The organism is Actinomycetota bacterium, from assembly GCA_016700055.1.
GTDB lineage: Bacteria > Actinomycetota > Acidimicrobiia > Acidimicrobiales > Ilumatobacteraceae > Kalu-18.
In genome coordinates this window covers 1,990,951-2,106,036 of sequence record CP064997.1, presented here as the reverse complement: position 1 = coordinate 2,106,036, position 115,086 = coordinate 1,990,951, and the positions used below count along the sequence as shown (strand labels likewise).

Here is a 115,086-nt window from a genome sequence, read left to right as displayed (position 1 = left end):
GTGTGTGAGCAGCTCGAGGCCTACCGCTCCGTCGGCTGCGACCAGGTCGTGTTCGGCGTGCCCGACGAGGGCTACAGCCACGACGAGGTGCAGGAGATGATCGAGGTCTTCGGCAACGAGGTGATTCCCGAGTTCGATCGCGACCCGGTGCACTCCACCACCCGTTATCGCGAGAACGCAGTGGCGAAGTACCCCGAGTTCGCCCACGCGGTGCCCGAAGACGTCAACCGCGCTGAGCCCCCGGTCTACCCCGTCAGCGTCTAGGCGGGGTCGGCCTATGCTCGGCCGATGACCACCGCCAACCTCGAAAGAGCCATTGCCAACGCTCGGTCCGTTCTCGCCAACGTGCGGGCCGACCAGCTCCACGACTCCACGCCCTGCGCCTCGTGGGACGTGTCAGGCTTGATCAACCATCTAGTGGGTGGGGCGAACTGGTTCGCCGACAACATGACCGGCGGAGAGACCGCGGAGGCCGACTACGCCGCGGGCGACTACCTCGCCGCCTACGACACCGCGGCGCAGCGAGCCGTGGAGGCCTTCTCGGCCGACGGGGCGATGCAGCAGATGGTGCAGCTCCCCTTCGGCACCTTCCCCGGCATCGCGTTCATGGGCCTGGCCACCACCGACACGTTCACCCACACGTGGGATCTGGCTCGCGCTACCGGTCAGGACGCCGGCGCGCTCGATCCCGAGCTCGCCGCGCAGTTGCTCGGCCAGGCCAAAGCGACCATCCCCGACGCCTTCCGCGGCGCCGACGGCGCGGCGCCGTTCGGGCCGCAGACCCCGGTGGCCGAGGACGCGCCGGCGGCCGACCAGCTAGCGGCGTTCCTCGGGCGCAACGTGTAGACGACCAGGTTGTCGGCCCGGGTCGTCGACCCGGGCCGACGTCCTAGCGGACGTCGTCGTCGGGCACCAGCAGCGGCTCGGCCTGTAGACCGTCGATCGGTTCGGCCGGCGCGGCGTCGGCGCGCCGGTGCCTCAGGTGTTCGATCACCACCGGCGCGAGCGAAGCGAGCACGATCACGCCGATGATCGGCAACAGGAACTTGTCGACCGTCTCGGCGCCGATGACCTCGCCCGCGAAGAACCCGAGCAGAGTCACCCCCACCGCCCAGCCGATGCCGCCGACGACGTTGTAGGTGGTGAACTTGCGCCTGTCCATCTTGCCCACGCCGGCGAGCACCGGGGCGAACGTGCGCACGATCGGCACGAACCGGGCGAGCACGATGGTGCGCGGACCGTGGCGCTCGAAGAAGTCCTGCGCGCGGTGGAGATGGGCCTGTTTGAACAAGCGCCCGTCGGGGCGGCGCTCCAGCGCCGGACCGACCCGGCGGCCGATCGTGTAGCCGAGCTGGTCGCCGAGGATCGCGGCGATCGTGCAACCGACGAGAACGACGCTGAGCCGCAGGTCGCCCTTCGACGCGAACACGCCGGCGGTGAAGAGCAGCGAATCACCCGGCAGGAAGAACCCGACGAGCAGACCCGTCTCGACGAACACGATCGCGAACAGCAGCACGTAGCTGCCGGTCTCGATCAGCTGGGTCGGGTCGAGCAGTCCGAGCACCGTGTCAGGCTAGATCGGGATTGGACTCGCCACTCGGCAGAGGTAGCGAGTCACGGACCTTCAGCAGGTCGTCGCGCAGATCGGCCTCTTCGTGGCCGAGGCAATCGAGCCACTGGTCGATCGCGGAGCGCATGATGGCGTCGCGGTTGCCCTTGCGCACCTCGGGCGCGAGTGCTGCTGCCTCGCTCGGCGCACCACCGCTGACCTCGATCTCCGCCGAACGCTTCGACCAGGCGATCGCGCCGAGCAACACGACGAGCGCCACGCCGGAGATCGCGTAGCGGGCGACCTCGTTGTCGTCGAGCGTGATGATCGCCGGCAGGATGAGCAACGAGACCAGGTTCATCACCTTGATCAACGGGTTGAGCGCCGGCCCGGCGGTGTCCTTGAAGGGGTCGCCGACGGTGTCGCCGATGACGGCGGCCTTGTGGGCCTCCGAGCCCTTGCCGCCCTCGTTGCCGTCCTCGATGAACTTCTTCGCGTTGTCCCAGGCCCCGCCGGAGTTGGACAAGAAGTTCGCCATCAGCTGACCGGTGAGGATCACCGCGGCAAGGAACGCTCCGAGCGCGAAGACGTTGATCCCGAACCCGATGATCACCGGGGTCAGCACGGCGAGGAGGGCCGGAGTTGCCAGCTCGCGCAGAGAGGCGGTGGTGCAGATGTCGATCACCGGCCCGTAGTCCGGGCGGCGGGTGCCGGCCATGATCTGGCCGTCGGCGAACTGACGACGCACCTCGTTGACCACCGTGCCCGCAGTGCGCCCGACGGCGCGGATGGCGAGCGAGCTGAAGATGAACGCGATCGAGCCGCCGACGAGCAAGCCGATGAACGTCGTCGGGTTCGAGACGCTGATCGGGAACGCGTCGAACACCGTCTGACCGGCGTTCTCCAGTTCCTCGATGCCCGCGGCACCGAGCGTCTCGTTGGCGATCGTCTCGACGAACGAGGCGAAGAGGGCGACGGCGGCGATGACCGCAGAGCCGATCGCGAAGCCCTTCGTGACGGCCTTCGTGGTGTTGCCGACGGCGTCGAGGCTGACCATGATCCGCTCCGGCTCGCCGTGGAACTCACCGGACATCTCCGCGATGCCGGCGGCGTTGTCGGCGACCGGGCCGAAGGTGTCCTCGGAGACGACCACGCCCGTCGTCGAGAGCATGCCCATTCCGCAGAGGGCGACGAGGTAGAAGGAGAACTGCACGTTGCCGCCACCGAGGATCACGGCGCCGCCGATGGCGAGGGCCACAGCGATGATCGCCCAGGCCGACGACTCGAGGCCCGAGCTGATCCCCGACAGCACGGTCGTGGCCGGACCGGTGCGCGCGGAGCGGGCGATCTCTTGCACCGGCGCGGTCTCGGTCGACGTGAAGTACTCGGTGATCCGGCTCGCCGCCTGGGCGAGCACGAGGCCGATCAGCACCGCGCCGAACATGCGCCAGCCCGGGTTGGACAGGTTGTCGGCTTCGTTGCCGACGTACAGCAGCGCCACCAACCCGGTGCCGACCACGGTCAACAGCCCGGCGGTGAGGAAGCCTCGGTTGATCGGCGCCATCGCGGACGAATCCGACGGCTTGGCCCGCACGGCATACACGCCGACGATCGACGCCAGGACGCCGATGGCGCGGGCGGCGACGGGGAAGATCAGGCCGAGGGCGGGATTGGCACCGATCGAGTTGAAGGCCGCCACGCCGAGGATGATCGACGCCACGAGGGTGACCTCGTAGCTCTCGAACAGGTCGGCTGCCATACCGGCGCAGTCGCCGACGTTGTCACCCACGTTGTCGGCGATCGTGGCCGGGTTGCGGGGGTCGTCTTCGGGGATGCCCACCTCGATCTTGCCGACGAGGTCGGCGCCGACGTCCGCGGCCTTGGTGAAGATGCCGCCACCGACACGCAGGAAGAGGGCGAGGAGCGACCCTCCGAAGCCGAACCCGACGAGGATCGCCGAGCTCGTGTTCTGGAACAACATGATGATCACCGTCGCTCCGAACAGCCCGAGCCCGACGGTGAACATGCCGGCGACGCCACCGGTGCGGAACGCGACGTGCAACGCCTCGGCCATCGAGCCGCTGCGGGCCGCCTCGGCGGTGCGGACGTTGCCGCGCACCGCGAGGTTCATGCCGATGAAGCCGGTGAGCCCGGACATCAGGCAGCCGGCGAGGAAGGCGAGCGTACGGAAGAGACCGGACTGGGCGAAGCTGAGCGCGCTCGATCCGTCTGGTCTGTCGATCGCGGTCGACGTGAGGAAGACGATCGCCGCGAGCGGGATCAGGATGAAGCTGATCGTGCGGAACTGGCGGCGCAGGTACGCGCTCGCGCCCTCCTGGATCGCCTTCGCGATCTCGACCATCTTCGGCGTGCCCGTGGGAGCGGCGAGCACTCCCCGCATCAGCGAGAACCCGACGGCGATCGCCACGAGCGCCGTGACCGCGCTGAAGATCAGCCACCACCACTCCGCGCCGCCCAATTCGAACGTCTGGTATCCGCCTTCGGCGGCGATGATCGGAATGCCCACGTATCCTCCTGCGTACGGCGGTCGGCGTCGATCCGACCGGTGTCCCCTCGGTCTTGCGACCGGGGCTCACGTGGAGATGCAACACCACGTCGCGAGCGGCCGGCAATCTACACGGGGAGAGCCTCGCGGCGCATACTCTCGCCGTCGACAACGTGCCGACGCACCGGCACGAGGAGGCTCTCGCATGGATCGAATCCGCAGCCGCGCCTACCGGCAGGGGCGTCTCGTCGATCAGGACTTCCCGCTGGAGACGGTCTCGGACCACCTCGCGGTCGACGACACGATCCTGTGGGTCGACCTCTGCGCTCCGACGGCTGCGGAGATGCACCTCCTGGCCGACGAACTCGACCTGCACGAGCTGGCGGTGGAGGACGCCCTCGGGCCGCACCAGCGCCCCAAGCTCGACCACTACGCCGGCCATCTCTTCGTCGCCTGTCATGCCGTGCGGGTCGACCGGGAGCAGCACGTGCTGGTCGAGACGGAAGTCGACGCGTTCATGGACCGGCGCTGGCTGATCACGGTCAGAAAGGACGCCGGGTTCGACATCGAGCACGTGCTCGCCCGCTGGGACCGTTCCGCGGAGCTCGCCGAGCACGGCGTCAGCTACCTGCTGTACGGGGTGCTCGACGTGATCATCGACGGCTACTTCGACGCGGTGGCCGAGTTCGACGACTACTTCGACGAGGTCAGCGAGCTGCTGTTCGAAGAGAAGCCGATGGACCCGGCGCAACAGCGGGAGTGGTTCAACATGCGGCGGGCGTTCGTGCGCCTGCACCGCACCGTGGTGCCGACCCGTGAGCTCGTCAGCGGGTTGATGCGTCGTGAGCACGACGCGGTGCCCGAGACCCTGTACCCGTACTTCCAAGACCTCTACGACCACGTGCTGCGCGCGACGGAGTCCACGGAAGCACTGCGCGACCTCGCGGCGACCATCGTCGAGACCAACCTCAGCCTGCGCGACTACCGCCAGAACCAGGTGATGAAGAAGGTGACGAGCTGGGCCGCGATCATCGCCGTGCCCACCTTGGTGTCGGGGTTCTACGGGATGAACGTGCCCTATCCGGGATCAAACCACTCGGGCGGTGTGCTGGCCGCGGTGCTGCTGATGGTGTTGCTCTCAGGCAGCCTCTACGTGCTGTTCCGACGCCGGGACTGGCTCTAGCCCCCGCCGCGAACAGCCCGCGACTGCCTCGGCGAGGCGGCCGAACGCCCTTTCCCGGACCACCGCGGCGAGTCCACCGTCGGTCACGATCCGCGCCTCCGCGCAGGCCACACCCAGCTCACGCGCCGCCGCCGCGAGACGGGCCACCGGCACTGCGTGGGCGTCGATGCCGTGCTCGGCGACGGCCCACCCGAGATCGGACAGCGGCTGCAGACGTTCCATCACTTCTTCTCCCTGACTCTTCGTCAGTCCCACGGTACGGACACCCGTGGTTAATTAAAAGCGATCATCAATGGTTCTGACCATCAGTCGGGCTTATCATGAGCGGATGCTGCAGGACCTCGAGCTGCGCCACCTCATCGCGCTGCGTTCGGTCGTTCGCGAGGGCGGCTTCGCGCGGGCGGCGGACCGCCTCGGCTACACCCAATCGGCCGTCAGCCAGCAGATCGCGGCGCTCGAACGGGCGGTCGGAGCGGCGGTGTTCGACCGGCCCGGGGGACCCCGACCCGTCGAGCTGACGCCGTTCGGGCGACTGCTGCTCGGCCACGCCGACGACATCCTCACCCGGGTGGCGGCGATCTCCGACGACATCGACCGCTTCCGCGCGGGAGAGGCGGGCCGGCTGGACATCGGCACGTTCCAGAGCGTCTCGGTGGAGCTGCTGCCGCGGATCATCGGGCTGCTGCGCGCCGAGCGTCCCGGCATCGAGATCCGCCTGACGGAAGCCGACGACCCCCAAGAGCTGGCCGATCTTGTCCGCGCGGGTGAGCTCGATTTCAGCTTCATCACCGGCGACTTCGACGCGTCCGCGCTCGACACTGTCGCGCTGGGCGAGGATCCTTTCGTCGCCGTCACCCGGCACGGCTGGCTCGACGGCGTCGCACCCGGCGGGCCGATCGCCACGCGCGAGCTGCTGTCGGCGCCGCTCATCGGACAGAACGACGGTGCCTGCCAGCGCACCATCGACCGCGGGCTCGCCGCCTCCGGCACCGAGCCTGCGTACGTGTTCCGCAGCAACGACAACAGCGCGGTGCAGGCGATGGTGCGCGCCGGCATGGGAGCGGCCTTGCTGCCGCTGCTCGCCGTCGACATCGACGATCCTCGCATCGAGGTGCACCCGATCGACCCGCCCATCCCCGACCGGGTGATCTCGATCATCCGCCGCCACGGGCGCTCGAGTGCTCCCGCCGCGGAGCGCTTCGTCGAGCTCGCGTGTGATGCCTGGGCCTCGATCGCCGGGCAGCGCTCACGTAGAGCTCTCACCTCGCCCACGGCTGACTCCGATCTCGCGGGCCGATCATCGGGGGTATGAGGACCTTCGACGAGATCACCTTCGACCCCGGCCTGTTCGACGACGCTTGGCCGGCACCGCCGCCGCCTCCCCCGCCGGAGCCGCCGCGCCGCACCGCGAACCGCGGGCGGCGGGCACTCGCGCTCTCGGCCGTGGTCGTCACCATGGCCGGCATCTCACTCGGTTCGGGCTACCTCGGTGGCCGGCTGGCCGGCGCGGGCGACGCGACGACGCCCGCCACGACGACCGCCGCGGCTGCTCAGGCCACCGAGGTCAGCCACGACACCTCCGCGATGGACGTCTCCGCAGTGCTCGACGCCGTCGGGGCATCGGTGGTCTCGATCGACACCGTGGTCACGGTGGATCGCGGGCCTTTCCGCGGGCAGAGCGCCGGGGCCGGCACGGGGGTGGTGATCGACGCGAGCGGCGGCTACATCCTGACGAACGCCCATGTCGTCGAGGGCGCGACGAGCATCACCATCACCGTCGGCGATTCCGCACCGCGTCTCGCGACCATCGTCGGCTCCGACGAAGCCCAGGACATCGCCGTTCTCCACGTGGAAGACACGTCGGGGCTGGTCGCCGCTCCCCTCGGCACGTCGACGAACCTGGCCGTGGGCGACAGCGTGCTGGCCATCGGCAACGCATTGGCCCTCGAAGGGGGGATGACCGTCACCCAGGGCATCGTCTCCGCACTCGACCGATCGATCGAGACCAGCTCGGGAAGCCTCGACGGTCTGGTCCAGACCGACGCCGCGATCAGCTCGGGCAACTCCGGCGGGGCGCTCGTGAGCTCGTCGGGCGAGGTCGTCGGGATCAACACCGCCGTCGCGGCGAGCTACGCCGGAGTGTCGGTGTCGAACATCGGCTTCGCGATCCCGATCGACGACGCGATGGCGATCGCGCACGGTCTGATCGACACGTCGATCTGAGCGCAGCCATCGAGGTGCGCGATCATCGAGGCATGGGAGTCCGTGACGGCGACGGTTGGGTGGCATGCGCGTGCGGCCGTCCGCACTGGGGGCTCTACGGCGCGGCCGGGTTGCTGCTGGTGCGCCGTGACCTCGCCGAGCCCCACGTACTGCTCCAGCTACGGGCGCCGTGGACCCACGGCGGAGGCACCTGGGCGCTACCCGGTGGCGCGATCGACTCGCACGAGGATTCCGTCACCGCCGCGCTGCGCGAGGCGCACGAGGAGGCCGGCGTCGACGCCACGGTCGTCGAAGTGACCGAGGTCTACTGCGACGACCACGGCAACTGGCGCTACGACACGGTGATCGCGCAGACCCACGGCGACGCCGGAGCGCACGCCGCGAACCACGAGTCCGAGGCGCTGCAGTGGGTGCTGCTCGCCGAGGTGGACGACTTCCCCCTCCATCCCGGGCTCGCCGCTTCGTGGCCGTCGCTGCACGCGCGCGTCGTGGCCGTGTGCGACGGCTGATCGGGCTGGTCGCTAGGCGCCGACCTCGCGCAGTGCGGCATCGATCCGGCGCACGCTGACCTGGCCGCGCACACCGAGCGACTGCGCGAAGAGCGCGATGCGCAGCTCTTCGAGCTGCCAGCCGAGCTCCACGACAGCAGGCGGTACCGGACGGTGGCCGAGACCGCGCACGTACTCGGCGTATCGGCGCTCGAGTGGCACGACCTCTGCCATGCGCCGTTGGTCGCGGCCCACCTCGCCGGCGATCCGCTCCAGACGGTGCTCGATGCCCCGCACGTAGCGGAGCACGTCCGGGAGGCGATCCACGCCAACCACCTGCACGAACCCGGCGCGCACCAGCCGGCGAAGCTGTGCCGCGGCGTCTGCGACGGTCTGCCGGAGTGACGGCGCGACCAGCCGGTCGAGGCGCTCCCGAAGGTCCGCGGCGAGGCAGACGACGGCCGCAGCCGTCACCAGCGCCTGCGCGGCGAGATCTGGCGCGCCGCGCCGGACGTCACCTTGCAGCTCCGCGAAGGCCGCCTCGTCCCACGGCAGCTCGCCGTGATCTGTCATCAGCTTGTCGACGGCGGCGACGGTGCAGTCCCGCGTGAGCTCGCCGAGCGTCACTTCGCGCGCCGCCCGGACGAGCTGTTGCGCCGATCCGGCACGCTTCACGACCGTGCGCACCGACGGTGCGACGCTCAGGACGAGCAATCGCCGCACACCTGCGCGCATCACCTGCTGCTGCAGATCGGCGTTGGTCAGCACGCGGAGCGACACGCTGTCGCCGTCGTCGAGCAACGCCGGGTAACCACGCACGACGTGGTCGCCGCGAGAGGTCTCGACCACACGGGGTAGCTCCCCGACGTCCCACTCGACGATGCCGCGCCGTTCGGCAAGTGGGGCCGCCGCGGCGATCGCGGCCCTCGCGGCCGACGCGAGGCGCCCCTTGATCGCCGCCAGGTCGAAGCCGGCATCGTGCACCTTGCCCTCGTCGTCCGCGACGACGAAGCCCATCCGCAGGTGAGCGGCCACGCCGGCCGGGTCGAACGCGGCCGGGTCGACCCCCGCACCGGCGACCACTTCGTCGAGCGCGCCGGCAAGGGCTTCGACGAGGGGGCGCCCACCTGGGGGTCCGAGACGCTCCGCAGCCGCCTGGGTGTTCTCGGCGAGCGGGATCAGGCGGCGGCGGAGGTCCTTCGGCAGCGTCCTCACGAGTGCCGCGACCAGCTCGGCCCGGTAGCCGGGGATCTGCCAGTCGAAGCCGTCTGCACTCACCTGGTTCAGCGCCGTCAGCGGGATGCGCACGCTCACCCCGTCGAGCGGCCCGCCCGGGTCGAAGCGGTAGGTCAACGCCAGCTCGAGGTGTTCGCCGGTGACCCAGGTGTCCGGGTAGTCGTCACGGCGGAAAGCGACGCCGCCGGCGCCGCCGACCACGTCGTCGGTGAGCTCCAACAGCTCCGGACGGTCCGCACGAGCCCGCTTCCACCAGCGGTCGAAGTGACGGATCGTCACCACCCCGTCGGGAACCCGGCTGTCGTAGAACTCGAACAGCGCCTCGTCGTCGAGCAGGTCACCGCGGCGCACACGCGCCTCCATCTCACGCACGTGAGCGACGAACTCCAGGTTGTGAGCCAAGAACCTGTGCCGTGCCACCCAAGGGCCTTCGACGTCGCGCTCGACGAGCGCGTGGCGCACGAACATCGCGCGCGCCTCGACCGGGTCGACCCGGTCGTAGCCGACGGTACGTCCGGCGACCACCGCCAGGCCGAACAGCGTCACCGTCTCGGAAGTCACCGCCGCCCCCCGCCGGGCGTCCCACCACGGCTCCCCGTACGAGCGCTTCACCAGATGGGCGCCGGCGTGCTCGGCCCACTCCGGCTTGATCGCCGCCACCCGGCGGGCCCACAGCCGGTTCGTCTCGACCAGCTCTGCGGCCATCACCCAGCGGCTGGACTGCTTGGCGAGCACCGACCCGCGCGCGATCGCGAACCGCCCGCCACGCGCGCCGCGGTAGTCACGACCCACGGGATCGCGCATGCCGACGTGGGAGAGCAGCCCGGTGAGCACGGCCTGGTGGACCCGGTCGGGATGGCCGGCCTCGGTGCCCGAGCGGATGCCCAACTCGCCCGATACCTGGCGGAGCTGGCTGAACACGTCCTGCCACTCACGCACCCGCAAGTAGTTGAGGTGCTCCGCGCGGCACAGCTTGCGGAACTGGTTCGAGCTCAGCTCACGCTGACGCTCGCGCAGGTAGTCCCACAGGGCGACGAGCGAGAGCAGGTCGGACCCGGCGACGTCGAACCGGCGGTGCATCAGCGCCGCCTCCTCGCGGGAGTCCTGCGGCCATTCACGTGGGTCCTGGATGGACAGCGCGGCGGCGATCACCATCACCTCGCGCACACAGCCCTGGTGCTCGGCCGCGACCACCATCCGCCCGAGTCGCGGGTCGATCGGCAAGCGGGCGAGCTGACGACCGACCGCCGTCAACCGGCGCACCCCGCTGTCCCGCGGCGCATCGGCTGCTTCGATCGCCGCCAGTTCTTCGAGCAGCAAGTAGCCGTCGCGCACCGACGCGGCATCGGGCGGCTCGACGAACGGGAACCGGGCGACGTCGCCGAGCCCGATCGCGGTCATCTGCAGGATCACCGACGCGAGGTTGGTGCGCAGGATCTCGGGTTCGGTGAACTCGGGGCGAGCAGCGAAGTCGTCTTCTTCGTACAGCCTGATGCAGATCCCCGGAGCCACCCGGCCGCACCGCCCCGCGCGTTGGTTCGCCGACGCCTGCGACACCGGTTCGATCGGGAGCTGCTGCACCTTCAGGCGCCGGCTGTAGCGCGAGAGGCGCGCCGTGCCGGCATCGACGACGTAGCGGATGCCCGGCACCGTCAACGACGTCTCCGCGATGTTCGTGCTGAGCACGATTCGCCGCGCCCGGTGGGGCAAGAAGATGCGGTGCTGCTCGACCGAGGAGAGCCGGGCGTAGAGAGGGAGCACTTCGGTGTGCGCAAGATCGAGGCGGCGCAAGGCGTCGGCGGTGTCGTGGATCTCACGCTCCCCGCTCAAGAACACGAGCACGTCACCGGGGCCGGCGTGACCCAGCTCGACCACCGCGTCGCAGATCGCCTGCACCTGGTCGCGGTCGTCGAAGGTGCCGTACGGGCGATAGCGCAACTCCACCGGGTAGCTCCGTCCGCTGATCTCGACCACCGGGGCCGGTACGCCGTCTCGCGCGAAGTGCGCCGCAAAGCGCTCGGTGTCGATGGTCGCCGAGGTGACGATCACCTTCAGGTCGGGACGTTTCGGGAGCAGCTGTCTCAGGTAGCCGAGGATGAAGTCGACGTTCAGGCTCCGCTCGTGGGCCTCGTCGACGATCAACGTGTCGTACCGGCGCAGCAGGCGGTCACGGTGCAGCTCGTTCAGCAGGATGCCGTCGGTCATCACCCGCACGAGCGTGGCTTCGCCGACGCGGTCGGTGAACCTCACGGTGTAACCCACCTCGTTGCCGAGGTCGGTGCCGAGCTCGTCGGCCACCCGCTGCCCGATGGTGCGTGCGGCGATCCGCCTCGGCTGCGTGTGCCCGATGATCCCGGCCACCCCGCGGCCGAGCTCCAGGCACAGCTTCGGCAGCTGGGTGCTCTTGCCCGAACCCGTCTCCCCGGCGACGATCACCACCTGGTGCTCGCCGATGGTTGCGAGCAGCTCGTCACGGCGATCGGTGATCGGGAGGGTCGCGGGGTACCGCAGACGGCCGTCGCGCAGGATCGCGTCGACAGCTTCGCGTCGGCGCGGCGCCGCGCGCGTCGGCGAGGACGGTTCGGGGCGAGGGGTTCGAGATGCCATGCGTAGAGGTGAGCGTCCGGGTTCGGCCTTAACGCAGCATCGCACCTACAGTCCCGCAGATCGGTCGGAAGTGGCCGCACAGCGAACTTCGGGGGGACGCCAATGGGCCAGATTCTCGGCCAGATCTGCATCAACGTCAGCGACCTGGAGCGGGCGGTCTCGTTCTGGGAGGGGGTGTGCGGCATCCCGGTGCAGAGCCGCACCGACATCCCCGGCGTGCGCGAAGCCGTCCTCCAGGCGCCAGAAGGCGGCTCACGCTTGCAGCTCGCCCAGCATCTCGACCAGACCGGGCCGGTCGACATGGGAACTGCGATGTGGAAGCTCTACGTGAACACGAGCGACTGCCAGGCGCTCTACGACCGCGCCGTAGAAGCAGGATGCGAGGCGGTGCGGCCACCGGAGCGGCTCGATCGCTGGCCCGTCACCGTTGCGTTCGTCAACGACTTCGACGGTTACCTGATCGAGCTCATCGAGTACCACGAGGGCACACCCCGAGGGGTGCCCGACCCGAAGGACTCCTGAACGCGAGGCCCGGCGGCCTCAGGAGGAACTGCCGCCGAGGTCCACCGAGCAGGCATCCCACACCAGGTCGGCGATCTTCTGGCGCGCGCGCACGATGTCGGTGATGATGACGAGCGCCCCGTCGCGCACGACGTCGGGCTCGTCCGTCGACACCTGCGAGGAGAGCACGTCGAGGCGTGAGGCGAGGGGTTCGATCGTCGCCCGCACGCGCTTCACGTGGGAGGCGAGCCGCGGCGCCCGCAGGACGATGTCGTCGAACACGCCGCCCTCGGCCTCGTACGCGACGACCTGCTCGGCCACGAGCTGACGCAGCTTGGCGATGGTCTCGGACACGTGGGTCTGCCACTCCTGCGTGCCTGCGGCCGCCTCCAGTGCCCGCTCCACCGCGGCGACCGCACCGCCGATGTCGCTTCGGCGCCGCACGATCTCGGCGGGGATCGATGCACCGGTGGCGTCCGTGGCGTCAGTGGATTCCATGGCGGCAGTCTGCCTTACCCCACGAACGGCATCCCAGTGGAAGAGCCTCGGACTGTTTCCACATTGTAGGCTAGAAGAATGCACGCCTCGCCGATGGCTGTGGTCCCCCCGGCCTCGGTGCCGCTCTCGTTCCTCGCCGCCGGTGGCGTTGGGCTGGTTGCGTTCGGCGCCGCCACCGCGCTCGCCGCCGACAAGGTGGTGGTCACCCCCACCCACCCCGGGGTCGCGTCCGCCGCGCACGTCGGCGTGCTCGCCTTCTTGAGCGTCTCCGTGCTCGGCGCGCTGCACCAGTTCGGCCCCGTCGTCGGCCGCCGGGCGCTGCGCTCCGTCGCTGCCGCGCGGTTCACCTTCGTCGGCATCGTGGCCACGGCGTGGCTGCTGCCGAGCGGCCTCGCGCACGGTCCGGAGTGGCTGATCCCCACCGGGGGGCTGATCGGGTTGGCCACGGTGTGCCTGGCGGCCTGGAACCTGTCACGCCCGCTCGCTTCGACCGATGCCGGTCTGCCCGGGCGGGGGCTGCAGCTCTCCGTCGGGTTCCTCGTCGTCACCGTCTGCTTCGGCGTCGTCTACGCGTTCAACCGCCAGACCGGCTGGTTCCCGCTGCTCCACCACCGCCTGCTCGCGCACGTGCACCTCGGTCTGCTCGGCTGGCTCGGGCTCACCTACATCTCGGTCGCCGAGAAGCTGTGGCCGATGTTCCTCCTCGCCCACCGTCCGTCGTCGCGCTCGGGAGCAGTAGCGGTGTGGTCGGTCGCCGGGGGTACGGCGCTCGTCGCTCCCGGCCTGTTGTTCGCCATTCCCGCGCTCGCCTTCGCCGGGGGTCTGGCCGTCGGCGTCGGCCTGGTGGCTCACCTCACCTCGCTGGCGTCGTCGATCCGGCACCGCCGCCGCTCACTCGAGCTGTTGCACCTCTACCTCGTCACGTCGGCGGCGTTCCTCGTGACGGCGGTGATCTGCGCCGCTGCAGCAGCGCTGCTCGACGTGTCGAGCGCGACGCGGGTGCGGCTGGTGACCGCCGAGGTGGTTTCGCTCATCGCGTGGCTGGCGCTGGCCGTCGTCGGCCACGCCCACAAGATCGTGCCGTTCATCGGGTACAGCGCTCTTCGCTCCCGCGGGGTGCAGAAGGGACCGCTTGGCAAGCCGCTGCTGTTCGGCGACCTCTACCGACCGCTGCCCGCACGCTTCACCTGGCTGTCACTCGCCGCCGGCATGAGCGCCGTGCTCGCCGGCGTCCTCTCGGCGACGTCCACCCCGGTCACCTTCGGCGGCGTCGGTGTCGCCGCCGCCGGTCTGGTCGCCACCGTCAACCTCGCGAGCGGGCCCCGCCGGGTGCTGAAACTCGCCAGGCAAGGATCCGAGCCGACCACGCCGGCGTCGACGCCGCCGTCGAACGAGCCATTGGAGGATGCCAGGACATGAGCACCGCGGCGAAGGACGAGAACGGCATCGTCGCCGATGCACTGCGCACGGTATGGGACCCAGAGCTCGGCATCGACGTCGTCTCGCTCGGGTTGGTGTACGACATCCGTTGCACCGGCGACGTCGTCGAGGTGGACATGACGCTCACCACACCCGGATGCCCGGTGTCCGAACAGCTCCCGGCCGAGGCCACACACGCGATCGCGGCAGTTCTGCCTGATCGCCACGTCGTGGTGAACACCGTCTGGGACCCACCGTGGAGCCCGGCCCGTCTCTCCGACGAGGCAAAGGCCCAGCTCGGGTTTTCCCGTTGACCGAGCCGCTGCTCCACCAGGCCCGCGCGCTCGGCGACCCGACGCGCCTCGCGGTGTTCGAGTACCTCGGACGCGCACCGGGACCGGTCGGCATCGGCGAGCTCACCGCGCACTTCGGGTTCAACCACAACGCCATCCGCCAGCACCTCGCGAAGTTGGTCGAGGCCGGCCTCGTCACCCGCGAGACCAGCGCACCGAAGGGCCCGGGGCGCCCCGCGCTGCGCTTCCGGCCCACCCCCGGTGCCGCCGAGCGTTGGGACGCGGCCAGCCCGTACGAGGAGCTGGCAACGATGCTCGTCGCGGTGGCGCGGGGCGCCGACCCGCGCGACGTCGGCCGGGAGGCGGGACGACGGCTGGCTGCCGAGCACGGCTCCGGGTCCGACGCGTTGGAGGTGCTCGAGGCCCTCACCCGCCGCCTCGGGTTCGAGCCCCACCGTGAAGAGGATGAAGGCGTGTCGATCGTGCTCGACCGCTGCCCGTTCGTCGCGGCGGCCGAGGCCGCGCCGGAGATCGTCTGCGAGCTCCACCGCGGGCTCGCCGTCGGCGTCACCGAGTCCTTCGCCGGCAGTGGCGGGCTCGGCGTCTCTGTCACCGATCTCGTGATCGAGCCACCCGCAACGGCGGGATGTCGGTTGCAGCTGGAGCTCACCGAGCCGAGCAGGCCGGGCCGTTAGGCCCTACTGGACCTGCAAGTGGGTTCATAGCGTGAGTTCGCGATGACCGCGACCACCCGCCCCGCGCACCCGGTGCGCAGACTGCACCAGAACGTGGAGGAGCGGCCGTTCATCGTGATCTGGGAGGTGACGCGGGCCTGCGCGCTGGTGTGTGCCCACTGCCGGGCCGACTCCGTGCACCACCGTCACCCGCTGGAGCTGTCCACCGCCGACGGCAAGCGGCTGCTCGACGACCTGGCCTCATACGGTGCACCGCACCCGATGGTGGTGCTCACCGGCGGTGACCCGTTCGAGCGCCCCGACCTGGCCGAGCTCGTGGCCTACGGCACCGAGATCGGGCTGCACATGTCGCTCTCGCCGTCGGTCACTCCGCGCCTCACCCGCGAGGTGCTCACCGAGATGCGCGCCGCCGGGGCGCACGCCGTGTCACTGTCGCTCGACGGTGCAAGCGCGGCCACCCACGACGGCTTCCGCGGAGTGCGCGGGGTCTACGAGGCGACGCTGCAGGCAGCAGCGCACGTTCGGGCGGCGGGGCTGCGCCTGCAGGTGAACACCACGGTCACGCGGGCGAACGTGCACGAGCTGCCGGCCGTGCTCAGCACCGTCGTCGGGTTCGACGCGGCGCTGTGGAGCGTCTTCTTCCTGGTGCCGACGGGCCGCGGTGAGCTGCTCCAACCGCTCAATGCCGGCGAGGTGGAAGAGGTGCTGCACTGGCTGCACGACGTATCCGACATCGTCGCGGTGAAGTCCACCGAGGCACCGCACTTCCGCCGAGTCGCCATCCAGCGCGCTCAGGTGGACGACGTCGACCTCGCGTTCGCGCCCGGCCCGCTGCGCACCGAGCTCCGCGCAGCGACGTCCGCGCTGCTCGGTGACGCGCCACGCAGCCACCGGCCGCGCCCGCCGCTCGACGTGAACGCCGGGCGCGGGTTCGCCTTCGTCGACCACCTCGGCTCGGTTTACCCGAGCGGCTTCCTGCCGGTCGTCGCCGGTTCGGTGCGCGAACAGCCGTTCAGCACCGTCTACCGCGACTCCGCCCTGCTGCGTTCGCTGCGTGACGCCGAGCGACTCGGCGGACGGTGCGGAAGGTGCGAGTTCAACAAGGTGTGCGGCGGATCGCGCTCGCACGCCTTCGCGGTGTTCGGCGATCCGCTCGCCGAAGACCCCTCGTGCCTCTACGAACCCTCGAACTAGCTACAGCTAGGGTCTGGCGCGATGGGGGGCGACAAGGCGGATCTCTTGGTGCTCGTCGTCGTCATCGGCGCGCGGCTGATCGTCCCGCTCTTCATCCCCCGCTTCCCGCTGCCGGCGATCATCACCGCGCTGGTCATCGATGCCGCCGACCAGACGATCTTCCAGCAGCTCACCGACCTGAACCTCGACGGGTACCAGAGCTACGACAAGGCACTCGACATCTACTACCTGACGATCGCCTACCTGTCGGTGATCCGCAACTGGACCAACGGGTACGCCGCCGAGGTGGCCCGCTTCCTGTGGTACTTCCGCCTCGTCGGCGTGGTGCTGTTCGAGTTCACCGAGCAACGCTGGTTGCTGCTCGTGTTCCCGAACACGTTCGAGTACTTCTTCATCGCGTACGAGGTCGTCCGCCTCGGCTGGGATCCGCGCCGCATGTCCCGGCGCGCGGTACTCGGGCTGGCCGCGTTCATCTGGGTGGTGATCAAGTTGCCGCAGGAGTGGTGGATCCACGTCGCCCAGCTCGACTTCACCGAGTTCGTCCAGGAGAAGGTGTTCGGCGTCGAGCCCGGCTCGTGGGGCGATGCCTTCTCCAACCGGCCATGGGTGCTCGTGTTGCTCGCCGCCGCGATCGCGGCCCTGGTCTGGCTCGCCGTCCGCGAGAGCCGCCGACTGCCGAGCAAGGACTGGCCGCTGACCGTGTCCTCCGACCATCCGGCCGAGGCCACCCTGATGTCGGGGACCGAACCGGGACCGGAGCTGCGCTGGCCGGTGACGGAGAAGATCGTGCTGATCAGCCTGCTCGTCGCCGTGTTCACCCAGGTCTTGAACGTCGACGCCGGCGCACTCCAGATCGTCGCCGGCACGACCCTGGTCGTCGTCGCGAACGTCGGGTTCAGCCACCTGCTCGCCCGCGGCGGGTACGAGTGGCGCCGGATCGGCATCGAGTTCGCCTTGCTCGCCGTCGTCAACACCGCGTTGATCGCCGCCTACGCGCGGGTCGTCGGCGAGCAACAGATGAACCGGGCCGCAGCGTGGTTCTTCGGGGCGCTGCTGACCCTCGTCGTATTGCTGTACGACCGCTACCGCGGCCTACGGATGGCCCGCACCCGCCACACTGTCACCCAGTGAGCGTCTCCGGCATAGAGGTCGTCTGGCTCGGCCACGCGACCACCGAGGTGCACCTCGGCCGAACTCGCTTCGTCACCGATCCCGTGCTGCGCGACCGGGTGGCGCACCTGCGCCGTCGCCGCGGCACGGTCTCGCTCGCTCCCGGCCCGGTCGACGCGGTGCTGCTGTCGCACCTGCACCACGACCATCTCGACCTGCCCTCGCTGCGGCAGCTGCCGCCGGGAACACCGCTCGTCGTGCCCCGCGGCGCGGCGCGCCTCGTCGCCGCCGCCGCGCCGGGCGACGTCGTCGAGATGTCTCCGGGTGACTCGATCGTCGTCGCCGGGGTGCGGGTCACCGCCGTCCCGGCCGACCACTACTCCGGGCGTGGGCTCAGCCGTGCCAAGGGCGCACCGCTCGGGTTCGTGCTGGCCGGCGACGCAGGGACCGTCTACTTCCCCGGCGACACCGATCTGCACCCGGTGATGGCCGAGCTCCCGGCGCCGGACGTGGCGCTGCTGCCGATCTGGGGTTGGGGCCGCGCGATCGGCCCCGGTCATCTCGACCCCGAGCGCGCCGCACAGGCGGCGGCGCTGCTGCGCGCCCGCTCCGTGCTGCCCGTCCATTGGGGCACGTTCAGCCCGGTCGGCGTCCGAGCGGGTGCTCCCCGGTGGCTCGACGAGCCGGCCGATCGCTTCGCGGAGGCGATGCGACGCCACGCGCCCGAGACGACCCTGCACTTGGTGCTACCCGGTGCGGACGCCGTCTCCATCGATCGGGGAGCGGATCGCTACCCTCGCCCGGGTGCCTGAGACCGACTTCTTCTCGCCCACCGATGACGGCCTCCTCGTCCCCCGGCCGAGCGCCCGCGGACCGTGGTCGCCGGACATGTTGCACGGCAGGCTGCTCGTCGGGCTCGCCGCGTGGGCCGTCGAGCGAGACCACGGGGGCGACGGCTTCCTACCCGTACGGCTGACCGTCGACCTGTACCGCTCACCGGCGATGAAGCCCGTGACGGTGACGACCGAGCTGGTGCGCTCCGGTGGCCGCGTGCGCGCCGCCGACGCCATCATCTCCGTGGACGGTGTCGACGTGGCGCGGGCCTCGGCGTTGCTGTTGCGGCGCAGCGAGGCGGTCGCCGACGACGCACCAATGACGGCTCCGTGGGACGCCCCGCCCCCCGCCACCGACAGCGGAGCGACCGGTTTGTCGGCAGACGTCGCCTTCGACGTCCGCCCGGCAGGCGAGCACGGCTTCGGTGCGCCCGGCCCCGGTCCACGCCGGATGTGGCTGCGCGATCGGGGCCGGCTCGTCGCCGGTGTCGAGCTGACGCCTTACGTGCGCGCCGCGCTGTGCGCCGACTTCTCCAGCCCGCTCGCGAACAGCACGCCCGAGGGCCTCGACTACATCAACGCCGACGCCGCGCTCTACCTCGCCCGGCTCCCGACGAGTGAGTGGATCGGCATCGAGACGCACGACCGTGTCGTCGCGGACGGCGTGTCGGTGGCGCAGTCGGTGCTGCACGACGACGCCGGCCCGATCGGGTGGGCGAGCGCGTGCGCGGTGCTGACGGCGCGCATGGACCGTCCCCAGCAGTAGCGCGCCGGCCTTCGGCCCTAGCTCTCAAGCGCCGACGTCGCGAGCGGTGGCGAGGACGTGCGTGGCGACCGTCACCGGGTCCTGCAACGGGCCGAAGTGACCGAGCCCCGCCAGGCGCACGAGCCGCGCGTTCGGCAACGATGCGACTTGGCCCTCGGCGAGGTTCGCCGGCGTATCTTCGGCCGTCCCGGTGGACACCGTCACCGGCACCTGCACTGCGGTGATGTCGTCGTTCGTGATCGCGCCCGTTCCCCTGAACACGGCTGCCTCGTGCTCGGGTGAGCACTTCAACTCCACGGTGCCATCGGGCAGTTCGCGAAAGCCATGGGTCACGTAAGCGTGCAGGCAGTCGGCGCGCAGCAGCCCGAGTGGTGGCTTGGAGGCGTAGCGCATCATCGCGTCGCCTCTCGCGGGGAAGACGCGCCGGCGGCGGGCCGCGGCTTCTGCCAGCGGCGTCGTGTGCGGCCCCTCGAAGCCGGAGGGGAACACGATCGGCTCGAACACGTGCGCCCAACGCAGCAGGCCGGGGCGGCGGGCTTCGGCGAGCAACGCGCACGCTCCGCCGAGCGAGTGTCCGAAGACCGCGAGCGGCCCACCGCCGAGCTCGTCCACCGCGGCGTCGAAGTCGTCGGCCATCTTGTGCCAGTGCAGGCCCGGCCAACTGCCGTCGGCGTCGCGCCCGACCGGTGCCGACGAGTCACCGTGTGCCCGGAAGTCGAGCGCCCACACCCGGAAGTGCCCGGCCAGCTCGGCGGCGAGCGGGGCGTACACCTGGCCGCAGAAGCCGGTGGCATGGGCGATGAGGAGCGGGTCGCCGCGCCCCCCGAGGTCGTGGAGCGCGACGGTGACGCCATCGGTGGATGCGAGTTGCACCGCGCCATCATGGCCTCTCGCGCCCGGCCGGCAAGGTAGGCATACTTGGCCCGTGACGGACGCCACCGGGCAGCGAGTAGCGACCGCGCACCGCCACGCCCGACGCGGTCTCCTGCTCTCCACGCTGTTCGCCGTGGGCGCCGTGATGACGTCGTTCCTCGACACCGAGACGGGGCGCTGGATGCCGATCCACCTGTTCGTCGTCGGCGCGCTGTTGTCGGCGATCAGCACGGTGACCCAGATGCTCGCCATCACGTGGTCTACGTCGGCACCTCCTGCAGACCCGATGATCACCGGCCAGAGGTGGCTGCTCGCGGTCAGCGCGGTCGTCCTCGTCGTCGGGCGCGAAGCGGCTAACGACTTCGTGGTCGCCGCCGGGGGATTCTGCGTGGGGGCGGCGCTGGTCTGGTTGGTGATCAACCTGACCGGCATCCGCCGGCGGGCGCACACCGACCGGTTCGCGCCCGCGATCGACGCCTACATCGTCGCCGGCGTGTCGGGCACGATCGGCATCGGGTTCGGGGTGATGCTCGCCATCGGACACTCCGGGGGTCAGGCGATGGAGTTGCGCCAGGCGCACCTCACGCTCAACCTCTTCGGCCTGGTCGGCATCGTCGTCGCCGGAACACTGCCCTTCTTCGCCGCCACGCAGATGCGCACGAAGGTGTCGCCGCGGGCGACGCCGGCGGCGATCCGCACCGTCAGCTCCTTGCTCGCCACCGGCGTCGCAGTCGTGGTGATCGCCAGCCTCGCCACCGTCAGCGGGCTCGCCGCCGCGGGCTACGCAGTGATCGGCATCGCCCTGCTCGCCATGCTGCGCACGCTCCCGGTTCCGCGCAGGCGTCAGATCGAGTGGGGCGGAGCGCGACTGGTGCAGCTCGCCGCCGGGCTCACGTGGTGGATCGGATCGGCGTTCGCCCTCTCCGTGCTGGAGCTCACCGAGGGCGATACCGGTCCCGTGCTGGTGGCCATGGTGATCGGGGCATACGCGCAGATCCTGGTCGCTTCGCTCGCGTACCTGGGTCCGGTCTTGCGCGGCGGCGGCCACGAGCAGCTCACCGCCGGCTTCGCCGTGGCCAGGTCGTGGGTGTCGCTCGCGTCGCTGAACTTCGCCGCCCTCGGCGCTCTGGGGGAGGCGCGATGGATGGTGGTCGGCGGCCTGGCGGTGACCGCGGCCGACGTCGCCGTGCGGCTGGCGAGACTTGTGTTCAGCGCGCGTCGCTGAAGAACCCGCGCAGTGCCTCGGCCATCTCGGCGCGCACCGGGGCGCCGGAGAGCACCACGTCGACCATCCCGACCGACGTGTGCACTTGACCGCGCGCCGGCAGGTGGCGCGCCGCGACCCCCGCGGCGGCGAGGGCCTCGGCGTACGCGGCACCCTCGTCGCGCAGCAGGTCGAACTCGGCGGTGACCACCAGAGCGGGTGGCAGGCCGCGAAGGTCGGTGGCCCGCAGCGGGGACGCCTTGGGGTCGGTCCGGTCGGCGGGGTCGGCGTAGTTGTCCCAGAACCAGCGCATCAGAACGGTGGTCAAGATGTAGTCGTCGCCGTTCTCGAGGTACGAGGAGCGAGAGAAGTCGCAGTCGGTGACAGGGTTGAGCAACACCTGTCCCGCGATGTCCGGCCCGCCTTCGTCGCGAGCCAGCTGGCACACGACCGCGGCGAGGTTGGCACCGGCGCTGTAGCCGGCGACCGCCAGCCGACCCGGTGCACCCCCGAGCTGAGCTGCGTGGTCGGCCACCCAGCGCACGGCCGCGAGCGCGTCGTCGGCCGCGCCGGGGAAGCGGGTCTCGGGCGCGTGCCGGTAGTTGACGGACACCACGATCAGTCCGGAGCGCACGCACAGGTCGCGACACAGCGGGTCGTCGGAGACCTCGCTGCCGATCAGCCAGCCACCGCCGTGGAAGTAGACGACGATCGGGTGGGGTCCCGGCGTAGCGGGCCTGTACAAGCGGTACGCCAGCTGCTCACCGCCGGCGCCGGGGAGCACGCCGTCGACCGTCTCACCGACGTCTGGGCCTGGTGGGCGCTCGGCAGCCATCGCTTCGGAGAAGGCACGAGCGTCGGCCGGTGTCATCGTCTCCATCGTCGGCAGGCCGAGGGCCGCCATCATCTCCAGCACCATCGCCACGTCGGGCTGCAGCCGGCGCACGATGCCGTCGTTGCACTGCTCCCCGCCGGGACCCGACAGGGCAAAGCCGAGATACCCCCGGCTGACGACCTCGTCGCAGGCGCCGCGGTAGCCGTCGACGCCGCCGACGTAGGGCAGGAACACCCGCGGCTTGCCGGGCACGTTCGCGCCCATGTACCAAGAGTTGGCCGTCGGGTAGAGCGTGATGTCGGCGCAGTCGTTGACATGGTGCACCCAGCCGGACTCGGCTTCTGGTGTCGGCTCGATCGTGTCGAACCCCGACGTACGCATGTCCGCCAGGCAGTCGGCCACCCAGTCGACGTGCTGCTCGATGGACACCGCCATGTTCGACAGCACCGACGGGCTGCCCGGGCCGGTGATCATGAACATGTTGGGGAAGCCCGTGGTGGTCAGCCCGAGGTAGGTGGTCGGACCTTGCGCCCACTTCTCCTTCAAGGAGACCCCGTCGCGGCCGGAGATGTCGACGGCGACGATCGCTCCCGTCATCGCGTCGAAGCCGGTGGCCAGCACGAGCGCATCGAGCTCGAACGACTCGTCGACGGTGTCGATCCCGGTCGGGGTGACGGCGCGGATCGGGTGCTTGCGCAGGTCGACGAGGCGGACGTGGGGCAGGTTGAAGGTGGCGAAGTAGCCGGTGTCCAGGCACGGACGCTTCGTCCCGAAGGCATGGTCGACGGGGCACAGCGCCTCGGCGGTCTCCGGATCAGCGACGATCGAGCGGATCTTGGAGCGCAAGAACGATGCCAGCTCGTCGTTCGCCGCCTGGTTCACGAGGACGTCGTTGAAGACCCCGAGCATCTCGAACAGCTCGCCGGCCTCCCACGCGGCCTCGTAGCGGGCTTGGCGCTCTTCGGGCGACACCGAGAACGTGGCGAGCTGGGGCGGCTCGCCTGGGATCCCCCCGCGAGACCACTTGGCCGCCTCCCGATACGCCGCCGGATCGGCCGCGAGTGCCGCCCGCCGGCTCGGGGCGATCGCACCGTTGTGCGCGGGGAACGAGAAGTTCGGCGTGCGCTGGAACACCGTCAGCTCGGCGGCCTCGGCGGCGATGAGCGGGATGGACTGGATGCCCGACGAACCGGTACCGACCACGCCCACTCTCTTGCCGGTGAAGTCAACGCCCTCGTGGGGCCAGCGGCTGGTGTGGTACAGCTCGCCGGCGAAGGTCCCGACACCTTCGATGTCGGGCTCCTTCGGCAGCGAAAGGCATCCGGTGGCCATCACGTAGTAGCGGCACGTCACGTCCGTACCGTTGCTCACCCGCAACCGCCACAGCGCCGCGTCGTCGTCCCAGCGGGCGGCGTCCACGCGCGTGGCGAAGGAGATGTCGCGGCGCAGGTCGTACTTCGTGGCGACGAAGTCGAGATAGCGCAGGATCTCGGGCTGGGTCGCGTACTTCTCCGACCACGTCCACTCCGTCTCCAGTGCGGGATCGAAGCTGTACGTGTAGTCGGTGGTCGGGATGTCGCAGCGGGCGCCGGGGTAGCGGTTCCAGTACCACGTACCGCCGACGTCGTCGGCAGCCTCGAAGACCTTGGCCGTGAAGCCCAGTTCGCGCAGCCGGTGCAGCAGATACAGCCCGGCGAAGCCGGCGCCGGCGATGACGACGTCTACGTCGGGCTGCGCGCCCGACCGGCCGTTGCCTGCACTCATCTCGAGCAACCCCCTTGCGACGCGACGACCCCCGTCGTCGGCCCGTTCGATCATTGTCACATGGCGGGGTCGGCGGGCGCTACGTGCAGCTCGGGCTCCGGTAGCTCAGCTCACCCGCGGCGCCGGGCCGTCCGTCGCGCCCCCGGCGAAGGCCTGGGCGCGCACCAGCCAGTGGCGGCCGAGCTCGCCGGAGAGCAATGCGGTGTCGTCGAGGTGGCGGCGCTGGGTGACGACGAGGCAGAAGTCGAGCGCCGTCCCGGTCACCGCGTCGTCGGCGGGGTCGGGCCCCCAGGTCCAGGTCTCCCCCGATGGCGCGGTCAGCTCCAGGCGCACAGTCCCAGACGGCACCTCCTCGCCGCGGTTGGCGTACGACCAGCCGCGCGTGATGAAGCCGAGCTGGGCGATGTGGCGCAGCCGGTCGGTGGCCGGGCGCTCCGCCCCCACGGTGTCGACGACGTCGGTGCCGTGGGCCCAGGCTTCCATCAGCCGCGCGGTGAGGAACGACTTCGCGCTCATCGACGGCCCGTACCACGGCACCCGCTGGTTCTCGTCGAGTCCCTGCGCGGCCTCGTACAGGCGGCGGCGGTTCGCCCGCCAGTGCGCGAGGAGCTCGTCGGGCGACATCTTGCGGCTGGGGCCGAGCGTCGCCTCGTCGACCGCCTCTTCACCGCCCGACAGCGATCCGATGAGCTCGGCCACCGAGGCCGCGAACGCGTCGGGGTCTGTGATCGCGAGCGCAGCAGACCCGTCGAAGTAGGCAAGATGAGCGATCTGGTCGGCCACGGTCCAGCGCGGGCTCGGTGTGGGCCGCGCCCACTCGTCCTCGGCCAGCTTCGCGACGACGCTGTCCAGCGACTCCTGTTCGGCGGCCAGATCGTCGAGCACCTCGTTGAGTTCCATGCTGATCTCCTTCGCGTTCAGCTCGCCCGCCGTGCGGACAAGCCGTTCAAGATGACGTCGACGACGGCGTCGGCCGCGACGCGCGGTGATGTGCGCAGTGTGCTGCTCACCTCCGGCTGGGAGAGGTCCCGCCCGAGACTGGCGACGACGTGAGCGACGGCCGCGGTGTCGACGTCCGCGACGTCGCCGCGCTCCACGGCGAGATCGAGCAAGCAGCGGGTGACGGCGACGAGGTAGCCGTTGTGCGCGTCGCCCACCGCCTGAGCGCTCGGCACCGCGGCCAGGTCGCGGGCGAACGTCTCGGTGACGAGTCCGACCGCGGCGTTCGCCGCCAGCAGGTAGGCGCGCACCGCGTCGATGGGTGCCATCTCCGGCGTGATCGCGTCGCGTGCCGACCGCCCGATGCGCCACAGGATCCGGTCGACGACCGTCAACACGAGGTCGTCACGGCTCGGGGCGAGCTCGTAGAGGGTGCGCAGGGAGCAGTTCACGCGAGCGGCGATCTCAGCCATCGTCCGCCCCGCGAAGCCGTCCTCGAACAGCTCTTCGAGCTGGTCGAGGATCTCGCGCTGGCGGGTGGTCAAGCTGCGCGCTCGCTCGCGGGTCATCACCCGGCGAGGTGCCTGCACGGAGCGCAGGCGCACCTCCAGCTCCGTCGCCGCGACGTCGACCGCGCCCATCGCCACGGTCACCCCGCCGGCGAAGCGGAGGGCAAGAGCGCGACGGGCACGTCGACGACTCGCGCGCGCAGCCACTCACCCAGGCTCTTCGCCTGGCGATCCTGACGGCTGGAGGCGGCCACTCCCTCCTCCAGCAGGGCATGGACCACGAAGTTGAGCGACCGCAGGGCGGGCAGGCGGTGACGGTCGATGGTGAGCGGCGCCGTCTCGGGCAGCAGCTCGCGCAGGCGCTCGGTGGTCAAGAAGGCGTCGAGCCACGCCCAGGCGATGTCGTCGCGGGCGAACACGCCGAGGTTCGCGTTGCCACCCTTGTCGCCGGACCGGGCACCGACCACCGCACCGATCGGCGCACGCACCGTCGCGCCTGGCGGAGCGGTGGCGCGAGGGGGCTCTACGGGGGCGATGGTGACCGCGCCGGGGGGCGCCACCGATTCGACCACCGTCTGCGCACCGCCGAGCACGGCGACGTGCTGGGGCACGAGCTCGGCAGGCACCACCGCCGGCCGGTAGACCCCGTAAGGCGTCCCCTCCGAGGGTCCTCCGGAGAGACCGAAGAACCCGGGGATGGTCGCGAGGCCGAGCTCGATCACCGCGTTCGACATCACCCGGCCGACCTTGCGCGAATCTGGATCCTTGACCGTGATCCTCCACATCGCCACCGCCTCCTCGTTGGAAGCGGGATCCGGCTTGTCGGTGCGCACCAGGCGCGTGGTGACGCTCGCGAACCCGTCGCGCGGGATCGGGCACGCGGCCCAGAACGCGTCCTCTACAAGGCGGCCCTTCTCCTCGATGTCGAGCCCGGTCAGCGCCACCGTCATGTCGTTGCGGAAGCCGCCGATCTCGTTCATCGCCACCTTCAGGGTCGGCGGCGGCGGTTCCCCCCTGGTCCCGCTGATCCGCACCTGATCGGGGCCGAGCTGGTCGAGCTGGATCGTGTCGAAGCGCGCGGTCACGTCGGGGCCGAGGTACGCCGGGCCGGCGATCTCGTACAGGAGCTGGGACGTGATGGTGCCGATCGACACCTCACCGCCGGTGCCGTCGTGCTTGCCGATCACCGACGAGCCGTCGGCGGCGACGTCGGCCCACGGGAAGCCCACCCGATCCATCCCCTGCACCTCGGTGAAGAAGGAGTAGTTGCCGCCCGTTGCCTGCGTGCCGCACTCGATCACGTGACCGGCGACCACCGCGCCCGCGAGGGCGTCCCAGTCGTCGCGGGCCCAACCGTGGTGCCACGCCGCCGGACCGCAGACGACGGCGGCATCCGTTACCCGTCCGGTGACGACGATGTCGGCACCTCGACCGAGCGCTTCGACGATCCCCCAGCAGCCGAGGTACGCGTTCGCGCTGACGAAGCGCGACGTATCGCCGATCGGCTCCCCGGTGTCCATGTGCGCGAGATCGATGCCCGCGGCGACGAGCTCGTCGAGCCGGGAGAGCAGCTCGTCGCCACTCACGTAGGCGATCGTCGGCGAGAGCCCCAGCCGGTCGGCGACCTCGTGGACGGCCTCTGCACAGCCGGCGGGATCCAGCCCCCCGGCGTTCGACACGACCTTGATCCCGCGGTCCATGCACGTCCCCATCACGTGCTCCATCTGCGTGATGAAGCTGCGGGCATAGCCCCCGCCGGGGCGCTTGGCCTGCGTACGGGCGAGGATCAGCATCGTCAGCTCGGCCAGCCAGTCACCGGTGAGCACGTCGATCGGACCGCCCTCGACCATCTCGCGCGCGGCAGACAGGCGGTCTCCGTAGAAGCCGGAGCAGTTGGCGATGCGGATCGGAGTGGTCGTGCTCGGGTTGTTCGTCATGACGATCCTTCCCCTGCTTCTGCGGGCTCGATCACGAGCAGCAGCGTGCCGTTCTCCACGTGCTGGCCGGCGCGCACGCGGACTTCGGTGACGATTCCGGCTCCCGGCGACTTGATGTGATGCTCCATCTTCATCGCTTCCAGCACGACGAGCACCTGCCCGGCGCCGACGTGGTCGCCGTCGGAGGCGCGCACGTCGATCACCGTGCCCGGCATCGGCGCAGTCAATGCGCCGGCGGGACCCTCGCTGCCGGGCACGTGGAAGCGCGGCCGTTCGTGGAGCTCGACGGTGCCCCTGGCGGTCTGCACGTAGAGGCGGTCGCCGGCGCGGGTGACCCGCGTCGTGGCCCGCCGCCCGTCGATCTCGACGGTGATCGCCAGCGCCGTCTTGGCGAACACTCGTGCCGTCGTTCCGTCATCGAAGGTGAACACGCCGTCGCGACGGGTGCGGTAGCGAACGGTGAGCTCTCGCCCGTCGGCGGCCAGCGTCGTCTGCTGGGGCGCGAGGCGCGCATTGCGCCAGCCGCTCGGCACGTCGCGCCACACCGCCGCGCGCTCGCGGTTCACGGCCTGGATCCAGAGTGCGGCGACGATCGCCGCCCGCCCGAGCTCGTCGTCGCCGAGCACGAGTGCCGGCGCCGGCGCATGGCGCTCGATGAAGTCGGTCGTCGTGTCGCCGGCAGCGAAGGCCGGGTGCCGCAGTGTGGCCGCGAGGAAGTCACGGTTGGTGACGATGCCCCCGAGGTGGAGGCGCTCGAGGGCGAGCGCGAGGCGCCCAGCTGCTTCCGGGCGCGTCGGCGCGTGCGAGATCACCTTGGCCAGCATCGGATCGAAGCGCACCCCCACCACGGAGCCCGCTTCGATGCCCGAGTCCCAGCGCACCGCCGGTGTGGCGGCGGGTTCGAACGCCTCGACTGTGCCGGCCGCGGGCAAGAAGCCGTTCGCCGGATCCTCGGCGTAGAGGCGCACCTCGATCGCGTGACCGGCGAACGTGATCTGGTGCTGCTCCACGTCGAGACGCTCGCCGGCAGCGATGCGCAGCTGCTCACGCACGAGGTCGACACCGGTGACCTCCTCGGTCACCGGGTGCTCCACCTGCAGGCGGGTGTTCACCTCGAGGAAGAAGAACTCACGTGTGTCGTCGTCGACGAGCAGCTCGACGGTGCCGGCGGACTCGTACCCGATCGCCCGGCCGAGAGCCAGCGCGGCCTGTCCCATCGCGTCACGCAGCGCGTCGTCGACGACCGGTGACGGCGACTCCTCGACCACCTTCTGGTGGCGGCGCTGGATGGAGCACTCCCGCTCGCCGAGGTGAACGAGGTTGCCGTGGTGGTCGCCGAGGATCTGGATCTCGACGTGGCGCGCCCGGGACACGTAGTGCTCCAGGAACACCCTGTCGTCGCCGAACGAGCTCGCGGCCTCTCGTCGCGCGGAAGCGACGGCCTCGGCGAGCTCGTCGGGGGCGGTGACGACCCTCATCCCCTTCCCGCCACCGCCGGCGGCCGCCTTCACGAGCAGCGGGTAGCCGACGCGCGCGGCCTCGTCGGGATCGTCGGGGTCGTCGCTCGACGCAAGGGTCGGCACACCGGCCTCGACCGCGAGCCGCTTCGCGGCCAGCTTGTCGCCCATCGCCTCGATCGTGGACGGTGACGGGCCGACCCACACCAGGCCGGCGGCCTCGACGTCGGCGGCGAAGGCGGCGTTCTCGGACAGGAAGCCGTAGCCGGGGTGGACGGCATCGGCCCCGCTCGCGAGCGCGGCGGCGATGATGGCCGCGCCGTCGAGGTAGCCGGTGTCGAGCTTGACGGCCTCGTCGGCCTCGGCGACGAACGGCGCCGCCTCGTCGGCGTCGACGTAGACGGCGATGCACCGCACGCCCATCTCGCGCGCGGTGCGAACGACGCGGCGCGCGATCTCGCCGCGGTTGGCGATCAGCAGCGAAGTGATCACAGCCGGTACACCCCGTAGCCGGTGGCGCCCTCGACGGCGCTGTTCTGGACGACGGAGAGGCAGAGCCCGAGCACCGTTCTGGTGTCGCGGGGGTCGATGATGCCGTCGTCGCTGATCGCCCCGGTGGCGACGAGCGCCAGCGAGCCCTTCTCTTGGATGTCCTCGACCATCGCGACGATCGCCGCGTCCTCTTCCTCGTCGAAGGCCACACCATGGCGAGCCGCCTGGCCGCGGCGCACGATCGACATCACGCCGGCGATCTGCTTCGGGCCCATCACTGCGATCTTGGCGGTCGGCCACAGGAACGTGAAGGCGTTGCCGAACGCGCGCCCGGACATGCCGTAGGTGCCCGCGCCGTACGACGAGCCGATGATCACGGTGAGGTGCGGCACCGTCGAGTTGGTGACGGCGTTGATCATCTGCGAGCCCTTCTTGATGATCCCGTCGGCCTCGAAGTCCCTGCCGACCATGTAGCCGGTGATGTTCTGCAGGAAGAGCAGCGGCACGTCGACCTGGTTGCAGAGCTGGATGAAGTGCGCCGCTTTCTGCGCCGCGTCCGGGTAGATCACCCCGTTGTTGCCGAGGATCCCGAGGGGGTAACCGTGGATGCTCGCCCAACCGCACACCATCGTCGGACCGTAGCGGGGCTTGAACTCTTCGAACCGCGAGCCGTCGACCACACGGGCGATCACCTCACGCACGTCGACCGGCTGGCGCAGGTCGCGGCTGACCAGCCCGAGCAGCTCCTCGGGGTCGTGCACGGGTTCGTCGGTCTGCAGGGTCGGGCCCGAACCCTGCTTGCGCCAGTTCAGGTGCGACACGACCTCGCGGCAGAGCCGGATCGCGTCCATCTCGTCCTCGGCGAAGTAGTCACCGAGGCCGGAGACCTCGGCGTGCAGCCGCGCCCCGCCGAGCATCTCGTCGTCGGACTCCTCCCCCGTGGCCATCTTCACGAGCGGTGGCCCGGCGAGGAAGATCTTCGACTGCTCGCGGATGACGATGTTGTAGTCGGACATGCCGGGTTGATAGGCCCCGCCCGCCGTCGACGAACCGAACACGACGCACACCGTCGGGATGCGCAGCTTCGACAGCTCGATCATCTCGTAGAAGAAGCGGCCGGTCTCCGCGAAGTGGTCGACCTGCACCTTGCGCCGCCCGCTGTCGCCCGTCTCCACCCGCAGGTCGGCGCCGGCGGACTCGACGAAGCTCACGTACGGGATGCGCCGCTCGCGCGAGATCTGCAGCGCGCGCATCCACTTCTTCGCCGCGTACGGCGTGAGCGCGCCGCCGAGCACCGACGGGTCGTTGGCGAGGATCACGCACTCGGTGCCGGCGATGATGCCGATCCCGACGAGCATCCCCCCGCCTACCGCGTAGTCCGAGTTGTAGCCGGCGAGCGGGCTGATCTCGAGGAACGGGGTGTCGGGGTCGAGCACCATCGCGATGCGCTCCCGCACCGGCATCTTGCCCCGCGACCGCATCCGCTCCATCGCCTTCTCACCACCACCCGCCTCTGCCTCGTCGAGCAGCGCGTCGATCACCGCGAGTTGCTCGAGCATGTCGGCGCGGTTCTGGCAGTACGCCTCGTCGTCGGGATCGACGTTCGTCGGCAGCGGTGGGGCAAGCAGCGCGGGCAACACCATGAGCGGCACCGTAGCACCTCGTCGGTAATTCGTCACAGTTCAGATTACCGACTAGATTCCGTCCCATCGGCTACTACCTCGTGCTCTTCGCTCACCTGCTCGGGGCCGCGATCTGGGCCGGCGGACACCTGGTCCTCGCCGTCAGCGTGCTCCCGAAGGCGCTGCGCGCGCGGCGGGCGGCCACCATCACCGAGTTCGAGGCGAGCTTCGAGCGCATCGGGCTGCCCGCACTCGCGGTTCAGGTGGTGTCGGGCCTCTGGCTGGCCGAGCGCCTGCTCGGCTCGCCCTCGCACTGGTTCGACGACACGCCCCTCGCCCGCACCGTGCTGTTGAAGCTCGGCCTGCTGGCGGCCACGGTCGCCCTGGCCCTGCATGCGCGGCTGCGGCTGATCCCTCGCCTGACCGACGAGACGCTGCCCGCGCTCGCCGCGCACATCGTCGCGATCACCGTCGTCGCCGTGGCGTTGGTCGCCGCCGGCGCCAGCATCCGCCTCGGTGGCTACCCGATCTTCACCCGCTGATCCGCGATCGCCGAGGCCGGTCCTCCAGCCCGCCGGCGCCGTCGAGGCCGCGCAGGCTCGGCTGCAACGCGACGATCGCGGCCATCGCGGCCAACGCGGCGGCGACGCCGAGGATCACCGGGCGAACCCCGAGCCAGTCCACCGTCAGGCCGGCGACCAGTTGTCCGAGCGGCGGGGCGGCGTAGAAGATCGCCAGCTGTACGCCGTAGATCCTGCCGTGCTGGTCGGCGGGGAAGCGGTCCTGGATCAGGCTGTTGAGCAAAGGGTTGAGCGGCCCCCACGCGAGACCGAGCAGCGCCGCGGCGGCGACCATCAGCGCCGTCGGCGGGAGCAGGGCGAGGGGGAAGTACGCGAGGCAGGCCAGGCCGACGAAGACCTTCGCGATCATGTGACGTGACATGCGGGCGGCCAACCAGCCGAACCCGAACGCGCCCACCATCGCGCCACCTGCCAAGCCGGAGAGGACGAACCCGAACGCCCGAGGCTCGTCGAGCGCCTCGAAGTGCACCGGCAGCAGCACGGTCTCGGTCGGTCCGTAGATCATCGCGATCACGGCGATGGCGAGCGTCAGGATCCATACCGGTCGGTCGGCAGCCAGCGCGCGCAGGCCGACGAGAGCCCTATCGGAGAACGCGGCCGGGCGGGAGTCGTGGGCGTCCTCGCCCTCGGTCTCGGCCGAGACCGCCCTGTCGGGCACGTCGAGCGTGGCGATCGCGAACGACGCGAGGACGAACCCGGCGCACGCGAACCACATCGCACCGACGGGACCGACCGTTGCGATGGCGAACGCGCCGAGCATCGGCCCGAGCACCCACCCGGCCGCGAACAGGCCCTCGTGCAAGCCGTTCAAGGTGTCGACCGGGGTGGCCGAAGCCTGCGCGACGTCGGGGATCAAGGACTTGCGGGCGGTGTAGCCGGCCGGGTCGAACACGGCTCCGAGCAGCGTCAGCGCGAGGATCACCGCCAGGCCGAGCACGTCGAGAGCCTCGGCGAGCGGGAACAGCGCGACGGATGCGGCGCTCAGCACGTCGGAGCCTACGGAGACGGTCTTGCGCCCGAGCCGGTCGACCATCGCCCCGACGAGCGGGGAGACCGCGATCCCGGGAAGCCCGGCGAGCGCTCCGGCCAGCCCGGCGGTGGCTGCCGAACCGGTGCGATCGATGATCAGCCAAGGGATGGCGATGATCACGACCGAGTTGGACACGCCGCTCGCCAGGTTGGCGCCCTGGTGGAGGACGAGCGCGCGCCGCCGAGACATCACGGGATTCTGCCCCAGCCGCTCACCTCGCCATCGCCCCATTCCACCGACCGCCCGGCCCGCCGGCCCGACCGCCGCCAACTTGGAAGTGCGATATCTCAGAGCAGACGGGTGTCACGAGATATCGCACTTCCCCCGGCCCGCCCGCCGCCAACTTGGAAGTGCGATATCTCAGAGCGGACGGGTGTCACCAGATATCGCACTTCCCCCGGCCCGACCGCCGCCAACTTGGAAGTGCGATATCTCAGGACAGACGGGTGTCACGAGATATCGCACTTCCGGGCCAGAATCGTGCCGTGAAGCTGAGACTCGCCGCCAAGACCGGCCTGCGCGCTGGCGCCGTTGCCGCCGTCTTGGTCGGCGCAGCCTGCAGCGGCGACGACGGCGGCAAGGCGGCGCCGACGACTGCGTCGTCGATCGCACCGCCGGAGACCACCGACGCGCCGGCGACCGACGCACCCGCCACCGACTCACCCGCCACCGACGCGCCCACCACCGACGCCCCGACGACGCAGCCGGAGAGCAGCAGCGGGCCCCAGCAGCACGAGGTGGCGACGGTGACGGCGACGTTCGTCGACGAGAGCCGCCCCACTCCGCGCAGCGGCGACGTGGCCGCACTGCCCCAGCGCACGCTCGAGACGCTGCTGTTCTACCCCGCCACCGACACCGGCGAGCCCGACACCGAGGGCGGCCCCTATCCGCTCGTCCTCTTCGCCCACGGGCTCGGCGCGACGACCGACTTCTACGCCGACATCTTGGAGGGTTGGGCCGCGGCGGGGTACGTCGTCGCTGCTCCGGCGTTCCCGCTGAGCAACGCCAATTCCCCGGCGGGACCCGACGCCGCCGACGTGGCGAACCAACCCGGCGACCTCAGCTTCCTCGCCGACCAGCTCACCGACGCGTCCTCCGGCGCCCTCCCCGACGTCCTCGCCGGGATGATCGATGCCGACCGCATCGGGGTGGGCGGCCACTCGAACGGGGGGATCACCACGCTCGGCCTCGTCGCCAACTCCTGCTGTCGCGACGATCGCATCGACGCGGCGGTCGTGCTGGCGGGCACTCCGGTGGCGTTTGCCGGCGGCTCCTACGACTTCGCCGACGCCCCGCCGATGCTGCTGGTGCACGGCACCCGCGACGTCCAGATCTCGTGGATCGAGGCTGTCAACGTGGCGACCAGCGCCGAGGCACCGCGCGGCCTGCTCAGCCTCGAAGGCGAGGACCACGGCAGCTGGATCCGCGCTGGCGACCCGCCCTTCCCGAGCGTGGTCGAGGCGACGGTCGCGTTCTTCGACGCGTTCTTGCGCGGCGACGGGACGGCGATCGAGCGCCTGATGGACGCCGGCGAGCCGGGCCTGACGACGCTGCACTTCGTCACCGACGAGGACGACGAGCTCGTCATCCCCACCACGGTGCCGCCGGTGCTCGACCGCCAGGCATCGGTCACCCCCGCCACCGATCTCGTCGACGGCCAGGTCGTGACCGTGTCGTGGAGCGGGTTCACCCCCGGCCAGGTGGTCAACGTCGTGCAGTGCTCCAACGGGGCCACCGGCGGCAACGACCTGTGCGAGTTGACCACCGGCAAGATCCTTCATCCCGACCCCACCGGTGAGGGCTCGCTGCAGCTCGAGATCATCGTCGGCCCGGTCGGCAGCGGGCGGTGCGGGGTCGGCGAGCCGCAGTGCGTCATCGTCGTCAACGACGCGAGCCTGCAAGCTCCGGAGGCGACGATCAGGATCCCGATCACGTTCGCCGGGTAGGGCGCTAGGGTCGGGCGATGGCCCGCATCTCCTTCCCAGATAGAGGCTTCGGCGAGCACGTCGACTGGGCGCTGCTGCGCACCGAGATGGCGGTCGGCATGGGCGCGCTGTCCGAAGCCGTATACGGCAACACCCGGCTTCCCGTACGTGAGCGTGAGGCTGCGCGCTGGACCATCGCGCTGATCAACGACTGTGCGGTATGCCAAGGCAGCCGCCCGAAAGACACGGGCGCGGGCGTCGACGACGGCTTCTACGCCGAAGTTGCCAACTGGGCGGAGAGCACCGTGCTGACCGATCGTGAGCGGCTGGCGGCAGAGTTCGCCCAGCGCTTCGCTCTCGACCATCTCGCCATGGACGACGCCTTCTGGGAGGCGCTACACGGAGCGTTCGCCGACGACGAGCTCGCCGATCTGACCATCTGCTGCGGGATGTTCCTCGGCCTCGGTCGCACGCTCGCGGTCATCGGCGTCGAGGCCCCCGAGGAACGCATCCTGGTCTGAGATCCGCCTCCGTCGGCCTGGCGCCCGGCAGCTAGCTCCCGGCGTCGATCACCTCGATCTCACGCCACGCCACCCACGACGGGCTCGCCGTGGTCTCCACCCGAACGAACCGGACCGAGGCCGCCGGACTCACGGGCGTGAAGACCAGCGCCTCGCCTTCTGCGGTGTCCTGCTCGAAGACCGCCGCTTCGACGAACTGACCGCCAGCGCCGGCCAACAGGAGCCGATGAGTCGTGCTGCCCGGCGGATCTTGGGCGATGGTCAACTCGATCTCACCGACGCTGTACTCGTCCCCCAGGTCGATCTCGATCCACTGGACGGGGCCGCCACCGGAGTTCCACAACGTCCCCCGATCGCCGTCCACCGCCATCGCGCCCGTGAGGCCATCGACGACACCCGAGGTGCGCACAGGCTTGCCGAGCGCGAGGTTCGCGCCCTCGCCCTCTCGGCGGAACCCCAGTTCCGACTTCTGGCCGAAGTAGTCGTTGACGAAGTTCGTGAAGGTGAACTCCTCCGACTCGGGCAGCACGCGGTCGGGCTTGTCGTTCCACGACTGGAAGAGGACATGGTCCGGGACGACACCTGTGCCGATCTCCAGCAGCTTCACCCGCTCACCCGCCGCGGACAACCACTCCTCGTCGCTGCGGTCGAAGGCGTTCCCCGCGTAGATCATCCCGATCGGCACGCCGGCTTCGGTGCCGTGCTCGTGCACGGACGCGACCTCGTCCGCCCAACCGGGCCGGCTCCAGTCGACGTCGAGGTGCAAGAACGCGAGCGGATCCCCGTTCACCCGCTCGAACGTGTCGATCCACTCGCTCAGCTGCGCGGCCCCCGCCGGCCCGGCCATCGCCTCGGTGTCCCCGATGAGGATGTTCGGGAAGACCTCCCTCATCGCATCGGCGAACTGGCCGATCTCCTGCGCGATCTTCTCCGCGCTCCATCGACACGCATTCGGCCCGTCGTAGAAGTGGCCGTAGTAGTAGGGCTCGTCCATCGCCAGCAGGTGCAGCTCACCACCGGCGGCCTTCACCCGCTCCGCCGCGCTCACCGCGTAGGCGACGCCGGAGAAACCCTCGATGCCGTCCCCACAGCCCTCCGCGTCGAGTGGCCCGAACTCCATCGCCAGCGCGAACCCGCGCTCTTGCGCATTGCGCACGACCGTGCGGAGCTGATCGGGCGTCGCGTACCCGACCCACTCGCCGTACAGCTTGAACACGTGAACGCGCTCGGCCGCTTCGGCCCACGGCGCGTCAGGCTCGAAGAGCTCGATGAAGTCGTCCGCACCGGTGAAGGGACGACCTTCGACCACGGGAAGAGGCGGCAGGGGTGCGAACCATACGACGGGCACCTCGTCGATCACCGGGGAGGGCCCCGTGGTCGGTACCGGCTCTCGGGGTGACGTCGCCGACGTCGTAGTTCGGGCGTCTTCGGGCTGGCTGCACGCGGCGAGCGCCGCGAGCGAGAGCATCAGCGCGGCGGCCCGACTCATCCCGTCTGCCGATGTCCTAGCCGGGCTCGGACTCGTGACCCGGCTCCATGCGCAGCCCGCGGTAAGCCATCGCGGCGGGGATCGCGCCGCTGACCACGCGATAGATCTCCTCGTGGACCGGCATCGCCACGCCGTAGCGGGCGGCCAGCTCGTGGGCAGTCGCTGCCGTCTTCAGACCCTCGGCGACCATGTTCATCTGTGAGGTGATCTCGTCGAGCGTCTTGCCCGCGCCGAGCTGCTCGCCGACGGTTCGGTTGCGGCTGTGGGGGCTGAGGCACGTCGCGATCAGGTCGCCCATGCCCGCCAGGCCGGCGAACGTCGCCGCTTCGCCCCCCATCGCCACGCCGAGCCGGGAGAGCTCGGCCAGCCCGCGCGTCATCACCATCGATCGCGTGTTGTCGCCGACACCGAGCCCTTGGGCGATCCCGCACGCAATGGCGACCACGTTCTTCATCGCCCCGCCCAACTCGCACCCGATCACGTCGTGGTTCGTGTAGATGCGGAACACCCCGCGCGACAGCACAACTTGGATCGCCTTAGCGACGGCGAGGTCCTCGGTGGCGATCACGCTGGCCGCGGCCTGGCCGGCCATGATCTCGCGGGCGATGTTCGGCCCGGTCAGCGCGGCCACCGGTCGCCCGGGCACCACCTCGGCGATCACCTCGGTCATCCGCAGCAGCGTTCCCTGTTCGAGCCCTTTGGCCAGGCTGACGATGGGGATCCACGGCCTGATCCACGGCTTCGCGGCCTCGAGGGTGGAGCGCACCGCGCTGGTCGGCACGCCGACGATCAACAGCTCTGCATGGGAGACCGCGCGCTCCAAGTCGGCCGTGGCGCGGAGCTGGTCGTGCAGGCGGATACCGGCGAGGTACGACTCGTTCGTGTGCCGTTCGTCCACCTCGGCGGCCACCGCGTGGTCACGCGCCCAGAGCAAGGTGTCGTGGCGTCCGGCGAGGAGAGACGCCACGGACGAGCCCCACGATCCCCCTCCGAGCACGCTCACCTGCATCGTTGCCCCCCAACCGGCACGTCCGACGCTGGCACCGGCCCGTCCAGAGCGGATCGAATCTGATGCATCGTCAGAAACACCTATCCTAATTGCCATGGTCATCCGTCACATCCACTTCGCCGACATCTTCGAGGCGGTCGCCGACGCCATCCCCGACAAGCCGGCCCTGGTCACGCCGGAGGTGCACCTCACCTACGGAGAGCTCGACCAGAGGGCGACGCGGCTCGCGAACCACTTGCGCGCGAGCGGCGTCGGGGTGGGTGAGCACGTCGGCATCCACGCCCGCAACTGCGCCGAGTGGGTGGAGGCCTTCTACGCGTGCTTCAAGGCGCGGGCGGTGCCCGTGAACGTCAACTACCGCTACGTCGAGAACGAGCTGCGCTACCTCTACGACAACAGTGACTGCGTCGCCGTCGTCGTCGCCCCGGAGTACGTCGGCGCGCTCGACGCCGTCTCCGATGCGTTGCCGCACCTGCGCCACAGGCTGACGATCGGCGAGGAGTACGAGCAGGCGCTGGCTGCCGCGTCGCCCGAGCGCGACTTCGGTGAGCGCTCCCCCGACGACGTCTACATCGTCTACACCGGGGGCACGACGGGCATGCCGAAGGGCGTGCTCTGGCGCCAGGAGGACTGGGTGCTCGCCGCCCTCAACGCGATGCGCTACGGGCGCCCACTCGAGAGCTGCGAGCAGGTCGCCGAGGAGGCCAAGGCCGCCCCGGCGCAGATCGTGCTGCTGTCAGCAGGGCCGATGATGCACGGCGGCACGCAATGGGTGTCCGGCAATGCCCACGTCGCGGGCGGCTGCTTCGCGCTGTACACCGGGGCCAAGTACGACCCTTACGGCGTGCTCGCACTGGCCGAGCGCTCCGGCACCAACTCGCTCACCGTGCTCGGCGACGCGATGGCGCGCCCGCTCGCCGAGGCGCTGCTCGCCCCCGATCGCCCGCAGTTCGACCTGTCCAAGCTGGCCGCCATCTCGAACGGCGCGGCGCCGCTCACCGCGGGCGTCCGCGACGAGCTGCGCGCCGCCCTGCCGGGGGTGATGATCGTCGACGCGTACGGCTCGTCGGAGACGGGCTCCGCTGCCCAGCGTGCCGACGCCGGCGAGAGCTACACCGCGCCGAGGTTCACCGCCGGGCCCGACACCGCCGTCTTCAGCCACACCCTCGAGCGTTGCGACACCGGCCAGGTCGGCCTGCTCGCGCGCTCGGGACCGATCCCGCTCGGCTACTACAAGGACCCGGAGAAGACCGCGGCCACCTTCCCGACGATCGAGGGCAAGCGGTGGGCGATCTCCGGTGACGAGGCCCGCATCGAGGACGACGGCACCATCACGATCCTCGGTCGCGGATCGTCGTCGATCAACTCCGGCGGCGAGAAGGTCCATCCAGAAGAGGTCGAGTCCGTGCTCTTGCAGCACCCGATGATCTTCGACGCCGCCGTCGTCGGGACGCCGAGCGAGCGCTGGGGAGAGCAGGTCACCGCACTCGTCGAGTTGCGCGAGGGGATGGAGATGTCACCCGACGAGGTCCAGGCCCACACGAAGACTCTCCTCGCCGGCTTCAAGGCGCCGAAGGAGGTGCTCTTCGTCGAGGAGGTGCCGCGCACTCCGGTGGGCAAGGTCGACTACAAGCAGGCCAAGCTCGACGCGCTGCGCTTGCTCGGCTTGCCCCCGAAGTGAAGGGTCAGCGCGAGACGGTGTCGTCGCCGGTCGCGGACGGGCCGCCAGGGCGTGCGGACTCGATCGCCTTGATCAATCTGTCGGTCTCGGTGCGCTGCTCGTGCACCAGACGCACCAGCCAGTAGCGGAAGAACCGCGCCAGCGAGTAGCGCACGAACAATGCGGCACCGGCGACGATCGCCGCCAGCCCGAGCAGGCTGCCGGAGGCGATGAACGCGGTCTGGTCGGCGCGGTCGGTCGTCCCTGCCGCCTGGATGCCGCCGTAGACGGCTAGTGCCACGCCGACGACCAGCGCCACGGCACCGAGCAGGAACAGCCACCGCTCGTTCTGCGCCTTGGCGCCGGCGACCTTCAGCTCGCCGATCTCCTCGGTGAACTGCGAGATGCGGTCGTTGTTCATGGTGTCGTCTTCTCCATGTCGATGGTCTGTTGACTTCGTCAGTGATCGTGTGAGTGGCCGTACCCGAGGTACATCGCGGTCAGGTCGGCTTCGGCGAGCTCAGCCGCGGTCCCCGCCCAGCGGACCGTCCCCGTCGTCAGCAGCACCGCGCGGTCGGCGACCCCGAGCACCGTGCGGGCGAACTGCTCCACCACCAGCACCGACACACCGTCGGCGGCGATCGCGGCGACCTGCTCGTAGAGCGACGAGACGATGAGGGGGGCGAGCCCCATCGAGAGCTCGTCGAGCAGCAGCACGGACGGATCAGAGGTGAGACCTCGCGCCAGGGCGAGCATCTGCTGCTCGCCGCCCGACAAGGTGCCGGCGAGCTGCGTGCGTCGCTCCCCGAGGCGGGGGAACCGGGCGTACGAACGTTCCTCGACGTCGCTCAGCTTGGTGCCGCGAAACGTCGCCATCCAGAGGTTCTCGCGCACGGTCAGGTTCGGGAAGATGCCCCGCCCTTCCGGGATCGTGCACAGCCCAGCCCGCGCGAGCGCACTCGCACTCGATCCGGTCACGTCGAAGCCGGCCACCCTCAGCGTGCCCGAGGTCGGCCGAAGCTGGCCGGCTGCGGTCCGGATCGCAGTCGTCTTGCCGGCACCGTTCGGGCCGAGCACGGCGACCACCTCGCCCCGGGGGACGACGAGGTCGATCCCGTGGAGCACCTCGATGGCGCCGTAGCCGGCGCGCACCCCGCACAGCTCGAGGATCGGCGGCGCGCTCATGACTCGGCTCCCAGGTAGGCCTCGACGACCGCGGGCAGGCGGCGGACTTCGTCCGGCGGGCCTCCGGCGATGATCCGGCCGAGGTCGAGCACGAAGAGCCGGTCGCAAACGCCCATCACCAGCTCGACGTCGTGTTCGACGAGCAGCACCGCCAGACCGTCCGCGGCGAGGTCGCGCAACAGCGTCGCCAACCGCTCGGTGGCGCCGGTGTCGAGCCCGGAGGCCGGCTCGTCGAGCAGGAGCACTCGTGGGCTGGTGGCGAGGGCCCTGGCCACCTCGAGCAGGCGCGCGGTACCCGTGTCGAGCTCGCCGGCGGGCTGGCGGGCATGCTCGGAGATGCCGACCCGCTCCAGCAGTTCCATCGCCAAGTCCATCGCGTGCGGGCGCCCGGCGACCTCGGCCGCGACCCGGACGTTCTCCGCGGCGGACAGCGAGCCGAACAGCTCGAGGCGCTGGAACGTGCGGGCGATGCCGTGGCGGGCACGACGGTGGGGGGCCATTCTGGTGAGGTCGATCCCGTCGAGACGGACCGAGCCGTTGCCCGGGGTGATGATCCCCGAGATCACGTTGAAGAGCGTCGTCTTCCCCGCGCCGTTCGGCCCGATCAGCCCGGTGACGTGGGAGGGCTCGGCCGTGAGCGACACCTCGCTGACCGCGGTCACGCCACCGAACACCACCGTCACCGATTCGACGTGGAGCGTCATCAGAGCACCACCTGCAGGGCGCGGTCGATCTCTTCCACCTCGGCCGCGGTGAGCTCACGGTCGAGCCCGAGATCGTCGGGCGAGGCGACCGGCGCCTTCGGCTCACGGTCGAGTATCCGCCTCGTGACCTGGATGACGACGACCATCAACAGCACCAGCGCCACGACCCGCCAACCGGCGGTGGCGATGGTCGTACCCCAATCGACGAAGGCCGCGACGCAGACAGCGGCGAGGAGGAACACCGCGGCGAGAACGCTGCGCCGGTCGCGGTGGTCGACGATCTGGGTGAGCAGCGGGACGATGCCGAGCATCCACACCGTCATCGCGAAGACGAACGACCAGTGGCTGACGGCCCCGGTCGTGGTCAACGCCCAGATGACGACGGCTCCTGCGGCGGCGAGCGCGATCAGGCCCCAACGGCCGACGAGCGGTCGGTAACCCTCCGACGTCTGGTCGGTGACACCGGCGGGGCTGCGTCCGAGCGTCATGCCGAGTGTGCCCGGCAGCACCTTGGCCAGGTTGCGCACGAACTCCGACCCGGCGATGGCCTCGATCACGGCGTTCGCGCCGAGCATCATCCCCCCGAGCAGGGCGCCGGACACCGCGGCGACGCCGCCGACCACGGCGAGCAACACCACCGGCAGGCTCTGCAGGAAGTCGTAGCGCTGCGCGCTGGTGCGATCACCGGTCAGTGCCCCCGAGCAGGCGGCGATCGCCGCGGAGATCGCGAACGCGGCCACTTTCGCCGCGGTGACGTTCATGCCGATCGTGGCGGCGGCAGCCTGGGAGTCCTTGACGGCGATGAACCGGCGGCCGAGTGCGCTGCGCCGCACCGCGACGACACCCAGACCGAGCACCGAGAACGCGCACGACAGCATGACGAGGCGCGCTCGCGGTGAGCTGAGGTCGAGGCCGGGCAGGTCGAGGGGGGGCACCGCGATGTTGCCGGTCTGGAACGTCTGCCGCTGGTTGAAGACCAGGTTCGTGACCAGCACCGCGAACGCGGCAGTGGCGAGAGCCAGGTACACACCGGTGACGCGCAGCGCCGGCACGGCGACGACCGCGCCGACCGCGGCGACGATCGCCATCGCGCCGAGCAGGCTGAGCAGGTTGCCGTTACCCGGCAGTTTCGCCATCGCCACGGCCCCGAGGCCGGCGAAGGTGAGCGGCGCCAACGACACCATGCCGGCGTAGCCGGTGAGCGGCACGAGCGACAGTGCGGCGATGGCCAGCAAGAACGCGTTGATCAGCAGAAGGGTGTCGGCGCGGGTGAGCATCCCGCTGATCGCCACGGTGAACGCGATCAGCACCCCTGCACCGACGAACGCCGTGCTCCACGAGGGCTCGATGTGCTTCTCACGCAGGCGCACGACGCCGGCGCGCAACCTCGCCTGGGGCATGAGGATCAGCGCTGCGAACAACACGATGGTCGGGATGGAGGCGCGCACGCCGGTGAGGCTGAAGCCGAATGCGCTCTTCGGGAACCAATCGGCGTCGGAGTAACCGAGGTAGAAGGCATCGAGCAGACCGAGCAGCACTGCGCCGGCGAACGTCATCGGCAGGCTGCGCAATCGACCGATGATCGCCGCCGCGTAGGCGTTGATCACCAGCAGGATCAACGGTTCGACGTTGATCCCTTGCTCACCCGCGAGCAGGATCCCGGCCAATCCGGCGAGCGTCGCCCCGAGGGCCCAGGACAGCATCGCCACCCAATCGGGGCGGGCGCCGTTCAGCTCGGTGAGGTCCCGATCGTCGACCACGGCCCGCATCGCGAGGCCCGTACGGCTGCGGTACATCAGCAGGCGCAGCACGAGCGCGACGACGATGGCGCAGCCCATCGTGATCAGCTTGTGCCAGCTCACGTTGATGCCGCCGATGCTCACCTGGTTGCCCTCGAAGAACCGGCGCATCGCAGCCCGGGACTCACCCGTTGGCCACAGCCAGTTCGTCAGCCCGATCATCGCCGAGAACAGCGCCACCGTCACCGATAGTCGCACCACCTCCGTGGTGTCCTTCAGGCCACGCATGATGTAGCGCTCGGTGAACGCTCCGAACAGCGGGCAGAGCACGAACAGCACGATCAACAACGCGATCGGTGCCGGCCACCCCCAGTCGAAGCGCAACTGCCAGTAGGTGAACGCCGCCAGCACGCCTGTCGCCCCGTGAGCGAGGTTGAAGATGCCCGACGTCGTGTACGTGACCACCAGGCCGCCGGCGATGACGGCGTAGATGGCACCGGTGGAGAGCCCGATGATGGTCGTGATCAGGAGCTTGTCGAAGTCGAACGCCAGCATTGGTCCCCCCTGGTCGGTCGCGGGGAGCTACGTACCGCTCCCCGCGACCATCGCCTTTAGGTGATCGACGTCATTCCGGGCGGTTGGGGTCGAAGCCCGGCGCCGGGTCACCGTAGTCGCCCTCGATGTGGGTGACGCCTGCTTCGCCGTCGCAGTGGAAGCCGTTGCCGTCGTCGTCGGCGGAACCGAACTCGGGGAACACCCTCGTCCACTCGCCACCTTGCACGCCGACGATCAAGCCACACGACGGGGGCATGTTCGCCCCGGGGTTCGTCTCGGTATGCAGCCCGCCAGCGGTCCACGAGTCGATGGCCCGGCCGGCCGCGAGCACGCAGTCGCGCTCGAGCACGTTGTCGTTGCCGTCGAGGCAGGTGTTGGCCGCGGTGACGAACAGCAAGAAGGCCGAGATCGAGTGCAGTCCGAGCAGGGCCCGGCCTCCCTCGGGGTTGAACTCGTCCATCATCTCGACATAGCTGGCCATCGCGGGCACCTTGTCGGCCTCTTCGAACAACGCGAACGCGCTGCGCGCCATCGCGCCTTCGGTCGCGTCGCCGTTGCCCTCGGCGACCATCTCCTCGGAGTACTGCGAGGCCTCGAACATCACCACCTCGGGGACGAAGCCCACCTCACGCATCGCCTTGAACAGCGACACCGCGGTGTTGGTCGAGCCGGCCATCGTCAGCAAGCCGATGTTGTTGTCCTTCAGCCGCTGGGCGAACGGCACCCAGTTCGCCTCGCCGGCGGAGTTGGTCGGGATGCGGTCGACGACCGTGAACCCGCCGATCGCGTTCATCTGGTCCTCGATCTGACGCAGGACGACCTGAGTGGTCAAGAAGTCGGTGTAGACGATCGCCGTGCGCGTGATCGCGTCCGGGTAGTTCTCCTTCACCCACAGCCAGTGCGAAGCCGGCTTGTCGTTCAACGGATTGGGCATCGGCTGCACCATCGCGTTGCTCATCGCCGCGGCGGGCGTGACGGTGTAGCCGGCGAAGTTGATCAGGCCGCACTCGTTGATCCGCGGGAACATCTGGTCGTCGAACACCCAGCCGCCGCCGACCATCGCGAACGCCTCCGCGCAGGCCCGCTCGGCCGCGGCGGGGACCTCGAACAGCTTGGCGTCGAGGTCGACGATCTCGATCGGCAGACCGCGGACGCCACCCTGATCGTTGCACCACCCGGCGAAGGCCACAGCGGCGTCGTACATCTCGAAGTTCAGCGCGCGCGCCTCGTACCCGCGGTCGGTGGGTACCCCGAGCTTCAGCGTCTCGCCGCCGTTCTGGCCCTCGGCGATCGTGGCGGCGCCGTCGGCGCCTGCCGGCCCGCACGGGCTCTCCATGGTGCCGAACATCGGCCCCTCCGCCTCGGGCGCGCTGGTGTCGGTGACCTCGGTGGTGTCGGTCGCCGTGTCGTCGGGAGCGGTGGTGACGCCTGCGGTATCAGGCACCTCGGTGTCAGGCGCCCCGGTCTCGGGGGTGACGGTGGTGCCCGGCCCCGAAGTGTCGGTGCCGCCCTCGTCGTCGCCGCTCGCGGCGCAAGCGCCCGCGAGCAGTGAGACGGCGGCAACTGTGGCCAGAAGTCGGTAACGCATCGCTCTCCCTTTGGATCTTCGGAATCGTCGCCAATACGAAGCTGCCGGTCGGCGCGGGTCCCGTGGTGTGTCGACAGTCACGCGATGATACCTGTGTTCTGACGGACCGTCAGAAAATTGCGCGAAGCTGCACCGGGATTGCACCCGAGCCGACCGAGCCATCTAGCCACCGAGGGGGAAACCATGGAGTTACAGGACCTGCTGGCGATCCACGACATCTGCCGGCTGAAGTACCGCTACCTGCGCGCCCTCGACCAGAAGCTGTGGAACGACCTCGCCGACTGCCTCACCGAAGACGCCACCGCGAGCTACGGAGGAGGCGCCCTGCAGTTCGACTCACGGGCCGCGATCATGGACTTCCTCGTCGAGTCGATGGGCTCGACGCAGTTCTTGTCGAGCCACCGCTGCACCCAGCCCGAGATCGACCTCGTCGGCCCCGCCGAGGCGACCGGGACATGGGCGCTCCAGGACGTGGTCGTGCACCAGCAGTACGGACTCACGATCGCCGGCGGCGCGTTCTACTCCGATCGGTACCGCTTGGTCGATGGCCGGTGGCTGATCAGTCACACCGGCTACAAGCGCACCTACGAAGAAGTCTTCCCGCGGGCGAGCATCACCGGGCTGACCCTGACCGCGCAGTGGTGGGAGACCAACGGGCGCACGACGTTGCTCGACTGATCGCAGCCGATCAGCCGGGCCAGTCACGCAAGGTGTCGACGTAGAGCTGGCGCATCTGCGCGATCTTCTGGTCGAGGTTCTTGAGCGTCCAACCCTTCACGGGGATCGGCTCCAGCACGACGACGTCGACCGTGCCGGGGTTCATCGTCGCCGCGTCACGCCCGCCGATCATCTCCGCGTTGCGGATCACGATCGGCACTATCGGGATACCGGCCGCCATCGCGATCCGGAACGCCCCCTTTTTGAACTCGCCCACCTCGAACGTGTCGGTCCGCGTGCCTTCTGGGGCGATGAGCACGGAGAGGCCCTTCGCGGCCATCTCCTCGATCGGCTTCAGGGCGGCCACGGCCGAGGCAGAGTCGGCGCGGTCGATGAACGCGAGGTCCATGAACCGCCCGAACGTGCCGACGACCGGGTCCTTGCGCAGCTCTCCCTTTGCCACGCCGGTGAAGTCCTTGCGCACGATGCTCGCGGCGATGAACGCGTCGAAGTTGTTGCGGTGGTTGAAGATGAACACCGCCGGCCTCTGCGACCAGGCGTTCTCCCTGCCGGCGACGTTGACCTTGATCCCGTTGATGCCGAACACGAGATCCATCCAGTTCTCCGACACGAAGTTCAGCCCGGCGCGCCTGTTGCGGGCGAGCAGACCGACCCCGAGACCGGCTCCGGCCACGGGCAGCAGCGACAGCAGCCCGGCCGCCGAGCGCAGCATCGATCCGCCGCCGCGGCTCGTGAAGCGCAGCACCGGCCATCCCCGCTGCGCGGCGACCTTGGCCAGGTGCTTGCCCGGGTTCGTCGGGCGCGGGCGCCCGACCAGGTGCATCAACGGGGTGTCCTCGTCGCCGTCGGCGTAGAAGTAGCTCCGCCCGAGATCGATGCCGTGCTCGCGCGCGAACACCTGCACCGCGTCCGCCTTGCCCGGGCCCCAGAGCACGGGCTGCACGACCTCGCCGGTGAGCACGCCGTCGTCCTCCTCGAACCGGTTGCACAGCACGTTGTCGATCCCGAGGTAGGCGGCAACGGGCTCCACCTGGAAGCTGGTCGCCGACGAGGTGAGCGCCACGGTGTGTCCGCTCGCCTGGTGGGCACGGACGATCTCTCGCATCTCGGGGAAGATCAGGTCGGCGATCTTCTTCTGGAACAGACGCAACCCGATCTCGTCCAGGTCCTCCACCGCGCGTCCCCGCCAGCCTTGGGCGGCGAGCTCGAGCACCTGGGCGAACGTCTCGGGGTTCAGCCCGCCGCCGCCGACGATCACCCCCAGGGCGCGCACCATCTCGCCGGCGTGGAACTCGCGGTTGCGCATCTGCTGTTGGGTGAGGTGCTTCGCGGAGTAGCCGGCGATCAGGGTGCCGTCGAAGTCGAAGAAGGCGCCGACGCTCTTGCCGCCCTTGTCGGCCGCGATCTCGGCGACGGTGCCGGGCAGGCGCAGTTCGATCTCGGTCATGGCTTGCTCCGCGCAGCGCGCTTCGCCGGCTTCGGTGCCGGCGCCGGCTTCCGTGCCGGCGACGTCGGGGCTTTCTTGGCGGAGGATCGGCGGGTGGACCCACCGGTGGTGGCGAGCACCTCGTCGAAGCCTTCGCGCAGGCACCGCACGAAGCGGTCGTGATCGGTCACCGCGGCCGGGTCGTAGTTGACACCGACGAAGCAGCGCCCCGACGTCGACATCATCGTCACCATCATCGCCACCCCTGGCACGGGGCCGAGGGGCACCGCGCGGAGCACCTTCGCGCCGGCCACGTATCGCGGCGCGGCGTTGCCGGGCACGTTGCTCACCTGCACGTCGATGCCGAGCGTGCCTGCCCCTACACCGGCGAGCAGCTGCTCGGGGAACCAGGCCAGCACCGGCGCGATGAGACCGAGCACGTCGACGTTGGCATCGGTCCGCGCGGTGAGCACCAGTTCGCGCAGGGCTCGCATGCGCCGGACGGGATCACGCTCCGCGACCGGTGCCGCGACCGTCGCCGCCGCCCACTTGTTCTCGATCGCCCCCGCTTCTGTCGACGTGCGCAGGTTGATCGGCAGCGCCATCGTGATCGCCGCGATCGGCATGCCGAGCTCTTCGTGGTAGCGGCGCAGCGCACCGGTGACGGCTGAGAGGTATGCGTCGTTCACCGAGCAGCCCTGCGCCTTGGCGGCGGCGCGCAGGTCGGCGAGGGCGACGTCGTGGGCCGCGAACCGCCGGTTGACGCTGCGTCCCGCGAGCAACGGCGAGGGCTCGACGGCTGCGGAGACGAGCTTGCGGACCGTGCCCACCACCCGCACCGTGTCGCGTACCGCGCCCTGCGGATCGCGGGCTGCCCGGCGCGCGGTTCCGGCTGCGTCGGAGAGCCGTCGCACCGATCCGGTCACCAGCTTGAGCGGCAGGCGCCGGGCAGCGGCCCGGGTCAGCTCCATCGGGGTGACGTCCTCCGGTGAGGGCAGGGTCGGCATCGGGCGCGGCGGCGGTTCACGCTCGGTCGTACGCAACATCCGGTCGAGGATCACCCCGCCGACGCCGTCGGTGATCGCGTGACTCATCTTCCACACCAGGGCGGCCCGCTCCTCACCGCCCTCCAGGCCGTCGACCAGCGTCACCTCCCACAGGGGACGGCTGAGGTCGAGCGGCGAGGCGTACATCTTGGCCGCGACCTCGAGCAGGTGCTCGAACGTGCGTGGCTCGGGCAGCGTGATCCGTCGCAAGTGGTAGTCGAGGTCGAAGTCGGGGTCGACCACCCAGCGAGCCGGCGCCAAGGGCAGCAAAGGAGCGACGACGTGTTGGCGCAGGCGAATCGCGACGCGGCTGACGCGGTCGGTCTCGGTACGCAGCCGTTGCCAGTCGGGCACGCGATCGAGCGTCTCGATGTACATCATCGACGAGCGCGAGCGAGCGGTGGAGTCACCCCTGTACATCATCAGGTCGGTCGACGACAGGTCCCGCTTCCAGGTGATCGGTTGGTCTTCCATCCGGCTTCCTCTCTTCCGGGGCGACCCGGACGCTCACCGGCGAGCTCCACTGGTTGCGGTCGACTTCTCGAACCCAGCCACAGGATCATGTCTCGCACACCCCGGTTGCGACGCGGTGGTTGGAGGGGAGCGGAATATACCGCGCCGAGCGGAGGCGTCAGTCCGGCGTCTCGGCTGGACGCCGTCTGGTCATCTCCACTTCGTCGAGATTCCTCTCGATGAACCGACCGATCACCTTCGCCCATCCGAGGTCGGCGTGGCCGCCCTGGTACCACAGCGCCTCCGGACGCCCCCAGTGGTTCCAGATCCGTTCGGCATGATGACGTGGGTTGACCATCTTGTCGACGACGCCCGCGTAGATGAAGCGACCGTCGAACGGCACGCGCGGCGCGAAGGCGAGCGGCGAGACCACCGGACCGAGCTGACGGGCCAGCGCGATGTTCGCCTTCTCGTGAGGCAGGGCAGATCCCTTGTGGTGTTCGATGAGCGCGGTGAGATCGGCCACCGGCGCACCGAGCATCACCGTGCGCAGTCCGTCGGCCAGGCCTCCGAGCAGCGCGGCGATGTACCCGCCGAGCGACACGCCGATGACCCCCACCGGCTCGTCCCCCTGCGTGCGGATCCAGGCGATCAGCCGACGGGCGTCCCACACCGCCTGGCGTGCCCCGTGGATGTTGTGCATCGCGTCCTCGCTAGGGAAGTGCGCGTCGGCGGGGATCTCGGCTCGACGTGGCCCGTGAAGCGGCAGCACGAGTGCTGCCACGTTGAGCCCGAGCGTGTCGTGCATCCACCCGGCGCGGAAGAGCCCGAAATCCATGATCGCTCGTCCCATCCCGGCGCCGTGGAGGCAGACGACCCAGGGCCGCGGCTCGCGGTGGCGCAGCATCCATACGTGGACTGTCCGGTTGGCGGCGAAGCTGTTCCAGCGCTCTGCCGCCGGCTCTGCGACCCCGGGCTCATAGCCGCTGGCGAAGGTGACCGCCTTGTACGTGGTGCGTCCGGCCCTGGCCGGCGCCACCTCCACCACGGTGGGCGGCGGGGGCTCGGGATGGGCGAGCGTGGGGTCGTCGAGCCAGCCGAGCTCGCGGTAGAGCTTGAGCGCTGCCGTCGCCTCGCTCTCGACGCGCGTGAGCTGGTCTTCGGGGCGATGGGGCTTGCGCCGCCGGAACCCGACGAGCACGAGGTCGTCCACGGCACGGTGCCAGACGCTCGACAGGGCCGGTCGCGGCCATTCGAGTTCTCGTTCGTCGGTCGCCTGGTCTGGTGCGGCATCTGGTGGCGCCATCACCCGACAGTATCTGACGCGGCGTCAGATTTGTGGAAAAACCTCTTGGAGCAGCGCGTACTGGCTCGTCGGCGCGACCTCGATGCCCTCCAGGTCCAAGAACTTCCCGCTGCTCGCGATCATCGCCTGGAAGTTCTCGGCGAGGCGATCGTCGTCACCAACGGCGTCGAAGAACGCGTGGCGATCGCTCATCGCCGCCGCCGGGAACAGCTCCTCGACGATGCCGTCGTAGGGCGGGGCTCCTTGCGTCAGCGCCCTGACCACCACGTTCTGCACGTAGCCGAAGGTGTCCTGGGTGTCGATGGCCACCCTCGTGTGCTGGTCCTGCCAGATCGAGCGCCAGGTGGTGGCGTCGAGGCGAACGGGCCGGCGCAAGAACGCGATCTGGGCGAACCCCTCGGTGCGCCTACCGGGCACGACCGGGTGGCGGGTGTTGCGGATCGGCTCGGACTCGGTCACCAGGTACGCGGCGTACTCACCGGCGGCGGCGCCGACGGCGGTGTCGAACGGCTGGCGCAGCTCGTCGATGGCGCTGTCCATCCAAACCGACACGACCGCCGACGGCAACGGAGAGCTGCCGGCCAGACGCAACCCGGCGGCCGGTTCCACGTCGTCGTCGGCGATGTTCACCTGCAGACCACGGGCACCCGCCGCCACGAGAGCGTCGGCGGTCTTGCCGAGCAGCCTCGATCGCAGCTCGACCCCTTCATCGACGGTCGGCCACAAGACGTAAATAACCTTCTCCATCCGAGCGAGAGTACGTGCTCGGATCGAGGGCTTCAGCAGTGCTCGATGTCGGCGTCGTCACACGGCTCGAGCCCGGCGAGCACCGCCTCGGCGACGTCAGCCAGCGTGTCGAGCTGGTCGCGGCGCAGCCGGTCGACGAACAACTCCCGGACAGCGCCGACGTGCCCGGGGGCGGCGTGCTCGATCTCGGAGCGGCCGTGCTCGGTGACGACGACGAACGCGCCACGGCCGTCGGAGTCGCACCTCTCCTTCGTCACCAGACCCCGGTCGGCCATGCGGGTGACGTGGTGCGACAGGCGGCTCTTCTCCCAGCCGAGCATCGCGCCCAGCTCCTTCAGGCGTCGCCGCCCGTCGGGGATGTCGGTGAGCGCGACGAGCACCGCGTAGTCCTGATAGGACAACCCGGAATCGGCGGAAAGCCGCCGGGCCAGCTCTCCGGTCAGGCGCATCTGCATCTGCAGCATCGACCGCCACGCGCGTGCCTCTCGCTCGTCGAGCCAGGGCACTGCGGTCATATCGGCAATCTAGCGAGCACTCCCCCGCGTTCTCGGTCGGATGAGTCGCGCTATGTGTCACGAATCCGACCGAGAACGCGGGGTGGAGAGCAGGTCGGCGGCGTCGGGGCGGATCTCGATCCAGACCGCTTCGCTCTGCGCGTAGTACCGCTGCCGAGCCCGCCACTGCCGCACATGGGCGAGCTCACCGCCGAGGCCGCGCGGCGCCAGGTAGTACTTGCCCGCGAGTCGGGCCAAGGTCCCGAGCGGAGGCAATCCGGTGTGCAGCGAGGCGGTACCCCGCAGCCGCAGCACGTGCTCCGCGCCGCCCGCCCGCTCCGCGTCGAGCAGCACCGCGACGCGCGGATCGGCGGCCACGTTGCGGGCGGCGACGGTGCTCGCCGCCGTCGACGCCACCAGCGCGCCGTCGCTCACCACGAACCAGATCGGCGTGAGCGAGGCGCGCCCCGTGCTCGACTGCGTCGCCAGGCGCATCACCATCGAGTGCTTCAGGTAGTGCCGAACGGTCGGATCGTCGGGGGTCATCCCGGTTCCTCGTCGTGGACCTCGTGGAGCCTCGAGTAGTCCCACGCCGCCACTCGGCGCGGCTCGAACCGGTACCACGTGAGGCGCTCCTCGTCGGTCGTGCCGGCGGCCTCGGGCGCGGAAGCGGCGACTCCCCGCCACACCACCGCGCGTAGCTCGAACCAGAACCGGCCGTCGTCGGAGACGAGTGTGATCTGAGGCGGGAGCCCGCCTTCGGGCACTGCCCCTCGGTCGACGCCGACGCTCATCGTCTCGCCGTCGACGCGCAGCGCGACCGGCAGGATCTGGGGCCCGTCGGCGCCGGCAAACGCGATGGCCGCTCGTGGCGCTCGCGTGACGAGGTCGGCGACCTCGTCGACCGCGACCCGTTGGGTGACCCGCGCAGCCACGCGGGGAGCTTGTCACACCCGGGCGAGGCCACAGCGCGCGGTGGCGCCGAGGGTGAACCCGCCGGTAGGAGAACCGAGACGGTCGAACAACGCAGCGCGCAACGCGCCGCGATCTCGGTCGGGTAGGGAGAGGCAGAAGGATCCCGCCGGGCCGATCCCCGCGAGGTAACCCGACCACAGCTCGTCGAAGTCCTCGTATGTCGAGCTGACCCGCAGCGTCGTCTCGACCACATCGGTCAGGCCAGCCGTCGTGAACAGCTCGGCGATCTCACCCCTTGCGCCGAAGCGGAGCGTGCGCGCCTCGTCGGGGGCGGCGGCGTCGACGGTCAGTGCCGCGTCCCAGAAGTGGCGCAGCATCTCCATCTTTTCGGCGAAGTCCCACACGCAAGCTGCGATCGTCCCACCCGGGCGCGCGACTCGCCGCAGTTCACCGACGGCGGCCTCCGGATCCGCCACGAAGTGAAGTACGAGCTCGGTCAGCACGACGTCGAACCGGTCGCTGCCGAACGGAAGCTCCTCGGCCCGCGCCTGGACGACCGCGGCTCCGCGGTGGTTCACCGCGCACGTCTCGACCATCGGTCTCGAGGGGTCACACGCCGCCACGCACCCTGCGCCCAGCCGGTGGACGAGCACCGTCGTCAGCGCGCCGGACCCGCAGCCGACGTCCAGCGCCGCTTGCCCGGGCGCGACGCCGGCGGCGTCGGCGAAGACGACGGCGAGCGGTCGCGAGTACCGGCCCATGAACAGCTCGTACCCCGCAGCGGAGCCGAACGCGGCACCAACGCCCTTGGTCGGCTCCATCACACCCCCAGAAGGTTGCGCCCAGTCCGGACACCCTACGTGGGCTCGCCCGGCCCCTTCGCCGGACGGGTTTTTCAGGCCTAGAGTAGAAGAACACCTGCCGGCATCGGCAGCCGACCTCGGCCAGGAGGACAGCGAGTGCAGACGCTCGACGTGAGACCGATCCCGCCCCGGGTGCGCCACGAGACGATCTTCGAGCGTCTCGACGCGCTGGCCACCGGCGAGGCGCTGCGCCTGGTCAACGACCACGACCCGGCGCCGCTGCGGTATCAGCTGGAAGCGACCCGGCCCGGTCATTTCGGGTGGGAGTACGTGGAGCAAGGCCCCGAGGTCTGGGCGATCGACATCACGAGTACCGCCCGCGTGGTCGACGCGCGCCCGACGCTCGCTCGCGGCGACGAGCCCTTCGCCGAGATCATGGACGCCGCCGGGCGGGTCGGCGACGGCGAGGTGCTGGTCGTCTACGCACCGTTCGAGCCGATACCGCTCGAGGGGGTGCTGTCCGAGCAGGGCTTCGCCTACGTCGCCGACCCTCTCGACGGCGGCGACTGGCGCGTCACCTTCCGGCGGGAGTGAACCGCTCGCGATCCTTCGAGCTACAGGGGCAGGCCGAACAACTCCCGTGAGTCCCGCGGCACGAGGTCGAGGTACTCGCCGTGGCGTTCGATGAACCCACGCACGTACGGGCAGAAGGGTCGTACCTGCCAGCCCCGGCGGCGGGCGTCGTCGAGCGCGCCGCGCACCAGCGTCGAGGCGAGCCCGCGGCCCTCGAACCCGGCGAGCGTCTCGGTGTGGACGAAGTCGGCGACGTCGCCGTCCAACTCGTATACGACGAACCCGGCGAGCGTGCCGTCCTCCCAGATCTCGTACCGGTGCTCGCCGGCGTTGTCGCGCACCGTGGTCGTCATCGCTCGTCCTCTCGGCTGCTAGACGAGCTGGCCGAAGCGGCCGAGCTCGAAGTCCTCGTACGCCTGCATCAGCTCGGCGCGGGTGTTCATCACGAACGGCCCGTGGAACAGCACCGGCTCACCGAGGGGGGTGCCCTCGAGCACGAGGAGGTGCGCTCCCGTCGGGGCGGCGACGTGGATGTCGGTGCCCTCGTTCTCGAACAGCACCAGGTGATGCTCGCCGGCCGTGGTTCCGTTCACGTCGACGGACCCTTCCATCACGAACACGGCGGCGTTGTCGGTGGCGGGGAAGGACATGTCGATCGACCCGCCCGGGCGAAGCTCGACCCGCCACAGGTTGATCGGCGTGACCGTGCGGGCCGGGCCCTCGACGCCACGGTACTCGCCGGCGATCACCGTCACGGTGCCGCCTTCCAGCTCGACGGTGCCCATGTCGGCGGCGGAGAGCGGCTGGTAACCGGGCGGGTCCATCTTGTGCGCGGCGGGAAGGTTGACCCAGAGCTGCATCATGTGCATCCGCCCGCCGGTCTTGGCCCATTCGGACTCGTGGTACTCCTTGTGCAAGATCCCGCTGGCAGCGGTCATCCACTGCACGTCACCGGCGCGGATCACCCCGCCGGCCCCGGTCGAGTCGTGGTGCGCGAGCGCCCCCTCGAACGCGAGCGTCACGGTCTCGAAACCCCGATGCGGGTGCACCCCTACGCCGCGCGGGGTGTCCGTCGCCGGGTAGTCGTAGGGCGCGTGGTAGTCCATCAGCAGGAACGGACTGATCCGCTCCCCCAGGTCGTGCGCGCCGGGGAACACCTGCGTGACGTGGAAGCCGTCACCCACCCAGTGGAACCCGCGGCCCCCGAACACCCCGAACACCTTGCGCTCGTCGCTCATCGACCTCGGTTCCTCCTGTCCGGTGCTCATACACCGCTCGACAGATCATCAAACATCATTGACATATCATCTATTCCCCCCTTCTGGCGGACCACCCGCCCGCCCCCCCACGCGTTATCCGACCGAGAAGTGGGGCGCGCTCGCGGCGCTTGCGGAGCTGGCGGCTCTCGCTGCGCGTGCCGCCCTCAGAAGCGCCAGATCAACGGGGTGATGAAGACGGCGACGACGAAGAACCAGGCGAGGAGCGGCAACCCGAGCTTCCAGTAGTCGCCGAAGCGGTAGCCGCCCGGTTCCATGACCATCATGTTCGCCGGGGTCGCCACCGGGGTGAGCAGGGCGGCCGCGGCGGCCACGTTGACCGCCATCAGCACCGGTCGGGGCGACACGTCGAGCTCGGCAGCGGCGGAGATCGCGATGGGGATCACGATGAGGGCGGTGGCGGTGTTGGAGATGAGCTGGCCCAGCACCGCGACGAGCACGAACAGCGCGATGAGCAAGATGCGCGGCCCCGAGTCGCCGACCAGGTCGACGAGCAAGTCGGCGATCTCCCCGGCGGCCCCGGACGTCTGCATCGCGGTGGACAGCGGGATCATGCCGGCCACGAGGATCACCGTCGTCCAGGAGATCGCTCGGTAGGCACGCTCCATCGTGGTGACCCCCAACAGCACCAGCGCGCCGGCGGCCAGAAGGCCGGCAACGGCGGGCGGCACCGCGCCGGTGATGAGCAGCGCCACCATCGCGGCGAGCACGATCATGGCCTCCTTTGCCCCCAGGCCGAGCGCCACCACCTGGCGCCGGACGGCGTCTGGCTCGTCGACGGTCAGGACCTCGTCGTCGATCTGGCGGTCGAGCGCCTCCCAGGTTCCGCGCAGCAGCAGCGAGTCACCGGCGCGCAGCTCGACGTCGCGGTGGCCGAGATCCTCGCCGTCGCGGCCGATGCCGATGACGATCAGCTCACCGGACTCGGTGACCATGCCGCGGAACACCTTCTGCCCGACGAGTGGTGAACGCGGGGGGACGACCACCTCGGCTACGCCCTTCTTGCGGGTGAACAGGTCGTCCACGTCGTGTTCGAGCTCGTACTCGCGCAGGAGCGTCGACGCGAGCGAGCTGAAGTCGCGCGGCATGCTGCGTCCACTGCGCGACGGCAGCACACGCGATCCGAGGAAGGCCGCGATCACGACGCTTCCGATCAGCAGCGGGATGCCGACGAGGGCAAAGGAGAAGAACCCGAAGCCACCCGCCCCGCTCTCTTCGCCGGCTTCGGAGACCAACACGTTGACGGGGCTCCCCGTGAGGGCGAGCAGTGCACCGGCGTGGGCGCCGAAGGCGAGAGGCATCAGTAGCTGCGAAGCCGGTAGCCGGGTGCGGATGGAGATGACGACGACGGCGGGGATCAGTGCCGCTACGGACGCGTTCGGGGTGATGAAGGCGGTGATCACCGCGCAGACCACCATCACGATCGCCACGATGCGTGCTCGTCCGTTGCCCGCACGAGCGAGCATCTGCTGGCCGATCCACGCGGTCACGCCGGTGGACTCGAGCGCGTCGGCGACCACGAACAGGGCGGCGATGAACAGCACCGTCGGGTCGCCGAATCCGGCCAGTGCCTGGTCCAGTTCGAGCACATCGGTCGCCCAGAGCGACAGCGAGACCCCGACGGCGACGAGGGCTACAGGCACCTTGCCCGAGACGAAGAGGACGACAGCGCCGGCGAGCACGAGGTAGGTGATCTGGCTCTCGTCCACGGGCGGATGCTAAGCCTCGCCGGTCGACTCCGACCTGTCGCTGTTCGATCGCGTCCTAATCTTGGTCACGCTCACCCTTCATCGCCGCGAGGAGCCCCGATGCCCGAAGCCGCCTTCTCCCCCGTTCCTTCGATCGCCGTCTCGACCGAGGTATCGGTGGCCGCCGACGTGCCGACCGGGGCGACGGCGCTCGGATTGCTGCTCAGCCCGAGCGGAGACGTGCCCCCGCGGGTCGGCCTCGACCGGGCCCGCCTGGAAGCACTCGGGTTCGACGGCAGTCTCGGCTCCACGCTCGTCGTGCCGAGCGCGGACGCGCCGATCGTGGTCGTGAGCGGCATCGGCGACGCACCCGACGCGAGCGCACTGCGCGACGCCGCGGCGGCGTTCGCCCACGCCACCGGCAAGCTCGACCAGCTCGCCGTACAGCTCCCCGCGGTCGACGGTGTCGCCGACGAGGTGGCCGCCGAGGCCGTCGTCGAGGGGGTTGTGCTGTCGCGCTACTCCTACGACGCGCTGCGGAAGAAGGCCGCCGGCACGCCGGTGGCCGCGCTCACGCTGGTCGCCGACGGCGGCCGCAGCTCTGCTGCCGAGGCCGGCGCGTCGCGGGGCCGCGTCCTCGCCGGGGCGACGGCCATGTCGCGCGACCTCGCCAACACCCCGCACAACTACCTGTCGGCGGCCAAGTTCGCCGACCTCGCGGTGGAGCTCGGACCAGAGCGCGGGCTCGAGGTGGAGATCTTCGGCAAGGACCAGCTGCGCGAGATGCGCATGGGCGGCATCCTCGGCATCAACGCCGGCTCGGTCGAACCGCCGCGGATGATCCAGCTCACGTACCGCCCGGCCGGTTCGCCCACCGCGCGCCTTGCCTTGGTCGGCAAGGGCGTGATGTACGACTCCGGTGGGCTGAGCCTGAAGCCCTCCGACCAGTGGCATGCCCAGATGAAGAACGACATGTCGGGCGCGGCGGCCGTGTTCGCCACGATGTGCGCGCTGAAGGAGCTCGGCTGCACCGCCGAGGTCGTCGGGTATCTGATGTGCACCGACAACATGCCCTCCGGCACCGCCACGGCACTCGGCGACGTACTGACCATGCGCAACGGCAAGACGGTCGAGGTGATGGACACCGACGCCGAGGGTCGCCTCGTCATCGCCGACGCCCTGGTGCTGGCCGCCGAAGCGAAGCCCGACGCGATCTTCGACATCGCCACCCTCACCGGCTCGGCCGCTCGCGCCCTCGGCTCGGAGATGGCCGCTGTGATGGGCAACGACCAGGCGTTGGTCGAGCAGGTCAAGGCCGCCGCCGCGATCAGCGGCGAGCTGGTGTGGCAGTTCCCGATGCACCGCCCCTACAGACGGATGCTCGATTCGCTCACGGCCGACATGACCAACTGCGCGCCTGTCGGCCTGCCCGACGCGATCCTGTCCGCACTGTTCTTGAGCGAGTTCGTCGGCGATTCGCCGTGGGCTCACATCGACATCGCCGGGCCGTCCCAGGCCGACGCCCGCCGCTCGGTGCTCGTTCCCGGCTGCAGCGGCTTCGGCGCGCGGCTGCTCGCGCACGCGGTGTGCGCGTTCACGCCTACGGCTCGGTGACCGGCTCGCGGGGCCGTAGCTCGACGTTCAGCCACACCTCGTAGGGCAACGCGTCGAGGCGGCGGCGCAATGCCTCGCGCACCTCGTGCTCCTGGCTGATCGTCGTGTCCGGCCCGGCCGTGGTGTTCATCTCGACGTAGAGCTTCGAGCCCACCTTCGACAGGTGCACGGTCGGCTCGTCGAGGCTCGCCGCGGCCTGTACCTCGCGAACCGCCGCGTGCACGAGCTCGCTGATCTCACGCCCCGGCGCGCCCTCGAGCAACTCGGCGACCGTACGTCTGAGCAGACCGAGCGGGGTGGGCAGCAGCGCGACGCACGAGATGATCACCATCGCCGGGTCGACGTACGGCGCCGCCTCCGACCAGCGCGAGCGCTGCAACAAGAGCAGAACGACGAACCCGACCACCATGCCGGCCCCGCGCCACGCCGCCACACGCCACGCCGCTGCTTCGGACAGCAGCAGGTCCGAATGACCGGACCGGCGCCCCAGCTCGACGGCCGCCAGCACGCAGGAGACGGCGGCCACGACGCCGTAGGCGATGCCCCAGCCGGCCGTGATCTCGCTGCCCCCGCTGCGCAAGGCGTACACCGCCTCGACCGCCGCGTAGAGCAGCGTGGCGAGGAGGACGAAGGCCTGGATCGCGATCGCGAGCGGCGTCGCTGCCTCCATGCCGAACTGGAAGCGGCGTGTGGGCTCACGCTCGGACAACGCAGACGCCCAGAGCAGCAGCCCGGACAAGACGATGCCGACGAAGGAGTAGATGCCGTCGAGCAGGATCATCTGCGAGCCGACGAGGATCCCCCACACCACGCCGACCACGCCGAGCACTGCGGCGGCGACCATCGACACGACCAGCAACCGCTTCTCTACGTTGCTGTCCTCCTCGGCCACCCGATCCAGCGTAACGATCGCCTTGCACGAGCGGGTCGGCCGGCAGGCCCGGCGCGGCCCGGTAGGTTCGGCACTCCGTCCACGCGAGAGCGAGGTTTCGAATGACCACCCTCCCCGATCGGCCGAACACGGCGTTGGTCGTCATCGACGTGCAGAACGACGTCGTCGGCGGCGCCTACAACCGCGACGCCGTCATCGAGAACATCAACACCCTGGTCGCCAAGGCGCGATCGGCCGATGCACCGGTGATCTGGGTGCAGCACTCCGACGACGACCTCCCGCGCGACAGCGACGGCTGGCAGTACGTCCCCGAGCTCGTGCGCGAGCCCGCCGAACCGCTCGTCCACAAGAACTTCGGCGACTCCTTCGAGGGCACCGACCTGGAGGCGATCCTCGGCGAGCGGGGCATTGGCCGCCTCGTCGTCGCCGGCGCCCAGACCGACGCATGCGTGCGCTCCACCATCCACGGCGCCTTCGCGCGTGGCTACGACGTCACGCTCGTCGCCGACGCGCACACCACCGAAGACCTGAGCCAATACGGCGCGCCTGACCCGGAGTTGGTGATCGCTCACACCAACCTCTACTGGCGCAATCAGGCCGCACCGGGGCGCCGCGCGGCCGCGGTCGACACCGCCGAGGTCGACTTCACCTAATGGGATCCGATCGGTTCGGCCTTCGGCCACTCAACGGGCGGGCCGTTCGCGTGACTCCCAGTCGCGAGCACTCAGGTAGGGGCGGAACCGCTCGGCGATGTGGGCGACGTCCGCGTCGGTCTTCGGGCGCTTGATCTCGTACAGGTGCGGGAACCGGCGGGTGGCCAGCACCAGTTCCCATAGCGCCAGCGCGTCGTCGCCGGTGGGGGCAGGGGTCATCACCGGCCCGTACAGGTGGCTGCCGTCGTCGAACACGAGCGTCGGCACGCCGAAGCCCCCGTGGGACACGACGGCCTCGTGGTCGGCGCGGACGTCGTCGTGTGTGGTCGGGTCCTTGATCGCCGCATCGACGATCGCCGGGTCGAGGTCGATCGAGGCGAGCAGCTCCGCGGCCACCTCGGGTCGGTGCGGCTTGCGGCCCTCTACGTGCAGCGCGCGACCGGCCACCGCGTAGAAGCGGTCGCACTCCTCCATCGACCGCCGGCGCAGCAGCGCGGCGACGCGGAGCAATCCCCACCCGTATGACCACTCCCGCTCCCACGGGTGCAACTTGCCGACGCTCCGGTTGATCTCCTCCAGCGAGAAGAACCGCCAGTCGATCTGCAGGCCGATCGCGCCACGGACCTCGCGGATCCAGACCGAGGCCTCGTAGGCCCACGGGCACATCACGTCGAAGTGGAAGCCGATCCGCTGTGTCGTGCTCATCCGCCTGCCTGTTTCCCCTCCGCCTTGTCGCTGGCCACCCTTGACCTCACCGCTACCTCGGCGTCGTCGGTGCGGTACGTCGTGAAGCTGATCATGTTCGACGCGAGAGGAGCGGTGAGCACCTGCAGCGCAGCGGCGAGCACGAGCGACGTCACGTCGTTCGGGTGCGACATGGAGAACGCCGCGCCGAGCAGCATCAAGAGCACCGCCAGTGCAGATGCCTTGGCCAGCGCGTGCATCCGCGTGAAGACGTCGGCGAAACGGAGCATGCCGATGGCCGCGACGAGTGTCAGCACTGCGCCGACGAGGAGCAGCAGCTCGCCGATCACCGGCTCGGGCTCCGACTCTCGATGAAGCGGGCCACCATCGCCGTGCCGACGAAGCTGACCAGCGCGATCACGACAAGGATCGGCAGGAAGGCACCTTGACCGGAGTCGACGGCGTGGGCGGCGATCGCGCCCGAGCCGGCGACGAGCAACCCGTTGAGCGCGTTGACCCTGTCGGCGAGCGTCGGCCCGCGCAGCAGCCGGTAGAGGAACAGCGCACCGGCGACGGCGAGCACGACGAAGGTGGCGACGATCACGGCGCGCCCTCGGCGACGACACCGGCGGCGACGAGCAGGTTGCGCTCCTCGATGGTGCCGAACGCCTCGACTGCGAGGCGTTCGAGGTGGGCCACCGAGCGGCGCAGCTTCACCGGATCGCGCAGGTCGAGCACGTGGAGCACGATCACCGCCGGATCGAGGCGCAGCTCGACCGGGATCGTCCCCGGCGTCAGCGACAGCACGTTGGCGAGGAACGTCATCACCCGGTCCGAGGGCACACGGACCGGGCAGTCGACGATCGCGGTGCGGATCCGCGAGCGGGGGCGGAGGATCTCGCGCAGGACGAGCGCGTTGGAGGCCAGCAGTTCGCCGACCAGGAAGAAGCCGAGGTGCGCGATCGCGAGCGGGCGCAGGCGCCCGGCCTCGCCCCGGGGCGTGCGGCGGTCGGGGTTGACGAAGAGGAGCAGCAACGAGGCGGCGACCCCGCCGAGCACGTTGGGCACGGTCAGGCTCCCCCAGAGGAGAACCCAGACGCCGGTGAGGAAGGCGACGCGGAACACGAGCTGGTTCATCGGCCGAGCACCACCTCGACGTACTGCGCGGGGTTCATCACGTCCGCCGCGGCGCGCTCGCAGAACTCGTACAGCGGCCCGGCCAACACGGCAATGGCGAGACCGACGGTGAGCAGCACCATCGTCGGCGCAACCATCAGCAGCGGTCCGCCCATCCGGCTCACCTGCCGGACGCGTCCTTCCGGAGCGGCGTAGGCGGGGCTCCAGAACACCCCGATCCAGATCTTGGTGACGGAGTACAGGGTGAGCAGGCTCGCGAGCAGGCTGGCGGCGACGACTACGTACTGACCTTGCCCGAACCCGGCCTCGATCAATCCCAGCTTGGGCACGAATCCGGAGAGCGGCGGGATGCCGGCCAGCCCGACCGCCGGGACGAAGAACATGAAGGCGACGACAGGGGCCGAGCGCGCCATGTTGCCCAGCTGGCTGATCCGCCCCGATCCCCCGATGTGCTCGATCAGACCGCCGACCAGGAACAGCGTGGTCATGGCGACGATGTGGTGCGCCGCGTAGAAGATCGCCGCAGCCAACCCGGCGATCGAGAACAACCCGAGCCCCATCACCATGAACCCGACGTGGCTGACGATGTTGAACGAGAGGATCCGCTTCACTTCGTCCTGCGCGATCGCACCGAGGATCCCGACGATCATCGTCAGACCGGCGACGACGAGCAGTAGCGTCCCCGGCCGGCTGTCTTCGGGGAACAGCAGCGTCTGGGTGCGGATCAGCGCGTACACGCCGACCTTGGTGAGCAGACCAGCGAACACCGCGGTCACCGGCGAGGGTGCGAGCGGGTAGCTGTCGGGTAGCCACGAGAACAGCGGGAACAGCGCCGCCTTGATACCGAAGACGACGACGAGCAGTACCGCGAACGTCTGGCGCAGCCCGAGTGGGATATCGGTGATCCGCTCCCGGAGGTCGGCCATGTTGACGGTGCCGGTGGCCGAGTAGAGCAGGGCCAGCGCGGTGACGAACAACGCCGAGGCGAGCAGGCTGATCACCACGTACGTCATCCCCGAGCGCACCTGTTCACGCCGGCCCCCGAGCGTCAGCAGCACGTAGCTCGCGGTGAGCATCATCTCGAACGAAACGAACAGATTGAACAGGTCGGCGGTCACGAGCGAGCCGGCGACGCCCGCGGCAAGGATCAAGTAGACCGACTGGAAGCCGACGTGGTTCCGCTCCGCTCCCGGCTGGCCGATCGCGTACACGAGCACGGCGAGCAGCACCAGCGACGCGACGACGAGCAAGATCGACGAGAGACGGTCGACGACGAGCACGATGCCGAGCGGCGCCGGCCAGTCGCCCGCGGGCAGCATCACCGGTCCGGAGCGGTCGACCTCGACGGCCAGCACGACGGAGATCACGCTGGTCGCGCTCAATGCTGCGAGGCCGAGCACGCGCTGCACCGCGCGCCAGCGCCCGAACAGCACCGAGAAGGCCGCGGTGGCGAGCGGCACGACGACGAGGAGCGGGACCAGGTGCCTCATCGGCTCTGCTCGTTCTCCACGGTCTCGACGTAGACGGCCAACTCCGCGTCCATGTCGTCGGGTAGCGGCACCGCAGCCGCGCCCACCTCGTCGTCGACCTCCTTGTCAGGGGGGCCGCCGCGCGCGACCTGCCGGTCGCCGACGTCGTCTTCCACCTCGTCGTCCTTCGTGAGCACGTAGCTACGGAACGCAAGCGCGAGCAGCAGCGCCGAAACGCCGAACGTGATCACCACGGTGGTCAGGGCGAGCGCCTGGGGCAGCGGATCGCTGAAGTCGGTGATGTCGCCGTTGCCGATCAGGGGGGCGTTGCCTCCTCTGCCCGACGCCATCAGCAGGGTGTTCGAACCGTGGCTGAGGAGCGCGAGACCGATGATGATCCGGCTCAGCTTGCGCTGGAGCACGAGGTAGGTGCCGATCGAGAAGAGCGCCGCGGCCGTCGCGGCAAGGGTGACACTCATCCGTCGGTACCCGCATCCTCTTCGTCGGCGAAGGCTTCGAACACCATGAACACCAGCCCGACGACGACGAGGTAGACGCCGATGTCGAACGCGAGGGCGGTCGAGAGGTGGACCTCGCCCAGAAGGGGTAGGTCGAGGTCTGCGCCGAGCGAGGTCAGCACCGGCCGTCCGGACGCCATCGGAAGAGCAGCGGTGGCGATGCTGACGGCGAGTCCGAACCCGAGGATCGTCCAGGGCGCGAAGCGGCTGAGGGAGCGCACCTCCTCGATGCCACCGGCAAGGAAGCGCAAGGAGACGGCGGCTCCGGCGACGAGACCCCCGACGAAGCCCCCACCCGGTTGGTTGTGCCCCGCGAAGAGCAGCCACAGCGAGCCGATGAGGACCGCATGGAAGATGACCGGCACCGACTCATCGAGGAACACGAGGCGCTTCATGCCGTCGCCTCCTCGACGGTCGTCGCCGCCGGTCCGGCGCGGCGGCCGGCACCGCGCCCGGCGCGCGCGAGGGCCACGGCTCCGATGGCTGCGGCCACCAGCACGGTGATCTCGCCCATCGTGTCGAGCCCGCGGAAGTCCACGAGGATCACGTTGACGACGTTCTTGCCGTGTCCGTCCGGGTAGGAGCGCTCGATCATCTCGGCAGATACCGGGATCGCCTCCCGCGCGTTGCGAGAGACGATGGCGAGCGTGAACACCGACACGCCGACGACGCCGGCGACGACGAGGCGCAGGACGCGCCGCCGGCTGGTCGACGTGCGCTCGAACCGACTCGGCAGCCGACGGAGCACGAGCACGAAGAGCACCGTCGAGAGCGTCTCGATCGCGACCTGCGTGAGCGCCAGGTCGGGTGCGCCTTGGGCGACGAACAGGCCGGCCATCGCGTATCCGGCCGTGCCGAGGAAGAGCGCGGCGGAGAACCGCCTGCGCACAGTGGCCGTGGCGAGAGCCGCGGCGAGCAGCACGCCGCAGGCCGCGAGCTGTCCGGGGCTCTCCGCCAGCTGCGGCAGCCCCGGCCACGACGTGTTCAGCACCAGCACCAACCCGGGGACGGTGGCGGCGGTGAGCAGGGTCACCCCGGCGTAGATCGGCAACGAACCGCTCTGCACCACTGCGGTCACCCGCCCGGCGAGCGTGTTCGTGCCGCGCAGCAGCCACAGGTAGACGGCGGTGCCGCTCGGCACCGCGGCCCCTCGAGCAAGCACGGGTGCAACCCACCGCCGCCCGACGAACATCAGCGCACCCGCCGCGACGGCGACCATTGAGAGCACGAGCGGCAGGTTGACCCCGTGCCACACCGCGAGGTGGGGTGAGTCAGCGGTCTTGTACAGCCCGTCGGTCGCGACGCCGACGAGGCCGTCGAGCGATCCCGGCATCACGCCGAGCACCACGCTCACGGCGGTGAGCGCGGCGAGCGGGGCGAGGTATCCGAACGACGGTGCCTGCGGGTGGGTCCGGACGTCGGCCGGTGAGTCGCCGCGTGCCTCGACGCGCGATTCCGCTGGCCCGAACGCGCCCCACACGAATCGGCACGCGTACGCGACGGTGCATGAGGATCCGACGACGAGGCCGGCCAGGGCCCACTTCGCGCCCGCGAACGTGGCCTCTTCCAACCCGGCGTAGGCCTCTTCCTTGCCGACCAGGCCGAGCAAGGCCGGCAGGCCCACCATCGACGCCGCGGACGCGGCGGTGAGCACCATGAACGGACGCCAGGCCACCCCGAGTCGTGGGATCGCGCGCAGATCACGCGTCCCGGTGCGTCTGTCGAGAGTGCCGACCGACATGAACAGCGCCGCCTTGAAGAACGCGTGGGCGATCAGCATCACGCAGCCCGCCACCGTCGCCTTCGGCGTCCCGGCGCCGAACAACACCACCAAGAACCCGAGTTGGCTGACCGTCCCGAACGCCAACAGCAGCTTCAGGTCGTGCTGGCGCAGCGCACGCAGACCGCCGGCGATCATCGTGAACAGCCCCACTCCCAACACGACCGGGCGCCACAGCTCGACGGTGTGGAACGCCGGCGCGAACCGGGCGATGAGGTACACCCCGGCCTTCACCATCGTCGCCGAGTGGAGGTAGGCGCTGATCGGGGTGGGTGCCGCCATCGCGCCGGGCAGCCAGGAGTGGAACGGGTACTGCGCAGACTTGGTGAACGCGCCGACGAGGACGAGCGCGATCGCGACCTCTACCGTCGTGCCCGACGGCGGCGCAGCCAGGATCGCGCTCAGTCGGTACGTGCCGGCGGCCTGGCCGAGCAGCACGAACCCAGCCAGCATCACGAGCCCGCCGAACGACGTGACGAGCAGCGCGTGCAACGCCGCGGCGCGGGCGTGGAGCTTGGTGTGGTCGTTGCCGATCAGCAGGTACGACGTCACCGTCGTCAGCTCCCAGCCGACGAACAGGAGCACCAGGTTGTCCGCGAAGACGATCACGAGCATCGCCGCCGCGAACAGCAGGATCAGGCCGCTGCTCCGTCCGAGGCCTTCGCGCCGCCCCTCGAAATAGGCCACCGAGTAGGCGCAGACCGCCACGCCGATCCCCGTCACCAGGAGCGCCATCAAGAGGGCGAAGCCGTCGAGGCGCAGGTCGATGCCAAGGCCGAGGCTCGGCACCCAGTCGAGATGCTCGGTGCGCACCCCGCCGTCGACGACGTCTTCGAGCTGCGCCAGGAGCCATACGGTGGCGGCGAGGAGCGGGGCCGCGGCGACGGCGAACGCGGCGTGACCAAGGGCGTTGCCCGAGACGAACAGCGCGCCACCGACGACGCACAGCAAGACGACGATCCAGATCACCGCGTCTCATCCTCGCGTTCTCGGTCGGATCCGTGACACATAGCGCGACGGATCCGACCGAGAAAGGGGGGTGGAGCGCGCTCGGGGTTACACGGTGCGGCCGGTGAAGGCGGCCAGGCGCTCGATCGGCGAAGCGCCTGGGGGAGCCTCGACGGCGGCTGCGAACGTGTCGCCGTCGCGCATTTCGGGGGTGATCGCCTGACGGGCGAAGGCGTCGACCTCGGCCACGAGCTCGTCGGGCGGTTCGTACTCCTGCTCGGTGGCGACGGCGATGTCCCAGCCGTGGACCAGTCCGTCGAGCACGACGAACCGCGCGAACACGTCGCCGGGAACCTCGCCGAACGGAGCCTGCACGCGGCGCTCGAGAGCTCCCGGCGAGCGGATCGCGTTCATCAGCTGAGCAAGGGCGGTACCGGCCTGGGCCACCACCGCGGCGCCGTCGGCCAACTCCGGCAAGGTCGCCGGCGGGGTCTCGCCGCGAAAGGCAGCGGCGAACATGGTGGCGCCGCCGATCATGTGGCCGAGCACGCCGCGGACGTCGAAGTTCGCGCACGGCGTCGGGGCCTGAAGAGCGTCGGGGGCGATCCCCGAGGCCACTCGGCCGAGCAGGGGTTCGAGGTGGTCGAGCTGATCGAGCGGTCCCATCGTGTCGTCTCCTTCTCGAGGTGCTGAGTGTGAGCTGATGTCTGCCGGAGGGTTGCGCAGCAGTCGAGCCGCCAAGTCGGCGGCCTCCCGGTCGCGTCCGTGGATGAGGAGGTGTTGTACCTCGCCCATCCAGCGGTCACCCGCAGGGTTGGTGGTACCCACCACTCGATGATGCCCGACGGGCGATATCGCCCGCATCGGGCGAACCGTGCACCGCCAGCGCATCGACGATGGGCGAAACGACCCACGCCGCACGTCGGGCGGCGGCGCAAAGCTGCGCTGTTCGGCCGATGCGGCCTTGCCTGCCGCCCACCGATGATGACGCGGTCCGGCACCGCTAGCCGGTGAGCAGAGGAGATCCGACATGCACGGAACGTTCGACCAGATCCCGATCGAGATGCAGCTCGGCGACATCGAGACCCGCGGCGAGACATGGGACGACGTCATGGTCCGCCACATCGACCTACCCCCCGGCGTCGACTTCACGCCGCTCTTCAAGGGACTGCCCGGAGACCTGTGCCAGTGCCCGCATTGGGGGGTCGTGACCGACGGTGCCATCACCGTGCGGTACGCCGACGGCACGGAAGAGACCACGAGCGCAGGGGAGATGTACTACTGGCCGGGCGGCCATACGGGCTGGACGGAGCACGGCGTGCGCTTCGTCGAGTTCAGCCCTGCCGAGGGGATCCGTCCGGTGCTCGAGCACCTTGCCAGCCAGTTGACGACGTAGCCCGCCCCGAACGGCGCCTCACGTGTCCCGGCTACGATCCGACGTCGTGCTGCGCCGCGCGAGGGGCAAGCCCTGAGCCAGAGCGACCGCTTCGCTGTCGCCCGCGAGGCGTGGTCGCGTGGCGACTGGCAGAGCGCCTATGACGCCGCCACGACGGTCGGCGAGTTCGAGACCGACCGAGCACGAGAGGCCGAGCGCCTCGACCTCCTCGCCGACGCGGCTTGGTGGCTGGGCCGCCTCGACGAGTGCATCGACGATCGCGAGCGCGCCTACGCCCTTTACGACGAGCTCGGTGAGCACCGCCGGGCGGGACAGTGTGCTGTCTGGCTCTACGAGCACAACTGCTTCAAGGCCCGTCCGGCGATCGCCGGCGCCTGGCTGCGGCGCGCCCGACACGCGCTCCAGGAGGACCGCGACTCCCTGGAATACGGCGCGCTGAGGTTACGCGAGGCCGAGATGGCCCATGGCGGAGGCGATCTCGCCAGCAGCGAGGAAGCGGCGCGAGAGGTGGTGCTCATCGGGCGCCGACTCCGTGATCCGGACCTCGAAGCCGAGGCGTTGCAGACCCTCGGGCGAGTCCTCATCGACAAGGGTGAATGGGCGCAGGGTCTGGCGGCGCTCGACGAAGCGATGCTGTTCGCGGTCGAGGGAAGGCTGCGGCCCTACTCGGCCGGCAAGGTGTACTGCAGCCTGATCAGCGCCTGCGAGGCGCTAGGCGATCTGCGGCGGGCGGCGGAGTGGAGCGAGGCGACGACGCGCTGGGCGGAGCGGCATCCGCTGGCCGTGTTCCCAGGGCTCTGCCGAGTGCACCTCGCGTCGTCCCTGCGTATGCGTGGGGAATGGGACGAAGCCGAGAAGCAGGCGGTGCGGGCATGCGCCGAGCTCGCCACCCTGAACGTGGCCAGCGCCGCCGCCGGCTACGCCGAGATCGGCGAGATCCGCCGGCGCATCGGTGACCTCGATGGTGCCGAGGACGCCTTCCGCCGCGCCGAGAAGCTGAGCGGTCAGCCTCAGCCGGGGCTCGCGGTGCTGCGGTTGGCGCAGGGGAACACCGACGCTGCGATCGCCATCATCAACCGCGCCCTCGACGAGCACACGTGGAGCCGCCTGAGCCGGGCGCGGCTGCTACCGGCGCAGGTGCAGATCGCGATCGCCGCGGACGACCTCGAACGAGCCGAGGCAGCCGCGCAGGAACTGGAGTCGATAGCGGCCGACTTCGCCAGCCCGGCGCTGGCCGCCGCAGCTCTCTCCGCCCGCGGGCGCGTACAGCTGGCGTCAGGAGACCGTGGCGCTTGTGCGACCCTTCGCCAAGCGGCCGCTCGCTGGCAAGAGCTCGGCGAGCCTCACGAGCTGGCGACCGCACGGATGCTCCATGGTGTCGCGCTCAGGGAGGACGGCGATCTCGACGGCGCGGCGTCGTCGTTCGAGGCCGCCTCGGCGCTGTTCACCCAGCTCGGGGCAAACACCGATCTGCGCAGTCTGAGCAACTTCACGAACTGCGCACCGGAGCTGCCTGCCGGGCTCACCGCGCGCGAATGCGAGGTGCTGCGCCTGGTGGCTGCGGGGCACACCAACAAGGCCATCGCCGGCGAGCTGTTCCTCAGCGAGAAGACGGTCGCCCGCCACCTGTCGAACATCTTCACGAAGATCGGTGTCACGTCGAGGTCGGCGGCGACCGCCTTCGCCTACGCCAACAGCCTCGTCTCCAACCCAAGCACCCGCCCACCCTCGCGTTCTCGGTCGGATTTGTGACACATAGCGCGACGGATCCGACCGAGAACGCTGGGGATTACTCTGCGCCGATGTCCGTCGCCCGCCAGGACGTCTCCTTCGAGTCACTCGGCGCAGTGCTCCGCGGGTGGCTCTACCCGTCGGGGGCAACGGTTCCCGGACCGGCGGTGGTGATGGCCCACGGCCTGTCCGCGGTGAAGGAGATGTTCCTCGACGACTACGCGGCGGTGTTCGCAGACGCCGGCTTCACCACGCTCGTCTACGACCACTTCGGCTTCGGGGCGAGCGATGGTGAGCCCCGCCAGTCACCGTCCGCCGGGGTTCAGCTGCAGGGCTACCGCGACGCGCTCGCGTGGTTGGCAGGGCACGAGCTGGTCGACCGGGATCGGATCGGCCTGTGGGGGTCCAGCTACTCGGGGGGCCACGTCATCGTGCTCGCGGCGGAAGAGCTGCCGATCGCTTGCGCCGTCGCGCAGGTCCCCCACCTCGGCCCCGGCGGGCCCGAGCTGCCGTCGGGAGCGTTGAGCGCGCTCGTCGGGGCCTTGGAGGCGGGCGAGTCCGGTGGTGCCGACGCCACGTTCCCCGCCGTGTCGGCAACGGCCGACGGCGAAGGGGTGATGTACGAAGACGACGCGTACGAGTGGTTCACCCGCACCGCGGCCACACGCGCGCCGGCCTGGCGCAACGAGCTGCGCATCGCAGCCTTCGTCGAGAGCGCGGCTCACGTGCCGCTCGACCGCCTCGGCGAGGCCCGCGTGCCGCTGCTGCTGGTCGTCGCCGCGGATGACGGGCTGACGCCCCCAGGGCCGGCGGTACCTGTCGCGGCGCAGGCGTCGAACGTCGAGCTCGTCGAGCTCCCCGGCGATCACTTCGCCGTCTACGAGTCCGGCTTCGACGCGAGCAGCGCGCTGGCGCTCGACTGGTTCCGCCGCCACCTCCGATAACCCAGCTCGCCCGACCCAAGTGAGCGACCCCCTCGCGTTCTCGGTCGGATTTGTGACGGCGAATTCAAGCGGTGGTCGCGACAAGCTCGGCGAATCGTTCGGCTGGAGTATCCCATGCGAGGGTCTTGCGGGGGCGTCCGTTGAGGAGCGCAGCGATGTGGTCGAGATCGTCTTGGGTGTGCACGGACAGGTCGGTGCTCTTCGGTAGGAATTGGCGCACGAGCCCGTTCCAGTTCTCATTGCTGCCACGTTGCCATGGCGAGTGCGGGTCGCAGAAGTACACGTCGACGCCGGTGGCGACACTGAATGCTTGGTGACTGGACATCTCGGTTCCTTGGTCCCAGGTCAGCGAGCGGACCAGCTGGGTTGGAAGGCGGGCGATGTTGGCTTCGATCCGCTCGTTGACATGGGCAGCGGTGCGAGCGTCGAGCTTGATCAGCATCCCCATCCGTGTGCTCCGCTCGACCAGAGTTGCCACGGCGCTGTTGCCGTTCTTGCCGATGACCAGATCGCCTTCCCAATGCCCGGGATCGCCCGGTCCTCGATCTCGGCGGGCCGCTCAGAAATGTTGACCATGTTCGGGATCCGACCCCTGGTGTCCGGCGTGCGCGAGTGCGGCCGGCGGGCCGCCCGCCCGGACCGCAAGCAGGCGGCGAGCTCTTTGCGCAGCTCGCCTTTGGCCTGGATGAACACCGCCTGATAGATCGACTCGTGCGACACCCACCACTGTGACTGATCAGGATGATCTCTGCGGAGACGTTCAGCGATCTGCTCGGGTGACCAGGTACGTTCACGAATCAAGGCCTGCACCTCGAGCCACAGCCACGGTCGTTGCTCGGTCCATGATGGCTTCGGACGTAATGCGGCCTGATCGGCATGCTCCTGGGCGACGAACGCCCGATAGTGATGGCGACCGCCACAACGAGCGATCTCCCGACCGATCGTTCCCCGATGACGACCCAACCGGATAGCGATCGCTGTTGGTCTCGTTGCGTTCGATCCCGACCCGGATCTCCTCACGTTCCTCCAACGTCAAGGCATCGTCGCGGAGCTTGCGATCACGTAACACCGTCACAGCTTCCTCGGCAGCGCCAGCTCCAACGTGCTCTTGGCGACACCGGCGATCGCAGCAGCTTCAACCCAGGTCGCACCCCGAGCCAGAGCCCTCAACCCTGGGAACACCACCGACAACCGCAACCTCGGCCGGCCAATCTGAGCCATGCGACACCTCCTCAATCAGGAGCTGTCGCGCTCACCCCTTGAACTCGCCGACACATAGCGCGACTCATCCGACCGAGAACGGCTGCTGCGCAAGAGCTTGACACATGCATACGGAGTATGCATACTGAGGAACATGGCGGTTCGGGAAGGTCTCCTTGCACTCCTCCACGAGGGCCCGCGCCACGGCTACCAGCTGAAGACCGAGTTCGAGGTGGTGACCGGTGGTGTGTGGCCGCTCAACGTGGGCCAGGTGTACACCACCCTCGACCGGCTGGAGCGCGACGGGTTGGTGCTCGTTCAGGATTCACAGGGGCAGAAGACCTACAGCATCACCGCCGACGGGGCCCAGGCCCTCGGGGACTGGTGGGAAGCGGTCCCGCTCGACGATCCCCCGCCCCGCGACGAGCTGATGCTCAAGGTGCTGATGGCCATCGAGCACGGCCCGGCGCATGCGCTCGGGGTGATCACCCGCCACCGCACCGCGCTGCTCGCGCTGCTCCAGCAGCGCCGACGCGCCCGGCCGGCGCGAAGCCCCAAGGACGGTGCCGGTGCGCTCGCCGCCGCGCTCGTCACCGACGCCCTCGTGGTGCGCGCCGAGGCCGACCTGCGCTGGCTCGACCTGTGCGAGGCGCGGCTGTTGAACGCCGACGATCCGACGACTGGAGATACCCGATGACGACAGCAACCTCCTACAGCGACCCGGTCCTCGAGTTCGTCGACGTCGCGAAGACCTTCGGCTCGGGCTCCACCGCGGTTACCGCCGTGGACGGCATCTCGCTGCAGGTGCAGCCGGGCGAGATCGTCGCGGTGATGGGCCCGAGCGGGTGCGGGAAGAGCACCTTGTTGCACTTGGCGGGCGCGCTCGAGAGGCCCACTGCGGGGCGGGTGCTGGTCGGTGGCCGCGACCTGGCCACGATGTCGCTTGCCGAGCAGGCCGAGGTCCGCCGCCGCGATGTGGGATACGTGTTCCAGCGGCTCAACCTGATGCCGTCCCTGACTGCGGTGGAGAACGTGATGCTGCCGCTCGAGCTGGACGGCATCGGTACCGGCGCCGCTCGCCGGGCCGCGCTCGACACGCTGAACATGGTCGGGTTGTCGCATCACCTCGACCGCTACCCCGACGACTTCAGCGGAGGCCAACAGCAGCGCATCGCCATCGCCCGTGCGGTCGTCGGAACGCGGCGGGTGCTCTTGGCCGACGAGCCGACAGGCTCGCTCGACACCCTCAACAGCGACCAGGTGATCGAGCTGCTCGCCGCCCTGCCCGCGGACCATGGCACGGCGGTGGTCCTCGTCACGCACGAGCCGCGCTTCGCGTCGTGGGCGGACCGCGTGGTGTTCCTCCGCGACGGCCGCATCGTCGACGAGACGCGCCCTCACACCCCCGAGCCGGCGACTGCCGCGGCTGGGGTTTCGCGATGACGCTGCTCGAGGACCCTCCCGCGGCCGGCGTCCGCCCGGTGGAACCCGCCCGACCTGCCGTGCCATCGGCCCCCCGCTGGCGTCTCGCCGCTCGGCTCGCGCGCCGTGAGGTGCGCCGCCGTCCCGGACGCACCGCGCTCGTCACCTTGCTGGTCGCCGGACCGGTGATGGCGATGGTGTTCGGCAGCGTGCTCGTACGAACGCAGGCGGACACGTGGGCGGAGAAGTTCCAGCGCACGGGCGGCCAGGCAGATGTGCGCCTGGAGATGTGGGACTCCGACGGCCGGGCCACTACCGGCACCGGCCTGACCGACGAGGAGTGGGCAGCGCGGCTGCCCGCCGGGTCGACGTTCGAGCGATACGGCAGGACGTACGCCTTGGCGAGCGGCGGCGGCCAGACCTCCTTCATCCAGTTCCTCGACTTCGATCTCGACGCTCCGCTGGTGCGCGGGGTCGTCGAGGTGCGAGACGGCCGAGCCCCTACCGCAGCCGACGAGATCGCGCTCGACCGAAGCACCGCCGACCACTTCGACGTCGGCGTAGGCGACGTCTTGACCCTCGACTCCCCCGCGGGCGACTGGACCGTCACGGGAATCGTGCGTCACAGCGACTCGTTCCGCGAGCAGTTGTTCATCTTCGGGGAGTTCGACTGGGACCGCGTCGCCGCGGGGCACCGCGGCGAACAGATCTTCATCGACCTCCCGGCCGGGACGTCCCCCGAGGAGACCGCGGCACTGGGCGAGCTGGGGGCGTTCGGCAACGCGTTCGCCCGCGACGTCCTACCCGGGTTCGTCGACTCCGACACCGGCGAACCCTCCACCGCGGCGATGGCGTGGGGATGGGTGGCGGGTGCGCTCGCGCTGTGCGTGGTCAGCATCGTCATCGCCTCCGCATTCGCCACCAGCGCCAGCCGCCAGCTGGTGACCCTCGGTCAGCTGTCGGCCAACGGCGCGGACCGCCGCCTGCTGCGCCGCACCCTCGCGCTGCAGGGGTCGTGGAGCGGGCTCATCGGATCGATCGCCGGTGCGGGCGTCGCGCTGGTCGCCCTGGTGCTGTCGCACGACCTCGCCGAGTTCGTCGTCTCCCGGCGGCTCGGCAGCTACGAGATCGCCGCCGGTGACCTGGCGATCGTCGTCGTCACCGGTGTGGCCGCGGCCACGGTCGCCGCGCTCGTTCCCGCCCGCAGCACCGTACGCGTGCCGGTGCTCGCCGCCCTGGCCGGCCGCCGGCCACTCGGCGTCGTGCCCCGGCGTCTCGTGCCGATCGGGCTCGCCCTCTTCGCGGGGGGAACCGCGCTGATGGCCTTCGCTGCTGCTGCATCGACCGGTGGTGACGGCTCGAACGCCAACCTGCACGCGGCGGTGGCGGTGATCGGCGGTCTCGGTGCGCTGTTCGGCATGTGCTGCATCACACCGCTCGCGGTCGACACTGCCGGCCGGGTGGGCGCACGAGCGGCAGGATCGTGGCGGCTTGCGGCGCGCAGCCTGGCCCGCACCCGCACCCGCAGCGCCGGCGTGGTCACCGCGATCGCCGCCACCGCGGCGTTTGCCATCGCCGGCTCCACCGCGCTCGCCACGTCGCAGATCGAGCATCACGATCCGGACGAGATCCTCAATGTGCCCCTTGACGCCGTCATCGTCACCTCCGCGATCTGGCCCGAATACGGCTTCGAGAACGGGATCGTCGACCCACCGCTCTACACGCCGATCACCATCACCGACGAGCTGGTCGACCAGGTGATGTCGATCACCGGTGGAACCTCCACCGTGCGGCGCGCCGCGGTGTGGGACCCGGCACCCTTCCCGGAGGACCGCTACGGCATATCGGCCGAGGGGCTCCCGATGGATGCCACCGGTTCGATGGTGATCGCGGACCCGGTCGTGCTCGAGATGATCGGCCTCTCCGAGCGGGATCGGGCACGTCTCGACGAGATCGGCGCGATGACTCTCTTCGATGTGTCCGGCGGAGAGGTCGAGGAGTCGTTCGAGCAGGTGATCGACATCGAGGGCTCGGGCGAGCGGACCTTCCGCGTCGCCGCGACCACCGAAGCGTTCGAGTCGCAGGGCGGGGTATGGGGCACGCTCGTCACCGAGAAAGCAGCTCGCGAGCTCGGCCTGGCCGTCGTCGACGATGCCGTCGTCGTGCGCGCCGCCGAGGATTTGAACGGAGATCAGCTCCGCCGACTGATGGACCTGCAGCGAGAGCTCAACCCGGCCGAGTTCGGTCCGCTCGTGTTCGACGTCCCCGAAACCGGTACCGACACCGCCGAACCGGTGCAGATCGTCGCGCCCCCCTACCCGGGCAACGACGTCCGCACCGATCTCATCCAGCTTTCGATCGCCGCCGCCGCGCTGCTGCTCACGCTCTTCGTCGTCGCCGTCGGCCTCGCCTTGTCCGCTGCCGAGAGCCGCGACGAGCGCGACGTGCTGACCGCAGTCGGCGCCAAGCCGAGCACCTTGCGACGCGTCGCGGCCGAGAAGGCCGTGCTGATGTCGCTGACCGGCACGCTGCTCGCCCTCCCGGCGGGACTGCTGCTGATCGTCGCCGTGCTGCGGGCCATCGACGACGGGAACCCCGGCCCGACTCCGATCGACGTGTCGTGGCTCACCTTGGGGCTGCTCGTGCTCGGTGTGCCGCTTCTCGCCGGAGTCGTCACCTGGATCGGTTCAAGCATCGCCCAGCGGCTGCGACCGGTGCACATGTCGACCCTGCACGCCGACTGAGTCCGCTCCGCTGACCCGGCATCTACGCCCGGCGGTTAGCTTTGCCCGCTGGCACGATCGACGCGTGGACAACGCACGGACGAGGGGGAGCGATGCCGACAGCAGCAGAGGTACGGAGCCTGCTGACTGGCCCGGGCGGGATGTTCGAGGTCGTCACCGACACAGTGCTCGGGCGCCAGATGGAGGTGTACGCCAACCGCATGCCTTCGCTGCGGTCGGTGGCCGAGACGGCGATGATGCACGGCGACGCGAAGGAGTTCATCGTCTACGGCGATCGCACCTACGGGTTCGCCACGTTCGTCCGCAGTGCCAACGGCGTCGCCCATGCCCTGCGTGACCGCTTCGGTCTCGGCAAGGGCGACCGGGTGGCGGTGCTGTCGCAGAACAACCCGGAGTGGTGCCTCACGTTCTGGGCGACGGTCCAGCAGGGCGCGATCCTCGTCGGCCTGAACGGGTGGTGGACCACCGACGAGATCGAGTACGGACTGCAGGATTCCGGCGCGAAGGTGCTCGTCGCGGACCGGAAGCGATTCGAGCGCATCGCCGGCTCGCTCGACGAGGCGCCGTCCCTGCAGCACGTCTTCCTCGTCGGCTGCACACCGTCGGACTTCGACCTCGCCGACGACCCCCGCATGCACACCTTCGACGAGCTCGTCGGGTCGCCGACGGACGCCTTCGTGGAGGAGGAGATCGCCGAGGACGACCCGGCCGTCATCTTCTACACGTCGGGTACCACCGGCCGGTCGAAGGGTGCCATCTCGACCCATCGCAGCATGATCGCCAACCTCCAGAACACGCTCTACAACGCGGTCGCGGGAGCGATGTCGAGCGGCGGTGGCGCGCTTCCCGACGCCGGTGACGGCCAGAACGTGGCGCTGTTCACGTCGCCGCTGTTCCACGTCTCGGGCTGCCATTCGACGCTCGTCGTCGGCCTCCTCGCCGGCCTCAAGCTGGTCATGCCCGAAGGTCGGTTCACGCCCGAGATCGCGCTGGCGCTCATCGAGCAGCACCGGGTGACGGTGTGGGCCACAGTGCCCACCATGGTGTGGCGCGTCTGCGAACACCCGGGGCGCCACGACTACGACACCAGCACCGTGAAGAGCGTCGGCTTCGGGGGGTCGCCGTCGGCCGGGGAGCTGCAGCGCATGATCCGCGAGACGTTCCCCAACGTCGCCTCGACCTCCAATGCGTACGGGCTGACCGAGACGTCGTCCGTGGCGACGGTCATCTCCGGCCAGGATGCCGTCGAGCGGTCGACCTCGGTCGGTCCCCCCGTGCCGACGGTGAAGTTGAAGATCGTCGACGCCGACGGCATCGAGGTGCCGGTGGGCAGCACCGGTGAGGTCTGCATCTCCGGTCCGATCCTGATGGCCGGGTACTGGAACAAGCCCGAGGCCACCGCCGAGGCGATCGACGCAGAAGGCTGGCTGCGTACCGGCGACCTCGGCAACGTCGACGAGGACGGGTTCTTGTACATCACCGACCGCAAGAAGGACATGATCATCCGCGGCGGCGAGAACATCTACTGCGTGGAGATCGAGCAGCGCCTCGTCGACCATCCGAAGGTCGCCGATGCGGCGGTGATCGGCGTGCCGCACCCCGAGCTCGGTGAAGAGGTCAAGGCCGTCGTGCAGCTCGAACCCGGCGAGACGATGAGCGAGGCCGAGATCCGCGAGTGGGTGGCCGCCGGACTGGCCGCGTTCAAGGTTCCGGCGTACGTCGAGGTGAGCGGCGACAAGCTGCCCCGCAACGCGAGCGGCAAGCTGCTGAAGAACGTCCTGCGCGGCGAAGGCACGGCCACCTTCGCGGAGACGATGTAGCGCCCCTACGCGTTCTCGGTCGGATGAGTCGCGCTATGTGTCACAAATCCGACCGAGAACGCGAGGGGGGGGAGTACGGGTCGCGGGTGTTCCAGGCGGCGAGCGCGAAGGCCGCCAGGGCCGGTATCAACCAGCGATGAGCGAGCCTGTCGTCGATGATCGTCGGGAGCCAGGGGTAGCGCTGGGCGAGCCCGCTCGCCACGAGGACGGCCATCGGGCCGACTGCCGCCTCGCCGAGCGACACCCGATCTGCACCTCGTCGTCGGCCGACGGACGCGGCAGCGCAGCTCAGCGCGATCACGGCCAGCAGTGCGGGTGCTTGTGCTCGCGCGGGAGTGAGCGAGCCGCCGTCGATGCGCACGACCAGGACGACGGCGAGGCCGGACACCCCGATGGCGACGGCGAGCACGGCAAGCCGCGCAATGGTCCGACGGGCAAGCGGCGTCGCAACCGCATCGAGCACCGCCCGCGCCGGTTCGTCGAATGCAAAGCCGAACACCGCTCCGGCGACGACCATCCAGAAGAGGAGGGCGTCGTCGGGCGAACGTCCGTGGCGAACGGCGACCAACAGCGTCGGTGCGGTCGCGAGCGCGAGCACGACCGCGACCTCGGGCCAGGGCAACGAGCGCACCACCAACGAGTCGAGTCGGGGGCGGATCAGCATTGCGTCACCGGGGTACGGCCAGGAGACACCGCGAGGGCCGGCGCTCCGAGGGCCTCCAGCAACGCATCCGTCGGGATAGCCGGGTCGAGCCACTCGTTCCAGCGGGCGTGAAGGACGGCCGTCACCTCCTCCTCGGGGGCCGCGATCAGCTGGCGTGTCGCCTCTAGGTCGCTGTGAGCCCACGACACGGGTGTCGTGCCCGCGCGGCAGGGGTCCGGCCAGGGCCGTGAGCCATACCATTCCTGGCCGTGGTCTGTGGAAGGGGCGAGTGAAGCCATCTCGGTGAGGGCACGCTGTTCGGGGACCTCGCGGGTGGCGAGCCAGATGACGACGACGCCACGCGCTTGGCCGCCAAGATCGACCACGGTGCCCGGTGCGGTCTCGTCGGCAACGCCGGTGGCAGCCAAGGCCAACCAGAACCGGGCTGCGTCGTAGCCGTCGGTGGTGAGCTCGACCGGGGCGACGCCCGGTGCCGGGCGCCAACCGGCGAGCCGCGCCGCGATCGGATCGGGAAACGCGCTGACCCGCACGTCGGAACCCTGGCGGAAGACAAGGTCGTCGATGCTCGCTCCGGCTGGCACGGCATCCAAGACGGCGGTGAGGTGCGGCCCGAACGCTTCGGCCAGGGCATCGTCGCCGTGGAAGGTGCACACGGGTACACCGAAATCGGTGCACTCCTGGTGTCGTTCGGGTTCGGTGATCATCGACACGATCCGATCGACGTCGGCGTCGGAAAGGGGCCGGGTCGCGGCCCAACCGGCTGCTGCCGCCGCCGCCACGGCGAAAGCGAGAGCTGCGGCTTGCGCTCGCCGGCGATTACCGACCCACAGCAAGAGGCAGACCACGACGGCGACGAGTGCAACGATCCAGCCCTGGTGCGCTCGCCAGTGCATGGCGGTGAGCCTGCTGGGGAGCGATTCGTAGCCCTGTATCGGCGGTGCGGTCGTGAGCTGGTCCCAGCCGACGCCGTCGGAGTCGCCCCACTTGGGGATCTGGACCAGCGCCAGACCGATCACCACGAGCACCACCACCGGGGCGATCGACCATGGGGCCGATCGGGCAAGCAGCACGCCGAGCGCGGTCGCGCCGACCGCCAGGAACGAGCAACCGACGATCTGCGCGACTTGCCGGCCGCCGAACGGCCCCCAGACAACCTCCGCGCGCAACGCGAAGGCCGCGAGACTCGCTGCGGCGATCAAGAAGACGGCCAGCGCGCCTACCCAGGCCGTCGCGAGGTGTCCGACATCACGCTCGTGTTCACTCGCCGGACACGACGCGAACAGTTCAGCGACACCGTCTCGTCGGCCTCGCGTGCGAGCCCGATGCGCCGAGACGAGGATCATCCCGATGAGAGGGTGGACGAGCCACGGGGTGAGATCGGCGAAGCTGCCGATGTCGCCACCTTGGTCGTCGCCCCATTCCCAGCCGAACAGCCACACCGACATCCCGCCGAACCCGATGCCCGTCCAGAACGCGACCGAGTCGAGCACTCGCCGCGACTCGACGCGCCCCAGAGCAGCCGCCACGCTGGCGTGGCTCGCAGAGTGAGGTGCCGCCGCCACGAACGCGAAGGATCCGGTCGGCGGCGTCCATGTCAGCTCTGCACCGGCGGTCCGCATGCGCACCGTAGCGACGAGCCAGTAGCCGACGATGCCGACGATGCCGACGAACGCGAGGAACAGCACACTGAGGCCGCCCAACCCCGAAGCCAGGCTCACGGGCAGCATCCCGATCGCCAGACCGACGACGAGTGCCTTCGAGCGTCCCATCAGCGGCGCTTGTCCATCGAGGGCATCGAGCCGGCAAGGGTGAGGTAGCCATCCTCGACCGTCGGCGTGACGAGGGTCGCTCCCGACGGCGGCTCGCCGACGTGGCGGACCTCGCCCCCGCCGGTGGTCCATGCCAGCTCGGCGGCAGGATCGCGACTCGCAGCCATCCAAACCCTGCCGTCGGCCAGTGCGGCGAGCCCGGCGGGTGTGCCCGCGAATCGGGTCTTACCGTCGAGCAGCACGACGACGTGGCTGCACAGCGCGGCGACGTCATCGGTCTGATGCGTCGACAACAGCACGGTCGAGCGTTCGGCCAACGCCGACAGAAGCTCGCGGAACCGCAAGCGCTGCTCCGGGTCGAGCCCGGCGGTGGGTTCGTCGAGCACCAGCAGCGCAGGGTCGCCGAGCAGCGCCTGAGCGATGCCTACCCGGCGGCGCATCCCACCCGAGAGCTTGCGGATCGTGATGTTCATCGCCGACTCCAGCCCGAGGAGCGTGAGCACCCGGCGTACTTCGTCGTGGCGTGACCGGCGATCGGTCCATTCCTTCAGGATCGCGACGTAGTCGACGAATTCGAACGCGGTGAAGTTCTGATGGAAGCCTGGCTCCTGGGGCAGATAGCCCAGCTGACGGCGGATGGCGAGCCGGTCATCGGGATCCTCGGCGGACAGACCGAGCGCCGACACCGTGCCCGCATCGGGCGGCAGCACCGTCGCGAGGATCCGCAGCAATGTCGTCTTGCCTGCCCCGTTCGGGCCGAGCAGTCCGCAGATCCCTCGATCGAGCGACACGTCGGCGCCGGAGAGCGCAGCGCTGCGCCCGAAACGCTTGACGATGCCGCGCATCTCCACCCTGGATGCTGTCGTCACCAGGTCACCTCCAAGGTCGAGAACCGGTCACGTCGCCGCCAGCACACGACTGCGGCGAGCAACAGGGCGCCGAACGCAGCCAGCTGACCGACGGGGCCGAACAACGCCGAGTTGACAAGTCCGAGTCCGCTGCGCCGATGCGGCAGCGCCGCGGCCGAGACGAGTGCGCACCAGGCGAGCGCGAGGCCTCCCACTGCACTCACCATGCGAACCGAAGTGCCGAGCGCAAGGCTGCCTGCAGCGAGCGCGAGGCCAGGCAGCAGCCAGAGCATCCCGGCTCGCGAGGCGTCGGGAACGAAGCCGGCGGCGGCCGCGACGACCACTAGCGCCGGAACCTCGACGGCGAAGACCCGCCGCACCACGAGCGCCATTCCAGACATCGGTGCGGCGACTCCGGCCTCCCCGGCCGGTTCGGCGATCGGCGCGAACGCGAGCCAGACCGCGATGAGCGGTACGAGCGGCGCCACTGCCAGGAACGGCCCCGGCGAGTCGCCGGCACGCGCGAGCCCCACCCCTAGCGCCACAGAACCGAACACCGCCGCCGCCCAGCCGAGGCGCAGCTCGCACGTCGCAGCCACCAGACGCACCGTCCACGCCGACAGCCCGAGCCGGCAGAGGACTCGGTGGAGCAACCCCTCGCGAGGCCGGTCGATCACATCTGCGATGGCCGACCAGGATGCCGCGACCACCGCGGGGTCCGCGGAAGCCGCAACCCCTTGGCGACACGTCGCACAGGTCATGAGGTGCGCCTCAACAGACGATGCCGTCGTCGAGTCGAGATCCTCTGGCCTGCGCGCATATCTCGTAAGCAGGTCGGTGGACGCATGCCAGCTCATGCGAGTGCTCCTCGTAGCTCGGCGCGGGCCCTCATGGCTCGCGTCTTGACCGTGCCCGGTGGTATGCCGAGGAGCCGAGCCGCCTCCCGCGTGGTCAGCCCGTCCAGCACCGTCGCCTCCATGACCGCACGCAGCTCGGGCGACAGAGCTGCCAGCGCCGCCGCGAGATCGCCGTGCTCCACACCTTCGAGCACGCGTTCCTCGGCCGCCACCGTGATGTCGTCCTCGGGGTGAGACAGCCGTACCGGTGCCCAATTCCCCCGCTTGCGAAGCACGCCGATCAGCCGTCGGATCGCGATCCCCCACATCCACGCCGCGGGCTCGCCCCGGCCATCCCAGGTCCCCGCCGACCGCCAGATGGCTACGAACGAGTCCTGCACGGCATCGGCGACGATGTCGGGATTGGCGCAGCGACGCGCCAGGCGCGATCGCAGCCAAGGTGCATGCCGGGCATGGAGCTCGGCGAGTGCGCCGCGGTCGCCGTCGGCAACTGCCATCAGCAGATCTGCGTCAGAGCGCATCGGCATCATCGTGACTCACTGTCGCGAGTGCTGCTCGAAAAGGTTCACCGCCTAGCGCTTAGCCGTAGGAATCGCTCGACATCGCCCGTTGTTCAGCTGCCCAACACGTCGATCGCGAGCGAGAGGGCGAACCCGCACGTAGTGGCGAGGCCGACGGTGGGGCCGGCCTTCTCGTAGGCCTCGGGGATCATCGAGGTGGTGAGCATGGCCAGCACGGAGCCCGCCGCGAACGCGAGCGTGAAGGCGATCGCCGCGGGCGATGCCCCGTCGAGGAGCCTGAAGCCGAGCGCGGAGCTGACCGCGCACACGACGGCGATGCCGACCCAGAGCCGCAGGATGCGGGCGGCACCCCAACCGGAGCTGGTCAGGTTCGACGACGCGGCGACGGCCTCCGGCAGGTTCGACAGGAACACCGCGACGAGCATCGAAGCGCCGATCTGGCCGCTCGTCAGCAGGGAGAGACCGAGCACGGCCGACTCCGGTACTCCGTCGAGGACGGTGCCGAGGGCGATGCTGATGCCGTCGGCAGACTCCTCTGCTGTCGCACCGTCACCGCTCTGCTTCGACCGGCGCTGCAGCAGGGCGTCGGCAATCGTGAAGAGGATCGCGCCGGCGAAGAACCCGATCGGCACCCCTCCCAGGCCGTCAGCCGTCGAAAGCGCCTCCTCGATCAGCTCAAACGACACCGCCGACAGCAGCACCCCGGAGCCGAAGCCCATCACCAGCCCGAGGATCCGGTCGCTCGGCGAGTGCCAGCGCACCACGAGCCCCCCGAGCACCAGCGACGACGCCCCGAGCAAACCCCATAGGAACGCCTCCGTCACCGACTCCCCCCAGTTCTCGGTCGGATCCGTCACGCTATATGTCGGCGAGTTCAAGGGGTGAGCGCGACAGCTCCTGATTGAGGAGGTGTCGCATGGCTCAGATTGGCCGGCCGAGGTTGCGGTTGTCGGTGGTGTTCCCAGGGTTGAGGGCTCTGGCTCGGGGTGCGACCTGGGTTGAAGCTGCTGCGATCGCCGGTGTCGCCAAGAGCACGTTGGAGCTGCGCGCTGCCGAGGAAGCTGTGACGGTGTTACGTGATCGCAAGCTCCGCGACGATGCCTTGACGTTGGAGGAACGTGAGGAGATCCGGGTCGGGATCGAACGCAACGAGACCAACAGCGCGATCGCTATCCGGTTGGGTCGTCATCGGGGAACGATCGGTCGGGAGATCGCTCGTTGTGGCGGTCGCCATCACTATCGGGCGTTCGTCGCCCAGGAGCATGCCGATCAGGCCGCATTACGTCCGAAGCCATCATGGACCGAGCAACGACCGTGGCTGTGGCTCGAGGTGCAGGCCTTGATTCGTGAACGTACCTGGTCACCCGAGCAGATCGCTGAACGTCTCCGCAGAGATCATCCTGATCAGTCACAGTGGTGGGTGTCGCACGAGTCGATCTATCAGGCGGTGTTCATCCAGGCCAAAGGCGAGCTGCGCAAAGAGCTCGCCGCCTGCTTGCGGTCCGGGCGGGCGGCCCGCCGGCCGCACTCGCGCACGCCGGACACCAGGGGTCGGATCCCGAACATGGTCAACATTTCTGAGCGGCCCGCCGAGATCGAGGACCGGGCGATCCCCGGGCATTGGGAAGGCGATCTGGTCATCGGCAAGAACGGCAACAGCGCCGTGGCAACTCTGGTCGAGCGGAGCACACGGATGGGGATGCTGATCAAGCTCGACGCTCGCACCGCTGCCCATGTCAACGAGCGGATCGAAGCCAACATCGCCCGCCTTCCAACCCAGCTGGTCCGCTCGCTGACCTGGGACCAAGGAACCGAGATGTCCAGTCACCAAGCATTCAGTGTCGCCACCGGCGTCGACGTGTACTTCTGCGACCCGCACTCGCCATGGCAACGTGGCAGCAATGAGAACTGGAACGGGCTCGTGCGCCAATTCCTACCGAAGAGCACCGACCTGTCCGTGCACACCCAAGACGATCTCGACCACATCGCTGCGCTCCTCAACGGACGCCCCCGCAAGACCCTCGCATGGGATACTCCAGCCGAACGATTCGCCGAGCTTGTCGCGACCACCGCTTGAATTCGCCGTCACAAATCCGACCGAGAACGCGAAGGAAGCTCGAGGCGGTGGATCGCGGTAGACCGTGGGCCATGACCACGGGAGAGCGCGAGCTCGTCGAGCCGATCGACCTCTGCACGCCGGACGGGACGGCACTGAACCCGGAGGCGCTCGGGTGGTCGCGCCGGCCACTGCACCGGGCGAACCTCGACGGCTGCTTCGGGCGCAACAAGAAGTGGGACTACTGGGCCATCCTCGCCGGCGACCTCGTCGTGTCCAGCGTGTTCAGCAACGTCGACGTGCTCGGCATCGCCGACGTGTGGTGGGTCGACCTCGCCTCGGGCGAGACCGGCGGCCTGCTCGTCGCCGCCGAACCGAGCGGCGACTTCTTGCTGCCCGAGGTGCCCGCCGCTGCTCCACTGCACGTCGATCGTGACGGCTTGACCCTCGCCGTCGTCGACGACCCTCGCAGCACTCGCCTGAGCGCCTCGTGGACCGAACCGGACGGGCGCGACGCGCACCTCGATGTCGCCGTCGAGCTGGCCGCCGGCCACGAATCGCTCAACGTCGTGATCCCCTGGAACGACCAGGTCTTCAACTACACCTCCAAGCACCAGGCCCGACCCGCCGTGGGCGAGCTCGTCGTCGGCGCGCGGCGCTGGTCGATCGGCGGACCCGACGGTCCCGACTCGTGGGGGGTGCTCGACGTCGGCCGGGGGCGCTGGCCGACCGACGTCGACTGGAACTGGGGTGGAGGCGCCGGCCACGCGGACGGCCACGTCGTCGGCCTGCAGTTCGGGGCCAAGTGGACGGAGGGATCCGGGTTCACCGAGAACGGCGTGATCGTCGACGGCCGGCTTTCCAAGATCGGCCGCGAGCTCACGTGGGACTACGACTGGGACGACCCGATGGCGCCATGGCGCATCGTCGACCCCGGTGGGCAGCTCGCCGTCGTGCTCACCCCCCGCTACGACAAGCACACCCGGGTCGGCTGGGAGCGGATCAGCGAGACCCACCAGGTGTTCGGCACCTGGGCGGGCACGCTGCGCACCGACGACGGCCTCACCTTGCAGTTCGACGGCCTGCAGGGGTTCGCCGAAGAAGCCCGCCAGCGGTGGTAGGCACGATCAGCGATCGCGGTGGTGGGCGCGATCAGTGATCGGCGGGTTCCTGTTCGCCGAGCAGCTCGAAGCGGAACCCGATTCCGGGCTCGGTGACGAAGTGGCGGGGATTGGCGTGGTCGGGTTCGAGCTTCTGGCGGATCTGGGTCATGAACACCCGCAGGTAGTTGGTCTCCTTGCCGTACGTCGGGCCCCACACCTCCTGCAGCAGTTGCTCGTAGGTGACCAGGCGTCCGGCGTTGCGGACGAGGACCTCGACGATGTGCCATTGGGTGGGGGTCAGCCGCACCGGCTCGGCACCGCGGCGCACCTGTTTGGCGGCGAAGTCGATGGTGAAGTCGGCCGTGGTGACGACCGGCTTGCCCTCGGGGACCACGGCACGGCGCAGGGCGGCGCGCAGGCGGGCGAACAGCTCGTCCATCCCGAACGGCTTGGTCAAGTAGTCGTCGGCGCCGAGGTCGAGGGCTTCCACCTTGGCGTTCTCGGTGCCGCGCCCGGACAAGATGATGATCGGCACCGTCGACCACCCGCGCAGGCCACGCACGACGTCGAGCCCGTCCATCTCGGGCAATCCGAGGTCCAAGACGACCGCATCGGGATGGTGGCGGGCGGCCACCTGGAGGGCTTCCTCGCCGCTGCGGGCGAGGGAGACCTCGAAACCGCGGGCGCGCAGGTTGACCTCGAGGGTCTTCAGGATGCGGGGGTCGTCGTCGACGACGAGGACTCGGCTCACCGCTGCGCTCCCGGCTCGTCGGGCGCGGCGATCGGCACCGTGATCACCACGGTGGCGCCGCCGCCGGGGGTGTCGTCGATGGTGATCTCGGCGCCGGTGGCGTCGCAGAACCCGCGGGCAACCGCGAGCCCGAGCCCGAGCCCCTGCACGGCCGCGCGCCCACCGTCGCCGAGGCGTTGGAAGGCCCGGAACACCGCTTCGCGCTGGTCCAGGGGGATACCCGCGCCACGGTCGATGACGCGGATGTCGACGCGGTCGCCGACGGTGGCCGCCTCGATGCGGACGCGCTGGCCCTCGGGAGACCAGCTGAGGGCGTTCTGGACGACATTGGCGAGCGACCGCTCGAGCAGGGCCGGGTCGGTCGAGACCAGCGGAAGGGTGTCGGGGGCGACGATCTCGACGGTCGACGTATCGGCGGAGAGGCTGGCCAGCGCGGCGTAGATCACGTCCGCTGGGGCGGTGGGCCAGAGGTTGACGCCGAGCATCCCGGCTTGGAGGCGGCTCATGTCGAGCAGGTTGACGATCAAGGTCGTCAGCCGGTCGGCCTCGGCGTCGATCGTCTTGGCGAAGCATTCGACGTCGTCGGGCTCCCATCGCACCTCGGAGCTGGTCAGGCTGGTGGCCGCGGCCTTGATGTTCGCGAGCGGGCCGCGCAAATCATGTGACACCGCGGCGAGCAAGGCGTCACGCAGGTCGTTGGCCTCGCTCAGGGCGTCGGCACGGGTCGCCTCGGCCTGTAAGGCGAGGGTGGCCTGGGCCAGGCGCACCTGGGCGACGAACGCGGACAGCAGCCGGCGATCCTCGGCCGGCAGGGTCGGTCCGACGACGACGATCGTGGCGCCGTCGGCGAGCTCGGCGGCGTAAGAGCCGTCGTCGGGGGTGGCCGGCAGCGGTTCACCCGACGCGGCCTCGACGCGCCAGCCGCCGTCGCCGGCCGGAGCGAGCACGGCGACGGCGTCGAGGGCGAGCGTGGTGCGCAGCTCGGCCACCAGGTGGTGGAGGGCGTCGCCGTCGAGGATGGCGGTGCTGTGAGCGAGCTCGGCGAGGGCTTCGGCCTCGGCCCGTCCCCGGGCGACCTCTGCCGTGCGGCGCGAGAGGCGATCGACCAGCCCGCTGACCAGCGCGGACACGGCTACGAACACGACCAGGTCGAGCAGATCGGTGGGGTCGGCGATCCGCAGGCTGAACGAGGGGCTGATGAAGAACACGTCGGCGGCCAAGAAGGCGGTCACTGATGCGACGAGGGCAGGGGCCAGGCCGCCGAGCAACGCGGCCGCGATCGGCCCGAGCAGCAGGATCAGCAACGTGCTGGAGATCCCGACGGTGTCCTCCGACGGGAGCAGGGCCAGCGCCAGGAGTGGCGTACCGACCAGGGCGACGAGCCAGGCCCACGTGCGTGATCGCGCCGAACGCGGCGTGAGCCTGCGTCCGGCTCGCAGCCGTCCCGGTTGCGCCGACGGTGGAGCGTCCGAGGAGATGACGTGGACGTCGACGGAGTCGGCGAGGCTGATCACCCGGTTGATGATCGACCCGCGGACGAGCTCTGCCCAGCGTGAGCGTCGTGAGGCTCCGAGGATGATCTGGGTGGCGTTCTCCGCCCGCGCGAACTGCGCCAATGCCTCGGCGACGTCGGTGCCGGCGGTCTCGGCGTACTTGCCGCCGAGCTCTTCGAGAAGCTCGCGGTGGTGGTCGAGCAGCGCCTGGTCGGCGGTGACCAGGCCGTCGGTCGTGCGGACGTGCACGCCCACCAGTTCGGCGCGGCCGCGAGCCGCGAGGCGAGCACCGCGGCGGATGAGCCGGTCGCCGCTCGGCGCGCCGGTGAGGCCGACGACGACTCGTTCGCGGACCTCCCACGGGGCGGTGATCCCGTGGCGTTGCCGGTACACCTCGATGCCTTCGTTGACGCGATCGGCGACCCAGAGCAGGGCCAGCTCGCGCAGGGCGCCGAGGTTGCCGGCGCGGAAGTAGTTGGCCAAGGCCGCGTCCACCTTGTCGGCCGCATAGATGTTGCCGTGGGCCATCCGTCGGCGCAGCGCTTCCGCGGTCATGTCGACCAGCTCGACCTGCTCGGCGGCGCGCACGATGGCGTCGGGCACGGTCTCGCGCTGCACGACCCCGGTGATCTGGGCGATGACGTCGTTCAGCGATTCGAGGTGCTGGACGTTGACGGTGGAGATGACCGATATCCCCGCTTCGAGCAGCTCTTCGATGTCCTGCCAGCGCTTCTCGTTGCGGCTGCCGGGGACGTTCGTGTGGGCGAGCTCGTCGACGAGCGCGATGTCGGGCTTGCGGGCGAGGACCGCGTCGAGGTCCATCTCCTCGAAGGGTTGGCCCCGGTACGTGATCGTCCGCCGCGGGACGAGCTCGAGATCGCGGATCTGGGCGGCGGTCTGGGCCCGCCCGTGGGTCTCGACGTAGCCGACGACGACGTCGGTGCCGCGCTCACGACGGCGACAACCTTCGTTGAGCATGGCGAACGTCTTTCCGACACCTGGGGCTGCCCCCATGTAGATCCGCAGTTCACCGCGTGCCATCGCCGATCAGTCCATCACGCCGATCGTCACAGCGCGTCCAGCGCGAGGTTGAGCTCGAGCACGTTCACACCTGCCTCGCCGAGAAACCCGAGCGAGCGACCGTCGGTGTTCGCGTCTACGAGCGCGAGCACCTCGTCCACATCGAGCCCTCTTGCCGCGGCGACGCGGGCAGCCTGGATGCGGGCGTTGGCGACGGAGATCGCCGGGTCGAGGCTGCTGCCCGATCCCGTGACCGCGTCTACGGGCACGCGCGCGTCGTCGGCCAGGCCGTTCTCCTCCCGGTAGGCCGCCACGAGGTCGGCGACACCGCTGAGGAAGCGTTCGCTCGTCGGGCCTTCGTTGGAGCCGTAGGCGTAACCGGGGCCAGGTGTGTAGCCGGTAGCCGAGGGCCGGGGGTGGAAGTACTGCGGTTCCACGAAGGCTTGGCCGATCAGGCGGGAGCCGACCACCTGACCGTCGCGTTCGACCAGCTGGCCGTCGGCGGAGTCGCCGAAGGCCAACTGGCCGATACCGGTCATCGCCAGCGGGTAGGCGAGTCCGACGAGCACGGTGAAGATGAGCACCATGCCCAATGAGGGAAGCAGTTGACGGCGCATCACGAGACTCCGATGGTGGTGATGATGAGGTCGATGAGCTTGATGCCGACGAACGGGGCGACGATCCCGCCGAGGCCGTAGACGAGCAGGTTGCGGCGCAACATCGCGACCGCTGACTCGGCGCGGAACTTGACTCCGCGCAGTGCGAGCGGGATCAGCCCGATGATGACGACGGCGTTGAAGATGACCGCGGAGAGGATCGCCGAGCGGGGCGATTCGAGGCGCATCACGTTCAAGTCGTCGAGCACCGGGAACACGCCCATGAACATCGCGGGGATGATCGCGAAGTACTTGGCGACGTCGTTCGCGATGGAGAACGTGGTGAGCGCGCCGCGGGTGATGAGCAGCTGCTTGCCGATCTCGACGATCTCGATGAGCTTGGTCGGGTTGGAGTCGAGGTCGACCATGTTCCCCGCTTCCTTCGCAGCCTGCGTGCCGGTGTTCATCGCCACGCCGACGTCGGCCTGCGCGAGCGCGGGGGCGTCGTTCGTGCCGTCGCCGGTCATCGCCACCAGCCGCCCCCCGGCCTGCTCGCGGCGGATGAGGTCCATCTTGTCCTGCGGCTTGGCCTCTGCCAGGAAGTCGTCGACGCCGGCCTCGGTGGCGATCGCCTGAGCGGTCAGCGGGTTGTCGCCGGTGATCATCACCGTGCGGATGCCCATCGCCCGGAGCTGGTCGAAGCGCTGGCGGATCCCCTCCTTGACGATGTCCTTCAGGTGGACGACCCCGAGGATCTCGACGCTGCCGCCGTGACGCTCGGCGACGACCAGGGGGGTGCCACCGGCGGTGGCGACGTCCTCGATGAGACGGTCCAATCCGTCGGGCACGCGACCGCCCTCGTCGATCACCCACTCCTTGACCGACGCGCCAGCGCCCTTGCGCACGGCGTTGCCGTCGAGGTCGAGGCCGCTCATGCGGGTCTGGGCCGTGAACGGCACGAGCGTGGCGTTGCTCACGTCGCGCTCGCGCACCCCGAAGCGCTGCTTGGCGAGCACGACTATCGAGCGGCCCTCCGGTGTCTCGTCCGCCAGGGACGCGAGCTGGGCGGCAGCGGCAAGCCGTTCCTCGCCCACTCCCGGCAGGGGGAGGAACTCCGCCGCCTGGCGGTTGCCGAGGGTGATCGTGCCGGTCTTGTCGAGCAGCAACGTAGAGCAGTCCCCTGCCGCTTCGACCGCCCGGCCCGACATGGCGAGCACGTTGTGCTGCACCAATCGGTCCATGCCGGCGATCCCGATCGCCGACAGCAACGCTCCGATGGTGGTCGGGATGAGGCACACCAGCAGCGCGACCAACACGATGATGTGCTGCTCGGCGTCGGCGTAGATGGCGAAGGGCTGCAACGTGACGGTGGCCAGCAAGAAGACGATCGTCAGCACCGCGAGGAGAGTGTTGAGGGCGATCTCGTTCGGGGTCTTCTGCCGGCTGGCGCCCTCGACGAGAGCGATCATGCGGTCGAGGAACGTCTCGCCGGGCCGGGCGGTGATCCGCACGACGATCTGGTCCGACAGAACGCGGGTGCCTCCGGTGACGCCGGAGCGGTCCCCGCCTGCCTCGCGGATGACGGGGGCGGACTCGCCGGTGATCGCGGACTCGTCCACCGAAGCGATCCCTTCGACGATGTCGCCGTCGGAGGGGATCATCTCCCCCGCCGACACGACGACGACGTCGTCGACGGTCAGCTGCGACGATGCGACCTCCTCGAGCGTGCCGTCCGCCCGGCGACGGTGGGCCATCGTCTCGGCCCTGGCCTTGCGCAGCGTGGCCGCCTGGGCCTTGCCGCGCCCTTCGGCCATCGCCTCGGCGAAGTTGGCGAACAGCAGCGTGAACCACAGCCAGGCCGCGACCAGCCCGGCGAAGACGTTCTCGGCCCGGGTCGACTCGCCCAGATCGCGAACGAACAGGATCGTGGTCAAGACGCTGCCGACGAGCACGACGAACATCACCGGGTTGCGCAGCTGGATGCGGGGGTCGAGCTTGCGGACGCTGTCGATCGCCGCCTGGCGGACGATCGCGGACTCGAACAACGGCCGCGCAGAGGCACGCGACGACGACGCGGCGGGTTCGGGGGTGGATGAGGTGAGGGTCTGCACGATCGGCTCCTAGAGGGACAGGTGCTCGACGATGGGGCCGAGAGCCAGCGCGGGGAAGAAGGTCAGTCCGCCGACGATCAAGATCACGCCGACGACGAGGCCGACGAACAGCGGGGTGTGGGTGGGGAACGTGCCCGCGGTGGCCGGCGTGGCCCGCTTCTGGGCAAGCGCGCCGGCGATGGCGAGGACGGGAAGGATCAGTAAGAAGCGCCCGATCAGCATCGCGATGCCCAACGTGGTGTTCATCCAGTGGGTGTTGGCGGTGATCCCGGCGAAGGCCGAGCCGTTGTTGTTGCCCGCCGAGGCGAAGGCGTAGAGGATCTCGCTGAACCCGTGTGATCCGGTGTTCCACATCGTCGTGTCGAGCACCGATCCGACGAGCATCGACGCCCCGGTGAACCCGAGTACCGCTGCCGGCATCGCGAGCACGTACAGGGCGACCATCTTCATCTCGTTGGACTGGATCTTCTTGCCGAGGAACTCAGGTGTCCGTCCCACCATCAACCCGGCGATGAACACCGCCAGGATGGCCATCACCAGCACGCCGCTCAGCCCGACGCCGACCCCGCCCGGGCTCACTTCCCCGAGCATCATGTGGGCCATCACCACTCCCCCGCCGAGCGGGGTGAAGCTGTCGTGCATCGAGTTCACCGACCCCGTCGAGGTGCCGGTCGTCGATGCCGCGTAGAGACCCGAAGCGGCCGTTCCGAAGCGGATCTCCTTGCCTTCCATGTTCCCGCCCGACTGCTCGGCGCTCACCGACTGATCGGCGCCGAGCGCGTCGAGGCGCGGGTTGCCGTTGCCTTCCAGGCCCATCGCGGCGAGCGACGCGCCGGCCCACAGGACGAACATCACCGCGAACACGGCGCGGCCCTGGCGGCGGTCCTTGACCATCCGCCCGAACGTGAACGCGAACGCGAACGGGATCACGACCTCGGCCCAGAGCTCGATGAAGTTGGTGAGCCCGGTCGGGTTCTCGAACGGGTGGGCGGCGTTGGTGTTGTAGAAGCCGCCGCCGTTCGTGCCGAGCTGGCGAATCGCCACCTGGCTCGCCACCGGGCCTCCGGGGATGAGCTGCTCGGTGCCGGCCTCGATCGTGGTGGCCGCGGTGAAGCCGCTCAGGTTCTGGACCACGCCGAGGCCGATCAACACCACCGCGACGAGGATCGACAGCGGCAACAGGATGCGGGTCACGCCGCGGGTCAGGTCGACCCAGAAGTTGCCGATCGTGCCCGCCCGACGACGCGCCAACCCGCGGATCAGCGCCGCGACGGTGGCCATGCCGACTGCGGCCGACACGAAGTTCTGCACCGTCAAGCCAATCATCTGGGTGAAGTGGCTCATCGTGTCCTCGCCGCCGTAGGACTGCCAGTTCGTGTTGGTCACGAAGCTGACCGCGGTGTTGAACGACAGGTGCGGGATCACCGCGCCGACATCGGTCGGGTTGACCGGCATCGCGCCCTGGAGCCGCAGGATGAGATACAGCATCAGGAACGACATCAGGCTGAACCCGATCAGCGAGTACGCGTAGACGGTCCAGCGCTGCTCTCGCTGCGGATCGATCCGGCACACTCGATAGAAGACGTTCTCGATCGGCGTGAAGAACCGATCGCCCGGCGCGCGTTCACCGTCTCCGTAGACCCGAGCCATGTATCGCCCGAGCGGTACGCCGGTGACGAGGACCAGCGCGATCAACGCGAAGAACTGCACCCAGCTGGCGGCCGACATCAGAACTTCTCCGGGAACAGCAACGCCCCGACCAAGAACCCGGTCAGCAGGACGGCGATGAACAAGGCGACGAGGTTGTCGGCGGTCATGACATCGCCTCGGCAGCTCCGAACCCACCCGGCATCGCCGGTTCGGCCACGTCTGTCGTGCGCTCGGTCTCCTCGCCGCTGCGCACCAGGCGGTCCAATCCGCGCACGTAGGCGACGCAGATCGCGAAGAACACGATCGGGATCCCGACGTAGATCACGTCTTGCATTGCGGTCTCCTTTGCACGATCGGTCGGCCTCTCGCCGGCCTTGCCGTCGACGATCATGCTGGCGCCGATCGCCGAAGACGACGGTCGTAGTTCGCTCTTAGCGGACCGGGGAGCGGTCTTAACTGGTCCTTAGCGGGGGCCGCCGCTTTCGCCTTCGACGGCTGCCCGACCGTCCGGTGAAAGACGGTGCCGCCCGGCGCCGCATGATTGGGACCTCGTACCGGAAGGGGCCACCGTGACCATCGCAACCTTCGACGACGCCCGCGCGGCAGTGCGCGGCGGGGCCGAACCCGAAGCGGCCGCACGCGATCTGGTCGGGTCGATGACCCCCGAGGAACGGCTGTGGTGCCTCGACGGCGACGCGCCCACCTGGGCCGGGCTCACCTTCCTCGTGGGCGGCGGCTACCACCGCACCCCGTTCCACGCGGCCCGCGTCGAGCGCGTCGGGCTGGCGGGGATCTCCTTCTCCGACGGTCCCCGCGGCTGCGCCATCGGCAATGCCACCGCCTTCCCCGTCTCGATGGCCCGCGGCGCCACGTGGGACCCCGAGCTCGAGGAGCGGGTCGGCGACGCCATCGGCCGAGAGCTGCGCGCGGCTGGCGCCAACCTCACCGGCGCGGTCTGCGTGAACGTGCTCCGCCACCCGGCGTGGGGAAGAGCGCAGGAGACCTACGGCGAGGACCCGTTCCACGTCGGCGAGCTCGGCGCCGCCTTCACCCGCGGCCTGCAACACCACGTGATGGCGTGCGTGAAGCACTTCGCCTGCAACTCGATGGAAAACGCCCGCTTCTCCGTCGACATCGAGATCGACGAGGTCGCCCTCCACGAGGTGTACCTGCCCCACTTCAAGCGGATCGTCGACGAAGGCGCGGCGGCGGTGATGTCCGCCTACAACTCCGTCAACGGCGAGTGGTGCGGCCAGAGCCACGCGCTGCTCACCGACGTGCTGCGCGGCGAGTGGGGCTTTCGCGGCTTCGTCATCAGCGACTGGATCTTCGGCCTCCGCGACGCCGCGACATCCCTCGCGGCCGGCCTCGGTCTCGAGATGCCCTACCGCATGGTGCGCTTCCGTGACCTGCCGTCCGCCCTCGAACGTGGCGAGGCGTCGTGGGACGACGTCGACACCGCGGTCCGGCACCTCGTCGCCACCCTGCTGCGCTTCGAAGACGTGCTCTCGGCTCCGCCCCCGCCGCCCGAGGTGACCGGAACGGCGAAGCACCGCGATCTGGCGCGCGAGGTCGCCGCGCGGTCGATCGTCCTGTTGCGCAACGAGCCCGTAGCGGGGAAGCCCGGTCTGCCGCTGGCACCCGACGCCCGGCTGGCGGTGGTCGGCCGCCTCGCCGACCGGGTGAACATCGGCGACGGTGGGTCGAGCGACGTCTGGGATCTCGAATGCCACACCGTGCTGGGCGGCCTGCAGAGCGCGTTCGGTGCCGTGACTCACGACGACGGCAGTGACCCGGCGCGGGCTGCGGCGCTGGCCGCCGATGCCGACGCCGCGGTGGTGGTGGTCGGCTACACGTTCCTCGACGAGGGCGAGTACATCGGCCAGACAGACCCGTCGCTGCGCGACCTGTTCCCTCCCGCCGACGAGCCCGAGGTCGTCGCCGAGTTCCAGGCCGCCGTCGCCCTGCTGGCCGAAAGGACCGTGCCGGAGCGCATCAAGGAGCGACCGGTCGGCTTCAGCATCGGCGGTGATCGCACGTCTCTACGGCTACCCGAGGCCGACGTCGCCCTGATCCGGGCCGCCGCCGCTGCCAACCCGTGCACCGTCGTCGTCATCCAGTCCGGCAGCGCTGTCGTCGTCACCGAGTGGGTCGACTCCGTCCCTGCGCTCGTCCAGTCCTGGTACGCCGGTTGCCAGGCCGGGCCAGGCCTGGCCGACGTCCTGCTCGGGCACGTCAACCCTTCGGCGCGACTCCCCTTCAGCGTTCCGGCCGACGAGTCGCACCTCCCGCCGTTCGACCGTGAGGCCACCTCGTTCACCTACGACCGCTGGCACGGGTGGTGGCACCTGCGACGCACGGGGCAAGCAGCGGCGTTCCCGTTCGGCTTCGGGCTGTCGTACACCGGGTTCGAGCTGCTCGACGACGTCGCAGTCTCGGTCGTCGGTGGCGCAGTCGTGGCCACGGGGGCACTGCGCAACGTGGGCGCCCGCGCTGGCGCCGACGTGGTGCAGCTCTACGCCGATCTCCCCGACGCCGATGCACCGGCGAGGCTCGTCGGCTTCCTCCGCGTCGAGGTCCCCGCCGGCGAGACCAAGCGCTTCGAGCTGCAGGTGCCACTCGACCGCCTCTCCACCCGCGACCCCGAAGCACACGCGTGGCGGCAACCGACCGGCCGTCACGTGTTCCGCGTCGCCCGCCACGCCGAGGACCCTGACGCCATCCGTGTGGCGGTCACCCTTTGATCCATGCCCGCGTTCTCGGTCGGATTTGTGACACATAGCGCGACTCATCCGACCGAGAACGTGAGAGGCGCTGCTTCCCAGCACGTAGTTTCGTGAGGTGGGAGCGATGTCGGAAGAGGAGCTGTTCGAGCGGCTGGCGCAGTACCGCGCCGGCGACCTCGACACCAAGGGCGGGCGGACGTGGGCGTACGTGTACGACCCGGGCCGGGCAGACATCGACCGCGTCGCCAAGCGCGCGCTGGTCGACTTCTACGACGAGAACGCGCTCGACCCGACCGTGTTCCCGTCGCTGCTGCGCCTGGAGAACGACGTCGTCGGCATCGCCCGCGACCATCTCCGCGGCGACGACATGGTGGTCGGCAACTTCACCACCGGTGGTACCGAGTCGATCATGATGGCGGTCAAGGCCGCTCGTGACCGGGCCCGAACGCTGCGACCCGACCTGACCGATCCGACCATGGTGCTGCCGGTCACCGCGCACGCCTCGTTCCACAAGGCCGCGCACTACTTCGGCGTGCAGGCGGTGTCGGTGCCGGTTGACACCACCACTTGGAAGGCCGACGTCGACGCGATGGCGGCGGCGTGCGACGACCGCACGATCCTGCTGGTCGGTTCGGCCGTCTCGTACGCGCACGGGGTCGTCGACCCGATCCCCGAGTTGGGCAGGCTGGCCCTCGAGCGTGACCTGCTGTTGCACGTCGACGGCTGCATCGGCGGATTCGTGCTGCCGTACTTCCGCGACCTCGGGCGCGAGGTGACCGACTTCGACTTCGCGGTTCCCGGCGTGACGTCGATGTCGATGGACTTCCACAAGTACGCGTACTGCCCGAAGGGTGCATCGGTGGTGCTCTACCGCGACGCCTCGTTGCGCCGTCACCAGCTCTACGCAAAGGCGGCGTGGACCGGCTACACGGTGATCAACACCACCTTCCAGAGCACGAAGTCCGGAGGGGCGCTTGCCGCCACGTGGGCGGTGCTGAACTACGTCGGTGATGTCGGGTTCCGCGACATCGCCGAACGCACGCTCGCCGCGGTCGACGCCATCCGAGCCGGGATCGAGGACATCGACGATCTGGCGGTGATGGGTGATCCGGAGTCGACCCTGATCGCGCTCTCGAGCGACACGGTGAACGTGTTCGACGTCGTCGACGAGATGCGCGCCCAGCGCTGGTTCGTGCAGCCCCAGCTCGGCTTCGCCGGCAGCAGGGAGAACATCCACCTGTCGGTCGGCGGAGCCAGCCTCGCGCTGGTGCCCGAGCTCCTCACCGACCTGGCCGCAGCGTGCGAGCGGGCCAAGGCCGCGCCGACGCCGCCCGTCGACGACGCGCTGGTCGCGCTGCTGCACTCGCTCGACCCGGCCACCTTGGGCGACGACGAGTTCGACCTGCTGCTGGCCGGCGCGGGGATGGGCAGCGAGGGCGGCGCCCCCGAGGTGCCCGAGCGCACCGCCGGGATCAACGCGATCCTCAACGTGTGCCCACCGGAGCTGGCCGAGCGCGTGCTGGTCGAGTTCTTCAACCGTCTCTACGTCCCGAGCACTCCCCCACGTTCTCGGTCGGATTTGTGACACATAGCGCGACGGATCCGACCGAGAATGTGGGGGACGGGACGACCGCTCGATGACACGGCCTGCCGGTCTCTGCACAAGGATCCGTGAATGCTGCGGTTCGAGAGCTTCGACGGGACGAGGATCGCCTACACCGAGGACGGAGACCCCGGCGGTCCGGCGGTGCTGCTGCACCACGGTTTCGCCGCTGACACCGTCGCCAACTGGACCCGCCCCGGTGTCGTGAGGGTGTTGGCCGCAACGGGCCGTCGGGTCGTCAGCATCGATGCCCGCGGCCACGGCGAGTCCGACAAGCCCCACGACCCGAAGGCGTACGGGGGCAACGCAATGGTGCGTGACGTCCAGGCGCTGCTCGACCACCTCGGCATCGACGCCGTCGACGTGGTCGGCTACTCGATGGGCTCATTCGTGTCGGCGGCGCTCGTGCCCGACGAGCCCCGCGCCCGCTCGCTGGTCCTCGGTGGTGTCGGCGCCGCGCTCACCGCGGGGAGACCGCGCGGTCTGTCGGCGTTGGCCGACGCGCTCGAAGCCGACGACCCGTCGACGATCACCGACGCGACGGCACGCGGGTTCCGGCTCTTCGCCGACTCGACGGGTGCCGACCGACTCGCCCTCGCCGCGCTCCAGCGGGCGGAGCGCGCGCACGACAGCTCGCGCCTCGCAGACATCGACGTGCCGACGCTCGTGCTCGTCGGCGACGCCGACGTCCTCGTCGGCCCGCCGCAGCCTCTCGCCGACGCCATCCCCGGCGCTCGGGTGAAGGTCGTGAGCGGCGACCACCTGAGCGCTGTTGCCGACCCGGCGTTCGCGCAGGCGCTCGTCGACTTCCTCGCCGAGGTCAGCCCGGCCTGAACCCCCCCACCCGAGCGCTACCTGACTTCTCGGTCGGATTTGTGACACATAGCGCGACTGATCCGACCGAGAACGGGGGTGGGTGACGGGCGTACCCTGCCGCGAGGACCTGCGTCGCGTCCCGTCTTCGAGGGAGGACCCCGATGGCCACGCCACCCCGCCGGGAGGACCGCCCCGGCCAAGAGACCGAAGCCGACCGCTACGAGACGCTGCTGTACGGCGTCGACGAAGCGAGGGCGACGGCGACGATCACCCTGAACCGGCCCGAGCGCCTCAACACGATCGTGCCGCCGATGCCCGAGGAGTTCGAACGCGCCGTGCGGCGGGCCACGCTCGACAACCGCGTCAAGGTCGTGGTCGTACGTGGGGCCGGCCGGTCCTTCTGCGCCGGATACGACTTTGCCGGCGGGTTCCACCACTGGGACGACAGCATCACCACCGACGGGGAGTGGGACCCCGGCAAGGATTTCGTGTTCGCCACCGCACCGACCCTCGCGCCCACGCAGAAGTTCATGTCGATGTGGCGTACACCCAAGCCCGTCATCGCCCAGGTGCACGGCTGGTGCGTGGGCGGGGGCAGCGAGATGGCGCTCTGTGCCGACCTGGTGATCGCCAGCGACGACGCCCGCTTCGGCACCCCGTACGCGCGCATGTGGGGCTGCCACCTCTCGGGGATGTGGATCTACCGGCTCGGCCTCGCCCGGGCGAAGGAGTTCGCCCTCACCGGCCGGTCGGTGTCGGGTCGCGAGGCCGCGGCGATCGGGTTGATCAACCGGTCCGTGCCCTTCGCCGACCTCGAGGCAGAAGTGGCGCGTTGGGCCACGCAGCTCGCGGCTGTGCCCGCGTCTCAGCTGGCCGCGATGAAGCTGGTGGTCAACCAGGCGTTCGAGCACCAGGGCCTGCACGCCACACAGGTGCTCGGCCCGATCCTCGACGGCCTGATGCGCAACACCCCCGACGCCCACCGCTTCGTGGATCTCGCCGGTCAGGGGGTCAACGCGGTATTGGCCGAGCGCGACGGACCGTGGGGCGACTACAGCCAAGCGCCGCCCGACGAGCAACCCGACCCGAACAACGTGATCGTGCCGTGAGCGACGCCCCGGCTCGCCAGCCGTTCTACGGCCCCGTGGCCACCCCGATCGACTACCCGCGCGACCTCGGCGATCCGGGCAGATATCCCTACACCAGGGGCAGGCGCCCACCGACGGCGGCGGCCGGTGGCGGCTGGATCCACCGCGAGCTGTCCGGCGAGGGCGACCCGCGGCGCTCCAACCGGCAGCTCCACCGGCTGCTCGCCGACGGCGCGCTCGGCATCGACGTCATCGGGGACAACCCCACCCAGTCCGCACTCGATCCAGACCATCCGATGTGCGAGGCCGCGGTCGGCACCACCGGAGTGTCCATCTGCCGGGCCCGCGACTTCGTCGAGCTGCTCGAGGGCATCCCGCTCGACCGTGTCACCCTGTCCCACTCGCTGCCCGCCGCCTTCGCCATCGCCGGCCAGCACCTCGCGGCGATCGAGCTGGGCTTCGACCCCCGGGTGCTGCGGGGCTCGGCGATCCAAGGTCCGCTGTACACCGAGGACTGCTCCTACGCGATGTTCTTGCCTTTCGAGATCCGCATGCGCCTCTCGTTGGACTCGATCATGTTCAGCCTGCAGCACATGCCCCGCTTCCATCCCTACCTCGAGGACACGTACTTCATCAGCGACGGCGGCCTCGACGCCGTCGAGGAGATGACCCTCGGCTTCGTGCAGCTGCGCGAGATCACGAGGCAGCTCCTCGGCCGCGGAGTACCGATCGACGCGTTCGCTCCGCGCATCGCGATGCTCGTCAACTGCCGGATGGACATCTTCGAGGAGATCGCGAAGATCCGCGCCACCCGGCGTCTCTACGCCCGGATGATGCGTGAGGAGTTCGGCGCGACGGACGAACGCTCGTGCTCGGTCAACATCTCCGTGCACACGAGCGGGCTCACCCTGACCGCCGCCCAGCCGGCCAACAACATCGCCCGCGGCGCGATCCAGGGTCTCGCCATGGCGCTCGCCGGTGTGCAGGGCTTGGAGATCTCCACCTTCGACGAGCCCTTCCGCACACCGTCCGCGGCCGCCCACCAGGTCGGTCTGCGCACCCAGCAGATCATCCACCTCGAGGCGCGCGCCGGTGCCGTTGCCGACCCGCTCGGCGGCTCGTGGTACGTGGAGTCGCTGACCGACGACCTCGAGACCCGCATCGACGAGCAGGTGCGCCGGATCGAGGGCACGGGTGACGTCGCCGACCTCGTCGACAGCGGTTTCTTCAGGGCCATCTTCCACGCCGGCATGGACCGCCACGCGCGCCAGGTCCACTCGGGCGAGTTGGCGCTGGTCGGCGTGAACTGCCACACCATCGCTGCCGGCGAAGACCGCTTGTTGCGCGAGGAGGCCGAGGAGCGCTTCCCCGCCGACCGGGCGCACGTGGAGCGCATCCGGGCCTGGCGCGCAGCCCGCGACGATCGCGCGCGAAAGCGTCAACTAGAGGCAGTCAAGACGGCGGCGGCCGGTGGCGACGATCTGATGGGGCCGATCCGCGCTGCTCTGGCCGGTGAGGCCAGCATCGGCGAGATCACGGGCGCGCTGCGCGAAGGCGTGGGGCGTCCCGCCGATCCCTTCGCCGGAGCGTCGGCACGGGCGGGATCGTGACGTCGACGCGCTCGCCCGAGGGCGGTGTGCGCGGCCGGGTGATCGTCGGCACGCTCGGCCTCGACCAGCACGAGGTCGGCGCGCTGGCCGTCACCCGCATGCTCGCCCGCCACGGTTTCGAGGTCGCCTACCTCGGCCGGTTCAACACCCCGGCGGGGCTGGCCGGCGCGGCGGTGCAAGAAGACGCCGACGTCGTCGGCGTGTCCGTGCATTCCTGGGAGTACGACGCTTACGTCGACGAGCTGGTGACCCGCTGCCACGAGGCGGGGACTGCGGTCGTGCTGGGTGGGTCGGTGCTCACCGAGGCAGATCGGATCGCCCTCTCCGGCCGCGGTGTCGACGCCGTGTTCGGTGCGTACGCCTCCGACGCCGAGATCGTCGGCGCGTTCGACGAGCTCGTCGCCCGTCGACGCGCGGGTGCGTCCTTCCCTGGCCCGTCAGAGGGCTCCGACGCGGCGCCGCGACCCGACCCGCTGTTGCTGCGCGACCGGGTGGTGGCGATCACCGGCGCGGCGCGTGGCCTCGGCCGGGCCTACGTCACCGAAGCGGTCAGATTGGGCGCCCGAGTCGTCGCCAACGACATCGATGCCGACGAGCTGGCCGGGATCGCCGGAGACCGAGTGAGCACCGTCGCCGCCGATGTCTCCACACCGAAGGGCGCCGATGCCGTGGTCGCCGCGGCATTGGAGTCCGCCGGCCGCTTGGACGCGGTGGTGTCGAACGCAGGCGCGCTGCGCTCTGGATCGATCCTGCGCGTCGGTGCCGAAGACGTGGACTTCGTGCTCGGGGTGCACGTACGCGGCACCTTCCTCCTCGCTCAGGCGGCGGGAAGGCATTGGCGAGCCGAAGCCGGCGAGGACCGCACGCCTGAAGCAGCGCTCGTCACCACCACCTCGTCGGCTGGTCTCTACGGATTCCGAGGCGAAGCCGTGTACAGCGCGGCTAAGGCTGCGGTGGCAGCCTTCTCGATCGTGGCCGCCGACGAGTTCGCCCGCTTCGGGGTCACCGTCAACGGCGTCGCGCCGGTGGCGCGCACCAGGCTCACGGAGTGGATGGGCCCTCCCGCCGCCACCGATCCCGCCGGAGATCCACTCGACCCCTCACACGTCGCGCCGTTCGTCTGCTGGCTCCTCGGACCCGCCGCGCGCCAGGTGACCGGGCGCGTGTTCGAGATCGGCGACGGATCGGTGAGTATCGCCGCGGGCTGGCGCCCCGGGGAACCCGAGACGCTGCCGGCCGACCACGATCCGGCACGAGTGGACGCCATCATGCGCCGCCTGGTGGCGAGGGCCGAGCCACCCCACCCGATCCTCACCCCCACACTCCCGGCTCCCCCCGCCTAGTTCTCGGTCGGATTTGTGACACATAGCGCGACGGATCCGACCGAGAACGAGGGGTGGGCGACGGGCGTGCCTTGCCGCGGGGCGACTTAGGCCGGGGGATCGACCTCCCAGTCGGTGAAGACGGCGCTGACCGCGTTCTCGGCGGAGGGCCAGCGGGGCACGTTGAGCGTCTGCGGGTGGCTGGCGTCGCCGCGCGGCAGGTTCGTGATCGTGATCGTGCCGCTGCCGTCGGGTGAGGACGGCATGTACACGTCGATCCCGGTCTGGAAGGGCTGCTCGGAGAAGTAGGGCAACGGCGCGAGCGAGGTCTCTCCCGGGGTGGCGGCGTCGTCGTGGATGTGGAGCCCGATCCCGAAGTTGCCGACGAAGTCGGTGATCGCGTTCACGGGCTCGCCCCCGTCGACGCTGATCGACAGCACGTCGGCGTCACCCTCGGCGTGCCACTCGCGCATGCGGCTGACGACCAGCGCGGTGTGCCCAGCGCCGACGTTGGTGTTCAGCCGGGTAGGGCCGTCGGGCGGCGAGGACAGCAGGCGGACCAGGTGGCTGCTGCGCACGTAGGGCTGCAGGTAGAGGTGGTGCGTAAAGGGCGATGCGTCGGAGGTGAGGGCGTACTCGTAGTGGGCCCCGGTCTCGAGCTGCACCGGGCCGAACTGGCCGTCGGGACCGAGCTCGAAGGTGGCGAGAGGTTCGTCGCCGATGCGCGCCCCGCTGGCCGCGTCGACCGCCCAGATGGCTAGGTCGGCCTCGCGGCCGGTGTTGGCGGGGAAGTTGACCGCGCGCCCCGAGATCACCACCGGCTCGCGCTGGTTCACGATGTCGACGAGTTCGGGCGCTTCGCCGACGAGGAACTCGTACTGCATGGCGAAGGACTCCTTCGAGGTGGCCACCTCGACATGTGACTGGCCGGGGAACAGCGCCTGGGTGGGGGCCGTACAGGGAACCGGGACGGCCGGACAGGGCTGGCCGTCGATGGCGACGTACTTCGCCACCTTGGCCGCTCCGGTGGGATCTTCGAGGAACGTGCTGGAGACGCGGGTCCCCCGGGAGTGGCCGACGAGGTAGATCTGCTCGACGTCGAAGGTGGCCAGGGCCTCGTCTACGACTTCGACCAGACCGGCGACGTAGGCGTCGATGTCGAGTCCGGCCCCGTCGTGGTCATAGGCGAATCCGCTCCTGCGGATACCCGTTGGCGACGAAGCGCATCGCTTGTGACTCGTACTGCTGGGCCGAGCCGGCGAAGCCGTGCACGAACACGATCGGCAACGCCACTTCGTCGGGAAGCGCGGGCAGCGGATCGGTGCCCTCGGGATCACCCAGCGGCGCCGCGGTGGTCGTCGTGGCCGCCTCGGTCGTAGTGGCCGACTCCGTCGTGTCGGTCGGCTCGGTCGCAGTCGTCGACCCGGTCGGCTCCGTCGAGGTCAAGGTCGAGTCGGTCGGCTCGGTGGGAGTCGACGCCTCGGACGAGGTCGATGAGGTCGCCTCCGTGGAGGAGTCGTCGGACGAGCAGGCGGCCAGCGACGCCGCCAGAACGAGCAGGACGGCGGCGGAGCGAGGGCGGATGGCTCTGCGGGCAGGGGCGGGTCGCGGTGTGCGGATCACATGCGTTCTCCTGGCAGTTGGCTGGCTTGCTTCACCCAAACGGTGAACTGAGCTTCGTCGATCGGTTCGTCCTCGTGGATGTCGAGGTAGCGGGTCTCGAGCGTCTTCGACTCACCAGGCGGGATCGGGTCCAGCGAGGTGCCGCGGAAGAACGAGACCTTGACGTACTTGGTGAAGCAGTGGAAAGAGAGGAACCAGCCGTCGCCTTCGATGCCGTACAGGGGCGAGTTCCACTTCACCGCCTTGTACACGTTCGGGACGGCGCGCACCACGAGCGCGTCGATCTGCCGGCCGACGTCTTGCTTCCAATCCGGCATCGCGTCGAGATAGGCCTGCACCGGAGCGTCTCCGTAACCCTTCGGGATCTGAGGGTTACCGCCGGCGAGGAGGACCGGCTGGGGGTCGGCCCGCTTGCCGGCAGCCTTCTTCGCACGCGTCGCCGACTTGTTGGACTTCTTCTCAACCATCTTCGTGAGCTCCGATCTGGCGGAGGTGGTTGTCGCCCCAAGTATGTTCGTTCAGCCACCCAAGCAGCAGGAGTACACGTGCGTCGACCTCTGACCCATCTCGCCGCATCGGCAGCCATCCTGGCGATGATGGGGTGCAGCGGCGACGACGCGACGACTCCTCCCCCAACCAGCGCGGCACCGGTGGCACCCGCCACCGACGCCACCAGCACCTCGGCGCCCGAGCCAACCAGTTCGACGGCCGCCCCGACGACGGCCGCCCCCACGACGGCCGCAGCCCCAACGACGAACGCACCGACGACCACACCCGCACCGATGGAGCCCCGCGCCGCCCTCATCCAGCGTCTGAGCGACGAGTTGGCCGACGCCGACCTGGCGGCCTCTGTAGTCGCTTCGTTCGACGACGCCACGATCGCGATCATCGAGCAGTCCGCCGAGGGCGACATCGTGAACAGCCCGCTGCTCTCCTACACCCCAGCGACCGTGCCCGACGCAGACGTCGACACGCTGTGGGTCTTCTCCTTCGGATACCGCTTCACGGACGAGGCGCTGGCGGAGGGGTTCGACACCTGGGGAGCCGTGCCTCCTCCTGACGCGCTCGCGCCCGGACCCGTCAACGAGGCCCTCGCCCGCATCGCCGCCGAGTTCGTCGAGACGCACCCAGTCCCGGTCATCGCCCAGTGGGAGGTGGCGCAGCTACTCGCCGACATGGGCGTCGAGGGTGTGATCTCGGTCGAGCCCGACGTCGCCGCCGACGGAACGGTCACGTACCTCAGCACGGCCGGGGTCGCGGTGAAGGGCCTCCAGCTGGCCGCCGACGCGGGGTTGACCGTGGGGCAAGCAGGCGTGCTCTGCTTCGCCGACCATGCCGTCCGCTGCGTGATGACAGCTGAGGCGGCCGCGATGACAGCGGCGGTCCCAGAAGGAGCCGAGCTCCCCTCCGAGTACGACCCCGAATCAGGTCAACCGTGGACCCGCAGCCGGGCGGCGTTCGTCCCGACCGACCTGCTCGCCCGCACCGCCCTCGCCTGAGCGCAGCCCGCGGTGCGCGCCCCCGCGTTCTCGGTCGGATTTGTGACACATAGCGCGACTGATCCGACCGAGAACGCGAACGCGGCGGGGCGCCGGATGGCTAGAGGGTGATGACCGAGGCTTCGGGCAGGCGGCGCTGCTCGGGCAGTAGGCAGCGAATGGCGAAGATCCCCTGGAGGAGGCCGGCCGTGTCGATCCAGTTCGGATGGCCGGGGTCGGTGGGTCCGAGCAACAACTCGTAGGTCCCGTCTCGGGCGAGCTGCACATCGTTGCCCGTCAGGTAGCACCGATGGGTAGCGAAGTCGGGGGTGTTGAACCACCGGTCGTAGAACACGAACGACGAGAAGCGGGCTTCGGGAAGTCGGCCGACCAGGCGCAGGGCCTGGCCCGGTGCGAGGTCGACGAAGAACCCGTCGTAGGCGTTGTCGATGGTCGGGAACAGCGCGCCCGTGTAGCGGGGCATGTGCACCGGGGCATCCGGTGGCGGATAAGCGTTGACACCGGCCTGGCGCAGCACGTCGGTGACGCTCATCGTCGAGCGCACCTCGTCGACGAAGAACGCGTGCGCGGTGCGGGCTCGCTCGGTCAACGACGGCGCCGCGCCGGGCGTCTCGTCGATGCGCTCCATCGAGAAGCCCGCGTCCCCGAGGACTGGATGCTCGAAGTAGAGCCGGAGCATGACCAAGTAGTCGTCGGCCGTGAGCGGCAGCCAGGGCCGCCCGTCGCCGGGATCGTCGCCACCGATCAGCAGGTCGATGGCACCCGCCGCGTCGACGAGTTGGCGATCCGAGATGTTCCCCGACGGCGCGTTGTACCCCGGGCCACGCGTGTACACCTGCACCCCGGCGTAGACGGCGTCGCCGACCAGGCCCTGCAACCGGTAGCGGTGCCGAGGTGAGACGGCGGCACTCAGGTAGGTGGTGGTCGGGTTGTCACCGCCGTACTTGCGCCACGGCTGCTCCCAGTTGGTGAGCTGCGGTGTCGTCGGGTCGCCCTTCTGGAACCACATCTCGGTCGCGAGGTCGTACGCCGACAGCAAGAAGTAGAGGGCGCGCTCGGCCTCCAGGGGGCCACGACCCGCGACCTCGGCGGCCACCGCTGCACGGGCTTGCTCGAGCCCGCCGGCCAGGTCGGCGACCGGGTCGGCGGACGCGGCATCGAACGGGATCTCGGCAGGTTCGGTCACGGCGCAGGCACCACCTAGGGGCGCAGAAGAAGGCAGGAGGGGGACGGCTCGGGGGGTCAAAGAGCATAGGCCGCCGGACAGGCCGTTCTGGCTATGCCAGAGTCGGAGCCATGACGACCGCGCTCACCGACGAGGTGCGCCAGGCTCTCACCGCGGGCCGCCTGGGCCACCTGAACACGATCAATCCCGACGGCAGCCCACAGGCCAGCGTGGTGTGGATCGGCCTCGACGGCGAAGACATCGTCGTCGGACACCTGATGAGCGGCCGCAAGGTGACCAACATCGCCCGTGACCCGCGCGTCGCGCTCACCGTCGAGGCCGAAGGCGCCAACCCGGTGGGCATGACGAACTACCTGGTCGTGCACGGCACCGCGAGGCTGGTCGAGGGCGGCGCGCCGGAACTGCTGCAGCGCCTGGCCGAGATCTACGTCGGCCCGGGCGTGAAGTTCCCGCCCTTCGACAACCCGCCCGCCGGGCACGTCATCCACATCACCGCCGACCGCATCGGCGGTGTCGGCCCCTGGGCCGACTGAGCGCCGCCCCCCGCCCGCCACGCGTCCCCCCCTCGCGTTCTCGGTCGGATTTGTGACACATAGCGCGACGGATCCGACCGAGAATGCTGGGCGGCGTTAGAGCGTGTGGGGGCCGCCGCGCTTCGCGTACTCGGCTCGGTACTCGCGCGCCAGCTGCTGTTGGCGGGTCTTCGACAGCAGCTTCCCGGCGAGCTGGAACGTCCCGTGCTCTTCCTCGTCCAAGTGGTCGCGGACCTCGGTGGCGAGCTGCTTCGCGACCTCGGCGAAGTGATCGGTCGTCGGATCGACGCCGCGCAGCTGCTCGGCCAACTTCTCGGCCTTGTGATGATCGGCGAGCGCGTGGCGGCTCACCGACAGCCCGGCGTCGTCCATCAGCAGCGGCACATAGAAGTGGCGTTCCTCGGCCGTTGCGTGCGCGTCGAGCTCGTGGGCGAGCGCGAGGAAAGCGGCGCGGCGGTTCTCGGCCGAGGCCCGACCGTGGGTCATCGTGCGGGCCAGCGAACGCTGCACCTCATGGCTCGCTCGTAAGTCGTCGAAGATCGTCATCTCGTTGCTCGACTCCCTGATGCTCCAGCCGACTCGGCCTGCTGTGGCCGCGGCGCGCATCCGAATCCTGTCACGCCTTCAGTCGCAGGCCGGACGCCCACGGTCGTGAAGGACCGGCGGCATCCGTGCGCCGGTAGGCTGGCTGTTCATCTCCTTGGGAGAGTCGCCTCGCTTGGGCAGGACGGCCGTTTGGCACCGTTGTCGCTCCGTGCAGGTCCGACGCCTCGACCGAGCGACCTCGAAGGAGTGCAGTGCCCCTAGATCCGTTCGTGTCCCCTTGGGATCTCGGCGTCCCAGCGCCCCTTACCGTCGGGATCCTCAGCACCTTCCCACCGACTGCCTGCGGGCTCGCGACCTTCAGTGCCGCGCTCGCCGACGGACTCGGAGCTCAGGGTGCTCGGGTACGCGTGGTTCGAGTCTCCGACGGATCACCGACGGCGTCTCGTCTCGTGGTCGGTGAGCTCGACAACGGTCGGCCTGCCTCCGTCGCCGCTGCTGCCGACCTGCTGAACGAATGTGACGTCGCGATCGTCCAGCACGAGTACGGCGTCTACGGCGGCGCCGACGGCGACGAGGTCGTCGCGATCCTCGGCTCCCTCCACATCCCTTCCATCGTGATCGCCCACACGGTCCTGTCCGCGCCGACCCCACATCAGCGGTCTGTGCTCGTCGACGTGGCGGCACTCGCCGATCGTGTCGTCGTCATGTCCGAAGCAGCACGGGATCGGCTCCGCGGCGGCTTCGCGGTCGAACCCGAACGAATCGACTGCATCCCCCACGGCGCCGTCGTCCCGCCGCCGCGGGACAGCGGCTCCGAGCAGAAGCGGCCGACGTTGCTCACCTGGGGGTTGGTCGGCCCGGGCAAGGGGATCGAGCGGGTGATCGATGCCATGACCCACCTTCAGCAGCTCGCGGCGCGGCCTCGTTACCTCGTTGCCGGCAGCACCCATCCGAAGGTGCTCGCGGCCGACGGTGAGGCCTACCGGAACGCTCGCATCGAGCAGGCCTGGCGCAACGGCGTCGCCGCCTCGGTCGAGTTCGACGCGGAGTACCGCGACGTACCGACCCTCACGGCGATGATCCAGTCCTGCACCGCCGTCGTCCTCCCCTACGACTCACGCGACCAGGCCACGTCGGGTGTGCTCGTCGACGCCATCGCCGCAGGACGGCCCGTGATCGCCACCGCGTTCCCGCATGCCGTCGAGATGCTCGCGAGCGGCGCGGGGATCGTCGTGGATCACGATGACCCTGACGCCATGTTGGACGCGCTGATCCGACTCCTCACCGATCCGGTTCAGGCGTCTCGGATGGCGGCGGAAGCGAGACGACTTGCTCCGAGCCTCGGATGGACGGTCGTGGCCAGCGCGTACCTCCAGCTTGCGGAGCGGCTGCTCCTGGACCAGACGGCGATGGTATGACCGCTGCGCCCAACCCTCGGTTCGACCACTTGCTCCACATGACCGACGGGCGCGGCACGTTCGAACATGCGAAGTTGGCCGAACCGCGACGCGAGCACGGCTACTGCACCGACGACATGGCACGCGTCCTGGTCGTGGCGACTCGCGAGCCGAACCCCGGCCGTGCGATCCGAGACCTGGTCGAGCTCGGCTTGCGCTTTCTCGGTGACGCCGAAGGCCCCGACGGCGGCTACCGCAACCGGATGAGCGAGCACGGTCGTTGGGAAGATCGCCCGACATTCGAGGACTGCTGGGGGCGTAGCGTCTGGGCGCTCGGTTCGGCCGCGGCGCACGCGGAGGGCGACGGGGTGCGCCAGGTGGCCCTGGCCCGGTTCGAGCGGGCGGCGCGACGACGCTCGCCGTGGCCGCGGGCGATGGCCTTCGCCGCCATCGGTGCCGCCGAACTGCTGGCGGCGAAGCCCGACCATCGCGAGGCGCGGGCGCTACTCGCCGCGGCGGGAGACATGCTGGCGGCCCTCGACGACAACACGCTGTGGCCGTGGCCGGAGCGGGCATTGGCCTATGCGAACGCCGTCATCCCCGAGGCCATGATCGCCGCCGGCACGCTGCTCGACCGACCGCTGCTACTGCGTCAGGGCCTCGATCTTCTCGGCTGGCTGCTCGAACACGAAACGACCGATGGGCACCTCTCGGTCACGCCGGCGGGAGGCAGCGGGCCCGGGGCAATCCGCCCGTCCTTCGACCAGCAGCCGATCGAGGTGGCGGCCCTCGCCGATGCCTGCGCCCGGGCCGCCGGCGTCGACGGTGCCTCCTGCTGGGCCGGTGGCGTCGCGCTTGCGGTTGCCTGGTTCCTGGGCGACAACGACGGCTCCCACGTGATGTGGGATCCGGCCACCGGCGGCGGCTTCGACGGTCTCCAGGCGGGAGGTCCGAACCGCAACCAGGGCGCCGAGTCGACGCTGGCCCTGCTCGCCACGCTGCAACACGCGCGCCACCTGGTCCCGGCATGAGCAAGACCGGTGGGCTCGCCGTTCGGCGCGCGACGACGCGACTGGAGCCGGATCGTTCTCGGGTGATCACGCAGATGTTCGTTCCGGGCCAGGAGGGCTTCGACCACCAGGACTCGCGCACCGCGACGGTGATCGCGCGGCTGCTCGCCCTCGACGACGAAGAGGTCGGCTCGACGCTCGACCAGGTCGTGACCGACTTCGGCGGACGGCACCGCGATCTGCTCGCAACCTTCGAACGCCACGCGGCGGCCGTCGCCGACCGGCTTGCACCGGGCTGCGAGCTGTCCGACGAACGGCGGTTGCTGCTCGGCGCGACGTTCACCAGCGAGTACGCCATCGAGGGCGCAGCTCTGTGCAACCCCAGCATGGTCGCCCATCCGGACCAGTCGGGAGTACCGGGTGGGAGCCTGCGGTTCGTGATGAGCGTCCGCGCCGTCGGCGAGGGCCATCGGTCTTCCATCGGTTTCCGGACGGGCACGATCGACGCCACCGGGCAAGCGAGCTTCGATCCTCCGCCGCGATTCGCGGTCGCCGGGGCGTCACGAGCTGTCGCGCTGGACGCCGCCACCTTCCGGAGCGAGCTTCACCGGCTCGGCAGCCGCGGGGAGAACGCCGACTTCGTCCTCGACTCGCTCGGCACCACTTTCTCGCCGGCGGACCTCGACGCGCGGCTGCTCGAGCTGCAGGCGAACCTCACGACACGCCGACATGCCGAGCGGACGATCGAGGTGATCCGCGCAATCGCCGAGCGGACGTACGGCGTCGAGTTCCCTGCCGACACGTCGTTCGGTGAACGGGTCCTGCGGCCGTCGATGAGTGCAGAGTGCCACGGGATGGAGGACGCCCGCTTCGTGCGGTTCACCCACGACGACGGGCGTGTCTCGCACTACGCGACCTACACCGCCTACGACGGCTTCCGCATCAGCCAACAGCTGCTGGAGACCACCGACTTCAGCACCTTCACCTCCGTGCCCCTGGTCGGTGACGGAGCGGCCAACAAGGGAATCGCTCTCTTCCCGCGACCGGTTCACGGCCGCTTCGCCGCGCTTTCGCGATGGGACCGTGAGTCCAACTCGGTGACGTTCTCGGACAACCTCCGGCGGTGGCCGCGCGCCGCCCCTGTCCAGGTACCGACCCGGGCGTGGGACGTGCTCCAGCTCGGCAACTGCGGGTCGCCGATCGAGACCGACGCGGGATGGCTCGTGCTCACCCATGGGGTCGGCCCGATGCGCACCTACAGCATCGGCGCGCTGCTTCTCGATCTGGACGATCCCACCGTCGTCGTGAGCCGGCTACGACAACCACTCCTCGAACCCGAGCGCGACGAGCAGAACGGCTACGTGCCGAACGTCGTGTACTCCTGCGGCGCGCTCGTGCACGCCGACACGCTCGTGCTGCCCTACGGAATCGGCGACGCCTCGATCGGCATCGCCACGATGGCGATGTCCGACCTGCTCGCCGAGCTCGACCAAACGCGCGAGGGCTGACCTCGGCGCGGGTCGCCGCACCGAGGCGTCACCGGAGCTCGTAGACAGTGATCCACGCCACCGGGCTGACGATCTCGCGGTACTCGACCTGCAGCAGCGTGACGATCCCGCTCGCGCGATCCTCGAGGTGGACGGCGCTGAACCCGTCGACCAGCACGTACGCGGGACGCTCGTCCTCCAGCTCGCGCGCGAGGCGTTGCCACGCTGTTTCGTCGTAGAACTCGGGTGACCAACCGTTGATCGAGATCGTGTCGGCACGATCGACGTCGAGCAGCACCGTCGGATCGGTCAAGCCGTAGACCGCGCCGGGGACGCGCTCTGGTTCGGCGAAGAAGGCCGTGAACTGTTCACGAGCGCCATAGACAGGGTTCATCTCGTGTTGGATGGCCTCGCGGTCGAGGCCGTGATCGAGGACCGCGCGCGTGAGGTTCCGGCTGCCGACCGCGACGAGCACCAGCCCGATCGTCGCCACGGCGATGCCGACGGCACGGCTCGCCCGGCTGAGCTCGGTCACGGCGGGGGCAGCTAGCAGACCGAGCGGGAAGACAAGCAAGAGGAACTGGTACGCCCACCATTGCTGGACGAGCACAGCGGGCAGCCCGATCACCAGCCAAGTGATCGCCAGAACGGCGGGCATCTGCCGCAGGCGAGCACGCGAGCGGAACGCGTCGACGACGACCGCAACGGCGAGAAGCGGAACCGCCGTGACGACGAGGCTGCCGACGCTGCGCATGAGCCGCTCGAACGGCGGCGGCGAGTTGCGACGCATCGCCGGACCGACCTCGAACCAGGTGTGGAGCGTCCAGCGCAGCGTGTCATGGGCAGCGAAGTAGACGATCACCGGTGCCACGACGACGGCGAAACCGCCGAGGACCACGAGCGCGCTGCGCACGAGCCGTGCGTCGCGCCAGCGATTGTCGGTGGAGGCCATCACCATGTGGACCAGCACGAAGCCGACGACGATCGGCGCGTACGGGAGCTTGAACATCGCGACGACGCCGGCGATCGCGCCGAGCACGAACAGATCGGCGGTGCGCAGTTCGAGCCCCTCGCGTCGCGCGACGGTCCGATAGCCGAGGTAGAGGGGAAGCAACACGAGTGTTTCCGGGGAGGCGACGTCGTTGGGTCGCAGGAGTGCGACGATCGCGCCGGTCGAGACGAGGCCGGTGACGATCGCCTGGCGCCGGTCGCCGGTGCGGCGCAACGTGTCGTAGCTCACCAGTCCACCGAGCACGGCGAACCAGAGCATCTCGCCGAGCCGGAGGCCGACCTCACCGTCGCCGAACAGCCTGCCGACACCCGCGTACCACCACACGTTGAACGGTTGGCGGATGTCCCAGACGTCGCGGTACAACACCTCGCCGTCGCGGATGCGGCGGGCGATCTCGATCTGCAGCGCCTGATCGCCGGTGATCGGTTCGAGCAGTTTGATCGCGCAGACGAGCACGATCGGAACGACGACCGCCGCGACCGACGTCACGACGAGCCGTCGAGGCAGCAGCAACTGCTCCACCGTGCTCGAGCCTCCCAACCACCACTGCCAGCCCCCGGGCAGCGGCGCCACAGTACCCCGCTCGGTGCACGGCTCCGTTCAGCAGCGCGGCGATCGGTGCAACAGTGTGCAGATGGCCCCGATCAAGACCCATCCGACCGGTGCGAACGTCACCGCGTTCCTCGATTCGGTGCCCGCCGACCGTCGACGCGCGGAAGGCCACGCCCTGCGCTCACTGTTCGAGCGGGTCACGAGTGAGCCGGCGGCGATGTGGGGTCCCTCGATGGTCGGCTTCGGCAGCCGGCCGTACTCGAACGCCCCGCGAGCCAACGAGTGGTTCGTCGTCGGGTTCTCGCCGAGGAAGGCTGCGCTGACGATCTACGGGATCCACAACGGCGATGCGGCTCCGGATCCGCTGCTGGCGGAGCTGGGTCCTCACACGACCGGGAAGGGCTGCGTCTACGTGAAGCGACTCGACCAGATCGATCAGCAGGTACTTGAACGGCTCGTCCGCAAGGCGTGGGAGAGCAGTTGACGCACGTCAGGCCCGGTCGCTCGGACCGGGCCTGACGTGCAATCTCGTGGGCAGCCACCTTGATCAGACCGCCGTCAGCTCCCGCTCGCGCTGGGGCTCGCGAGCCCCATCGTCGGGAGCACCATCGCCGGGTGCGTCGGGTGCGCCGGGCGTGCCGGGCGTGCCGGGTTCGCCGGGGGCGCCCTCGAGGTCGAGGTGCGGGAGAACCCGGTCGAGCCAGCCGGGGAGCCACCAGTTGGCCTTGCCCAGCAGGCTCATGGTCGCCGGTACCAGGATCATCCGCACGAGCGTGGCGTCGATCAGCACGGCGGCGGCGAGGCCGACACCGAACAGCTTGCCGTTCGGGTCGTCGCTGAGCACGAAGGCGCCGAACACGCTGATCATGATCAGCGCTGCCGAGGTGATCACCCGGGCGGTGCCGGACAGGCCACGCACGACGGCGTCGTGGTTGTCGCCGCTCTTCACGTACTCCTCACGCACCCGGGACAACAGGAACACCTCGTAGTCCATCGAGAGCCCGAACAGGATGGCGAACATGATCAGCGGCAGGAACGGATTGATCGGCATTGTGTCGTGCAGGCCGATCAGACCCTTGCCCCACCCCCACTGGAAGACGGCGACGAGCACACCGTAGGCCGCAGTGATCGAAAGCAGGTTCATGATGGCGGCCTTGAGCGGCACGAGGATCGAGCGGAACACGATCATCAGCAGGAGGAACGACATCGCCACGACGGCGGCGATGAACAGCGGGAGCCGGTCCGTGATGCGATCGCTCAGATCGGTCAGCATCGCCCGGCCGGTCAGCGACACCCGTACATCGGTACCTTCGACAGCGCCCGGCAGCACCTCGGCGCGGAGGTGGCGCACGAGTTGGTCGGTGGCTGCCGCCTGCGGTGCCGTGGTCGGGTTGGCCGTGAACACGGCGGTGTCGCCGGCGGCGTTGAGCACCGGAGCGGTGACCGCTGCGATCCCCGGGTCAGCCTGGACGGCGTCGTGGATGCGACCGACGGTCGCTGCGTCGGCGCCTGCGGGAAGTTCGACGACGACCAGGATCGGGCCGTTGAACCCGGGCCCGAATCCGTCGGCGAGCTGGTCGAAGGCGACCCGCTGGGTCGTGTGGGCTGGGGCGTTGCCGTCGTCGGGCACGCCGATGCGCATGCTGAGTGCAGGCAACGAGATGGCGCACAGGGCACCGAGGCCGACGATCGCATACCGCACCGGGTGGCGACCGACGTGGTTCGCCCATCGACCGGCGACGGCCTCGTGGGCGGGCTTCACGACGTGGGTCCGGCGATGGATCGAGAGCTTGTCGATCTTCGATCCGGCCAGGCCGAGTAGGCCGGGCAGCAGCGTGACAGCGGCCAGCATCGAGACGGTCACCACGAGGGCCACGGCGGCGCCCATGCCGCTGATGGCGGGGAGCCCGGCGAGGAACAGACCGAGGATGGCGATCACCACGGTGGTGCCGGCGAACAACACAGCCTGCCCGGCGGTGGCGACGGCGGTGCCGGCGGCGTCCTCGACGCTCATCCCCTCGTGCAGGTGTTGGCGGTGTCGGGTGACGATGAACAGGGCGTAGTCGATACCCACACCGAGGCCGATCATTGCGCACAGGATCAGGGAGAACTCCGGGATGTCCATCACCGCTGCGAGAACGCCCACGCCGGCGGCGCCGACGAAGATGCCGAGCAGTGCCGTGGCGATCGGGAGCCCGGTCGCCACCACCGACCCGAACGCGATCAAGAGCACGATGATGGCGACGCCGACACCGATCAGCTCGCTGCTCGGCGCCTCCTGCGCCAGCAGTGCCAGCGATCCGGTGAGCTCCACCTGCACGCCTTCGGCCTGCGCGGCGTCGGTGACGGCGAGAGCGTCGTCGAGCTGGGCGGTGGTCAACTTGTCGAGCGCGTACGTGACATCGAGGTAGCCGGTCTGCCCGTCGACACTGAGCGCCGCCGCATCGACTGCGAAGGGGTCTGTGACGGCGGCTACGGCGGCTCCGGCGCCGAGCTGGGCGCGGACCCGCTCGACAGCGGCGCGGTGGTCGGAGTCGTCGAGCCGCCCGTCGTCGGTGTG

106 protein-coding genes and 1 pseudogene (2 of these 107 cut by a window edge) are annotated in these 115,086 nt (G+C 69.9%); 44 read left to right on the top strand and 63 right to left on the bottom strand.

Annotated features, from left to right (window positions below):
• Together IPM43_10310 and IPM43_10305 are read left to right on the top strand one after the other, a co-directional pair.
• Positions 1-264, top strand: the final stretch of a protein-coding gene (locus IPM43_10310; protein ID QQS23819.1) for an LLM class flavin-dependent oxidoreductase. The gene continues 939 nt to the left of window position 1, outside the view; the window shows 264 of its 1,203 coding nt (coding positions 940-1,203); its start codon lies off the left edge, out of view; it ends in the stop codon at positions 262-264.
• A 24-nt stretch (positions 265-288) separates the two neighbouring features.
• Positions 289-846: a TIGR03086 family protein gene (locus IPM43_10305; protein ID QQS23818.1), complete on the top strand. Its 558-nt coding sequence runs from the start codon at positions 289-291 to the stop codon at positions 844-846.
• Between the two features lie 43 nt (positions 847-889).
• On the opposite strand, the gene IPM43_10300 is transcribed toward IPM43_10305, so the two are convergent.
• Positions 890-1,555: a VTT domain-containing protein gene (locus IPM43_10300; GenBank protein ID QQS26425.1), complete on the bottom strand. Its 666-nt coding sequence runs from the start codon at positions 1,553-1,555 to the stop codon at positions 890-892.
• Positions 1,556-1,568: 13 nt separating this feature from the next.
• Entirely contained in the window at positions 1,569-4,070 is a 2,502-nt protein-coding gene (locus IPM43_10295) for a sodium-translocating pyrophosphatase (protein ID QQS26424.1), read from the bottom strand.
• Between the two features lie 190 nt (positions 4,071-4,260).
• Here IPM43_10295 and IPM43_10290 point away from each other — a divergent pair, with 190 nt between their 5' ends.
• Positions 4,261-5,238: a magnesium transporter CorA family protein gene (locus IPM43_10290; protein ID QQS23817.1), complete on the top strand. Its 978-nt coding sequence runs from the start codon at positions 4,261-4,263 to the stop codon at positions 5,236-5,238.
• Here the strand turns inward: IPM43_10290 and IPM43_10285 are convergent.
• Positions 5,194-5,460 carry a hypothetical protein gene (locus IPM43_10285; GenBank protein ID QQS23816.1) on the bottom strand — a complete coding sequence of 89 codons (267 nt, stop codon included), beginning with the start codon at positions 5,458-5,460 and terminating at the stop codon, positions 5,194-5,196. The genes IPM43_10290 and IPM43_10285 overlap by 45 nt on opposite strands.
• Before the next feature lie 70 nt (positions 5,461-5,530).
• Here IPM43_10285 and IPM43_10280 point away from each other — a divergent pair, with 70 nt between their 5' ends.
• Genes IPM43_10280 through IPM43_10270 form a run of 3 tightly spaced genes read left to right on the top strand, consistent with a single transcriptional unit; the run spans position 5,531 to position 7,970 of the window.
• Positions 5,531-6,550: a LysR family transcriptional regulator gene (locus IPM43_10280; GenBank protein QQS23815.1), complete on the top strand. Its 1,020-nt coding sequence runs from the start codon at positions 5,531-5,533 to the stop codon at positions 6,548-6,550.
• Complete coding sequence (locus tag IPM43_10275; GenBank protein QQS23814.1) at positions 6,547-7,461, top strand: trypsin-like peptidase domain-containing protein; 915 nt, start codon at positions 6,547-6,549, stop codon at positions 7,459-7,461. The genes IPM43_10280 and IPM43_10275 overlap by 4 nt, the downstream gene beginning before the upstream one ends.
• Before the next feature lie 32 nt (positions 7,462-7,493).
• A complete protein-coding gene (locus IPM43_10270; protein ID QQS23813.1) occupies positions 7,494-7,970 on the top strand; it encodes an NUDIX hydrolase in 477 nt (158 codons plus the stop codon).
• Between the two features lie 12 nt (positions 7,971-7,982).
• Here IPM43_10270 and hrpA read toward each other — a convergent pair whose 3' ends face one another.
• On the bottom strand, positions 7,983-11,792 hold the full coding sequence (gene hrpA / locus IPM43_10265) for an ATP-dependent RNA helicase HrpA (protein ID QQS23812.1): 3,810 nt from the start codon (positions 11,790-11,792) through the stop codon (positions 7,983-7,985).
• Between the two features lie 102 nt (positions 11,793-11,894).
• Between hrpA and IPM43_10260 the strand changes: the two genes are divergently transcribed.
• On the top strand, positions 11,895-12,314 hold the full coding sequence (locus IPM43_10260; protein ID QQS23811.1) for a VOC family protein: 420 nt from the start codon (positions 11,895-11,897) through the stop codon (positions 12,312-12,314).
• 18 nt (positions 12,315-12,332) lie between these two features.
• Here the strand turns inward: IPM43_10260 and IPM43_10255 are convergent, their stop codons facing one another.
• The gene (locus IPM43_10255; GenBank protein QQS23810.1) at positions 12,333-12,791 is read right to left on the bottom strand and encodes a hypothetical protein; all 459 of its coding nucleotides are present in this window, start codon (positions 12,789-12,791) and stop codon (positions 12,333-12,335) included.
• Positions 12,792-12,869: 78 nt separating this feature from the next.
• Between IPM43_10255 and IPM43_10250 the strand changes: the two genes are divergently transcribed.
• From IPM43_10250 to IPM43_10220, 7 genes are read left to right on the top strand one after another with little or no spacing between them, the layout of a single operon-like run.
• Positions 12,870-14,210: a hypothetical protein gene (locus tag IPM43_10250; GenBank protein QQS23809.1), complete on the top strand. Its 1,341-nt coding sequence runs from the start codon at positions 12,870-12,872 to the stop codon at positions 14,208-14,210.
• Positions 14,207-14,524 carry a DUF59 domain-containing protein gene (locus tag IPM43_10245; GenBank protein ID QQS23808.1) on the top strand — a complete coding sequence of 106 codons (318 nt, stop codon included), beginning with the start codon at positions 14,207-14,209 and terminating at the stop codon, positions 14,522-14,524. Before IPM43_10250 ends, IPM43_10245 begins: the two co-directional genes overlap by 4 nt.
• Entirely contained in the window at positions 14,521-15,198 is a 678-nt protein-coding gene (locus IPM43_10240; GenBank protein ID QQS23807.1) for a helix-turn-helix domain-containing protein, read from the top strand. Before IPM43_10245 ends, IPM43_10240 begins: the two co-directional genes overlap by 4 nt.
• A gap of 42 nt (positions 15,199-15,240) precedes the next feature.
• Positions 15,241-16,392, top strand: a complete 1,152-nt coding sequence (locus tag IPM43_10235) for a TIGR04053 family radical SAM/SPASM domain-containing protein (protein ID QQS23806.1) — start codon at positions 15,241-15,243, stop codon at positions 16,390-16,392.
• A 21-nt stretch (positions 16,393-16,413) separates the two neighbouring features.
• The gene (locus tag IPM43_10230; protein ID QQS23805.1) at positions 16,414-17,523 is read left to right on the top strand and encodes a hypothetical protein; all 1,110 of its coding nucleotides are present in this window, start codon (positions 16,414-16,416) and stop codon (positions 17,521-17,523) included.
• Between the two features lie 11 nt (positions 17,524-17,534).
• Positions 17,535-18,314 (top strand): MBL fold metallo-hydrolase, encoded by a 780-nt coding sequence (locus IPM43_10225; protein QQS26423.1) that lies wholly within the window; start codon positions 17,535-17,537, stop codon positions 18,312-18,314.
• A complete protein-coding gene (locus IPM43_10220; protein ID QQS23804.1) occupies positions 18,307-19,101 on the top strand; it encodes a thioesterase family protein in 795 nt (264 codons plus the stop codon). The genes IPM43_10225 and IPM43_10220 overlap by 8 nt, the downstream gene beginning before the upstream one ends.
• 24 nt (positions 19,102-19,125) lie before the next feature.
• On the opposite strand, the gene IPM43_10215 is transcribed toward IPM43_10220, so the two are convergent.
• Positions 19,126-19,974 carry an alpha/beta hydrolase gene (locus IPM43_10215; GenBank protein ID QQS23803.1) on the bottom strand — a complete coding sequence of 283 codons (849 nt, stop codon included), beginning with the start codon at positions 19,972-19,974 and terminating at the stop codon, positions 19,126-19,128.
• Between the two features lie 52 nt (positions 19,975-20,026).
• On the opposite strand from IPM43_10215, the gene IPM43_10210 reads away from it, so the two are divergent.
• Entirely contained in the window at positions 20,027-21,199 is a 1,173-nt protein-coding gene (locus IPM43_10210) for a hypothetical protein (protein QQS23802.1), read from the top strand.
• Here the strand turns inward: IPM43_10210 and IPM43_10205 are convergent.
• The 6 genes from IPM43_10205 to IPM43_10180 all read right to left on the bottom strand — a co-directional run bounded on the left by IPM43_10205 (position 21,183) and on the right by IPM43_10180 (position 30,754).
• Complete coding sequence (locus tag IPM43_10205; protein QQS23801.1) at positions 21,183-23,777, bottom strand: alpha/beta hydrolase fold domain-containing protein; 2,595 nt, start codon at positions 23,775-23,777, stop codon at positions 21,183-21,185. The two genes, IPM43_10210 and IPM43_10205, sit on opposite strands and share 17 nt — an antisense overlap.
• A 105-nt stretch (positions 23,778-23,882) precedes the next feature.
• Entirely contained in the window at positions 23,883-24,677 is a 795-nt protein-coding gene (locus tag IPM43_10200) for a TIGR03084 family protein (GenBank protein QQS23800.1), read from the bottom strand.
• Between the two features lie 17 nt (positions 24,678-24,694).
• The gene (locus IPM43_10195) at positions 24,695-25,432 is read right to left on the bottom strand and encodes a TetR/AcrR family transcriptional regulator (protein QQS23799.1); all 738 of its coding nucleotides are present in this window, start codon (positions 25,430-25,432) and stop codon (positions 24,695-24,697) included.
• Positions 25,366-27,162, bottom strand: a complete 1,797-nt coding sequence (locus IPM43_10190) for a DUF1446 domain-containing protein (GenBank protein ID QQS23798.1) — start codon at positions 27,160-27,162, stop codon at positions 25,366-25,368. Before IPM43_10190 ends, IPM43_10195 begins: the two co-directional genes overlap by 67 nt.
• Entirely contained in the window at positions 27,159-29,111 is a 1,953-nt protein-coding gene (locus tag IPM43_10185; protein ID QQS23797.1) for a biotin/lipoyl-binding protein, read from the bottom strand. The genes IPM43_10190 and IPM43_10185 overlap by 4 nt, the downstream gene beginning before the upstream one ends.
• A complete protein-coding gene (locus IPM43_10180) occupies positions 29,108-30,754 on the bottom strand; it encodes an acyl-CoA carboxylase subunit beta (protein ID QQS23796.1) in 1,647 nt (548 codons plus the stop codon). The genes IPM43_10185 and IPM43_10180 overlap by 4 nt, the downstream gene beginning before the upstream one ends.
• 65 nt (positions 30,755-30,819) lie before the next feature.
• Between IPM43_10180 and IPM43_10175 the strand changes: the two genes are divergently transcribed.
• Positions 30,820-31,275: a CopD family protein gene (locus IPM43_10175; GenBank protein ID QQS26422.1), complete on the top strand. Its 456-nt coding sequence runs from the start codon at positions 30,820-30,822 to the stop codon at positions 31,273-31,275.
• Here IPM43_10175 and IPM43_10170 read toward each other — a convergent pair.
• A complete protein-coding gene (locus IPM43_10170) occupies positions 31,265-32,533 on the bottom strand; it encodes an MFS transporter (GenBank protein QQS23795.1) in 1,269 nt (422 codons plus the stop codon). The two genes, IPM43_10175 and IPM43_10170, sit on opposite strands and share 11 nt — an antisense overlap.
• Before the next feature lie 296 nt (positions 32,534-32,829).
• Between IPM43_10170 and IPM43_10165 the strand changes: the two genes are divergently transcribed.
• Both IPM43_10165 and IPM43_10160 read left to right on the top strand, forming a co-directional pair.
• The gene (locus tag IPM43_10165; GenBank protein QQS23794.1) at positions 32,830-34,290 is read left to right on the top strand and encodes a hypothetical protein; all 1,461 of its coding nucleotides are present in this window, start codon (positions 32,830-32,832) and stop codon (positions 34,288-34,290) included.
• A 17-nt stretch (positions 34,291-34,307) separates the two neighbouring features.
• Positions 34,308-34,790, top strand: a complete 483-nt coding sequence (locus IPM43_10160; GenBank protein ID QQS23793.1) for a carboxymuconolactone decarboxylase family protein — start codon at positions 34,308-34,310, stop codon at positions 34,788-34,790.
• A 31-nt stretch (positions 34,791-34,821) separates the two neighbouring features.
• Here IPM43_10160 and IPM43_10155 read toward each other — a convergent pair whose 3' ends face one another.
• Together IPM43_10155 and IPM43_10150 are read right to left on the bottom strand one after the other, a co-directional pair.
• A complete protein-coding gene (locus IPM43_10155; protein ID QQS23792.1) occupies positions 34,822-36,279 on the bottom strand; it encodes a discoidin domain-containing protein in 1,458 nt (485 codons plus the stop codon).
• Between the two features lie 16 nt (positions 36,280-36,295).
• On the bottom strand, positions 36,296-37,288 hold the full coding sequence (locus tag IPM43_10150) for an NAD(P)H-dependent glycerol-3-phosphate dehydrogenase (protein ID QQS23791.1): 993 nt from the start codon (positions 37,286-37,288) through the stop codon (positions 36,296-36,298).
• A gap of 94 nt (positions 37,289-37,382) precedes the next feature.
• Here IPM43_10150 and IPM43_10145 point away from each other — a divergent pair, with 94 nt between their 5' ends.
• Positions 37,383-38,969 (top strand): acyl-CoA synthetase, encoded by a 1,587-nt coding sequence (locus tag IPM43_10145; GenBank protein QQS23790.1) that lies wholly within the window; start codon positions 37,383-37,385, stop codon positions 38,967-38,969.
• A 4-nt stretch (positions 38,970-38,973) separates the two neighbouring features.
• Here the strand turns inward: IPM43_10145 and IPM43_10140 are convergent, their stop codons facing one another.
• From IPM43_10140 to IPM43_10120, 5 genes are all read right to left on the bottom strand, one after another.
• Positions 38,974-39,369, bottom strand: a complete 396-nt coding sequence (locus IPM43_10140) for a hypothetical protein (protein QQS23789.1) — start codon at positions 39,367-39,369, stop codon at positions 38,974-38,976.
• A 38-nt stretch (positions 39,370-39,407) separates the two neighbouring features.
• Entirely contained in the window at positions 39,408-40,133 is a 726-nt protein-coding gene (locus tag IPM43_10135; GenBank protein QQS23788.1) for an ABC transporter ATP-binding protein, read from the bottom strand.
• Positions 40,130-40,837, bottom strand: a complete 708-nt coding sequence (locus tag IPM43_10130; protein QQS23787.1) for an ABC transporter ATP-binding protein — start codon at positions 40,835-40,837, stop codon at positions 40,130-40,132. The genes IPM43_10135 and IPM43_10130 overlap by 4 nt, the downstream gene beginning before the upstream one ends.
• Entirely contained in the window at positions 40,837-43,131 is a 2,295-nt protein-coding gene (locus tag IPM43_10125; GenBank protein ID QQS23786.1) for an ABC transporter permease, read from the bottom strand. Before IPM43_10125 ends, IPM43_10130 begins: the two co-directional genes overlap by 1 nt.
• Positions 43,132-43,201: 70 nt before the next feature.
• On the bottom strand, positions 43,202-44,719 hold the full coding sequence (locus IPM43_10120) for an ABC transporter substrate-binding protein (protein QQS23785.1): 1,518 nt from the start codon (positions 44,717-44,719) through the stop codon (positions 43,202-43,204).
• A gap of 183 nt (positions 44,720-44,902) precedes the next feature.
• Here IPM43_10120 and IPM43_10115 point away from each other — a divergent pair, with 183 nt between their 5' ends.
• Complete coding sequence (locus tag IPM43_10115; GenBank protein ID QQS23784.1) at positions 44,903-45,397, top strand: nuclear transport factor 2 family protein; 495 nt, start codon at positions 44,903-44,905, stop codon at positions 45,395-45,397.
• 10 nt (positions 45,398-45,407) lie between these two features.
• On the opposite strand, the gene IPM43_10110 is transcribed toward IPM43_10115, so the two are convergent.
• The 8 genes from IPM43_10110 to IPM43_10075 all read right to left on the bottom strand — a co-directional run bounded on the left by IPM43_10110 (position 45,408) and on the right by IPM43_10075 (position 52,605).
• Complete coding sequence (locus IPM43_10110) at positions 45,408-46,844, bottom strand: HAD-IB family hydrolase (protein QQS23783.1); 1,437 nt, start codon at positions 46,842-46,844, stop codon at positions 45,408-45,410.
• Positions 46,841-48,343 carry a DUF1298 domain-containing protein gene (locus tag IPM43_10105; GenBank protein ID QQS23782.1) on the bottom strand — a complete coding sequence of 501 codons (1,503 nt, stop codon included), beginning with the start codon at positions 48,341-48,343 and terminating at the stop codon, positions 46,841-46,843. The genes IPM43_10110 and IPM43_10105 overlap by 4 nt, the downstream gene beginning before the upstream one ends.
• Before the next feature lie 157 nt (positions 48,344-48,500).
• The gene (locus IPM43_10100) at positions 48,501-49,628 is read right to left on the bottom strand and encodes an alpha/beta fold hydrolase (protein QQS23781.1); all 1,128 of its coding nucleotides are present in this window, start codon (positions 49,626-49,628) and stop codon (positions 48,501-48,503) included.
• A gap of 24 nt (positions 49,629-49,652) precedes the next feature.
• Positions 49,653-50,375 (bottom strand): EthD domain-containing protein, encoded by a 723-nt coding sequence (locus IPM43_10095; GenBank protein QQS23780.1) that lies wholly within the window; start codon positions 50,373-50,375, stop codon positions 49,653-49,655.
• A 32-nt stretch (positions 50,376-50,407) separates the two neighbouring features.
• On the bottom strand, positions 50,408-50,890 hold the full coding sequence (locus IPM43_10090) for a winged helix-turn-helix transcriptional regulator (GenBank protein ID QQS23779.1): 483 nt from the start codon (positions 50,888-50,890) through the stop codon (positions 50,408-50,410).
• A gap of 57 nt (positions 50,891-50,947) precedes the next feature.
• Complete coding sequence (locus tag IPM43_10085; protein QQS23778.1) at positions 50,948-51,415, bottom strand: pyridoxamine 5'-phosphate oxidase family protein; 468 nt, start codon at positions 51,413-51,415, stop codon at positions 50,948-50,950.
• Positions 51,412-51,804, bottom strand: coding sequence for a hypothetical protein (locus IPM43_10080; GenBank protein ID QQS23777.1), 393 nt, complete (start codon positions 51,802-51,804; stop codon positions 51,412-51,414). The genes IPM43_10085 and IPM43_10080 overlap by 4 nt, the downstream gene beginning before the upstream one ends.
• A 12-nt stretch (positions 51,805-51,816) precedes the next feature.
• Positions 51,817-52,605: a class I SAM-dependent methyltransferase gene (locus IPM43_10075; protein ID QQS23776.1), complete on the bottom strand. Its 789-nt coding sequence runs from the start codon at positions 52,603-52,605 to the stop codon at positions 51,817-51,819.
• Positions 52,606-52,743: 138 nt separating this feature from the next.
• Between IPM43_10075 and IPM43_10070 the strand changes: the two genes are divergently transcribed.
• Complete coding sequence (locus tag IPM43_10070) at positions 52,744-53,181, top strand: DUF2249 domain-containing protein (protein ID QQS23775.1); 438 nt, start codon at positions 52,744-52,746, stop codon at positions 53,179-53,181.
• 20 nt (positions 53,182-53,201) lie between these two features.
• On the opposite strand, the gene IPM43_10065 is transcribed toward IPM43_10070, so the two are convergent.
• The 3 genes from IPM43_10065 to IPM43_10055 form a co-directional block, all read right to left on the bottom strand.
• Complete coding sequence (locus tag IPM43_10065; protein ID QQS23774.1) at positions 53,202-53,513, bottom strand: N-acetyltransferase; 312 nt, start codon at positions 53,511-53,513, stop codon at positions 53,202-53,204.
• Between the two features lie 18 nt (positions 53,514-53,531).
• A complete protein-coding gene (locus IPM43_10060) occupies positions 53,532-54,398 on the bottom strand; it encodes a pirin family protein (protein ID QQS23773.1) in 867 nt (288 codons plus the stop codon).
• A gap of 185 nt (positions 54,399-54,583) precedes the next feature.
• Positions 54,584-56,146 carry an SLC13 family permease gene (locus IPM43_10055; protein ID QQS23772.1) on the bottom strand — a complete coding sequence of 521 codons (1,563 nt, stop codon included), beginning with the start codon at positions 56,144-56,146 and terminating at the stop codon, positions 54,584-54,586.
• A gap of 99 nt (positions 56,147-56,245) precedes the next feature.
• Here IPM43_10055 and IPM43_10050 point away from each other — a divergent pair, with 99 nt between their 5' ends.
• The gene (locus IPM43_10050) at positions 56,246-57,739 is read left to right on the top strand and encodes a leucyl aminopeptidase family protein (protein ID QQS23771.1); all 1,494 of its coding nucleotides are present in this window, start codon (positions 56,246-56,248) and stop codon (positions 57,737-57,739) included.
• Here the strand turns inward: IPM43_10050 and IPM43_10045 are convergent.
• Positions 57,726-58,631, bottom strand: a complete 906-nt coding sequence (locus tag IPM43_10045; protein QQS23770.1) for a cation diffusion facilitator family transporter — start codon at positions 58,629-58,631, stop codon at positions 57,726-57,728. The genes IPM43_10050 and IPM43_10045 overlap by 14 nt on opposite strands.
• Positions 58,632-58,732: 101 nt before the next feature.
• Here IPM43_10045 and IPM43_10040 point away from each other — a divergent pair, with 101 nt between their 5' ends.
• The gene (locus IPM43_10040; GenBank protein QQS23769.1) at positions 58,733-59,284 is read left to right on the top strand and encodes a cysteine hydrolase; all 552 of its coding nucleotides are present in this window, start codon (positions 58,733-58,735) and stop codon (positions 59,282-59,284) included.
• A 30-nt stretch (positions 59,285-59,314) separates the two neighbouring features.
• On the opposite strand, the gene IPM43_10035 is transcribed toward IPM43_10040, so the two are convergent.
• From IPM43_10035 to IPM43_09995, 9 genes are all read right to left on the bottom strand, one after another.
• Positions 59,315-59,989: a DsbA family protein gene (locus IPM43_10035; protein QQS23768.1), complete on the bottom strand. Its 675-nt coding sequence runs from the start codon at positions 59,987-59,989 to the stop codon at positions 59,315-59,317.
• Positions 59,986-60,318: a monovalent cation/H(+) antiporter subunit G gene (locus tag IPM43_10030; GenBank protein QQS23767.1), complete on the bottom strand. Its 333-nt coding sequence runs from the start codon at positions 60,316-60,318 to the stop codon at positions 59,986-59,988. The genes IPM43_10035 and IPM43_10030 overlap by 4 nt, the downstream gene beginning before the upstream one ends.
• Positions 60,315-60,572, bottom strand: a complete 258-nt coding sequence (locus IPM43_10025) for a cation:proton antiporter (GenBank protein QQS23766.1) — start codon at positions 60,570-60,572, stop codon at positions 60,315-60,317. Before IPM43_10025 ends, IPM43_10030 begins: the two co-directional genes overlap by 4 nt.
• Positions 60,569-61,105 carry a Na+/H+ antiporter subunit E gene (locus IPM43_10020; GenBank protein QQS23765.1) on the bottom strand — a complete coding sequence of 179 codons (537 nt, stop codon included), beginning with the start codon at positions 61,103-61,105 and terminating at the stop codon, positions 60,569-60,571. The genes IPM43_10025 and IPM43_10020 overlap by 4 nt, the downstream gene beginning before the upstream one ends.
• A complete protein-coding gene (locus IPM43_10015) occupies positions 61,102-62,595 on the bottom strand; it encodes a Na+/H+ antiporter subunit D (protein ID QQS23764.1) in 1,494 nt (497 codons plus the stop codon). Before IPM43_10015 ends, IPM43_10020 begins: the two co-directional genes overlap by 4 nt.
• Positions 62,592-63,053 (bottom strand): NADH-quinone oxidoreductase subunit K, encoded by a 462-nt coding sequence (locus tag IPM43_10010; GenBank protein QQS23763.1) that lies wholly within the window; start codon positions 63,051-63,053, stop codon positions 62,592-62,594. Before IPM43_10010 ends, IPM43_10015 begins: the two co-directional genes overlap by 4 nt.
• Positions 63,050-63,487: a hypothetical protein gene (locus IPM43_10005; protein ID QQS23762.1), complete on the bottom strand. Its 438-nt coding sequence runs from the start codon at positions 63,485-63,487 to the stop codon at positions 63,050-63,052. Before IPM43_10005 ends, IPM43_10010 begins: the two co-directional genes overlap by 4 nt.
• Positions 63,484-65,841, bottom strand: coding sequence for a DUF4040 domain-containing protein (locus IPM43_10000; protein QQS23761.1), 2,358 nt, complete (start codon positions 65,839-65,841; stop codon positions 63,484-63,486). Before IPM43_10000 ends, IPM43_10005 begins: the two co-directional genes overlap by 4 nt.
• Positions 65,842-65,928: 87 nt before the next feature.
• Positions 65,929-66,486 (bottom strand): TIGR03086 family protein, encoded by a 558-nt coding sequence (locus IPM43_09995; protein ID QQS23760.1) that lies wholly within the window; start codon positions 66,484-66,486, stop codon positions 65,929-65,931.
• A gap of 364 nt (positions 66,487-66,850) precedes the next feature.
• Here IPM43_09995 and IPM43_09990 point away from each other — a divergent pair, with 364 nt between their 5' ends.
• Positions 66,851-67,216, top strand: coding sequence for a cupin domain-containing protein (locus IPM43_09990; GenBank protein ID QQS23759.1), 366 nt, complete (start codon positions 66,851-66,853; stop codon positions 67,214-67,216).
• Positions 67,217-67,234: 18 nt separating this feature from the next.
• Here IPM43_09990 and IPM43_09985 read toward each other — a convergent pair whose 3' ends face one another.
• A complete protein-coding gene (locus tag IPM43_09985) occupies positions 67,235-67,516 on the bottom strand; it encodes a hypothetical protein (protein QQS23758.1) in 282 nt (93 codons plus the stop codon).
• Positions 67,517-68,581: 1,065 nt separating this feature from the next.
• On the opposite strand from IPM43_09985, the gene IPM43_09980 reads away from it, so the two are divergent.
• Both IPM43_09980 and IPM43_09975 read left to right on the top strand, forming a co-directional pair.
• Positions 68,582-68,968, top strand: coding sequence for a helix-turn-helix transcriptional regulator (locus IPM43_09980; GenBank protein QQS26421.1), 387 nt, complete (start codon positions 68,582-68,584; stop codon positions 68,966-68,968).
• Between the two features lie 50 nt (positions 68,969-69,018).
• The gene (locus IPM43_09975; GenBank protein QQS23757.1) at positions 69,019-69,891 is read left to right on the top strand and encodes an alpha/beta fold hydrolase; all 873 of its coding nucleotides are present in this window, start codon (positions 69,019-69,021) and stop codon (positions 69,889-69,891) included.
• Between the two features lie 64 nt (positions 69,892-69,955).
• Here IPM43_09975 and IPM43_09970 read toward each other — a convergent pair.
• Positions 69,956-71,112 (bottom strand): annotated as a pseudogene (locus IPM43_09970) (IS30 family transposase).
• 133 nt (positions 71,113-71,245) lie between these two features.
• Between IPM43_09970 and IPM43_09965 the strand changes: the two are divergent.
• The 4 genes from IPM43_09965 to IPM43_09950 all read left to right on the top strand — a co-directional run bounded on the left by IPM43_09965 (position 71,246) and on the right by IPM43_09950 (position 77,077).
• Positions 71,246-71,788, top strand: a complete 543-nt coding sequence (locus IPM43_09965) for a PadR family transcriptional regulator (GenBank protein ID QQS23756.1) — start codon at positions 71,246-71,248, stop codon at positions 71,786-71,788.
• The gene (locus tag IPM43_09960; protein QQS23755.1) at positions 71,785-72,534 is read left to right on the top strand and encodes an ABC transporter ATP-binding protein; all 750 of its coding nucleotides are present in this window, start codon (positions 71,785-71,787) and stop codon (positions 72,532-72,534) included. Before IPM43_09965 ends, IPM43_09960 begins: the two co-directional genes overlap by 4 nt.
• On the top strand, positions 72,531-75,257 hold the full coding sequence (locus IPM43_09955; GenBank protein ID QQS23754.1) for a hypothetical protein: 2,727 nt from the start codon (positions 72,531-72,533) through the stop codon (positions 75,255-75,257). Before IPM43_09960 ends, IPM43_09955 begins: the two co-directional genes overlap by 4 nt.
• Before the next feature lie 92 nt (positions 75,258-75,349).
• The gene (locus IPM43_09950) at positions 75,350-77,077 is read left to right on the top strand and encodes an acyl--CoA ligase (protein QQS23753.1); all 1,728 of its coding nucleotides are present in this window, start codon (positions 75,350-75,352) and stop codon (positions 77,075-77,077) included.
• 40 nt (positions 77,078-77,117) lie between these two features.
• Here IPM43_09950 and IPM43_09945 read toward each other — a convergent pair whose 3' ends face one another.
• The 6 genes from IPM43_09945 to IPM43_09920 form a co-directional block, all read right to left on the bottom strand.
• Complete coding sequence (locus tag IPM43_09945) at positions 77,118-77,741, bottom strand: hypothetical protein (GenBank protein QQS23752.1); 624 nt, start codon at positions 77,739-77,741, stop codon at positions 77,118-77,120.
• Positions 77,735-79,510: a hypothetical protein gene (locus IPM43_09940; GenBank protein ID QQS23751.1), complete on the bottom strand. Its 1,776-nt coding sequence runs from the start codon at positions 79,508-79,510 to the stop codon at positions 77,735-77,737. Before IPM43_09940 ends, IPM43_09945 begins: the two co-directional genes overlap by 7 nt.
• Entirely contained in the window at positions 79,510-80,355 is an 846-nt protein-coding gene (locus IPM43_09935) for an ATP-binding cassette domain-containing protein (GenBank protein ID QQS26420.1), read from the bottom strand. The genes IPM43_09940 and IPM43_09935 overlap by 1 nt, the downstream gene beginning before the upstream one ends.
• 20 nt (positions 80,356-80,375) lie before the next feature.
• The gene (locus IPM43_09930) at positions 80,376-80,957 is read right to left on the bottom strand and encodes a hypothetical protein (GenBank protein ID QQS23750.1); all 582 of its coding nucleotides are present in this window, start codon (positions 80,955-80,957) and stop codon (positions 80,376-80,378) included.
• A 254-nt stretch (positions 80,958-81,211) separates the two neighbouring features.
• Positions 81,212-81,745 carry an RNA polymerase sigma factor gene (locus IPM43_09925; protein ID QQS23749.1) on the bottom strand — a complete coding sequence of 178 codons (534 nt, stop codon included), beginning with the start codon at positions 81,743-81,745 and terminating at the stop codon, positions 81,212-81,214.
• Positions 81,746-81,828: 83 nt separating this feature from the next.
• Positions 81,829-82,593, bottom strand: a complete 765-nt coding sequence (locus IPM43_09920) for a ZIP family zinc transporter (GenBank protein QQS23748.1) — start codon at positions 82,591-82,593, stop codon at positions 81,829-81,831.
• Positions 82,594-82,652: 59 nt separating this feature from the next.
• On the opposite strand from IPM43_09920, the gene IPM43_09915 reads away from it, so the two are divergent.
• Positions 82,653-83,813, top strand: coding sequence for an IS30 family transposase (locus IPM43_09915; protein QQS23747.1), 1,161 nt, complete (start codon positions 82,653-82,655; stop codon positions 83,811-83,813).
• Between the two features lie 71 nt (positions 83,814-83,884).
• Complete coding sequence (locus IPM43_09910; GenBank protein QQS23746.1) at positions 83,885-84,913, top strand: DUF2804 domain-containing protein; 1,029 nt, start codon at positions 83,885-83,887, stop codon at positions 84,911-84,913.
• A 31-nt stretch (positions 84,914-84,944) separates the two neighbouring features.
• Here the strand turns inward: IPM43_09910 and IPM43_09905 are convergent, their stop codons facing one another.
• The 7 genes from IPM43_09905 to IPM43_09875 are packed head-to-tail and all read right to left on the bottom strand — an operon-like array spanning position 84,945 to position 92,850.
• On the bottom strand, positions 84,945-85,646 hold the full coding sequence (locus IPM43_09905) for a response regulator transcription factor (protein ID QQS23745.1): 702 nt from the start codon (positions 85,644-85,646) through the stop codon (positions 84,945-84,947).
• Positions 85,643-88,180 carry a sensor histidine kinase KdpD gene (locus IPM43_09900; GenBank protein ID QQS23744.1) on the bottom strand — a complete coding sequence of 846 codons (2,538 nt, stop codon included), beginning with the start codon at positions 88,178-88,180 and terminating at the stop codon, positions 85,643-85,645. The genes IPM43_09905 and IPM43_09900 overlap by 4 nt, the downstream gene beginning before the upstream one ends.
• 26 nt (positions 88,181-88,206) lie before the next feature.
• A complete protein-coding gene (gene kdpC, locus IPM43_09895) occupies positions 88,207-88,776 on the bottom strand; it encodes a K(+)-transporting ATPase subunit C (GenBank protein ID QQS23743.1) in 570 nt (189 codons plus the stop codon).
• The gene (gene kdpB / locus IPM43_09890) at positions 88,776-90,869 is read right to left on the bottom strand and encodes a potassium-transporting ATPase subunit KdpB (protein QQS26419.1); all 2,094 of its coding nucleotides are present in this window, start codon (positions 90,867-90,869) and stop codon (positions 88,776-88,778) included. The genes kdpC and kdpB overlap by 1 nt, the downstream gene beginning before the upstream one ends.
• Positions 90,870-90,875: 6 nt before the next feature.
• Positions 90,876-92,594 (bottom strand): potassium-transporting ATPase subunit KdpA, encoded by a 1,719-nt coding sequence (gene kdpA / locus IPM43_09885; protein ID QQS23742.1) that lies wholly within the window; start codon positions 92,592-92,594, stop codon positions 90,876-90,878.
• Positions 92,594-92,683: a K(+)-transporting ATPase subunit F gene (locus tag IPM43_09880; GenBank protein QQS23741.1), complete on the bottom strand. Its 90-nt coding sequence runs from the start codon at positions 92,681-92,683 to the stop codon at positions 92,594-92,596. Before IPM43_09880 ends, kdpA begins: the two co-directional genes overlap by 1 nt.
• Entirely contained in the window at positions 92,680-92,850 is a 171-nt protein-coding gene (locus IPM43_09875) for a hypothetical protein (protein ID QQS23740.1), read from the bottom strand. The genes IPM43_09880 and IPM43_09875 overlap by 4 nt, the downstream gene beginning before the upstream one ends.
• A 322-nt stretch (positions 92,851-93,172) precedes the next feature.
• On the opposite strand from IPM43_09875, the gene IPM43_09870 reads away from it, so the two are divergent.
• The 6 genes from IPM43_09870 to IPM43_09845 all read left to right on the top strand — a co-directional run bounded on the left by IPM43_09870 (position 93,173) and on the right by IPM43_09845 (position 101,702).
• Positions 93,173-95,260, top strand: coding sequence for a glycoside hydrolase family 3 C-terminal domain-containing protein (locus IPM43_09870; GenBank protein ID QQS26418.1), 2,088 nt, complete (start codon positions 93,173-93,175; stop codon positions 95,258-95,260).
• Between the two features lie 106 nt (positions 95,261-95,366).
• Complete coding sequence (locus IPM43_09865) at positions 95,367-96,827, top strand: aspartate aminotransferase family protein (GenBank protein ID QQS23739.1); 1,461 nt, start codon at positions 95,367-95,369, stop codon at positions 96,825-96,827.
• Positions 96,828-96,917: 90 nt separating this feature from the next.
• Complete coding sequence (locus IPM43_09860; GenBank protein ID QQS23738.1) at positions 96,918-97,679, top strand: alpha/beta fold hydrolase; 762 nt, start codon at positions 96,918-96,920, stop codon at positions 97,677-97,679.
• Positions 97,680-97,822: 143 nt separating this feature from the next.
• The gene (locus IPM43_09855) at positions 97,823-98,770 is read left to right on the top strand and encodes a crotonase/enoyl-CoA hydratase family protein (GenBank protein QQS23737.1); all 948 of its coding nucleotides are present in this window, start codon (positions 97,823-97,825) and stop codon (positions 98,768-98,770) included.
• Positions 98,767-100,359, top strand: coding sequence for a hypothetical protein (locus IPM43_09850; GenBank protein ID QQS23736.1), 1,593 nt, complete (start codon positions 98,767-98,769; stop codon positions 100,357-100,359). Before IPM43_09855 ends, IPM43_09850 begins: the two co-directional genes overlap by 4 nt.
• Positions 100,356-101,702, top strand: coding sequence for an SDR family NAD(P)-dependent oxidoreductase (locus tag IPM43_09845; protein ID QQS23735.1), 1,347 nt, complete (start codon positions 100,356-100,358; stop codon positions 101,700-101,702). Before IPM43_09850 ends, IPM43_09845 begins: the two co-directional genes overlap by 4 nt.
• Before the next feature lie 86 nt (positions 101,703-101,788).
• Here the strand turns inward: IPM43_09845 and IPM43_09840 are convergent, their stop codons facing one another.
• From IPM43_09840 to IPM43_09830, 3 genes are all read right to left on the bottom strand, one after another.
• Positions 101,789-102,694: a hypothetical protein gene (locus IPM43_09840; protein ID QQS23734.1), complete on the bottom strand. Its 906-nt coding sequence runs from the start codon at positions 102,692-102,694 to the stop codon at positions 101,789-101,791.
• Positions 102,695-102,860: 166 nt separating this feature from the next.
• Entirely contained in the window at positions 102,861-103,304 is a 444-nt protein-coding gene (locus IPM43_09835) for a hypothetical protein (GenBank protein ID QQS23733.1), read from the bottom strand.
• Complete coding sequence (locus IPM43_09830) at positions 103,301-103,771, bottom strand: DUF1801 domain-containing protein (GenBank protein ID QQS23732.1); 471 nt, start codon at positions 103,769-103,771, stop codon at positions 103,301-103,303. The genes IPM43_09835 and IPM43_09830 overlap by 4 nt, the downstream gene beginning before the upstream one ends.
• A 315-nt stretch (positions 103,772-104,086) precedes the next feature.
• Here IPM43_09830 and IPM43_09825 point away from each other — a divergent pair, with 315 nt between their 5' ends.
• Complete coding sequence (locus IPM43_09825; GenBank protein QQS23731.1) at positions 104,087-104,803, top strand: hypothetical protein; 717 nt, start codon at positions 104,087-104,089, stop codon at positions 104,801-104,803.
• Between the two features lie 100 nt (positions 104,804-104,903).
• Here the strand turns inward: IPM43_09825 and IPM43_09820 are convergent, their stop codons facing one another.
• A complete protein-coding gene (locus tag IPM43_09820; GenBank protein QQS23730.1) occupies positions 104,904-105,989 on the bottom strand; it encodes a DUF1214 domain-containing protein in 1,086 nt (361 codons plus the stop codon).
• A gap of 110 nt (positions 105,990-106,099) precedes the next feature.
• On the opposite strand from IPM43_09820, the gene IPM43_09815 reads away from it, so the two are divergent.
• Entirely contained in the window at positions 106,100-106,522 is a 423-nt protein-coding gene (locus IPM43_09815) for a PPOX class F420-dependent oxidoreductase (GenBank protein ID QQS23729.1), read from the top strand.
• A 96-nt stretch (positions 106,523-106,618) separates the two neighbouring features.
• Here the strand turns inward: IPM43_09815 and IPM43_09810 are convergent, their stop codons facing one another.
• On the bottom strand, positions 106,619-107,068 hold the full coding sequence (locus tag IPM43_09810; GenBank protein QQS26417.1) for a hemerythrin domain-containing protein: 450 nt from the start codon (positions 107,066-107,068) through the stop codon (positions 106,619-106,621).
• A gap of 251 nt (positions 107,069-107,319) precedes the next feature.
• On the opposite strand from IPM43_09810, the gene IPM43_09805 reads away from it, so the two are divergent.
• From IPM43_09805 to IPM43_09795, 3 genes are read left to right on the top strand one after another with little or no spacing between them, the layout of a single operon-like run.
• Positions 107,320-108,486 carry a glycosyltransferase gene (locus IPM43_09805; GenBank protein ID QQS23728.1) on the top strand — a complete coding sequence of 389 codons (1,167 nt, stop codon included), beginning with the start codon at positions 107,320-107,322 and terminating at the stop codon, positions 108,484-108,486.
• A complete protein-coding gene (locus tag IPM43_09800; protein ID QQS23727.1) occupies positions 108,483-109,496 on the top strand; it encodes a glycosyltransferase in 1,014 nt (337 codons plus the stop codon). The genes IPM43_09805 and IPM43_09800 overlap by 4 nt, the downstream gene beginning before the upstream one ends.
• Entirely contained in the window at positions 109,493-110,983 is a 1,491-nt protein-coding gene (locus IPM43_09795; protein ID QQS23726.1) for a glycoside hydrolase family 130 protein, read from the top strand. Before IPM43_09800 ends, IPM43_09795 begins: the two co-directional genes overlap by 4 nt.
• A gap of 28 nt (positions 110,984-111,011) precedes the next feature.
• On the opposite strand, the gene IPM43_09790 is transcribed toward IPM43_09795, so the two are convergent.
• Positions 111,012-112,547 (bottom strand): hypothetical protein, encoded by a 1,536-nt coding sequence (locus tag IPM43_09790; protein QQS23725.1) that lies wholly within the window; start codon positions 112,545-112,547, stop codon positions 111,012-111,014.
• 61 nt (positions 112,548-112,608) lie between these two features.
• On the opposite strand from IPM43_09790, the gene IPM43_09785 reads away from it, so the two are divergent.
• The gene (locus IPM43_09785) at positions 112,609-113,010 is read left to right on the top strand and encodes a DUF1801 domain-containing protein (protein QQS23724.1); all 402 of its coding nucleotides are present in this window, start codon (positions 112,609-112,611) and stop codon (positions 113,008-113,010) included.
• A gap of 63 nt (positions 113,011-113,073) precedes the next feature.
• On the opposite strand, the gene IPM43_09780 is transcribed toward IPM43_09785, so the two are convergent.
• Positions 113,074-115,086 carry the 3' portion of an MMPL family transporter gene (locus tag IPM43_09780; GenBank protein QQS23723.1) on the bottom strand. 225 nt of this gene lie beyond the right edge of the window, so only the last 2,013 of its 2,238 coding nucleotides appear in the window; the start codon falls outside the window, past its right edge — the gene reads right to left on this strand; the stop codon is at positions 113,074-113,076.

Coding starts and splice junctions, on each gene's coding strand:
- IPM43_10075 (QQS23776.1), bottom strand. CDS start 52,605: ATGGAGCCGACCAAGGGCGTTGGTGCCGCGTTCGGCTCCGCTGCGGGG.
- IPM43_10020 (QQS23765.1), bottom strand. CDS start 61,105: ATGAACCAGCTCGTGTTCCGCGTCGCCTTCCTCACCGGCGTCTGGGTT.
- IPM43_10230 (QQS23805.1), top strand. CDS start 16,414: ATGGGGGGCGACAAGGCGGATCTCTTGGTGCTCGTCGTCGTCATCGGC.
- IPM43_09955 (QQS23754.1), top strand. CDS start 72,531: ATGACGCTGCTCGAGGACCCTCCCGCGGCCGGCGTCCGCCCGGTGGAA.
- IPM43_09940 (QQS23751.1), bottom strand. CDS start 79,510: ATGGGACGCTCGAAGGCACTCGTCGTCGGTCTGGCGATCGGGATGCTG.
- IPM43_10305 (QQS23818.1), top strand. CDS start 289: ATGACCACCGCCAACCTCGAAAGAGCCATTGCCAACGCTCGGTCCGTT.
- IPM43_10190 (QQS23798.1), bottom strand. CDS start 27,162: ATGACGAACAACCCGAGCACGACCACTCCGATCCGCATCGCCAACTGC.
- IPM43_10140 (QQS23789.1), bottom strand. CDS start 39,369: ATGAACAACGACCGCATCTCGCAGTTCACCGAGGAGATCGGCGAGCTG.
- IPM43_10255 (QQS23810.1), bottom strand. CDS start 12,791: ATGGAATCCACTGACGCCACGGACGCCACCGGTGCATCGATCCCCGCC.
- IPM43_09915 (QQS23747.1), top strand. CDS start 82,653: ATGGCTCAGATTGGCCGGCCGAGGTTGCGGTTGTCGGTGGTGTTCCCA.
- IPM43_10235 (QQS23806.1), top strand. CDS start 15,241: ATGACCGCGACCACCCGCCCCGCGCACCCGGTGCGCAGACTGCACCAG.
- IPM43_10010 (QQS23763.1), bottom strand. CDS start 63,053: ATGAGTGTCACCCTTGCCGCGACGGCCGCGGCGCTCTTCTCGATCGGC.
- IPM43_10100 (QQS23781.1), bottom strand. CDS start 49,628: ATGGCGCCACCAGATGCCGCACCAGACCAGGCGACCGACGAACGAGAA.
- IPM43_09815 (QQS23729.1), top strand. CDS start 106,100: ATGACGACCGCGCTCACCGACGAGGTGCGCCAGGCTCTCACCGCGGGC.
- IPM43_09950 (QQS23753.1), top strand. CDS start 75,350: ATGCCGACAGCAGCAGAGGTACGGAGCCTGCTGACTGGCCCGGGCGGG.
- IPM43_10105 (QQS23782.1), bottom strand. CDS start 48,343: ATGGAAGACCAACCGATCACCTGGAAGCGGGACCTGTCGTCGACCGAC.
- IPM43_09830 (QQS23732.1), bottom strand. CDS start 103,771: ATGGTTGAGAAGAAGTCCAACAAGTCGGCGACGCGTGCGAAGAAGGCT.
- IPM43_10200 (QQS23800.1), bottom strand. CDS start 24,677: ATGGAACTCAACGAGGTGCTCGACGATCTGGCCGCCGAACAGGAGTCG.
- IPM43_10040 (QQS23769.1), top strand. CDS start 58,733: ATGACCACCCTCCCCGATCGGCCGAACACGGCGTTGGTCGTCATCGAC.
- IPM43_09990 (QQS23759.1), top strand. CDS start 66,851: ATGCACGGAACGTTCGACCAGATCCCGATCGAGATGCAGCTCGGCGAC.
- IPM43_09875 (QQS23740.1), bottom strand. CDS start 92,850: ATGCAAGACGTGATCTACGTCGGGATCCCGATCGTGTTCTTCGCGATC.
- IPM43_10205 (QQS23801.1), bottom strand. CDS start 23,777: ATGAGTGCAGGCAACGGCCGGTCGGGCGCGCAGCCCGACGTAGACGTC.
- kdpC (QQS23743.1), bottom strand. CDS start 88,776: ATGCGCCGTCAACTGCTTCCCTCATTGGGCATGGTGCTCATCTTCACC.
- IPM43_09870 (QQS26418.1), top strand. CDS start 93,173: ATGACCCCCGAGGAACGGCTGTGGTGCCTCGACGGCGACGCGCCCACC.
- IPM43_10005 (QQS23762.1), bottom strand. CDS start 63,487: ATGAAGCGCCTCGTGTTCCTCGATGAGTCGGTGCCGGTCATCTTCCAT.
- IPM43_09855 (QQS23737.1), top strand. CDS start 97,823: ATGGCCACGCCACCCCGCCGGGAGGACCGCCCCGGCCAAGAGACCGAA.
- IPM43_10060 (QQS23773.1), bottom strand. CDS start 54,398: ATGAGCGACGAGCGCAAGGTGTTCGGGGTGTTCGGGGGCCGCGGGTTC.
- IPM43_10285 (QQS23816.1), bottom strand. CDS start 5,460: ATGGAACGTCTGCAGCCGCTGTCCGATCTCGGGTGGGCCGTCGCCGAG.
- IPM43_09945 (QQS23752.1), bottom strand. CDS start 77,741: ATGCTGATCCGCCCCCGACTCGACTCGTTGGTGGTGCGCTCGTTGCCC.
- IPM43_10260 (QQS23811.1), top strand. CDS start 11,895: ATGGGCCAGATTCTCGGCCAGATCTGCATCAACGTCAGCGACCTGGAG.
- IPM43_09860 (QQS23738.1), top strand. CDS start 96,918: ATGCTGCGGTTCGAGAGCTTCGACGGGACGAGGATCGCCTACACCGAG.
- IPM43_10275 (QQS23814.1), top strand. CDS start 6,547: ATGAGGACCTTCGACGAGATCACCTTCGACCCCGGCCTGTTCGACGAC.
- IPM43_10090 (QQS23779.1), bottom strand. CDS start 50,890: ATGACCGCAGTGCCCTGGCTCGACGAGCGAGAGGCACGCGCGTGGCGG.
- IPM43_10280 (QQS23815.1), top strand. CDS start 5,531: ATGGTTCTGACCATCAGTCGGGCTTATCATGAGCGGATGCTGCAGGAC.
- IPM43_09900 (QQS23744.1), bottom strand. CDS start 88,180: ATGGCACGCGGTGAACTGCGGATCTACATGGGGGCAGCCCCAGGTGTC.
- IPM43_10160 (QQS23793.1), top strand. CDS start 34,308: ATGGCCCGCATCTCCTTCCCAGATAGAGGCTTCGGCGAGCACGTCGAC.
- hrpA (QQS23812.1), bottom strand. CDS start 11,792: ATGGCATCTCGAACCCCTCGCCCCGAACCGTCCTCGCCGACGCGCGCG.
- IPM43_09880 (QQS23741.1), bottom strand. CDS start 92,683: ATGACCGCCGACAACCTCGTCGCCTTGTTCATCGCCGTCCTGCTGACC.
- IPM43_09980 (QQS26421.1), top strand. CDS start 68,582: ATGCTCCATGGTGTCGCGCTCAGGGAGGACGGCGATCTCGACGGCGCG.
- IPM43_09975 (QQS23757.1), top strand. CDS start 69,019: ATGTCCGTCGCCCGCCAGGACGTCTCCTTCGAGTCACTCGGCGCAGTG.
- IPM43_10180 (QQS23796.1), bottom strand. CDS start 30,754: ATGGTGTTGCCCGCGCTGCTTGCCCCACCGCTGCCGACGAACGTCGAT.
- kdpA (QQS23742.1), bottom strand. CDS start 92,594: ATGTCGGCCGCCAGCTGGGTGCAGTTCTTCGCGTTGATCGCGCTGGTC.
- IPM43_09825 (QQS23731.1), top strand. CDS start 104,087: ATGGAGCCCCGCGCCGCCCTCATCCAGCGTCTGAGCGACGAGTTGGCC.
- IPM43_10095 (QQS23780.1), bottom strand. CDS start 50,375: ATGGAGAAGGTTATTTACGTCTTGTGGCCGACCGTCGATGAAGGGGTC.
- IPM43_10110 (QQS23783.1), bottom strand. CDS start 46,844: ATGACCGAGATCGAACTGCGCCTGCCCGGCACCGTCGCCGAGATCGCG.
- IPM43_09935 (QQS26420.1), bottom strand. CDS start 80,355: ATGCGCGGCATCGTCAAGCGTTTCGGGCGCAGCGCTGCGCTCTCCGGC.
- IPM43_09865 (QQS23739.1), top strand. CDS start 95,367: ATGTCGGAAGAGGAGCTGTTCGAGCGGCTGGCGCAGTACCGCGCCGGC.
- IPM43_10015 (QQS23764.1), bottom strand. CDS start 62,595: ATGAGGCACCTGGTCCCGCTCCTCGTCGTCGTGCCGCTCGCCACCGCG.
- IPM43_10150 (QQS23791.1), bottom strand. CDS start 37,288: ATGCAGGTGAGCGTGCTCGGAGGGGGATCGTGGGGCTCGTCCGTGGCG.
- IPM43_10145 (QQS23790.1), top strand. CDS start 37,383: ATGGTCATCCGTCACATCCACTTCGCCGACATCTTCGAGGCGGTCGCC.
- IPM43_10270 (QQS23813.1), top strand. CDS start 7,494: ATGGGAGTCCGTGACGGCGACGGTTGGGTGGCATGCGCGTGCGGCCGT.
- IPM43_09925 (QQS23749.1), bottom strand. CDS start 81,745: ATGATGCCGATGCGCTCTGACGCAGATCTGCTGATGGCAGTTGCCGAC.
- IPM43_10130 (QQS23787.1), bottom strand. CDS start 40,837: ATGACGCTCCACGTCGAATCGGTGACGGTGGTGTTCGGTGGCGTGACC.
- IPM43_10050 (QQS23771.1), top strand. CDS start 56,246: ATGCCCGAAGCCGCCTTCTCCCCCGTTCCTTCGATCGCCGTCTCGACC.
- IPM43_10290 (QQS23817.1), top strand. CDS start 4,261: ATGGATCGAATCCGCAGCCGCGCCTACCGGCAGGGGCGTCTCGTCGAT.
- IPM43_09795 (QQS23726.1), top strand. CDS start 109,493: ATGAGCAAGACCGGTGGGCTCGCCGTTCGGCGCGCGACGACGCGACTG.
- IPM43_10170 (QQS23795.1), bottom strand. CDS start 32,533: ATGTCTCGGCGGCGCGCGCTCGTCCTCCACCAGGGCGCCAACCTGGCG.
- IPM43_09995 (QQS23760.1), bottom strand. CDS start 66,486: ATGGGACCGCTCGATCAGCTCGACCACCTCGAACCCCTGCTCGGCCGA.
- IPM43_10155 (QQS23792.1), bottom strand. CDS start 36,279: ATGAGTCGGGCCGCCGCGCTGATGCTCTCGCTCGCGGCGCTCGCCGCG.
- IPM43_09800 (QQS23727.1), top strand. CDS start 108,483: ATGACCGCTGCGCCCAACCCTCGGTTCGACCACTTGCTCCACATGACC.
- IPM43_09960 (QQS23755.1), top strand. CDS start 71,785: ATGACGACAGCAACCTCCTACAGCGACCCGGTCCTCGAGTTCGTCGAC.
- IPM43_10120 (QQS23785.1), bottom strand. CDS start 44,719: ATGCGTTACCGACTTCTGGCCACAGTTGCCGCCGTCTCACTGCTCGCG.
- IPM43_10085 (QQS23778.1), bottom strand. CDS start 51,415: ATGACCCCCGACGATCCGACCGTTCGGCACTACCTGAAGCACTCGATG.
- IPM43_09785 (QQS23724.1), top strand. CDS start 112,609: ATGGCCCCGATCAAGACCCATCCGACCGGTGCGAACGTCACCGCGTTC.
- IPM43_09965 (QQS23756.1), top strand. CDS start 71,246: ATGGCGGTTCGGGAAGGTCTCCTTGCACTCCTCCACGAGGGCCCGCGC.
- IPM43_10115 (QQS23784.1), top strand. CDS start 44,903: ATGGAGTTACAGGACCTGCTGGCGATCCACGACATCTGCCGGCTGAAG.
- IPM43_10125 (QQS23786.1), bottom strand. CDS start 43,131: ATGCTGGCGTTCGACTTCGACAAGCTCCTGATCACGACCATCATCGGG.
- IPM43_10135 (QQS23788.1), bottom strand. CDS start 40,133: ATGAGCGCGCCGCCGATCCTCGAGCTGTGCGGGGTGCGCGCCGGCTAC.
- IPM43_10035 (QQS23768.1), bottom strand. CDS start 59,989: ATGAGCACGACACAGCGGATCGGCTTCCACTTCGACGTGATGTGCCCG.
- IPM43_10065 (QQS23774.1), bottom strand. CDS start 53,513: ATGACGACCACGGTGCGCGACAACGCCGGCGAGCACCGGTACGAGATC.
- IPM43_10245 (QQS23808.1), top strand. CDS start 14,207: ATGAGCACCGCGGCGAAGGACGAGAACGGCATCGTCGCCGATGCACTG.
- IPM43_09910 (QQS23746.1), top strand. CDS start 83,885: ATGACCACGGGAGAGCGCGAGCTCGTCGAGCCGATCGACCTCTGCACG.
- IPM43_09810 (QQS26417.1), bottom strand. CDS start 107,068: ATGACGATCTTCGACGACTTACGAGCGAGCCATGAGGTGCAGCGTTCG.
- IPM43_10250 (QQS23809.1), top strand. CDS start 12,870: ATGCACGCCTCGCCGATGGCTGTGGTCCCCCCGGCCTCGGTGCCGCTC.